The following is a 114,065-nucleotide window of genomic DNA, read 5'->3' on the forward strand; positions in this document are numbered from 1 at the left end:
GCCAAGTGAGCGAATGCGGTCCCTGATCCGGACGCGGTGCGTAGGGGAATTCATCTTTACGCCCCGGACAGATTCTCCGATTTGCGGCCAACAACCAGTTCGGGTTGTGATGGGACGCATGACGCATCCTGGGACAGCCGTGACGGAGCCGCTCTCCGGGCTCAGCCAGGCCCAGGTCGCGCAGCGTGAGGCGGCCGGCGAGGTCAACGACATCCCCTCGAAGACCTCGCGCCCGCTGTCCGAGATCGTGCGATCGAACGTGTTCACGCCGTTCAACGCGATCATCGGCACGCTGTTCGTCATCGAGCTGGCGGTCGGCCCCATCCAGGACGCGCTGTTCGGCTTCGTCATCGTCGCCAACTCCGCGATCGGGATCTTCCAGGAGTGGCGGGCCAAGCAGACCCTGGACTCCCTCGCCGTGGTCGGCGAGTCCCGGCCCCGGGTCCTGCGCGACGGCGCCGAGCAGGAGATCGCGGCCTCGCGGATCGTGCTGGGCGATGTGATCGTGCTCGGTCCGGGCGATCGCGTCGTGGTGGACGGCGAGGTGGTGCGCGCCGACGCCCTGGAGGTCGACGAGTCGCTGCTGACAGGTGAGTCCGACTCGGTGCTCAAGCACACCGGCGACGCGGTGATGTCCGGCTCGTTCGTGGTCGCCGGCTCCGGGGCGTTCCGGGCCACGAAGGTCGGGCACCAGGCCTACGCGGCCAAGCTGGCCGAGGAGGCCCAGAAATTCACGCTGGTCAACTCCGAGCTGCGCACCGGCATCAACAACATCCTGAAGTGGATGACCATGTTGATGGTCCCGGCCGGGATCCTTCAGGTGGTGACGCAGCTGAACCGCTCCGGCGGCGTCCGCGAGGGCATCAGCCGCACCATCGCCGGGCTGGTGCCGATGGTCCCCGAGGGTTTGGTGCTGCTGACCTCGGTGGCGTTCGCGGTCGGGGTGATCCGGCTGGGCCAGAAGAACTGCCTGGTGCAGGAACTGCCCGCGATCGAGGGCTTGGCGCGGGTGGACACCGTGTGCCTGGACAAGACCGGCACGCTGACCGAGGGCGGGATGGCCTTCGACGGGGTCCAGGAGCTGCCCGGCGCGGCCGGCGGGTCCGGCACGGATGTCCCGACGGTGCTCGCGGCGCTCGGCGCGGCCGAGGAACGGCCCAACGCCACGATGCAGGCGGTGATGGAGAAGTTCCCGCCGAACGCGGACGGTTGGATCCCGGCCCAGGTCGCGCCGTTCTCCTCGGCCCGCAAGTGGTCCGGGGTCACCTTCGCCGACGGCAAGGGCACCTGGCTGCTCGGCGCGCCGGACGTCCTGGGCCGCGGCACCCCGGCCGCCGACCAGGCCGAGGAGCTGGGCTCCTCGGGGCTGCGGGTCCTGATGCTGGCCCGCGCCGAGGGCCCGGTGGACGAGGTGACCGCCGGTTCGAGCACCCCGGTCGCGCTCATCACGCTGCGCCAGCGCGTTCGCTCCGACGCCCGCGACACGCTGGACTATTTCGAGAAGCAGAGCGTCACGCTGAAGGTGATCTCCGGCGACAACGCGGTGTCGGTCGGCGCGGTCGCGGCGTCGCTGAAGCTGCCCGGGGCCGCCGACCCGAAGGACGCGCGCACGCTGCCCGAGGGCGACCCGGAGGCGTTCGCCGAGGACGTCGCGGGCCACTCGGTCTTCGGCCGGGTCACCCCGCAGCAGAAGCGCGAGATGGTCACGGCGCTGCAGTCCCGCGGCCACACCGTGGCCATGACCGGCGACGGCGTCAACGACGTGCTGGCCCTGAAGGACGCCGACATCGGCGTCGCGATGGGCTCCGGCGCCGGCGCCACGAAGGCGGTCGCGCAGATCGTGCTGCTGGATGACCGCTTCGCCACCCTGCCCGAGGTGGTCGCCGAGGGACGCCGGGTGATCGGCAACATCGAGCGGGTGGCGAACCTGTTCCTGGTGAAGTCGGTCTACTCCTTCGTGCTGGTGGTCCTGGTCGGGATCTTCCAGCTCGAGTATCCGTTCCTGCCCCGGCACACCACCCTGATCGCCGCGCTGACCATCGGGATCCCGGCCTTCTTCCTGGCGCTGGCCCCGAACTACGAGCGGGCCAGACCCGGCTTCGTGCGGCGGGTGCTGCGCTTCGCCATCCCGGCCGGGCTGGTCGCCGGGATCGAGGTGTTCGTCGCCTACTGGGTGGCGCGCGGCGAGGAGAACACGCTGGGGGAAGCGCAGACCACCGCGATGGTGTCGCTGTTCGCGTGCAGCCTGTACATCGTGCAGTTGGTGGCGAGGCCGATCGTGTGGTGGAAGGTCGTGCTCATCGCGTCGATGGCCGGCCTGTTCGTGCTCTGCGTCGCCCTGCCGGCCGGACGGCACTTCTTCGACCTGCACTTCGGCCCGTGGTACCAGTGGACCACCGGCCTGGTGATCGCCGCGGCGGCGTGCGTCGTGCTGGAACTGCTGTGGCGCTACCTCAGCGCGCACCGGACGGTGGCGGCGGCGGAGCCGGCCGAGGCCGGTTAGCCGCCGCCGGCCGATCGGCGGCGCTCAGCTGCATCCGGCGGTCTTCAGGACGGTCGGGTTGACGCCCGGGGTGATCCCGGCGAGCTTGCACAAGGTGGCGTCGGAGACCTGCCAGTTGCCCGAGGACGCGTCGTAGACCGCGTCCCCGCTGGCGTGCGGCAGCGCCGGCTGGCCGTTCAGCAGGATCGCGAAGTCGACGTTGGCGTGCGTGGGGCTGTCGAAGGTCACGGTGTTGACCTGGATCGAGGACTTCTCCCCGTTGGCCGCCGCGGCCAGCGCGGTGAGCAGGCCCTGCACCTGGGCGGCGTTCTGCACCATCGCGGCTTTGGTGGCGGTGCTGATGCTGTTGTCGAAGAACTTGTTGTACGCGTCCTTCACCTGCTGGGTCGCGCCCGCCACGTCGGAGGGCTGGCCGCCGGACGGTGCGCTGCTGGAGCTGGAGCTGCTGGAACCGCCCGCCATAGAGCTCGAACTGCTCGAACCGCCGGCGGTGGTGGTGCTACCGCTCGCCGAGGGCGAGGACTTGCTGGAGGAACAACCGGCGGCGAGGAGTGCCGCCACGGCGAGGGTGGCGCCGGTTCGGACAAGCGATGTGCGTCGAGATGTCACGGAGGATCACGCTCCTGAAGAGTATTCCCGGCCTCTTCCACCTGACATACCATCATCTCCAGTAAGGGTCCACAGACACACCCGCCTCACGGATGTTGCCGGAAGGTATTCGGAGCCTATGTCGCGCCTCGACGAACTGGACCGGCGGACCCGTGTGGCGCTCGGCGGTGCCGTCGGTTTCGTCGGGGTGCTCCTGCTGGTGGTGGGCTGGTATCTGATCTCGGGCGAGGCGATCGCGGCCAAGCAGCTGCCGTATCTGGCGTCCGCCTCGATACCCGGCGCGGTGTTGGTGGTGTGCGGGTTCGTCCTCGCGATATCCGGGAGCACCGACCCTGATACAGCTCGGCGCATCGCGGAGTTGCACGCGTTGCTCACCGAGGACTCCGAGGCTGAGGAGTAGGCGCGCGATGTTCTACGCCGGTCTCGCGCTGAACGGGCTGGCGATCGGGTGCGTGGCGGCGCTGGCCGCGGTGGGGCTCCTGGCCACCTACCGGGTGACCGGCGTCTTCAACATCGCCTTCGGCTCCACCGCGGTGTTCTGTGCCTACGTCATGTGGCAGTGCGTGCGGGTGTGGCGGATGCCCGTCGGCGTGGCCGCCTTGCTGGTGCTGGGGATCGTCGCCCCGGGCGTCGGGCTGCTGCTGGAGCGGTTGGTTTATCGGCCGTTGCGGCGCAGCGGGGCGTCCGGGTTGTTGGTGGCGACGCTCGGTGTGCTGGTGCTCCAGCTCGGGGTGGTCTTCCTGCTGTGGGGCGGGCGTTCCTACGTGGACGCGCCTTCGTTGCTGCCGGCCGGCTCGGTGCGGTTGACGGGATCGCTGGCCCTGTCCTACGCGACCATCGTCGAGCTCTGCGTCGTCGCCCTGATCGCCATAGTGCTGACCTTCCTCCTGCGTGCCACGCGGGTCGGCCTGATGGTGCGGGCCGTGGTCGACGACCGGGACCTGGCCGCCGCCCTGGTGCCCGCCGACCGGCTCGCCGCCGGAGGATGGGCGTTCGGGTCGTTCCTGGCCGGCGTCGCCGGGGTGCTGTGGGCTCCGATCTACCACCTGGATCCGTACAGCCTGACGCTGACCGTGCTGGAGACGATGGGTGTCGCGGTCCTGGCGCGGCTGACGTCCTTGCCGGTGGCGGTGCTCGCGGCGTTGGCGATCGGGATCGCGCAGACCGAGCTGACGGCGGTGCATCCGGCGGCGCGGTGGCAGGGATTGGTCGACGCGTTCCACACGAACCTGTTCGTGCTGGTGCTCTTCGCGGCGCTGATGGTGGTGCCCCGCTTGGGGATCCGGGACCCGGGGGAGATCGGAACCGGACTCCACCGCGTAGGCGCGCGACGGACTTCGAACCCTGATCTTGTCAGCCGGCTGCCGATGGGCGCGCTGTCGTTGGTGTTGGCGCTGCCGCTGTTCTTCGATCCGGCGGATCTGCGGGCCTCGTTGGCGGTACCGGCGCTGGCCGTGGTGTTCGTGTCGTTGGTGGTCGCCACCGGATACGCCGGCCAGATCTCATTGGGGCAGGCCGGCTACGCGGGGCTCGGGGCGCTGTTCATGGCGAAGCTGGCCGGGGCGGGGGTGCCGTGGCTGGTGGCATTGTTCCTCGGGCCGCTGTTGGTGGTGCCACTGGGGTGGCTCACGGGCGCTGTGTTTGTCAATAAAGGCATAGCTATCCACCGGCGCGGGCTCTACCTCGCTCTGACGACCTTCGCGACAGCAGCGGTGGTCGCCCGCTTCGTCTTCGCGCAGCCTGTGTTCGTCGGCGGCTTGGTGGTCTCGCGACCGCCGGACTTCACGGATGACCATTGGTTTTACGCTCTCGAACTCGCCTGCCTGCTGCTCGCGCTGCTGCTGGTCCGCTCCCTGCACAGCGGCCCGATGGGGCGCGCGCTGGTGGCGCTGCGCGATTCGGAGGCGGCGGCGGTCTCGGCGGGGATCGATGTGCGGCGGATGAAGGTGTTCGTGTTCGCCTGCGCGGCGGGGCTGGCCGGCCTCGGCGGCGCCCTGACGACGTCCGCCGCGCAGGCGTTCAACCCCACGGACTTCGACCCCGTGCAGGGTCTGGTGTGGTTCGCGGCGGTCGCGGTGTGGGGCGTGGACTCGGCGCTGGGCGCCGTCGTCGGGGCCGCGGCGCTGGTGGCGGTGGACGTCGGGACGGTGGTGGGGGTATCGGGGCTGCTGATCGGCGCCGGCGCGGTGGTGCTCGGGCGGTCCCCGGGCGGGATCGGCGCGGCGGTGCGGCGGGGCGGGGACTGGCTGGCGCGGCCGGCGCGGCGTCCGACCACCCGGCGGCTCAGCCCCGCCGGCCGCGCGCTGGCGGCGCGGGCGCGGGAGCGGCGGGCCTCATGAGCGGCGGGCAACGGTTCACGGCGTTGCAGATCAGAGGGCTGCGACGCAGCTTCGGCGGCGTGACCGCGGTCGACGACGCGGACCTGGACGTCCCGGCCGGCGCGGTCACCGCGCTGATCGGGCCGAACGGGGCCGGGAAGACGACGCTGTTCCACTGCGTCACCGGGCTGGACACCGCGGACGCCGGGAGCGTGCGGCTGGTCGGCGCGTCCGAGGCCTCGTCGCTGCTTCTCAGTGGTCTGCCACCGCATGCCCGGGCCCGGGCCGGCGTCGCCTGGACCTTCCAGCGCATCGAGCTCTTCGCCGGCCTCACCGTCGCGGAGAACGTCAGCGTCGGCGCGGAGAACCGGCGCGGCCGTCCGTTGCTGGCCGGTCTGCTGGGCCTGCCCGATCCCCGCCGCGCCGCCGTGCGGGCCACCACCGCCGCCGTCCTGGACCGGCTCGGGCTCACGGCCCTCGCCGACGTCTCCGCGGGCTCGCTGCCCATCGGCACCATGCGCCTGGTCGAACTCGGGCGCGCGCTGGCCGCTGAACCGGCCGCGCTGCTGCTCGACGAGCCGGCCTCCGGGCTCGACGACCGCCAGATCGCGCGGCTGGCCGAGGTGCTGCGGGCGCTGGCCGCCGACGGCCTGGCGATCCTGCTCGTGGAGCACGACATCCGCTTCGTCACGGCCGTCGCCGACCGCGCCTACCTCATGGTGGCCGGCCGGGTGCTGTTGTCCGGCAGTCCGGACGAGGTGTTCGCCTCCGAACTGGCCCGCGAGATCTACGTGGGCGATTCCTGATGCTCACGCTCGACGCGGTCCGCGTCCGCTACGGTCCCCTGGAGGCGTTGCACGGGGTCAGCCTCAGCGTCGGGCAGGGTGAGGTGACCGCCGTCCTGGGCCGCAACGGAGCCGGCAAGTCCACCCTTCTGCGTGCGGTGGCCGGCTACCTGCGCACGTCCTCCGGCCGCATCCAGTGGCAGGGCGCTGATATCACGCGCGCCCCGATACGCCGCCGCGCCGCCGCGGGCGTGATGCTGATCCCCGACGAGGGCGGCGTGTTCCGCACCCTGACCGTCCGCGAGAACCTGGACCTGTTCGCCGCCGGCCGCGACCTCGCCCCGGCCCTCGACGCGTTCCCGGATCTCAGTACCCTGTCACACCGCCGCGCGGCCCAGCTGTCCGGCGGCGAGCAGCAGATGCTCGCCCTGTCCCGCGCCCTGCTGGCCCCCTGGCGCCTGCTGCTGGTCGACGAGCTCTCGCACGGCCTGGCCCCGGTCCTGGCCGCCCGCCTGTACGAGGTCCTGGCCGCCCTCGCCGCGGCGCACCCCGACCGCGCCGTGGTCCTGGCCGAACCCGAACCCCGCGAAGCACTGGCGCTGGCCGCCCGCATCCACGTCCTGCGCCGCGGAGAACTCGCCGCCACGGGTTCCCCCACCGACTTCGATCCCGCTACGTTGTGACCATGGAAGCGCCCACGGACCTGTTCGACCCCTCGCGCGACCCCCGCGCCGACCTGGCCGAGGCCCGCCAAGCCGCCGCCAAGGACGGCAAGGACATCCTCCTGGCCCTGGGCGCCCGCTGGTGCCCGGACTGCACCGCCTTCGAGGACTGGACCCGCGACCCCGACGTGGCCGAAGTCCTGGCCCGCGACTACCACCTGGTCACCGTCAGCGTCGGCACCGAACGCGGCCAGCGCGACCAGAACGCCGACATCGACGCCGACTTCAACCACCCGATCGCCGGCGGCATCCCGTCCCTGTCGGTCCTCAACCCCGAGGGCAAGATCCGCTTCGACTCCGCCGACGGCGAGTTCGCCCGGGCGCGGAAGATGAAGCCGGCGGACCTTCTGGACTTCTTGAAGTACGGGCGCTGACAAACGGATTAGTCCGAACAGGTGATTGAAGTGCATTCGCCTGCGGTGACCGACTGGCTACGCTGAACTTATGGAGTCAGATCGAGTTCCACCAGAAGGTTGGTCTCCCATGAGCGTCGGCTTTGTGGAGGTTCCACTCCCGGACTCGCCGTACGAGATGTGGATCCGCGGCGAGCTTGAGGGTTATCTCGGCCTGCCGGAGGGCTTCCGCGCCGAGATCATCGAGGGGGACATCGTCGTGTCGCCTGCCGCTCGCTTCACGCACAACAGGATCGCCGCACGCATCGCTGCCGCATTCGTGCGGGCATCGGACGCCGACCCGGAGTTCCGGTGGGAAGCGGTGCCCAACACCGGCGTCGGAGAGCCGGAGTCCAAGGGCTGGATTCCGGATGTGGCCATCGTGGACAACAGGCGCGGCGACGAAGCAGCCGAGGCGGGGCTGGTGGTCATCGGCCCGCGCGACATGGCCATGGCCGTCGAGGTCACTTCGCCGTCGAACGCCGATCACGACCGTGAGCCCGGCCCTCAGCACCGGCGCAAGAACGGTAACCGGATCATGAGCAAGTGGACCGACTACGCGTCCGCCGGGGTCGAGTTCTACCTGCTGGTCGATGGCGACCCGCGGGTCGCGCGAGCCATCCTCTACTTCGATCCGAATCCGGAGACGAGCCGCTACGAGTCCGCGATCGCGTGGGACCTGGGCGAGCCGATCGTGCTGCCCGAGCCCTTCGGCCTGACCATCGACACCGCGGACTGGAAAATCTGGTCCTGACCAGCGTTCCGCGGCCTAAGCCCCGTACAACCGCTGCATCGCGTAAGCCGTCATCTGCTCGATCGCCTTCGCGTCGAACACGATCCGGTGCTCCCCCTCGATGTCCAGCACGATCCCGTACCCGGTCGGCAGCAGGTCCAGAACCTCGCCGCCGGTCACGGTGAAGTACCGCGACTCCTCGCCGGAGTAGGCGCGCAGCTCGGTGAGCGAGCTGAACATGGGGATCACCGGCTCCGGGGTGTCGTGCAGGGCCAGGAATCCCGGCTGTTCGCCGCGCGGGCAGTAGATCTTCGCGCTGTTGAACACCGTGTAGAAGTCCTCGGGGCCCATCACGCCGCCGGTGAACGCGCGGATCGCGTCGCTCAGGGCGGGGTTGGCCACCTGGGACGGCGGGGGCTCCTGGGGATAGCCGTACACGTCACGAGAGCCTACCCGCCGCTCGAGGTGCGGCGCACGGCGCCGGCGTGATCGACCTCACCGCCGCCCCCGGCGAATAGGGCGAGGTCCGGGCTTGCGGCTAGTTACCAGCGGGTAGCATCCTGGGGAGAGCTTATTACTCATCAGTACGACCGGAACGTAAACCCTGAGCCGGTCCGGGACAGCGGGAGCCTACGGCGATGAGCCACTACAAGTCGAACCTGCGCGACATCGAGTTCAACCTCTTCGAGGTGTTCGGACGCGGCGAGGTCTACGGGACCGGCGAGTACGCCGACATGGACGCCGACACCGCCAAGTCGATCCTGGCCGAGGTCGAGCGGCTGGCCGTGGACGAGCTGGCGCCGAGCCTGCTCGACTCCGACCGCAACCCCCCGATCTTCCACCCCGAGACCAACTCGGCCACCCTGCCGGAGAGCTTCAAGCGCTCCTACAAGCAGTTCATGGACGCCGAGTGGTGGCGCCTGGGCCTGCCGGTCGAGCTCGGCGGCACCCCGACCCCGCGCACCCTGCGCTGGTCGGTGGCCGAGCTGGTGCTGGGCGCGAACCCGGCGATCTGGATGTACTCCTCCGGCGCCGACTTCGCGACCGTGGTGTGGAACCTGGGCACCGAGGAGCAGCGCAAGGTCGCGCGGCACATGGTCGAGGGCCAGTGGGGCTCCACCATGGTGCTCACCGAGCCGGACGCCGGCTCCGACGTGGGCGCCGGCCGCGCCAAGGCGATCCAGCAGGCCGACGGCACCTGGCACATCGAGGGTGTGAAGCGGTTCATCACCTCCGGTGAGCACGACCTGAGCGAGAACATCATCCACCTGGTGCTGGCCCGCCCCGAGGGCGCCGGCCCCGGCACCAAGGGCCTGTCGCTGTTCATCGTGCCGAAGTTCGACTTCGACTGGGAGACCGGCGAGCTCGGCGAGCGCAACGGCGCCTTCGTCACCAACGTCGAGCACAAGATGGGCCTGAAGGCCTCCACCACCTGCGAGGTCACCTTCGGCCAGGCCGGCGTGCCGGCCAAGGGCTGGCTGCTCGGCGAGGTGCACGACGGCATCGCACAGATGTTCAACATCATCGAGTTCGCGCGCATGATGGTCGGCACCAAGGCCATCTCCACCCTGTCCACCGGCTACCTGAACGCCCTGGAGTACGCCAAGCAGCGCGTGCAGGGCGCGGACCTGGCCACCACGGGCAAGGACGCGCCGCGCGTCACCATCACGCACCACCCGGACGTGCGCCGCTCGCTGATGACGCAGAAGGCCTACGTCGAGGGCATGCGCTCCCTGGTGCTGTACACCGCGACCTTCCAGGACGCGATCGAGCAGGCCCGGGCCGCCGGCACCGAGGACAAGAACGCCGAGCGCATGAACGACCTGCTGCTGCCGATCGTGAAGGGCTACGGCTCGGAGAAGTCCTACGAGCAGCTGGCGCAGGCGCTGCAGATCTTCGGCGGCTCCGGCTTCCTGCAGGAGTACCCGCTGGAGCAGTACATCCGCGACGCCAAGATCGACTCGCTGTACGAGGGCACCACCGCGATCCAGTCCCTGGACCTGTTCTTCCGCAAGATCGTGAAGGACGGCGGGGTCGCGCTGAACGGCCTGAACGAGGAGATCACCAAGTTCCTGGCGGCCGACCCGGGCGGTGCCGAGCTGGCCCGCGAGCGCCAGCTGCTGGCCACCGCGCAGGCCGAGGTCGGCGCGATGCTCAAGGCGATGCTGGACAAGGCCGGGGAGTCGCTGTCGGACTCCAGGCAGCTGTACGTCGTCGCGCAGAACACCGTGCGCTTCCTGTTCGCGCTCGGCGACGTGATCGTCTCCTGGCTGCTGCTGCGCGGCGCCACGGTCGCGCAGGCGGCGCTGGCCGACGGCGCGGCGGGCCGCGACGTGCCGTTCTACACCGGCAAGGTGGCCGCGGCGAAGTTCTTCGCGCAGAACACCCTGCCGCTGCTGGCCGCGCAGCGCGCGATCGTCGAGGCGACCGACAACGCCCTGATGGACGTGCCGGAGGAGGCTTTCTAAGAAGCCTGACGGGGACGAGAAGCCCCTTCGCATTTCACGGAGTCGCCCCTACTCTGCGCCACTATGGCGAGGGCAGGGGCGATTCTGCGTGTCACGGTCCGGACGGTCGGCGAACTGCTGGTCACCTTCTCGGTGCTGTTGGCGCTGTTCATCGTGTATCAGCTCTATTACACGAACGTGGTCGGCCGGCAGGCGATGAGCCACGAGGTGGCCTCCATGCGCCGGCAGTGGACGACCGCTCCGCCCCCGCGTCCGGCGCCCCCGGCGCCGCACGGCGAGTCCGCCCCGGTGGTGGCGCCGCCGCCGCCCGCGGTGCTGCACAACGGCGACGACGTCGCGATCCTGCACATCCCGCGCCTGGGCTCCGGGATCGGCGACGCCGGGATCCCGGTGCTGGAAGGCGTCGGGCTGGACATCCTGAACAAGGCCACCGGCCACTACCCGGGCACCGCGCTGCCGGGCCAGATCGGCAACTTCTCGGTCGCCGGCCATCGCAAGACGCACGGCGAGCCGTTCCGCCACCTCGACGAGATGCGCGCCGGCGACCTGGTCTACGTGGAGACCGCGCAGGCCTGGTACACCTACCGGATCGATGCCGATCCGGTGATCGTGCAGCCCACCGACCTCGGGGTGGTGGACCCGGTGCCCGGCGAGCCGGGGGTCCGGCCGACGCGGAGTCTCATCACCCTGACGACCTGCAATCCGTGGTGGTCCTCCACCCAGCGGATGATCGTGACCGGCCATCTGGTCGCCACCGGCTCGCATCCGTAGCTGTCTGACGATCCATCAGATGACTATTGACACTCCGTCAGATTGCTTCCTCAATGACTAGGCAGTTTCGATCTGCCGTTCGATGTCAGGAGGCATCCATGGATCGTCAACAGACGCATGCAAAGCGCATCAGCGGACGGGTGGCCGCGCTCGGCGGCGCGGTCACGGTGGCCGCCGCGGCCCTCGCGGTCTTCGCGCCGGCCGCCGACGCCGGCACCACGAGCGTCTCCTACACCAGCTGTACCAGCAGCAATCCCCAGCTCTCGGCGCCACCGCCGAACTACACCTCGCAGGTGACGCTGACACCTCAGGGTTCTTCGTTCCAGGTTGGCAAGGCGATCTCGATCACCTGGCACTACTCGATCTCCACGGCGCCGGGGCCGGTCGGGATCCCGGTGGCGAACGTGGCCACCGCGAAGGCGAAGATCCTCATCAGCGGCGCGGCGAGCTCGACCGTCACCACCGGGTCGTCGGCGAACTTCCCGCCCGCGCCGGTGGCGGCCGGCGGGACGTTCCAGATCCCTGACATGACCGCCACCTTCACGCCGACCGCCGCCGGGACGTACAAGCTGACCCCCGGCGACAACGAGCAGGACATCACGCAGTTCAGCCTGGTGGTGGCGTGCAAGGGCGCCGCGTCCGGTCCGGCTGCGACGATCACGGTGGCGCCGGCATCCGGCGGGGGCGGGGGCACCCCGACGTCGAGCTCCAAGCCGTCCACGTCCGGCAGCTCGAGCGCTTCAGGCGGCTCCTCGACGTCGAGCACCGGTTCCGGGGGCTCCACCGGTTCCTCCAGCACCGGCACCGAGGCCGGTTCGGGGACCGGCTCCAGCAGTTCCACCACGGGCGTCCTGCCGCACACCGGCTTCGACGGCCGGTGGCTGGCCGGCGGGGCGGTCCTCGCCGCCGTGCTCGGCGGGACGGGCCTGTACGCCACGCGCCGCCGGCACGGGAGTCACGGCTGAACCGAAAAGGCCTGATTCACCCGCATTCCGCGCCGTCCGGCAGCCGGGGTTCGAACGTGCGTATTGACTTCGCATCCGCGCTGCCCGTGAATATCTGACGCTCCATCAGAACCGGTGTGCGACAACCCACCCCTGCGGGCCGCCGGCCCGTGGGTTTGTCACCCCCTCGTAGAAAGAGGGCACCACCAGTGAGACAAGGGTTCGGATCAAGACACAGAACCAGACCGGGCAGGGCCATCGCCCTGGCCGGCACCCTCGCCGTGGCCCTGGCCACCGCGACGGCCCTGGCCCCGGCGGCCGCGGCCGGTACGACGACCGTGAACTTCGGGAGCTGCACCAGCAGCAACCCCGGACTCGCGGCGCCGCCGCCCGACTACAGCAGTCAGGTGACCCTGACCCCCTCGGCGAGCACCGTCGCGGTCGGGTCGCCGGTCACCATCACCTGGCACTACTCGCTGTCCACGGCACCGGCCCCCGGCATCCCGATCGCCAACGCGGCCACCGCGAAGGCGCAGATCGTGGTGGGCGGGGCGGCGAGCAGCACCCTCACGGCCGGGCCCTCGGCATCGTTCCCGCCGGCGCCGGTCGCCACGGGCGGGACGTTCCAGATCCCGGACTTCACCGCCACCTTCACCCCGACGACCGCCGGCACGTACACGTTCACGCCCGGGAACAACGAGCAGGACGTGGCGGCCTTCGGGATCGTGATCCAGTGCACCGCGAGCGGGGCGAGCTCGGCGGCCACCATCACCGCGACCAACGCCTCGGCGTCGGTGGGCAGCGCTTATGTGCGGCCCGGCGGAACGGTGAGCTTCACCGGGGCCGGCTGGATCGCCGGGGAGACCGTCACCCCGTCGTTCACCGACAGCGCGGGCACCGCGACCGCCGGCACGGCGATCACCGTCCCGGCAGGCGGCGCGATCTCCGGGTCCATCGGAGTTCCCGCCGCGGCGGCCACCGGGGCCGGTTCGCTGGTCCTGACCGGCAGTACCAGCGGCGCGGTCCCGACCGCGGTCACCGTGCTGGGCGCGCCGACGCTGAGCGCGTCGCCGTCGTCCGGCGGCCCGGGCACCGTCGTCGGCCTGTCCGGCGGCAACTGGGATCCCGGCGCGACCGTGGCGGTCAGCGGCGTGGACGCGTCCAACAACCCGGTCGGCTCGCCCTCGACGCTGACCGCGGACGCCTCCGGGCACCTGTCCGGCAACTACACGGTGCCCAGCTCCCCGATCGCCGCCATCGGCGCCGCGGAACTGGTCGGCGGCGCGCCGAGCACGACTCTGCGCGCGGCGGCGGCGTTCACCTACGCCGGCAACTCCTGCACCGCGGACGCGGCCGGCGCGGCCGTCTCGGCGACCGGGACGTGTTCGGTGCCGCAGAGCGCGAACGTGGCCGTCACCGGCGGGCCGTTGCAAATGCAGGAGAACACCGGAGCGGTGACGTTCCCGGGCGTGACCCTGAACGGCACCGTGCACAACCAGACCGGCGCGCTCCAGCAGGTCGACGTCCAGGACTTCCGTGGCACCACCAACGGCTGGGTCCTGAACGCCACCATGTCCGACCTGGCGCTCACCGGCGGGCCGTACGCCAACACCGGTGCCGCGCCGATCCCGGCCGGCAACGTCTCGGCGAGCGGTCTGAGCTGCACCGGCAACCCGGCCGGGAGCACGCCGTACCCGTCGACCCCGACGGCCGGCTCCGGCGGTGCGCTGAGCACCACCACCGCGATCACGCTGTGCTCGCAGGCAGCCGGCGGGACCAACCCGCCGACCGTCACCGGTGGCGACTTCCTGGTCGGCGCCGGGCTGAATCTGAAGGTCCCGGCGTACGTGCTGCAAGGCACCTACACCGGCACCGTCACCATCTCCCTGCAGTGACGCGCGCAGCGCTGATCTGAGTTCGCTGGAAACGGCAGGGAGGCAAGGGGCTGCCGGTGGGGCGAGGTCCATTCGCCCCACCGGCGGCCACAGCCATGAGTACCACACCGGGCGACTTGCCGAGGAGATCGTCGTGGGGGAGAACAACGTGGTCCGTCGCAGTGCCCGCGCCCGCGCCCGCGCGGCCGCGGTGTTCGCGGCTGTGGCGCTCCTCGTCGGCGTCTCAGCCGGTTTCGGCAGTGGAACCGCCGCCGCGGACCCGACGCCGAGTCCTAAGCCGCCGTCCAACGGTTCCTGGTGGGTCCAGCCGGCCCCCAAGCCCGGAGCGGCCGCCGACACCCGCCAGTACTTCATCCTGGAGGGGCGCCCCGGCACCACCCTGCAGGACGGCCTGGCGGTGTCCAACTACACCGACCACCCGATCACCTACTACGTCTACGGCGCCGACGGCTACAACACTCCCAGGGACGGCCAGTTCGCGCTGCGGGACCATGGGTTTGCGATGACCGGCGTCGGTGCGTGGGTGCGTACTGCGTTCCCCACGGTCACGGTCCCGGCGCGTACTTCCACCGTCGTGCCGATCTCCATAGCCATTCCCTCGGACGCCTCCCCCGGCGATCACGTCGGCGGCGTCTCCGGCATGGACACCGCGGTGGAGAGCGTCCAGCAGCAGGGCAACGTACAGGTCGGCATCAAGCGGGTCGTCGCAGCGCGGCTCTATGTTCATGTCGACGGGCCGGCAGTGGGCGGGCTAACCGTCACCGACCTGAAAGTCGCGGGATCCGCATCATTCCCGGCCTATGTGAGTGACAGTGACGGAACGGTTACTGCAACCGTTACTAATAGCGGCAACTTGCTGGAGTCCCCTAAAGCGCATCTCCATGCGACGGGAATCTTCGGCACGCTGATAGACCGGACGGTTCAGCTTCCGCAGATCCTTCCCGGACAGAGCATCGATTTTTCACAGGTCTGGAAGAACCTTCCGCCCTTTGAGATCGGAACTCTGCATCTGGATGTCACCGACGGCACCGCCTCGCCCCCGGTGACATCGACGGCGGCGGTGTCGGTGACCCTGATTCCCTGGCTCAGCCTGCTGGTCGTCGCCGGGGTGGTGCTCGCGGTGCTGGCGGTGCTCGTGTTCTGGCGCCGACGCGGGATCCCGCTCCCGGCCCGGCCCCGGCGGGAGCCGTCGAAGGCTGCCGCGCCGTGATGCGCCGCCTGGCCGCGGCCGGTGCGACGGCGCTGCTCATCGCGGGTCTCACGGCCCCGGTCACCCGGGCCGACGCCGGCGCCGACGGCCCCACGCTGGCGCTGTCCAAGACCACGGCGAAGCTGGGGGAGTCCATCAGCGTGACCGGGAGCGGGTTCCCCATAGGGGCCCAGCTGCAGGTGGAGATCTGCGGGATCGGGGGGTCGTCGAACTCTTGTGCCGTCGCGGCGGCGGTGCCCGCGACCGCGAACGCGCTCGGCGGCTTCCGCCAGAACCTGCCGGTGGTCGAACCTCCGACGCCGTGTCCCTGCACCGTGCACGTGACCCCGTTCGCGGGCACGGCCGCCGACCCCGTGGACGCCCCGATCAGCATCCCCGGCCTGCGCTACCTGCCGCAGGACGCGCCGCCGGCGGCGGCCGGCACCGCGAAGCTGCTGACGGCCGCCTCGGTCGGCGACTCGCCGTTCCTGACCCAGCTCGGCGCGGACGGCTCGGCGCGGGTCACGGTGACCTTCGCCAACTTCGGCGGCGGACCGGCGCCGGACCCCGGCGTGGTGCTGACGGTGTCGCGCGGTGCGAAGGTGGTCGGCCGCTACCCGGTTGCCTGGACCGGCGGACCGCTGGCGGTGGGCGGGCGCCGGACCCTGACCTGCGAGCTCGCGCTGCCCGGCGGCTGGTTCCGCGACTACGGGATCGGAGTCGCGATCGGCGGCGCCGACCGGCCGATCACCGTCCGCACCCTGTCAGCGGCCGTACGGCCCTGGGGCGAGCTCGTGGCGCCCGCCGCGCTGCTGTTCGGCATCGGGTGCCTGTTCGCGGCCCGCAGGAGGCGCTACGAGCCGGTCAGGGGTCTTCCGGTACGTCCGGGCGGCGCCGCGGGCCGCAGGAGCGGTGCGGCCGTCCCAGAGCCCTTCCCGGGGCCCTTCTCAGGACCGTTCTCGGCTGTGGAACCGGCGACGCTGGGGATCGTCCTGGCGGGCCCAGACCTCGAAAACGCGACGGCTGAGACGCCTGAGACTGCTGAGAACGGGCCCTCATAACCGGGCGGGGCGCCCGACCGCTCCGGTCCCGGCGCCGCCGAGCGCCCGCATCGCCCTAGCGCAGCCGCTCGGCCAGTTCCCGGGCCACCGAGGCGGCCCGCACCCCGTAATCGGATCCGTAGAGCGCCGCGTGTACCAGCAGCGGATGCAGCTGGTGCAGAGGGACGCGCTCCTGCCAGCCGTCGGCCAGCGGGTGCACCTCGTCGTAGGCCGCGATGATCCGGTCCAGATACGGGGGCGGGAACAGCGCCAGCATCGCCAGGTCGGTCTCGCGGTGGCCGCCGTGCGCCGCCGGGTCGATGAACCAGCCCTCGCCCCGGCCGTCCCACAGGATGTTGCCGCTCCAGGCGTCCCCGTGGATCCGCGAGGGCCGCTCCTCCTCGCCGGCCAGGAAGTCGATGCGGGTGCAGACCTCCTCGATCACCTGTGCGCCCTCGGCGTCCAGGTGGCCGCGGTCGCGGGCCAGCCGCACGTAGGGCAGGACCCGGCGCGCGACGTAGAAGGTGGCCCAGTCCTCGTCCCCGCGGTTGTCCAACGGCAGGACCGCGATGTAGCCCGGCCACTCGGCGCCGAAGCTGTGCGCGCCGCGGGCGTGCAGGGAGGCCAGGCGCCGGCCGAACTCCTCGGCGCCGTCGGGGGTCGGGCGGCCCGGCGCGATCCAGGAGGTGACCAGGATGTCCTCGGCCACGCCCAGGACTTCGGGGACCCGCACACCGCCGGAGGCGCCGTCGGCGCCGACCGCCTCACGCAGCCAGCGCAGGCCCGCCGCCTCGGCGTCGAAGTATCCGGGACCGGCGACCTTCTCCGCGTGCTCGAGCGTCTTGACGAACGCCGCCCCGCCGCTGAAGAACTGTATGCGGTACGTCTTCCCGAAGGAGCCGCCTCCGATGGCGGCCACGCCGAGCACGGCCCTGTTCAGCAGGGCGGCCACGCGGTCCGCGACAGTACTCGCCATATGGCGATCGTAGCCGCAGGTGACGGCTCTGCCGGACGAGTAAGTCCGAACCGCCCCGGTTTGTGTCCAGGAGTTTTCAGCGATTATGGCGAAACGGCTCACCTCATGCCCGCCCGGACGCCGCCGCCGGTTCTAGCGCTTGACGTCGTCCGGGAGCATCGCGTGCAGGGCTATGGAGACCACGCTGATCACGAACGCCCCGATCAGCGCGGCCGCGACGCCGTCCACGTGGAAGCGCACGTGATAGTGCTCGCAGATCTTCGAGGTGAGCAACAGCATGAGCGCGTTGATCACGAAGGTGATCAGCCCCAGGGTGAGGATGAACAACCCGAACGTGGCGATCTGCACCAAGGGCTTCACCAGTGTGTTCACCGCGGCGAAGACGACCGCGACGATCAGGATGGTGAGCACCTTCTGCTTGGTGGCGTCCGGGGCGTTCGGATCGACCACGATCTTCACGCCGGACACCACCAGCGTGGTGACCCACAGTGCGACCCCATTGATACCGATCTTCAGCAGCAGCTTCTTCACCGCGGCATGCTCGCACGGGCCCATATCGGGAGTCGAGGGCTTGACACGGAGCCGTTCTTCATCAAGAACGGAACATGAAAGCCACTTCGTCGGGTCCGGACGGACACCCTCCGCGTTCCTTGATGCGCTCACTGTGGCGTAAGAGGACTTCGAGGGGACTCGCCGGGCTTGCCGAGGTCACAGCTTTCTAAGAAATCGACCACCGGTGCCGCGCAATTTCCCGTGTACCCGTACTCTGGCAAGCAGACGGTGACTGGAATCCGTCATCGTCCACTGATGTCGCCTGATCGGCGGATGCAGAAGGCTGGTTTCACGCCTGGCTATCAGGGTCGGTATCCCACGAACGGCCCTGAATTGGTTCATGAAGGGTTTTGCCGGATATGCTCACACCATGACTGCGGTGGAACAGCGGCTCGGCCACAAGGTCAAGAGCCTCGAACAGGAACTCAGCGGGGCCAAGGACGCCGTGCTTCGGCCGATGGGCGTGACGGTCCCCCAGTACACGGCCCTGCTCGTCATCAATGACGAGCCCGGCATCAGCGGAGCGGAGCTGGCCCGGCGTTGTCTGGTCACCCCTCAGACGATGACCACGGTCCTGGGCAACCTGACCCTCAAGGGCTACATCGAGCGCCGCTCGGTGCCCGGCCAGGGTCGCGCCATGGAGACCACGATCACCACGGCCGGCAAGCGGATCCTGGCCAAGGCCGACAAGGAGGTGCTGGCCGTCGAGAAGACGCTGGCCGGCACCATGGCGGTCAAGGACCAGGCCACGTTCGCCAAGCTGCTGGACCAGGCGCGCGCCCCCTTCACCAAGGAGGAGGCCGCTCCGAAGCCGGTGAAGCGGGCGGTGCGGACCACGGCGAAGAAGACCGCGAAGAAGGCCCCGGCCAAGAAGACCGCGGCGGCCAAGGCCGCCCCGGCCAAGAAGGCGGCGGCCAAGAAGACCGTGAAGAAGGCGGCCGCGAAGAAGACCGCCAAGAAGACGGCCAAGAAGACCGCGCGCTGAGCCACTCGGCTCACGCGCGGCGACAATCGGCAAGATCCCTGCTAGTAGGGCCCGGCGCTCAGGCGCCGGGCCCGAAGGATTGCAGGGGTCTTTTTTCGTTGGGGGCGGGTATGGGGGCGGCGCGGGGGCGAAGCACATCAGTGCACTGTTCGCACATCAGCACACTGAGCAACATCGGCCCCGGGTATCTCAACATCCTCAAAAGCAACTTCGGTCGCTCCCGCACCACCCGACGCAGTGATCCCAACGGCTTCCCGGCGCCGGACGGTCCCCTCCTCAGCCGCTTGCCAACGCGACATATCGCGTGGTTACCTGGGAACTAGAAGACTCGGCCACGACGTTGAGTGGTACGGGACCTACGGTTCCGGCAGAAAACGACAAGGACAAGGTGGGGTCGTAATGCCCTTCTGGCTGAAGTGGGTGGCACTCCCGATAGCGGGCGTCGTGGTCGCGTTCTGGATCATCAGCGCGATCGTGGGCTTCATCCTGCACGGCCTGGTGACCCTGGTCATCGCGGCCGCCGTGGTGGGTGCGCTGTACTGGGGATACCACAAGGTCATGATGGAGATTCCGGCCTACCGCCGGAAGAAGCTGCGCGACAAGCAGCGCAAGGGCCTGTACTAGAAGGCCCGCCGGCCGACCGGGCCGGCGCGAACCGGGGGACAGGTGCGTGCTGTTGTGTCCCGTGCGACCAGTGTGACGCACGGGACACAAGGCGATCCCTGAGGCCGATGCGCTCTCGGGCAAACTGGTGAGACCCGCTGACGCGGGTCTCATCGGTGTTCCTTCCCCCTGGCAGGGCTTTTACTCCCCGGGGTGAACCAAGGTCCTGTGATCGCCCCGAAACGGGTGGGCCCGGCGGAAGCGAATCCGCCGGGCCCACCCGTTTCGCGCGCGGTGGCCGTCTACTCCGCGATCTCGACGGACTCCTTCTTCTCCGAACCGGCGGCCGCCCCGTTCTGCCGCGGCAGCTCCCGGCGCAGCGCCTGGTCGCCCATCGAGGCCAGCATCTGGCGCGCCAGGCCCAGGCCGGTGCCGCCCATCGTGAGGGCCTTGCTGAAGACGTCCGTGACGCCCTCGGCGCCGTTGAGCAGCACCATGTGCTCGACGTTCTCGAAGGACTTCGCGCCGGCCGCGACCACCATCGGCAGCTGCGAGACCAGCTGCTGGGTGATGATCGCCTCCTGGTGCTCGGCCAGCGCCTCGCCGCGGGCCTTGATCGCCTCGGCCTCGGCCAGGCCCTCCGCGCGCTTGGCGTCGGCGTTGGCCATGCCCTCGGCCCGGCGGGCGTCGGCGTCGGCCAGACCGCGCGCCTTGCGGGCCTCGGCCTCGGCCATGCCCTCGGCCTTGCGGGCGTCGGCGTCGGCCAGGCCGCGGGCCCGGCGCGCTTCGGCGTCGGCCAGCGCCTGGGCCTGCGCCGCGTCCGCGGACGCCTGGCCCAGCGAGCGCTTGGCCTGCGACTCGGCCTCGGCCGCGGCCTTGACCCGGGTGGCCTCGGCCGCCGCTCGCAGCTCGGTCTCCCGGGCCTGCGCCTCGGCCTCGTGGATCTTCGCCTCGCGCTCGGCCTGGGCCACGGTGACGGTCTCGTAGGCCCGGGCGTCCGCGGGCTTTCGGACCTCGACCTGCAGCTGCTGCTCCTTGCGCTGCGCCTCGAGTTCGGCGACCCGGGTCTCCTGGACCACGACGTCCTGGCGGGCCTGGGCGTCGGCCAGCGGTCCGGCCTGCCGGGCGCGGGCCTGCGCCTCCTCCACCTCGGCCTGGTAGCCCGCCTGCTGGATGCTGGCCTTGCGCATCGCCTCGGCCTTGCGGGCGTTGGCCTCGGCCTCGGCCTCGGTCGCGCTCTGGTCGGCGGCGGCCTGCGCGATGCGGGCGTCCCGGCTGACCGCCGCGGCGTGCGGCGCGGCCAGGGCCTTGATGTACCCGGTCGGGTCGTCGATCTCCTGGATCTGCAGCGAGTCGATGATCAGGCCCAGCTTCTCCATCTCGGTGCCGCTGGTGGCCCGGGTCTGCTCGGTGAGCCGCTCCCGCTCCCGGATCATCTCCTCGACGGTCAGGTTGCCGACGATGGAGCGCAGGTGGCCGGCGAAGATGTTGTGGACCCGCACCCCCATCTGCGCCTGCTGGTCCAGGAACCGGCGCGCGGCGTTGGCGATCGAGGCGTGGTCGTCACCGACCTTGAAGATCACCACACCCTTGACGTGCAACGGGATCCCCTGCCGAGTGACACACTCGACCTCCAGCCCGGACTCGTTCAGATCCAGCGACAGCCGCCGCACCACCTGCACCCCCGGCAGCACGAAGCTGCCGCCCCCGGTGACGATGCGGAACCCCAGCCCGTCGCTGCCCGCCCCGCGGTGCCGCCGCCCGGAGACGATCAGCGCCTGGTTCGGCTCGGCCACCCGCCACATGGCCTTGAACAGGAATACGAGCACTGCGATGAGGAGTACGACTCCCCCGATGATGACGTACGGAACGGCACTGGACACCGTTCACATCCTTCCCGTGTAGCCTCCGTACCCTGCGGAGTGCCAAGGAAGTTCTACTCCCGGCGGGAGCGGCTTAGAACGGCTTCGGCGTTTGCATCGCGCTTGCGTTTCTCACAGCGCGCTCACGGCCGGAACATGCATGCCTCACGCATTCATCCGCCCAGGTCGGGGCGGTAGCTGAGCAGGTCACCGGGCTGGCAGCCGAGCTCTCGGCACAGCGCAGTCAGGGTGCTGAAACGGATGGCCTTGGCCCGGCCGTTCTTCAGCACCGACAGGTTCACCACGGTGACCCCGACGCGGTCGGCGAGTTCGGTGAGCGTCAGGCCGCGCTGCTCCAGAAGGCGGTCCAGGTGCACGCCGATGAAGTGGACCTCGCCGAAGTCCTCCGGCATCAGACGACGCCCTCCAGGTCTTCTCGCATCGCGGTGCCGGCGGTCATGATCCGGGCCAGGGTCACCAAGGCTATCCCGGCGAGCAGGCAGGCCCAGACCGGCTGCCACGAGTGGTCCATGGGGCCGTCGGCCATGGATGTCCACAGCCTGCGCGAGGCGTAGATCTGGATGGTCGGGCGCAGCACCGAGTCCGCCAGCAGGAACCATCCGAGAAAGCGGAGCTTGGCTGCGAAGCCCGAGGAGTACGGACCCTGATTCCGAGCCCGTTGGAGCGCCAGGTAGGTGACCAGGACCGCGACAATCAGAGTCACAGTCCCCGGCAGGTTCTCCAGCGTGTACCACAAGCGTTGCCCCGCGGATGGGTTCTGTGTGCACAGGTTGACGTGCGTGGGGACCACCTCGATCCCGGCGTGCGGGCGGAGCAGCCAATTCCCGCTGTCACTGTCCAGGCCCATGTCTCCGGTGGCCACGCAGGGGACAGCGTCGTGCCCGTATCCGAAGAGGGTGCCGCCGCCGAACAGCGTGGTGACGGCGGCCCAGCCGTATCCCCCGACCACCAGACACACCGCCATTCCGCTGAGGGTCGTCAGGAGATCCAGCGGGTTCCGAACCTTGATCGTCCTCTTCTTCGCGACAGCGTCCACGCTCGTTCCCCCATATCGAAAGTCGATGGTATCGAGAAACGATGCCATCGATATTCGATAACCACAAGGGCCTGATTCGCCGGCCCTACATCAGCTGCTCCACGTACACCGTCCGCGGCGCCTGATACTCCACGACGACGACTATCGCCCCCTTGGCGATCTCCGTGTCCGGCGTCATCGCGTACGCGTGGAACGCCTCGCTCCCGCCGCGGATCTCCACCATCACCTCGCCGACGAGCCCCGGCGCGATCCGCCCCGTCACCCGGCCCTGCTTGCCGATCATCGGCGCTCCCGTCCCCATGGCATTGACGCGGATCACGGTACGCGCGCTACGCTGCGCACTGAAACCACATACACGCGGGAGCTCGGGCGAACCGGGCTGAGAGGACGGCTGGCGCCGTCGACCGCCGAACCTGTCCGGGTAATGCCGACGTAGGGAGCGCCGCCATGACGGCTTTCAATGACGTGTCCGCATCGTCTGAATCCTCCGATTCCTCTGCTTCTTCCGCTTCGAGCAAGACGTATCTGTCCTCCGCCGCGCGCGCGGACCTGCGCGTCCCGATGCGCGAGATCGCGCTGACCAACGGCGACACCGTCGTCCTCTACGACACCTCCGGCCCGTACACCGACCCCGAGGTGCGCACCGACGTCCGGTTCGGCCTGCCGGCGCTGCGCGCCGCGTGGATCGCCGAGCGCGGCGACACCGAGCAGTACGAGGGCCGGACCTGGCTGCCGACCGACGACGGGCTGAAGTCCGAGGACCTGCGCAACCTCGACGCCGTGTTCTCCGGCGGCCGCAAGCCGGTGCGCGCGGCCGCGGACGCCGGCGCGGTCACCCAGCTCGCCTACGCCCGCCGGGGCCTGGTCACCGCCGAGATGGAGTACATCGCGGTCCGGGAGGGCGTCAGCGCCGGGTTCGTCCGGGACGAGGTCGCGCGGGGGCGCGCGGTGATCCCGGCCAACGTGAACCACCCCGAGGCCGAGCCGATGATCATCGGCCGCCACTTCCTGACCAAGGTGAACGCCAACATCGGCAACTCCTCGGTGGCCTCCTCGATCGAGGAGGAGGTGGACAAGATGGTGTGGGCCACGAGGTGGGGAGCCGATACCGTCATGGACCTGTCCACCGGCCGCAACATCCACACCACCCGGGAGTGGATCCTGCGCAACAGCCCGGTCCCGATCGGCACCGTGCCGATCTACCAGGCCCTGGAGAAGGTCGACGGCAAGGCCGAGGACCTGACCTGGGAGGTGTTCCGGGACACCGTGATCGAGCAGTGCGAGCAGGGCGTGGACTACATGACCATCCACGCCGGCGTGCTGCTGCGCTATGTCCCGCTGACCGCCAACCGCAAGACCGGGATCGTCTCGCGGGGCGGCTCGATCATGGCCGCCTGGTGCCTGGCGCACCACGAGGAGAACTTCCTCTACACCAACTTCAGGGAGCTGACCGAGATCCTGGCGCGGTACGACGTCACCTACTCCCTCGGCGACGGCCTGCGCCCCGGCTCCATCCACGACGCCAACGACGCCGCGCAGTTCGCCGAGCTCACCACCCTCGGCGAGCTGTCGAAGATCGCGCGCGAGCTCGGGGTGCAGGTGATGATCGAGGGTCCGGGCCACGTCCCGATGCACAAGATCAAGGAGAACGTGGAGCTCCAGATGGAGCTGTGCGACGAGGCGCCGTTCTACACCCTCGGCCCGCTCACCACCGACATCGCGCCCGGCTACGACCACATCACCTCCGCGATCGGCGCGGCGATGATCGGCTGGTACGGCACCGCGATGCTCTGCTACGTCACCCCCAAGGAGCACCTGGGCCTGCCCAACCGGGACGACGTCAAGCAGGGCCTGATCGCCTACAAGATCGCCGCGCACGCCTCGGACCTGGCCAAGGGCCACGAGGGCGCGCAGCGCTGGGACGACGCGCTGTCCGACGCCCGCTTCGAGTTCCGCTGGGAGGACCAGTTCAACCTGGCCCTGGACCCGGACACGGCCCGCGCGTACCACGACGAGACCCTGCCGGCCGCCCCGGCCAAGACCGCGCACTTCTGCTCGATGTGCGGGCCGCACTTCTGCTCGATGAAGATCAGCCGGAACATCGCCGAGAAGTACGGCGAGGACATGGCGGCGGCCGGCGAGGGTGAGACCGCCGACGAGATCGCGGCCGGCATGCAGGCCAAGTCGGAGGAGTTCCTTGCCTCCGGGGCGCACGTCTACCTGCCGGTCGTCGACTGAGCCCGGGCCCGACCGGCCGGCCTACCGGCGGCAGAGCAGACAGGGCCCGCATATACCGGAGATGATGCGATATATGCGGGCCCTGTGTTGTGCCGACAGTGACCCACCATACACGGGTTTGCTAATGGCGTTGCCAGACTGGCCCGAAGGCCGAGACGCTGTGCCCATGTCTTCATCATCATCTTCGTCATCCGTGTGGACCGCGCCGATATTCGAGCGGCGGGAGAACGTCCCGTCCGACACCGAGCGCGAGAGCCTGGAGCACTACCTGGACTGGCACCGGGAGACCCTGCTGTGGAAGTGCGGCGGGCTCACCGGGGAGCAACTGGCCTCGCGGCCGCTGCCCAGCACCAGCCTGTCGCTGCTGGGCCTGGTCCGGCACATGGCGCTGGTGGAGCGCTGGTGGTTCCGCATCCAGTTCCTGGGCCAGAAGTCGCTGGAGGAGATCTTCACGACCGAGGAGGATCCGGACGGCGACTTCGACAACGGCACGGCGGCCAGCGCCGAAGCCGACTTCGCGGTGTTCGCCGAGGAGGCCGAGCTGGCCCGGCAGGCGTGCGTCCGGCGGGGGCTGGACGAGATGTTCGAGGGACGCCGGCACACGCTGACGCTGCGCTGGGTCTACCTGCACATGATCGAGGAGTACGCGCGCCACATCGGCCACGCCGACCTGCTGCGCGAGGCGATCGACGGCACGACCGGTGAATGAGTGAGCGCACGGTTCCCGGTCCCGTCCAGGTCCCGGCGTCGGCCTGAAGAGCCGCGGCTACTGTAGTCCCCATGCCAAGCCCCAGGCCTGCCAGCTGCACCCGACCCGCACTCTGCGCGACCGCGGTGCTCGCGCTGACCTTGTCCGTGACGCTGTCGGCGTGCAGCGGGGACTCCACCCCGCCGCCGTTGGCTCCGGTCGCGAGCGGTTCCACGAGCGCCGCCGGCGGCGCGACGGGCAGCGCCCAGGGCTTCGTGGTCCCCGGCGTGCCCGACCCCTGCGGGCTGATCACGCCCGACCAGGTGGTGCAGATCGCGCACCTGCCGGATGGTTCGAAGTCCGGGGCCATAGCGTCCACCAGCGGCGGCCGCAGCTGCGCCTACAACTCGGGACACCCGGACACGGTGACCATCTCGCTGACCGGGGTCACCAAGTCCGGCTTCGACGCGTTCCGGGCGACGATCCCGGCCGGCACCGTCAGCTCCGTGCCGGGCCTGGGCGACGAGGCGTACCGCAGCAGCCAGACGCCGGGGGTGATCGACGTGTACAAGAACGGCTTCGACCTGAACGTCGCGGTGATCCACGCCGACAGTTACGCCAGCGCCTCGGACGACGCCAAGGCGGTGGCGCAGGCGGCGGTCGGCAAGCTCTGATCCGGTCGGGGGGGTCCGAGCCCGGCGGTCTGGATGCCGCCGGGCGGGCCGAACCGGGCTGTTAGGACTTCTTCGACGGCTTCGGGGAGGCCGGGGAGGCCGGGGAGGCCGGCGCCGCGGGCGCGGCCGGGGCCGGCTTGTCCGGCACCGAGGGCAGCCCGACGAGCGTGTTCTGGTAGGCCACGACCTGCTGCCAGGCCCGGGCCTGCGCGTTGGCCGAGGCCAGGTTCGGCGGCAGCCACAGGTCCTTGATCTTCTGGGCGGAGTAGCCCAGGGCCTTGAGGTCGCTCTGGTTCGGCATCCACATGGTGGCGCTCGGCGCCGCGCTGCCGCCGGGGACCTCGCGGAGCTGGCCGTCCAGGGCCGCGTGGAACTTCGCGGCGTCCACGCCGGAGGCGGCGTAGAACTTGGCCTCGGCGCTCTGCTGCTGCGCGGTGGCGGTGCCGCTCTCGCTCAGGTCGGGCACGTAGCCCAGCCACGTGCCCGACCCGGTGCCGCGCCGGCTGGCGGCGGCCGGGAACCAGTAGTCCGCGCACGGACCCGCGCACGCGCCGTCGATCAGCAGGTTGAGCTTGCGGTCGTGGATGCTCTGGCCGATCGCCAGGCCCGAGGCCAGGTCGCCGCCGGTGACCGTGACGCGCACGGTGGTGGCGCCGGTGCCCAGGGCGGTGGCGAACTGGGTCGCGCTGTCCGGCGTCACCGTGCCGACCAGCTCCAGGGTGGTGCCCTCACGGGTCCAGTGCCCGGCGGTGTGGCCCTTGGTCACGGCGTCGGCGGTGGGCAGCACGCCGATCTTGAAGGGGTCGGCCTTCGAGGACGAGGTCGAGCAGCCGGCCAGCAGCGCGGCGGCGGCGACAGCCGTCAGGCTGAGGCCCGCGCACGCCGGGACCCCGCGGGATGTCAGGAATCTGCGCATACCGCCCATATTGGCGCCGCGCACGGCCCGGGCCGGGGAGACTCGCCGCCGCCGGGGGTTCGGGTCACCGTGCCGGTGGTGCTCGCACGGCCGGACGCCGGGAGGAAACACCGGTGCGGCCGGCATCGAAGCCGGGCAGGTTCAGGCGCGGCCGGCGGAATCAGCGTCACGCGGTCGGCCCGGCGCAATCATGGTCGTGCACCATCGGGCCCGGGCGGTGTCGCGCCCTCGGCCCTGCCGCGGTCCCCCGGTGCGGCGGTTCCCTCAGCCCCGCGGTTCCCTCAGCCCTGCGGCCGCGGCGGGATCGACGGCAGCGGGCTGATCAGGCACGGCCCGCCCAGGAACGTCCCGGTGTCCATGTTCACCGCGCGGCCCTCGGCGTAGATCATCGGGCCGGTGATGTCCTCGGCCGGGATGTCGAACACCAGCGGGATCGGCGAGTGCCCGTGCACGATCTGCGAGCCGCCGAACTCGGCCAGGAACTCCAGCGCGTTGGTGCCGTCGTCGGCGAAGGCGAAGCGCGCGGTCACCAGGTGGGTGAGCCGGTCCCAGGCCTCCAGGTCGGTGTGCTCGCGCAGCACCGCCTGCACCGTGGCGTTCACCGTGGCGATGTCGCCGCCGAGCTCGCGGTAGGTCACCGTGTCGGAGTGGATCAGCAGGTGGTCGTCGACCAGCGCCATCGCCGGCAGCGACTCCAGCCACTGCGCGTGCTCCTCGGTCAGCGCCCGCAGGTCCTTGGGCTGGCCGCCGTTGCCCAACCACCGCTCCTGGAACTTGTCCGCGCCCGGGCCGGTCAGCCGGTAGGACGCCAGCAGCATGACCTCGTGGTTGCCGAGCAGGCAGTCGACGCGGCCGCCGTGCTCCGGGGCCTCCTTCTGCAGCCGCATCACGGTGTCGATGACGCCGATGCCGTCCGGGCCCCGGTCGAACAGGTCGCCCAGGAACCACAGCCAGGCCGAACCGGCGGCCCACTGGCCGTCGGCGTCGGTGATCCCGCTGCGGAACAACGAGGCCTGCAACTGCTCGGCGCAGCCGTGCACGTCGCCCGTGACATAGACCGGCCCGGCGGGCACGGGTCCGTTGATCCCGACCGTAGCGTCGAGGGTCAGGTCCATGGTGTCGTCGATCTCCAGGGTCATGGCCATGGGGTCGACTTCGGGCGGCGGCGGCGTCATGCAGGCCAGGCTAACGACAATGTGGCTTGTAGGTACACATCGGTGGTGGCGTGGGTTCGCTAAGACGCCGCTGTCAGTGAATACCTCTGCGCCGGGCATGTACATCGGAGTACGGTCGGTGACGAGGAGAGTGGTCTTCAGTGGCGTTCAGAGAATTGAAGCCGACGAGGGCCTCGGCGGGGAGCAGTCTTAGGGCGGTCAACACCAGCGTCCAGTCGGCTTGGGCCGCTCAACGCCGGAAACGCATCAAAGACTCCCTGTGGTGGGCCCTCCCAGTCACTGTCGTGTGCGGAATCATCGCGTCGGCGATGACCCGCCACGGCTATTTCGGCGTGGGCTTCGCGGCACTGGTCCTGCTGGCGCTGGCCGACCTGGCCTACACCAAGCCCGACCACGTGAGCGTGGCCGGCCGCCGGGCCTCCGGCGAGGCCGCCACCGCGAAGGCGATCAAACCTTTGAGGTTCCAGGGCTTCACCGCCCTGCACGACCGCCGCCTGGCCCCCGGCGCGGTCCCCGGGATCCCGCCGGTGGACATCGAGCACCTGCTGATCGGCCCGGCGGGGGTGTTCCTGCTGGACTCCAAGAACTGGGCCTCGGCCGGGCCGCAGCTGATCGGCGACAAGCTCTACGTCGGCATGGACAACCGCGAGGGCACCCTCAAACGCCTCGACCTCGAGGCGCAGAACCTCACCTCGGCCCTGCGGCCGAACCTGCCGCGCGGGGTGAAGGTGGAGCCGGTGCTGGTGGTGCACGCCAAGGACCTGCAGCCGACGCCGCGCTTCCTGGAGGGGGTCACGATCCTGCTCCCAGAGCAGTTCCCCTCGGTCTTCGGGCGGATGCGCCAGGTCATGACCGCGAGCCAGGCCGCGAAGCTGGCCGAGACGCTGGACATGGTGCTGCCGGCGCGGTCGGGGGACCGGCCGGTCCGGAAGTAGGGCGGCGGCGGGCTCAGCCGCCGGCCGCCGCGGTGTCAGTGCCCGTGCCCGTGCTTGTGCCTGTGCCGGTGTCGGAGTCGGAGTCGGTGTCCGTGTCGTCGAACGGCTGCAGCTCCTCCAGGCTCCACGTCAGCTCGCCGGCCTCCAACTCCCGCACCACGCCCTCGATCCACCGAAGCTCGGCCTCGGTGATCGCGACCAGATACTCGTCGTCCAACAACGTGACCTTGGGCAGGCCGTACTGCCGGGCGTCCGCCATCCCCTGCTTCGCTTCGGCCAGCGACTTCGCCACGGCCTCCCGCCGTTCGCGCAGCGCGGCCAGCGCCGCGTCCGGCCCCAGCATCATCAGGAACGACAGCGCGGCCGGGAACTCCGGGTACTCCGGCCGCGGCACGCGCACGATGTCGTCGATCCACGCCTGGGCCGCCTCGCGTCCGGCATCGGTGAGCTCGTAGACGGTCCGCTCCGGGTACTGCTGGTCGCGCTCGGTCTCGCGGACCGCGATCAGGCCGGCCGCGGTGAGCCGCTCCATCGTCTTGTACAGGCTCGCACGCTGCCCGACGTTGACGACGTTCTCCTTGCCCCATTCCTTGAGCAGCCGCTGCACGCCGTACGGGTGCAGCGGCTTGTAGCCGAGCAGGGCGAGGACCGCGAGGGCCAGCGGGGAGCGGCGCGTCGCGCCGGCCGCGGAGTGCTGGGCTTTTGCTGAGTGCTGGGCTGCTGCCATGTGCTCATCATAGCTACCGGGAGACTAGTTTCAAGTTTTCTAGTTGACATGCGACTAGTGCCAGTGCAACTATTTTGGTGTCGGCAAGAAAACAGACCCCGAGGAGCACCCGAAATGACCACCTCCACTTCCACCACCTCCACCATCCGCACCGTCGCCGGCGCGGCCGCCGAGCCGGTCCGCCTGCACGTCGACCACAACGCGGTCAAGCGCCTGGGCAACTGGACCAGCGCCGACCGCTTCGAGGTCCACGCCCGCCGCGGCTCGGTCGTGCTGGATCTGCGCTCGCCGCGGATCCCGGCCGGCGAGCTGGTCGTCGACCTGGACCTGGACCGCGCGATGGTGAAGCTGCTGCTGCCCGACGACGCGGTCGTCGACCAGGGCGACATCGTCTGGAGCGGCAGCGGCAAGGTGAAGGACGGCGTCGGACAGCAGAACGAGCGCAAGGGCGTCGTGCCGGCCGAGGGCGTGCGCCGCGTGCGGCTCACCGGCCGGATCCACGGCGGCGAGGTCCGCGTGGCGCGGGGCGGCGTGGCCATGCTCGCGGCGATGTTCACCCGCGAATACGTCGAGGACGCCAAGCGGGCGCGCTGCGAGGGCGCCTGGCCGACCGTCGACGACCCGGCCCGCGCCCCGAAGAACGCCTGACCGCTGCCGCGAGCGGTCACCCGGAAGAAGCGGCCGGGTTTTGTTCGCCCCTTGATTCCGGTCACGGGTACCGCGGAGGCGGGAGGCCCCCTACGCTTGCCGCGTGAAAAACGGAATCCGCGGCCAGGACGCCCGCCCGAGTTGGCAGCATGTCCAGTCCTGGGCGGACAAGCACCCGGTGCCCTCGCTGATCGGGGCCGGCGTGGCGGCGCTGGTCGTGCTCGCTCTGGCCGGGCTGCTGGCCTGGAAGCTGCGCGGCAAGGACCGCTCGGTCCGGGTGCGCGGGCTGGTGGCGCTCGGGACGCTGATGGCGACCATGGTCCAGGCCTCCGGCATGTGGCACTTCTTCGGCAACGTCATGCACATGTCGGTGGCGTACAAGATCGTGATGTTCCCCTTCCTGGAGATCCTGATCCTGGCGTTCGGCCTCAAGGCGCTGGAGAAGGCCGAGGAGGCGGGGAACTGGCTCATCTACGCCGCGATGCTCTGGATCCTGGCCATCTCCTCCGGCGGCATGTCGGCCAGCGACTCCTCCGGGTTCCGCGAGGGCCTGTTCCGGCTCCTGGTCGCGGTGGTCATCGCCGTCCTGTGGACGCTGGACCTGCTGGACCTGTGGCTCAAGGCCCGCAAGAAGAAGGCCGAGGAGGAGGGCAAGCCGCTGGAGACGATCCGGTGGCGCTTCACCCCGCGCGAGCTCGGCATCCGGCTGGGGCTGGCCTCGGCGGACGGCTCGTCCCTGTCCGACCTGGACGCCAACCGCCACTTCGAGCGCTACCTGCGCGTCTCCGACAAGCTGAGGATCCTCAAGGAACACAACGCCAAGGACGCCGCGATCCACCGGATCGCGACCCGCGAGGCCAAGGCCAAGGCCAAGCTCCAGCGGCACGCGCGCCTGCACGCCGACCCCAGTGCCCTGATGAGCGCCCTCGGCGCCCAGGCGGTGGCCGACGCCCAGTCCCGGCTCGGCATCGACGAGGCGCAGACCGAGCTGAGCCTGGCCAAGAAGGCGGCGGCGGACCAGGCGGCCGAGGTCGCGAGCCTCACCGACCGGTTGCGGGCCGAGCGCGACGCGGCGGCGGCCGCCGCGCAGGAAGCCGCGGCGCGGATCGCCGAGCTCGCCGAGGAGCTGAAGGCGGACAAGGCCGCCGCGGCCTCGGCCGCGGACAAGGACCGCGCCCAGCTCGCCAAAGAGGTGACGAAGCTCCGCGCCGAACTGGAGGCGGCGCACGCCCGGACCACCGCGGCAGACCTCGATCTCGAGGCGACGCAGCGGGAGCGCCGGGTCCTGGCCACCGAGATCGAGATCGAACGCCGCGAGCGGACCAGCATCGAGCAGATGCGGGCCGACGAGAACACGGCGGCCCAGCGCCGAATAGCCGCGCTGGAACGCGATCTGAACGAGCTGCGCTCCCGGCCCACCGCCGCCATCCCGGCTCAGCGGCCGGCGCCCGGCACGGTCGTCACGCAGGAGCCGGCCGAGCAGGCCAAGCAGGTTGAGCAGGCCGAGCCGGCCGCAGTGCCCGAACCCCCGGCGGCCAACGGGCGGCCCAGCGCCAAGCAGGCCTACTACCAGGCCGCCGACCAGCTGACCGGCCAGGGTGCCGACCGCGACCACCCGCTGCTGAGCGACCACGGGCCGACCCGCAACGACGCGGTCCGCGCGCTCGCCGACCACCTCGGCTTCAAGGAGACGACGGTCCGCAGATACGCCAAGTCCTATGTCGAGGACAGGAGCCCGGCGGCGGCCGAAGAGCGGTGACAGGGCTCGACGACGCGACCGGCCGGTGCGGCGGCGTGGCGCCGACCGTCCCTCACACTCCCTCGCGCGTGTCGACCGCCTCGACCACGTCTTCCACCTCGACCACGTCGATCGCGGCGAACGCCGAAGCCGTAGGCGCCGGGAACCCGGCCGCGGTGGTCACCGCCTTCTGCAGGAACTCGTCGATGGCGTCCAGCGCCAGCCGGATCGCCCCGAGGCTGACCGACTGGTTCCCGAGCGAGGACACGCTCACCGTCGGGATGCGCGAGTACGTGTACTCGTCGATGTAGCGCCGCAGCGGCTTCAGCAGCGTCTCCCCGGCGCGGACGTTGCCGCCGCCGATGACCACCATCCGCGGGTCCACCGCCAGCGCGAGAGCCGCGATCCCGAAGGCCACGCCCTGGCTGAACGCGTCGACCGCGGCCACCGCCTCCTCGTCCCCGCTCGCGGCGAGGGCGAAGACCTCCTCCCGGGACTCCACGCGGCCCTCGTCCCGCAGTGCCTCCAGCCGGGCCGGCGCGTCCGCCCAGCCGACCTGGGCCAGGGCCCCGATCTCGCCGGCGCCGCCGGCGTGCCCGCGGTAGAGGCGGCCGGCCAGCAGCAGGCCGGCGCTCGTCCGGTTGCCGGAGTGCACGAAGACCATGTCGTCCACGTCCTGTGCGACGCCGCGCCAGTGTTCTGCGACGGCGGCCAGGTTGCAGTCGTTCTCCAGCAGGATCGGGCAGCCCAGCAGGGTTCTGAGCCGTGCCGCCAGGTCCGGGTCGGGGCCGTGCGTCGAGTTGCCGACCTGCTCGATGCGGCCCCGGTGCACCACTCCTGGTACGCCGACCGCCGCGACCCACACGTCCGCCAGCCCGCGTCCGGCCGATTCCAGGGCCTGGCAGGCCGCGTCGTGGACGGCGTCCAGATGCGATCGCGGCGAGGCCGCCGGCGGGACCGCCCGGTAGGCCGACGCCAAGGGCTCGCCCCGCAGATCCGCGACCGTCGCCACGATGTTGTGCGGTCCGACGTCGATGCCGAGCAGCGTCCCGGCCTCGGCGCGCAACCGGTAGTGGCGGGCCGGCCGGCCGGCGCCGGGGTGCCCGCTCTGCCCGTGTTCGGCCAGCCAGCCCAGCTCGACCAGGTCCAGCACCACCGATTCGGCCGCCGTCCGGGACAGGCCGGTGGCGCCCGCCAGGGCGGCGATCGTCCTGGGTTCGTCGTGCGCGCTGCGCAGCGTCGCCAGCAGGTTGATACGCCGGAGCAGTGACCGGTCGCCGCCGCGTGTGGCCATGAGCCGCCTCCTTTGCGAATGTCGTGATGACCTGCCGCGTCCGACCCTTGACGCTCCGTCAGCAGAATATTAACTTCAAGTTGGTTATTTAAAACGGAGGACTGGGTGACGATGACGGATCAGGACAGCGGGACCACTCCGAACGCCACGACGAGCCTGCCGGCGACCCTGCCTGCTCTTCAGCAGTGGACGCCGGGCACCGGGTCGGGATACGCCTGGCCGGCCCCGGGCCGGATCATGGTCCACGCGGCGGACTCCGCGGCGCTGGCGGCGGACGCCCAGACCTTCGCCGCCGACCTCGCTGTGGCGCTGGACGTCCCGACTCCGGCGGTCGTCTACGGCGCGCTGGCCGACCCCGTTCCGGGCGACATCTTCCTTTCGCTGGGGTCGACCGACGGTCAGCTCGGAACCGAAGGGTACAGCCTGAGTGTGGGGCCGGTCCTCACCCTGACCGGCCAGGCGGCTCTCGGGGTGTTCTGGGGGACCCGCACCCTTCTGCAACTGTTGCGGCAGAGCAAGACGCTCCCGCCCGGAACGGCGCGGGACTGGCCGCAGTACCCGGTCCGCTCGGTGCTGCTCGACAACAACAGCCGGTACTTCCCGCTGGGCCTGTGGCGCAACGAGATCCGCGAGCTCTCCTATCTCAAGATCAATGAGCTGATGGTCTACGTGTCCGGGCTGGGCCTGTTCGACGAGCAGATCCGGGAGCTCAGCGCCTTCGCCGCCGGCTACCACGTCAACCTCGTGGGACAGGTCAACATGCCGGGCCACATGGACTCGGCCCGGGAAGGCATACCGACGCGCTACCAGCTCACCGACAACACCGGCGCCCCGATCCCCGGCGCCCTGGACATCACGAACCCGCTGGCCGTCGCCTGGGCCCGGGAACAGGCCCTGATGTACATGAACCTGCTGTCCGCCCCGATCTGGCACACCGGCGGCGACGAATACCCGCTCTACAGCAAGAAGCTGAACAACCCGACGCTGCTGCCGGCCCTGGTCCGCTACGCCAACCGTCAGTACGGACCGAACGCGACGATCGAGGACGCCTACCGCGCCTTCATGAACGACACCAACACGGTGGTCAAGGCGCAGGGCAAGAGCATGCGCATGTGGAACGACGACCTGTTCGCGAACACCGCGGTGACGCTGGACACCGACATCACCATCGAGTACTGGCTCGGCGGCGGCCTGTCCCCGGCCGCGCTCGCGGCCGCCGGCTACCAGCTGATCAACGCGAACGGCCACATGCTGTACTTCGACGAGAACCAGCCCGGGGGCGCCAACACCAGCGGCCAGCTGATCTGGGAGGACTTCGACCCCGGGGTCTTCGAGGGCGACCAGACCCTGCCCGGCGGCGCCACGGACCCGCACCTGCGCGGCATCAAGCTGTCGTCCTGGGACGCCGTCGCCGAGGACGTGGGCCTGCTCGAGCGCGATCTGCAACCGCTGCAGCGGGCTCTCGCCCAGCGTGCCTGGGGCTCGCCGAAGCTCTTCCCGACCTGGGCCCAGATGGCGTCGACCGCCGCGGCCGTCGGACGGGCGCCGGGGTTCTTCGACACTCCCGCCGCGGGGGACCCCGGCGCCACCTCGCTGCCGAGCGCCAAGGCAATCGTCTTCGAGAACGCGCAGAACACGTTCACCATCCAGGCCAACGGCAGCCTCCTGCACACCTACTACAACGGGGGCGCCTACACGACCGAGACGGTCGCCGCGGCGGGCTCGGCCGCCGGGCAGCCCGCGGGCTTCGCCTCCAACACCCAGCAACACGTCTTCGGCCGCGGCCCCGACGGCCACCTCCACCACTGGTTCACCGGCTCGGTGGCCGGCGGCTGGACCCAGGAGGACTGGACCGCCAAGGCCGCCGGTTCCGGAAGCCCCTCGCTGGATCTGGCCGGCGATCCCGCGGGCTTCCTGTCCGGCTCCAACCAGCATGTCTTCGGCCGCGGCAGCGACGGCCACCTTCACCACTGGTACTACAACGCCGCGAGCAACACCGTCGTCGCGAACGACTGGGGCGGCCAGTTCACCGGGAACCCGTCCGCGGTCGTGTTCGGCGCGGCGCAGGTCGTCTTCGCCCGGGCCGCGGACGGGACCCTGCACCGTTGGTGGTGGCAGGAATCAGACTCCTTGTACGTCCACCAGGACACCTGGGCCGGCCCGCTGCTCGCCGCCGACGCCTCGCCGATGGCGCTGAACTACGCCGAGAACCAGATCCACGTCTTCGCCCGCGACACCGCGGGCCATCTGCAGCACTGGTGGTACGACGCCGCGGCCGGGCAGAACCGCGTGGAGGACTGGACCGCCGCGACCGGGCTCTCGATCGCCGGCAGCCCGTCCGGCTTCGTGTTCGGCGACCAGTACCACGTGTACTTCCGGGACGCGGCCTCCAACCACCTCGACCACGTCTGGGGCACGACCGGCCTGGGCCTGGGCCGGCAGGACCTGAGCGCGATCACGCCGGGCGGCGTGGTGGCCCTGGCCGGCGACCCGTGGTCGTACAACGTGCTCAACGCCGAACAGCACGCCTTCGGCCTGGATTCGGCCGGGCACGTGCACCACTGGTTCTGGCGGGAGTCGGACAACTCGCTCCACCAGGACACCTGGCAGCAGTAGCGGCTGCCTTTCCACCCACGAAGAGGAACCAAGGACGTTCTATCGAACCGAGGTGATCAGCCGTGCACGGACTCATCCGCAGACGCATCCCCCTGGCCGGTCTGGCTGTCGCGCTCGTCGCCGCACTGGGCGTCGGCGCGTGCGGGACCAAGGAGAACAAGACCAAAGCCCCGGCGCATCCCACGATCTCCTACTGGTCCTCGTGGCGGGTCGGCGAGCCGCAGCAGGTGATCTTCGCCGACGCCATCTCGGCCTATGAGAAGGCCACGGGGGTCACGGTCAACGTGCGCTGGCTGGGCCGGGACTACGGGGACAGCGTGAAGAACGCCGGCGCCGTGGGCAAGGCGCCGGACGTCTACGACGACGCCGACGACCACATCACCGACTTCCGCGCGCACGGGCTGATCCAGGACCTGTCCGGGATGATGAGCATGACCATCCCCAACGACGGCGTCACCCTCGGATCGGTCCTGCCGACCTCGGTGCAGAAGGCGTCCTCCGACGCCGCCGGACTGGCGATGATCCCCTTCACGCTCGACTCCAGCGGCATCTGGTACGACGCCGCCACCCACCCCGAATGGGCCACCAGCCCGCCGGCCACCTTCGACGACCTGCTCGCGGCGGCCGAGAAGATCAAGGCCGCCGGCGGGATCCCGTTCGCGCAGGACGGCACCGTCAACGGCTACAACGCCTACTGGATCTACTGGCTCCTGGACCGGCACGGCGGTCCCGGCACCCTGGCCGCCCTGGGCAAGAGCCCGGCCGGCTGGGACAACCCCGCGGTGCTCGCCGCCGCGCAGGACGTCGAGCGGCTGGTGAAGGCCAACCTGTTCGAGCCCGACTACATGGCCACGAAGTACCCGGCGGCCCAGAACCAGTGGGCCCAGCGCAAGGAGGCCATGAACATCAACGGCACCTGGCTGAACAGCGAGACCTCGCCCGACCAGGTCTCCGGGTTCCAGGCGCAGATGTTCCAGTTCCCCTCGGTGCCCGGCGGTTCGGACTCGGTGGAGGTCGGCACGATCGGCTGGAGCATCAACCCCAAGTCGCCGAACGTGGCCACGGCCGAGTCCTTCCTGGCCTTCATGATGCAGAAGCAGTACATGAGCCGGATCTCGACCCAGGCGCTGAACATGAGCTCGCGCTCCGACGTGCCGGCACCGCCGACGCTGGCCGCCGCCCAGAAGGCGATCATCGCCGCGACCAGCGTGCAGCCCACCGACGACGGCGCCTCGAACCTGTACACCGGCTGGTGGAACGACGTCTTCCTGCCGCTGGACGACCAGCTGTTCTCCGGCAAGATCACGGCTCAGCAGTTCGTCAGCACGGGCAAGTCCCAGACCGCGTCCTATCACTGAGCTCTGATTCCCCGAGCCGTCAGGGCGGGAAGGCGGGACCATGGCGCGCACCGTCGGCGGAGTACGCGGCGAACGAGACCGGGTCTACGTTCCCTACCTGCTTCCCGCCCTGTTGATCTACACAGTCCTGTTCATCGCACCGGCCGCCGTGACCGTCTGGTACAGCTTCACCAAATGGCAGGGACTGGGAACCCCCGCGCACTACACCGGGCTGGCCAATTACCGCGCGATGCTGTCCAACCCGGTGTTCCTCACCTCGTTCCGCAACACCCTGATCCTGGTGGTCGTCGGCGGCGCGTTCGTCTTCGCGCTGACCTTCCTCACCATGGTCGTCGTGCGCGAGATGCGGGGGCGGGCGTTCGTCCGGTCGATGCTGTTCGTGCCGAGCATCCTGTCGCCGATCGCGATCGGCACGGCCGTCGGCTTCCTGCTCAATCCGGACGGCGCGCTCAACCGGCTGCTCTCCGATGTCGGACTGCACTCGCTGACCCGGGGCTGGCTCGGCCCGGACCTCATCTTCAAGTGCATCGTCGCCGCGGTGGTCTGGATCTCGACCGGCTTCTACGTGGCGATCCTGATGTCCCGCGTCGACGCGATCCCCGAGGAGCTCTACGAGACGGCGCGGCTGGCCGGGGCCAACCGGCTGGAGCAGTTCCGCTACATCACCTTCCCGCTCAGCCGGGACGCGCTGTCCACCGGCGCCGTGCTGTGGGTCATCGGGTCGGTGAAGACGTTCGAGATCGTGATCGCCTTCACCGGCACCGCCGGGTCGCCCCCGATCCAGGCCCGCACCGCGGCGGTCGAGCAATACCTGTCGGTGACCGGCGGGGTCTCCGGGACGCCGCAGCTCGGCTCGGCCGCGGCCATCGGCGTCGTGATGTTCCTGCTGACCGCGGTGCTCGTGGTGGTTCTGCGGCGGCTTCTGCGGTCCGAGGCGGTGGAGCTGTGAACCAGGCTGCTGACGACGTCGCGCCGGCGGGCGCCGCCACGGCGCGGGCGAAGGCGCGGCCGGTCCGCGGTCGCCCCGGTCGCCCCGGTCGCCGCGGTCGCCGCGGGATCGACCGGCTGGACGCGCTGTTGTGCGCGGCGGTGCGCGGCGTGCTCTGGCTGTGGGTCGCGATGATGGTGGTCCTGACCCTGTGGGTCGTGCTGTCCTCGCTCAAGACCAACGGGGAGGTCTTCGAGAACCCGTTCGGCCTGCCGAAGTCGCCGCAGTGGCGGAACTACAGCGTCGCCTGGTCGGTGTCCGGGTTCGGGCAGGCGGCGTTCAGCTCGGTCACCGTGGTCGCCGCCGCCGCGCTGCTCACCATGGCCCTGGCCACCCCGGCGGCGTACGTGCTGGCGCGGGTGGACCGGCGCAGCGCCTCGCGTGTCATCACCTACTTCGCCATCGGCATGGGGATCCCCGCGCAGGCGCTGGTGGTGCCGTTCTTCCTGATGGCCAACGACCTGTCCACCTTCATGACCGACTGGGTCACCGGCTGGTGGGACGACCGGATCTCGCTGGCGCTGATCTACATCGTCCTGTCCCTGCCGTTCACGGTCTACCTGCTCACCATGTACTTCCGCTCGCTGCCCACCGAGATCGAGGAGGCGGCCGCGGTGGACGGCGCCGGGCCCACCCGGACCTTCGTGGCGATCATGCTGCCGCTGGCCCGGCACGGGCTGGTGACCGCGCTGGTGCTGAACATCGTGGCGCTGTGGAACGAGACGCTGTTCGTGCTGATCGTGGTCGGCGACCCGCAGCAGCGGACGCTGCCGGCGACCCTGCTGGAGCTGTACAACACGATGCAGTACACGTCGGACTGGGGCGGGCTGTTCGCCGGCATCGTCATCCTGGTGATGCCGATGATCCTGCTCTACCTGTGGGCCGGCCGGCGGATCGTCCAGGCCATGACGCAGGGCGCGCTCAAATAGCCGCGCCCGATTCGCTATGAGAGGTGAGATCGCAATGCTCAAAGTGGCGATCCTGGGCTTCTGGCACGTCCACGCGACGGGCTACGCCGAGGCGATCCGGGCCCATCCCGGCACCGAACTGGTGGCGATCTGGGACCCCGATCCGGCGCGCGGCACCGAGGCTGCCGAGCGGTGGGGCGTCCCGTTCGTGCCAGACCTGGAGACCGTGCTCGCCGGCGACGTCGAGGCGGTGGTGGTGACGACGGCGACGGTCGAACACGCGGCGGTCATGGTGCGCGCCGCGGACGCCGGGAAGCACATCTTCGCCGAGAAGCTGCTCGGCGTGGACCTCGGCGAGGCAGACGCCATCATCGCCGCCGCGCGGCGGGCCGGGGTGGCGCTGACGGTCGCGCTGCCGCGTCTGACCGAGCACTACACGCGGACCGTCGACCGCCTCCTCCAGGCCGGCGGGTACGGCGACCTGACGTACGCACGGGTCCGGCTGGCCCACGACGGTTCCATCAACGACTGGCTCCCCGCACGGTTCTACGACCCGGCGGAGGCGGTCGGCGGCGCTTTCACCGATCTGGGCTGCCATCCCGTCTACTTGCTGGACCACTTCTTCGGCCGGCTCCCGGTCTCGGTCTCGGCGGTCTACGGCCGGATGAGCGGCCGCGGCGTCGACGACAACTCGGTGGTCACCTTCCAGTACGACGACGGTGCGATCGGGGTCGCCGAGACCGGATTCGTCGCCGCGGGCTACAGCCCCTTCACGATCGAGCTCCAGTGGAACGGCGCCACCCTCTTCTACGGCTACTCCGGCGAGGAGTTCCTGCTGTGGCAGGAGGGCCGGTCCCGAGTGCTGGAGGCGGCCGGCCAGGACGGCCCGACGCCGTTCGAGCAGTGGGTGGAGCACGCCGCGGCCGGGACTCTCGACGAGGCCAACCTGACCGCTGCCCGCAACCTCACCGAGCTGGTGACCATGGCCAACGAAAGCGCCGCGACGGGCTGTTCCGTCTCGCGCCCGCCCAAGTGACAGAACCGGAGATACATCATGGCGAAGCGGTTGAGGGTCGGGATCATCGGAGCCGGCGGCATCGCCGGCGTGCACGCCGAGGCCTACGCGCGGATGCCCGAGACAGTGGAGGTCACCGCCGTGGCCGACGTCAACCGGGCGGCGGCCGAGGCCCTGGCCGGCAAACTCGGCGCGACCCCCCACGAGGACTACCGCGCGATGGTGTCCGCCGTGGACGCGGTCGACATTTGTCTGCCGCACCACCTGCACGCGGACGCCGCGATCGCCGCGGCGAAGGCGGGCAAGCACATCCTGTGCGAGAAGCCGCTGTGTATGACCCCTGACGAAGCCGCGCAGGTCCGCCAGGCGGTGCGGGAAGCGGGCGTCACCCTCATGTGCGCGCACAACCAGCTGTTCCTGCCGGCGGTCGCCGCGGCCAAGGCCGTGCTGACCGCCGGCGAACTCGGCGACGTCTACGAGGTCCGCACGAACGACGCCTTCCGCACCACCTTGACCGCCGAGTCGGCGGGCTGGCGCGGCAGCGCCGCGACCAGCGGCGGCGGGGAGCTGATAGACACCGGCTACCACCCCTCCTATCTGCTCCTGCACCTCGCCGGCGGCCGGCCCGCCCAGGTCACGGCGATGCTGGCGAACCACCGCCTGGACTTCCTGGACGCCGAGGACTCCGCACAGGTCCTGGTGCGCTTCGACAACGGCGTCGTCGGCAACATCGCGACCAGCTGGGCCTACCAGCCCCCGGCGGACACCGAGCGGTTCGCGGTCTTCGGCTCGAACGGCTCGCTGCGCGGCGGCGGCGAGTGGCTGCACCTGGAGACGGTGGACGGCGGCTCGCGCTCCGAGCGCTTCCCCGCCGTGGACACGTTCGCCGCGGAGATCGCGCACTTCGTGCACTGCGTCACCACCGGCGAACGCCCGCCGCACACCGAGGTCGAGGGATCGGTGGTGCTGGACCTGATCATGGCGGCCTACCGGTCGGCCGAAGCCGGTGCCGTCGTGGCGGTGTGAGCGCCGCGGCCGACCGGGTGCGGTCCGGGGCTAGACCGGCAGCTCACGCAACCGGCTCACCGGCGAGAGCACCAGGGCCACGATGACCGCCCCGGAGAACACGGCCGCGGCTATCAGGGCGTTACGGTCGCCGATCGCCCCGGACAGCAGCCCGGCGGTCAGCCCGCCCAGCGCGCCGCCGCCGAACAGCAACATGCGGAAGCACGCGGTCATCCGGCTCAGCAGCGCCTGCGGCGTCGCGGCCTGGCGCAGGCTGACGATCACCACGTTCGCGATCCCCAGACCCAGATAGGTGGTGAAGAAGGACGCCGTCACCAGCGCCGCCACGGCCGGCTTCGGCCCGCCGGCCACCGCGATCAGCGCGGGTCCCGCGAGCAGCGCGCTCTGCGCCCAGAAGTACACCCGGCCCAGCCGGAAGCGCGCGATCACCTTGCGGGAGGCCACCGCCCCGATCAGGCCGCCCACCGAGGCGGTCGCGAAGATCGCGCCGAGCGCGGAGGCCGCCAGGTGCAGGTCCTGGGTCCCGTAGAGCAGGAACATCGTCCAGACCGTGATCATCGAGAAGTTGCAGCAGAAGCCGACGACCGCCAGCCACCGCAGGATCCGCGTGCCGAACACCCACGCCAGGCCCTCGCGGATCTCGCGGGGCAGGTTCCGCCGGGCCGCGGGCGCCGGGCGCGGCTCGCGCTTGCGGACCGCCAGCAGCGAGGTGACCGACACGGCGTAGGAGCAGGCGTCGACGATCAGCGCCGTCGGCGCGCTCAGCACCGAGACCAGCAGGCCGGCCAGGCCGGGCCCGGCGACGTCGGAGGCCGACGAGCTCATCCCCATCTTGGCGCTGACCTCGACGTAGCGGCGCTCGTCGCCGTCCACGAGGGTCGGGGCGTAGGGCATCCAGCTCACGTCGAACAGCACCGAGGCGACGCCGACCGCGCAGGCGATGACCAGCAGCACCGGCATGGACAGCGCGTGCGCCGCGGCCAGCACCGGGACCAGGCCGACCAGCACCATCCGGACCAGGTTCGTCGCGATCATCACGTGCCGGCGCCGGACGCGGTCCGCCCACGCCCCGAAGACCAGCGCGAGGCCGATGTAGGGCGCGAGCTGCAGGAAGCGCAGGACGCCGACGTCGGCGTCGGAGGCGTGGAACGTCGAGATCGCGGTCAGCGGCAGCGCCAGGTTCGACACCTGCGTGCCCAGCAGCGACACCGTCTCGCCGAACCAGAACTTGAGGAAGTCCGGGTGGTGCCACAGGCTGCGGTCGGCGGACACCGGGCCGGAATCGGGCGCCTGCGCGGCGGACACCGCCGTCGGGGCGGTCACCGGACCACCCTGCGCGCGGCAGAGGTGGCCGAGGCGGCGGCGGCACCGGTGGCGGCGAGTTCGGCGACGGCCACCGCTACGGCCGCGACCTCCTCCTCGGTGTTGTAGTAGTGCGGCGACAGGCGCAGACACCAGTCGACGTCCTTGTCGCCGAAGTCGTAGACCGCGAACTCCCGGAAACTGAGCGCCGAGTTGATGCCGCGGGCGTCCATCGCCGCCTTGAACGGCTGCGGCTTCCAGCCCTCGATGGTGAAGGTGACGAGGGCGCCGAGGGCCGCCCCGTGTTCCAGGACCCGGACGCCCCTGATCGTGTGCAGCATGGAGCGCAGCTCAGCGGCCAGCGCCAGAGCCCGTGTACTGCCGGCCTCCACGCCGACCGCCGTGGCGTAGCGGGCGGCGGCCGCGCAGCCCAGGAGCGTGGCGTACGGGAACTCCCAGTCCTCGAAGCGCTTCGCCGTCTCAACAGGCTGATAGCGGTCCGGAGCCACCCAGCGGGAGCCGTACATGTCGATGAACAACGGCTCGTACCCGGCGTCCAGAACCCGATCGGACACGTACAGGAAGCCCGAGCCCCGGGGCCCGCGCAGGTACTTGCGGCAGGTGGCGGTGAGCAGGTCGCAGCCGATCGCCTCGACGTCGACCGGGATCTGGCCCGCCGACTGGCAGGCGTCCACCAGGTAGAGCAGGTCCAGCTCGCGGCAGTGCCGGCCGATCTCGGCGACCGGCTGGACCAGCCCGGAGTTGGTGGGGATGTGGGTGGCCGCGACGAGCCGCGGCCGGTGTTCGCGCATGAGATCGGCCATCGCCGCGACGTCCACGCCGCCCTCGCGCGTGTCCGGGGCGTGCACGACCCGCACGCCGAACCGCTTGCGCAGCGACAGGAAGGCGATCTGGTTGGAGATGAAGTCGTTGCGGGTGGTCAGGATGACGTCGTCGGGTTCGAAGGGGATCGCCGACAGGCCGGTGGCGAAGGCGTGGGTCGCACTGCTCGCGAACGCGATGTTCTGCGGCGCGGCGTTGATGACCGCACCGGTCGCGGTATAGAAGCCGGCCACTGCCTCGGCCTGGCGGGCCGCCGCCTCGTAGCCGCCGATCCGGGCCTCGAGGTCGAGGTGCTCGACCATCTCCCGCAGCACCGGGGCCGGGATCAGGCCGCAGCCGGCGTTGTTGAAGTGGATGACCTCGGCGCAGCCGGGCGTCTCGGCGCGCAGGGCGGCGACGTTCAGTAGCGCTTCGGCGGTAGCGAGTGTAGCGCTATCATCGTTATACATGAATGACGATAGCACCACGGTCGCGCTGGCCGACAGTCTCCGCCGGCTCGCGGACCGGCTGTCTCCCGGCGACCGCCTGCCGAGCAGCCGCGACCTGATCGCGGAACACCAGGTGAGCCCGGTGACCGTGGCCCGCGCGATCGCCCGGCTCGTGGCGGAGGGGGTGGTCGTGACCCGCACCGGGAGCGGGACGTTCGTCGCGCCCCGTGCCCGGCAGGGAAGTGCTATCGCCGACACCGCTTGGCAGACCGTCGCGCTGGCCGACCGTTTCGTCGGCGGCGACCAGATCACCGCCGCCCTGGGGCCGGCCCCCGAGGGCACGATCCTGCTCGACGGCGGCTACCTGCACCGCTCGCTCCAGCCGACCGGCCTGCTGGGCTCGGCCCTGGCCCGCGCCGCGCGCCGCATCGACGTTTGGGACCGCGCGCCGGTCGCCGGGCTGGAAGCACTGCGCGCGATGTTCGCACGCTCGGTCGGCAGCGGGGTGGGCGCGCAGGACGTGCTGATCACCTCCGGCGGTCAGAGCGCGCTGTCCTTGGCGTTCCGCGCGCTCGCGGCCCCGGGCGGCCCGATCCTGATGGAGTCGCCGACCTACCCGGTGGCCGTCGAGGCCGCCCGCGCCGCCGGACTGCGCCCCGTCCCGGTCCCCATGGACGACGACGGGATCCGGCCGGACCTGCTGGCCGAGGCGTTCGCGATGACCGGCGCGCGGGTGCTGTACTGCCAGCCGACCTTCCACAACCCGACCGGCACGGTCCTGACCCCCGAGCGCCGCCGCCAGGTCGTCGCCATCGCCCGGGCCTCCGGCGCGTTCCTGGTCGAGGACGACTTCGCCCGGCTGCTCGGCCACGGCGGGCCGGTGCCGCCGCCGCTGGCCCGGGACGACCGCGACGGGACGGTCGTGTCCCTGACCTCGCTGACGAAGCCGGCCGCGCCGAGCCTGCGGGTCGGAGCGCTGGTGGCCCGCGGCCCGGTGATGGAGCGGCTGCGCGCGCTGCGCCGGCTGGACGACTTCTTCGTGGCGCGCCCGATGCAGGAGGCCGCGCTGGAGATCCTGGGCTCGCCAGCCTGGGACCGGCACCTCAGGACCCTGAGTACCGCGTTGCGCGAGCGCTGCGCGCTGGCCGCCGCGGCCGTGGCGATCGCGCGCCCGGACTGGACCGTGACCCGGGTGCCGGCCGGCGGGCTGCACCTGTGGATCCGCCTCGCGCCCGGCGAGGACGACCTGGCCGTGGTGCGGGGCGCGCGCGACCGGGGCGTCGCGGTGAGCCCCGGACGCGGCTACTTCGCGGCCGAGGCGCCGGCGGCCTACGTCCGGGTCGGCTTCGCCGCCGCCGCGCACCACGCGGAGTTGAGTGAGGGGATCCGGCGGTTGACGGCGTCGGACTGAAGCCCTACTCGGCGAAGGCGTCGAGCTCCACGGCCAGATCGTCGCCGGTGAGTCCGCGCTGTAGATCGCTGAGACGCTTGGCCATCCGCGGCAGGAGCTGGGTCTGGTTCCCGAGCGCGACACTCGCGTAGCCGTGCTCCGGCGCCAGCAGGACGGCGGACCGGTACCCGTTCAGCCGGCCGTTGAGATACATCTGGCCGGAGGGCCCGAGCGCCCAGGCCAGGCCGTAGGTCATCCGGTCCTCGGCACGGGTCCGGGGCCGGCGGATCTCGTCCAGGAGCGCCGGATCGTCGAGCAGGTGCTCGGCGAAGGAGAGGTAGTCGTCCGCGCAGGACCAGAGGCCGCCGCTGGGGCGCCGTCCGCGCGGGTAGTCCTCGACCGGGAGCGGGGTCTGGTCGTCCCAGCCGGTGATCAGTGCATATTCGCCCCGAAGACCCGTCGCCGGAGTGGCGAATCCGGTGTGGGCCAGGCCCCAGGGAGCGAGCAGCATGGTGTCGAGGGCTTGCTCGTAGGCGCTCCCGGTGACGGCCGCGAGGAGGCAGCCGACCAGGAAGTAGTTGCCGTTGTAGTACGACCAGCTCTCGCCGGGCTCCCGGTCGTTGCCCGCCCGGACCACCAGCCGGGCCGCTTCCGTGAGGACATCAGGGCCTTGTCCGAGCGCGGCGACGGTCGCTCCGTCCACCGATTCGCAAAGCCCAGACACCTGGGCGAGCAACTGCTCGACGGTGATCGCGGCATCGGCCCGCCAGTCCGCGGCCAGAGCCGGCAGCAGTTCGATCGCCGGTGTCGTGAGCGGGATCCCGTGCTGTGCGAAGGCCCGCACCGTCGCCGCAGCGGTCAGCGGCTTCGTGAGCGAGGCGATGCGGAAGACCGAGGAGCCGTCGGCGTCGAGCGGGCCGTCGGTCTCGACCGTGCGCAGTCCCTCCCGCGAGACCCCGACGACCACACCCGCAGCTGCTGCACTCATCCCGCGCCTCCGCCGATCCCACTTCCAGCGATCTTCCGTTGCCAGCCAGTCGATCACTGTACGGCGCAAAGGGAACTGCCGGGATCCCCGAAGGAATCCCGGCAGTTTCGGTACTGCGTATCCGTGCTCCGTCCTAGAACGAAGCGAGGTACCGGCCGTTCGGGCTGCCCACGCCGGTGGCGTTGTCGTAGCCCTTGGTCGCGTGCAGGTCGACGCCGTCGCCGAACAGGCGCAGCGAGGGCGCGGTCGGCGCGCCGCGGACCACCGCCAGCGGTGTGTTCGTGCGCGGGTGGTCGGTCACGTCGGTGAACAGACCGAAGGTCGCGCGCAGGTAGATCTCCGGGTTCGCGAAGCCGATCGGGCCGCCCTGCGCCTGCTGCGCGTCGGCCTGGATGCCGACGAAGGTCGGGGCCGCCAGGCTGGTGCCGCCGATGCGGGACTCGGCGTAGCCGGTGGAGCCGTCGGGCAGCTGCTGGGTGTAGCCCTGCAGGAAGCCGGTACTCGGGTCGCCGTAGGCCGCGACGTCCGGGACGACGCGCTTCGGCGAGGTGGCCGTGCCGTTCAGGAGCGTGCCGGACAGCGAGGACGGGACCGTCCAGCTCTGGTACCAGGGCTGCGCGAACACGTCGCTGGTGCCGCCGCCACCGCCGTAGAGGTAGGACGGGGTGGTCCACGCCGAGTTGCCGGTGGCCGGCGCCGAGCTCGAGGTCTGCCACGAGGTCTGGAACTGCACCTTGTTGTCCGCGCCGATGGCGATGCTGGTGCCGCCGACCGAGGTCACCCACGGCGAGGAGGTCGGGTACTCGGCCTGCGACCGCGAGGAGCCGGCGTCGGCCCCGCACCCGCTGGCCGGGTTGTCGTCGCTGCAGTCACCGGCCGAGAAGTAGAAGCCGATGCCCTCCGCGGCGCCCTTCTGGAAGGTCTGCTCGTAGGCCTGGATCAGGGACGGGTCCATGTCGACCGGGTTGCCCGAGGGGTCCAGGGAGTGGATCACCTCGCCCCAGGAGTTGGAGACCATGTCCGCCAGGTGGTGGTCGACGACCAGCTGCAGCGAGTCCAGCAGACCGCCGTTGGCCGCGACGCCGCCCCCGGCGGTGTCGAAGCAGGAGTTCGCGCCGATGTAGAGCACGTTGGCGTCCGGCGCCATGCCGTGCACCGACTCGACGTCCAGCGCCTCCTCGCCGGCCCAGCCGGCCGGGCCGCCGCACGCGTCCTGGTCGGTCCACTGGCCCGGGGTGACGATCTCCGAGTACTGCCCCGGCCGGAACGGCTTGTCGCCGTGCCGCGTCGCGTACTCGTTCGCGTCGGCCTTCATGCTGGGCAGGCCGTACGCGTCCAGCACCGCGACGGTGACGCCCTTGCCGGTCAGACCGCTGCCGGTCACGCCGTAGGCGCCGCGCACCTGCTTGGGCGTGTAGCCGCAGACCGCCCACGGCACGGACTGGCCGTTCAGCGAGGGCAGGCCGGTCGCGAGCTTCTGCCCGCTGTAGTCCGAGCAGGGATAGGTGCCCAGGTAGGGGACGCCACCGGAGCCGGTGGTCGCGGTCTTCTTGTCGGCCGCGTCGGAGCCGCCGGAGCCATCGGTGTTGTTCGGCTTGTTGGCCGTCCGGTCCTGCGCCAGCCCGGTGATGCCGATGATCGCCGACCGCACCCCGGCCGGCACGCTGACGTCGCGCGACGGGGCCCGCAGCGAGCCGTCGGAGGTGGCGTACTCATGGAAGGAGGTGTTCAGGGCGGCCGCCACAGCAGCGGCACTGCCCTGCACGGCTATGTAGTCCTCGGTCTGCCCGGTCACCGTCAGCCCGGCACCACCGAGCCACGCCTTGACCGCGGCCACCTGCGCCGCACTGGCCCCGAACCGCGCCTGCACCTGCGCCGGCGTCAAGAAGTGCCGATAGGCGGCACTCTTGGGATCGGTCACCGACCGCGCATAAGCGGCCAGCCCCTGCGGATCCTGCCCGGCGAGGTACACACGCACAGCCACCGGAGCCGCAGCCGGAGCCGCCCCCCGATCAGCACTCGCCGAAGCCCACGCCGGCTTCGACCCGGAGATCACATCGGCACTGGCGGCATGCGCAGCCCCCGCGCCCACCAGGAACATCGAACCGGCGGCCAGCGTCCCGGCCACGGACATCGCACCGGCGACCCGCCGGCCCCTGCGCGAACGGTTGAGGCGAGAGGTCGCATTTGTGGGTTTTGCCACGTTGAGCTTCCTTCGTAGAACCGGCACCCGCGTGTGCCTACGGTGGCGGCCCCCACGGCGTGCGCAGCGGCGGGATCATGCGGCTGCGTGGGTGATTCTGACGATGAACAAGGGGTTGCGACAGGGGGCACCGGATCACGGAATGGCAAATAACGGGAGGGCGAACTTCGCGAAGCGTGACAGGGTGTCTAAAAACACTGAGAGCCCAGGTACCGGAATCCGGTCTACCTGGGCTCTCCTCGAGTGAGCGGGCGACGAGAATCGAACTCGCGCTCTGAGCTTGGGAAGCTCATGTTCTACCATTAAACTACGCCCGCACAGGCACCCACCGGCGGGATCCGCCCGGCGGGCCGCCGTATGAGCGCCAACTGTACCTGATCGCTCGGGATCGCGTCACGGAGGTTGGGCGGGAGGCCGCGGGGCGGGGCGTGTTCGCGGCACGGTAGCGTTGGGTGCGTGTTGCTCTCAGATAAGGACATTCGGGCGGAAATCGATGCTCAGCGGGTCGTTCTAGACCCGTTCGAGCCCGCGATGGTGCAGCCCTCCAGTGTGGATGTGCGGCTGGATCGCTTCTTCCGGGTGTTCGAGAACCACCGGTATCCGTTCATCGATCCGGCGCAGGAGCAGCCTGAGCTGACGCGGTTGGTGGAGCCGGATGGGGATGAGCCGTTCATCCTGCACCCCGGGGAGTTCGTGTTGGCCTCGACGTATGAGGTCGTGACGCTTCCGCAGGATCTCGCCGCGCGGCTTGAGGGGAAGTCGAGTCTGGGGCGGTTGGGGCTGCTGACGCATTCCACCGCCGGGTTCATCGACCCCGGGTTCTCCGGGCACGTCACGTTGGAGCTCTCCAATGTCGCGACGCTGCCGATCAAGCTGTGGCCCGGTATGAAGATCGGGCAGTTGTGCTTCTTCAAGCTGTCGTCGGCCGCCGACAATCCGTACGGGTCGGCCGTGAACCAGTCGCGGTACCAGAATCAGCGGGGGCCGACGCCGTCGCGGAGCTACATGAACTTCCATCGGACGGACATCGCCAAGGCCGACAAGCTCGCCGAGGCTGACGGCGGGGACTTCGCCGACTGATACGGCTACAGCGCCGACCGCTGCCGACCGCTGCCGACCGCCGCCCGGCGCGCCGACCGAGTGAATCTGCGCCCGGACGCGAATACCGGAGCCCGCCTGCTGACACAGTGACGATGTGGTCGCCCTGTCAGCTCGTTGGCCTTTCGCCCGCCCGGCGGACCAGGCCGTCCCCCGCCCGGACCGCCTGCTCCGGGACAACCCGGTGCTCCTGCTGTCCGCGCTCCAGGCTCCCGGCACGGTCGCGGGGCTGATCGCGACGTGGCATCCGGGCTGGCGGCCGGCGGACCACCCCGTGGACGGCCCCGTGGACGCCTCCGTCGATCGCCCCGCGGACGCCCCCGCGCCGCCCGCGCCCACGCCCCTGGCCGACGACATCCGCTGGCACGGCCCCCTGCGCCTGACCCCCATGCTCCGCGCCGACGCGGGCCTGCCGGCCACCGGCCCGGCGGCCTCGCTCGGCCTGGCCTACGTGGCCGAGGCGCGGCGTGCCCGCACCAAGATCGGCGACAGCCGGCACGCGGACCTGCTGCGCCTGCGCTACCCGCAGGGCCTGCCGGCCGGCGCCGAGGCCGAGGCCTGGCACCTGGTGCGCGGGCTGGCCAAGCGGCTGCGCGGTGTGGCGCGCCTGCCCGGCGGCCCCGTCCACGCCCCGCACCAGGACGCGCCGCTGCCGGGTGACGCCGACCATGCCGTCTTCGGCCACGAGATGCTGCCGTGGATCGTGCTGCGCGAGATCCTGCGGCCGATCGTCCCGGAGCTGACCCGCGAGGTGGTTCGCGGCGCCGGCGGCTACATCCTGCGGCACCGCGATCTGCTGGAGGTGCGGGTGCGTCCGGCGGGGCCGGGGACCCGGCTGCCGCACGCGCTGCGGGGCCGTGCCGACGAAGCCTGGCCGCGCTGTATCTACGAGTTCTGTGATACCTCGCCTATCTGCCGCGTCCTGCGCTTCCGCGCCCGGCCGGCGCGCCGGCCGGGCACCCGGCTCGGGCCGGTGCCGCGCTGATCGCCGAGGTCACAGGCGGTGTCCACCTCGATGCGGACGGTTTCCCCGAGGAAACCAGGACGTTCACCACCAGATGACACGGTCCTGACGCCGGACTGCGGGTAATGCCCGCACCCCCGGTAATGGGGGTTACAAAAACTCGATACTGAGGTAGGCTAACTTTCGCACCCGAGGCGGTCGGGCCCCGGGGCACCGAAGCACCCTTGGGGGGCCTGCCCAGCCGTGAAGTCAGCCACCTTCTCCTCGCTGTCGATCCGCAACTACCGTCTTTTCGCCAGCGGCATGGTGGTGTCGAACACCGGCATCTGGATGCAGCGCATCGCGCAGGACTGGCTCGTCGTCTCGCTCACCGGCTCCGGGACCGACCTGGGCATCGTCACCGCGCTGCAGTTCGGACCGGCCCTGATATTCAGCCTGTGGGGCGGCGCGCTGGCCGACCGCTACCGCAAGAACCGCCTGCTGATGCTCACCGCGGCCCTGACCGGGCTGTGCGCGCTGGTGCTGGGCCTGCTGGTGGTCTCCAACGCGGTGCAGCTGTGGCAGGTGTACGTCATCGCGCTGATCGGCGGCACGGTCACCGCCTTCGACAACCCCGCGCGCCAGTCCTTCGTGATCGAGCTGGTCGGGCCCGAGGACCTGCCGAACGCGGTCTCGCTGAACGCCGCCACCTTCAACCTGGCGCGGATGCTCGGCCCGGCGCTGGCCAGCCTGGCGCTCGCGGTCATGGACGTGGGCTGGGTGTTCATCACCAACGCGCTCACCACGCTGGCGATCATCACCGCGCTGGCCCTGATCCGCCGCGAGGAGCTGCACGCGCCGGTCCCGATCGTGCGCGCCAAGGGCCAGTACCGCGAGGCCTTCAGCTACCTGCGCACCCGCCCGGACCTGGTGGCCGTGCTGGCCTGCATGTTCTTCCTGGCCACCTTCGGGCTGAACTTCCAGCTCACCAGCACCCTGATGGCCACCCAGACCTTCCACCTGGGCAAGGGCGTGTTCGGCCTGCTGAACATCATGCTCGCGCTCGGCGCGCTGTCCGGTGCGCTGGTCACCGCGCGCAAGCGCCGGGTCGGGGTGGCGCTGGTGCTGCTGTCCGCCTGCGGCTTCGGGCTGGCCGCGACCGTGGTCTCGCTGATGCCGAACCCGGTGCTCTACGGCGCGCTGCTGCTGCCGGTCGGGGTCATGACCATCATGGTCACCACCGCGGCCAACGCCACCATGCAGACCGGTGTCGAGCCGGAGATGCGCGGCCGCGTGATGAGCGTCTACATGGTGGTCTTCCTCGGCGGCACGCCGGTCGGCTCGCCGCTGGTCGGCTGGGTCGGCCAGCACTTCGGGGCGCGCTACGCGGTCGGCGGCGGCGGGGTGATATCGCTGGTCGCCGCGGTGATAGCGGCCTACGCGCTGGCCCGGGTGAAGGGCATGTCGGTGCGGGAGCGGGTCCTGGCGCACACGCCGCCGCGGCTGGCCGAGCGGCTGGCGGCCTGAGGGAGCCGGCGAAGGGGTGATCGCGGTGATCGCGGTGACCGAGGCGATCGAGGCGACCGACGGCGTGTGACCGGCGGGTCGCGGCGTGACATGGCCGAGAAATGCATGTGTCGCGTATCGACAACTCGCCGGTCACACGCCGTATTGTGGGTGCTCTCACAAGGTGTGAAGCACGCTGAGCAGTGCGGGCGTCCGTGTGCGGTGCAGGCGTGCTGGGGGAACCTCAAGGAGACGCATGCGCTTGTTCGTGGCGATCACGCCACCCCGTGCGGTCCTGCTGGAGGTGCGGGCTGCGGTCGACGCGCTGAAGCGGGGCAACACCCCCGGAGTCAACGCCCTGCTGCGCTGGACCCGGCCGGAGACCTGGCACATCACGGTCGCCTTCTACGGCGAGGTGTCCGAGGAGAAGGCCGCCGACCTGGCCGACCGGCTGGGACGGGTCGCGGCGCGCACCACGCCGATGGAGCTGTCGCTGGCCGGCGCCGGGCGGTTCGGGCCGCGGGCGCTGTGGTTCGGCGTGCAGGGCCAGTGCGACCGGCTGGGGCGGCTGGCCGAGGCCGCCGGGGCCGCGGCGCGCCGGTGCCACATCCGGGTGGAGGACCGTCCCTACCGGCCGCACCTGACGCTGGCCCGGGTCAACGGCGTGCCGCGCGGTGTCACGCACGACGACCAGACCGGGCCGCTGGACCTGGCGCCGATCGTGGACCGCTTACGGACCTTCCGCTCGCCGGGCTGGCTGGCCGGCGAGGTCGAGCTGTTCACGGTCGCCGAGGCCGGCGGGGAGAGCGCGGCCCACGCGGCCCCGGCCGGGAACGGGGCCAACGGCGCCAACGGGGCCGGCCCCTACAAACGCTACGAACGCGTCGCGCACTGGCCGCTGACCGGACGCTGAACGATCCGCATTACCCTGGAGCGGTGAACACACGTACCCGCTCCAGGGTCGTCAGCTTCGTCCTGGTGGCGATCCTCGCCGTCGTGGTGATCGCCGCCGCCCTGCGCTGACGGCGCCGATCAGAGCAACCGAGCCGGCCGAGCCGGCCGAGCCCGCTCAGCCCAGGCGTTCCACGACGTAGTCGATGCTGGCCGTCAGCTTGTCGATGTCGTCGGGCTCGACCGCCGGGAACATCGCGATCCGCAGCTGGTTCCGGCCGAGCTTGCGGTAGGCGTCGGTGTCGACGATCCCGTTCTCCCGCAGCGCCGCCGAGACCTTGTCCGCGCTGATTCCCTCGGCCAGGTCGACGGTGCCGACCACCTGCGAGCGCTGCGCCGGGTCGGCCACGAACGGCGTGGTGTACTCCGTGCGCTCGGCCCAGGCGTACAGCCGCGAGGAGCTGTCGGCGGTCCGCGCGGTGGCCCAGGCCAGCCCGCCGTTGCCGTTCAGCCAGTCCAGCTGCTCGGCCATCAGGAACAGCGTCGCCACCGACGGGGTGTTGTAGGTCTGGTTCTTCGAGGAGTTGTCGATCGCCGTCGGCAGGCTGAAGAACGGCGGGATGTAGCGGTCGGTCCCGGCGATCTCCGCGGCGCGTTCCAGGGCGGCCGGCGAGAAGACGCCGATCCACAGGCCGCCGTCGGAGGCGAAGCACTTCTGCGGGGCGAAGTAGTAGACGTCGGTCTCGGTGATGTCCACCGGCAGCCCGCCGGCCCCGGACGTGGCGTCCACCAGCACCAGCGCGCCGTCGTCGGCCCCGGCCGGCCGGGCGATGGGCATGGCCACGCCGGTCGAGGTCTCGTTGTGGGTCAGCGCGTAGACGTCGACGCCGGCCTCGGCCACGGCCACCGGGTGGGTCCCGGGCTCGGACTTCACGATCGAGGGCTCGTCCAGCCACGGCGCGGCCTTCACCGACCCGGCGAACTTCGAGGAGAACTCACCGAAGCTCAGGTGCTGCGACTTGGCCCGCACCAGGCCGAACGCGGCGATGTCCCAGAACGCGGTGGAGCCGCCGTTGCCGAGCACCACCTGGTAGCCCTCCGGCAGTCCGAACAGCTCGCCGACGCCCTCGCGCACCCGGCCGACCAGGTTCTTCACCGGAGCCTGGCGGTGCGAGGTGCCGAGGATCTCGGCGCCCTCGGTGGCGAGCTTGGCGACGGCCTCGGGCCGCACCTTCGACGGGCCGCAGCCGAACCGGCCGTCGGCGGGGAGCAGGTTCTCAGGGATGGTGATGTCAGCCACGCGGTTCTCCGAGCGTTGTCGATACAGGATCTGGGGAGAAGTCGGGTGGCCCAGGGCGTCGTTGGCCAAGGCCTGTTCGTATCGTAACGGGGATGTGTCCGGGATCCGGGCTTCATTCCGTGAAACGAGACGCGGCGCGGCTCAGGAAGGGTGCGTGAGCAGGTCCAGTGTGCGGACGTCGTAGCTGATCAGCCGGGCCAGGGCGGGGCTCGCGATCAGCTTGTCGAAGTCGAACGGGAGCGGATCCTCACTGTTCCGATCCTCCAGGCCGGCACGGACCACGACGGCGTGGGCGGCGTCGTAGTGGATCACGACGAAGGAGTCGCGCAGCGGCCCGGTCAGCTTGGTCGCGGGACGGCCGTCGGCCAGTCTCAGGTTCGGCGGGCACGAGGTGCTGGTGCAGTTCTCTCCGAGCGAGGGCGTCTTGTTGTAGACCTCGATGGAGACGTGGTAGCCGCCGCGGTAGGACTGGCCGAGGTAGTCGCCGGGCTGGAGGACCGCACCCGAACCGCCGATCTGCGGGGTCATCTCGGCGGTGGGCTCGGAGCTCGGGCCCGAGGAGGGGTAGGACTCGGCGAGCGGGCCGAGATCGGGGTCCCCGGTCAGCTGCTGGAGCGTGGTGAGGTCCTGTTCGCACACCGCGGTCAGCCCCTGCTGGCCGGTGCTGTACTGGTCGGCTGTGGCGCCTCCGATGAGCTGGTAGGTGCCGGTGCACCTCGCGGCGGTCCTCGGCGACACGGCGCTGCCCCCGGGCTCGACGGCCGTGTTCTGGCTCCGGTGCCCGCTCCCGGCCCCCGACGCCGTCCCCGCCACCACGACGCCGGCCAGCGCCAGCGCACCGCCGACGGTCCCCAGGACGCGGGCCCGCCGCCGGTGCCGCCGGTAGCCCTCGACCGCGCCCGGCACCAGGTTCAGCACCGGCACACCGTCGTCGAAGGCGGTGGCCAGCAGGCCGTGGACCCCGCCGTCGGAGCGTTCGTCTGTCGTCATGTCAGAGCATTCCCTTCCGCGCCGGTACGCGATCCGTAGGCTGAGAACTCGTCGCCGAGCAGTACCCGGAGCCTGGCCAGGGCCCGCGAGGACTGGCTCTTGACGTTGCCGGTCGAGCAGCCGAGCGCGGCGGCCGTGGCATCGACGCTGAGGTCCTCCCAGTACCGCAGCACCACCACCGCCCGGGCCCGCGCCGGGAGCTCGTCGAGGGCGGCCAGCAGGGCCAGCCGGGTCTCCGGCCGGTCGGGGTCGTGGTGGACGCCGGAGGCCAGGCGGTCGGCGCCGGACAGCGCCGCCGTGTGCACCTCGCGTTCGCGCCGCAGCTTGCGCCGGCTGTGCAGGAACGCGTTGATGAGGGTCTTCTGCGCGTAAGCGTCGACGGAGTCCGCACGCCTGGCGCGGTTCCACGCCTTGCACAGGTTGAGCAGCGCGGTCTGCGTCAGGTCCTGCGCGCCGTGCCAGTCGCCGCACAGGAGGTAGGCGGTGCGCAGCAGATGGTTCTGCCGTGCCACCGCGTACTCGGTGAACTCCTCGATCCGAGCCTGGTCTCCCATGCGTTCCCCTCCCACGACCGTCGGCCGGGACACATGAGTCCCGCCGCCCCGGATCGGTTGCAGGACTTCCCCCGGACAGCCGAAAAGGGCTCCCCCGAACGGGGGAACCCTTTCATCAGCGCGTCATCGCGCCACCGCGTCCGGGACGCTCAGCCCTTGTACGTGTGGAAGCCGCTCGGCGGCACCATCGTCTCGAAGCCCTCGACGGTCTCCGGCTTGCGCGGGCCGGGGCCGACGTAGCGGGAGGACGGCCGGATCAGGCGGCCGGTCTTCTTCTGCTCCAGGATGTGCGCGCTCCACCCGGCGGTGCGGGCGCAGGTGAACAGCGAGGTGAACATGTTCGCCGGGACCTGCGCGAAGTCCAGGACCACGGCGGCCCAGAACTCGACGTTGGTCTCCAGCACCCGGTCCGGGCGGCGCTCGTGCAGCTCGGCCAGCGCGGCCTCCTCCAGGGCCAGGGCTACCTCGTAGCGGGGCGCGTCCAGCTCCTTGGCGGTGCGGCGCAGGACGCGGGCCCGCGGGTCCTGGGCGCGGTACACGCGGTGGCCGAAGCCCATCAGGCGCTCGCCCTTGTCCAGGACGCTCTTGACGTACTTGCGCGCGTCGCCGATCTCCTCGACGGCCTCGACCATGTGCAGCACGCGGGCCGGGGCGCCGCCGTGCAGCGGGCCGGACATCGCGCCGACCGCGCCGGACAGCGCGGCCGCGGCGTCGGCGCCGGTGGAGGCGATGACGCGGGCGGTGAAGGTCGAGGCGTTCATGCCGTGCTCGGCCGCCGAGGTCCAGTACGCGTCGATGGCCTGGACGTGCTTGGGGTCCGGCTCACCGCGCCAGCGGATCATGAAGCGCTCGACGATGGTCTCGGCCTTGTCGACCTCGCTCTGCGGCACCATGGCCTGGCCCGGGTGCTCGATCGAGCGCGCGGACTGGGCGACGAAGGACAGCGCCATGACGGCGGCCCGCGCGAGGTCCTCGCGGGCTTTCTCGTCCGACGTGTCCAGCAGCGGCTGCAGACCCCAGACCGGGGCCAGCATGGCGAGCGCGGACTGCACGTCGACGCGCACATCGCCGGAATGCACCGGCACCGGGTACGGCTCCGCCGGAGGCAGACCCGGGTTGAACTTGCCGTCCACCAGAAGGCCCCACACGTTGCCGAACGTCACGCGCCCGACGAGGTCTTCGATGTCGACTCCGCGGTACCGGAGAGCGCCGCCTTCCTTGTCGGGTTCGGCGATTTCGGACTCGAAGGCGATGACGCCCTCAAGGCCCGGTACGAAGTCGGACATGTGTACTCCCTCTGTTTCCTTGTGTGCCGCTCAACGTGCTGTGGCTCGATGCGGCCAGCTGGCTTGCCACGGTGTCGCCTTACCCGGCGCCAACGTGACGACACGGTGGTGTCGTGATTAGTGCGTCTCTCCTATAGTGACTCGCCACACAGGGTGCTCTGCACCGGGGGCAGTGCTGTGTCTGGAATGTCACACGCGTTACCGTGGGCCCGTGGACTCTGAAGCGCTCGCCGCGCTCCGCCGGGAATACGGCATCGGAACGCTGCGTGAACAGGACGCGGCTGCTGCACCCCACCTCCAATTCGCCGGGTGGCTGGAAGACGCCGTCCGGGCTTCGCTGCCCGAACCGAATGCCATGGTGGTCTCTACCACTGACCGCGACGGCCAGCCCTCCAGCAGGTCAGTGCTGTTGAAGGGGTTCGGCGAAACCGGATTCATCTTCTACACCAACCTCGGCTCCCGCAAGGCCGGGGAGCTCGCGGCGAACCCTCGTTGCTCGCTGTTGTTCCCCTGGTACACGCTGCATCGGCAGGTGATCGTGATCGGGACGGCGGAGAAGCTGGACCGCGAGTCCGACGCGGAGTACTTCGCCACCCGCCCGCACGGCTCGCAGATCGGCGCCTGGGCCAGTGAGCAGTCCGCGGTGATCCCGGGCCGCGAATGGCTCGACAAGCGGGCCGCCGAGCTGGCCGAACAGTGGCCGGAGGGCAGCGAGGTGCCGCTGCCGGACTTCTGGGGCGGCTTCCTGGTGCGCCCGCAGACGGTCGAGTTCTGGCAGGGCCGGCCCGACCGGCTCCACGACCGGCTGCGGTACAAGCGCGCCGCGAACGCCGCCGAGGGCTGGAGCATCGAGCGGCTGAGCCCCTGACGGCCGGGCCCCGACAGCCCCGACAGTCCCGCCGTGGAGGCTCAGCGACGGGGCCCGAGCCGTTGAGGTCCGCGGGCCCCGGCGGCGCGCCTCAGTCCGTGTCGGCCGGCTTCACCTTCGCCGGATCGACCGCGATCCACACCGCCTCGGCGCTCGCCACCGGTTGCCCCGAAGGGCCGTAGAGCGCCGAGACGGTGAACGTCTTGCGCCCCTCCGTCCGCAGGTGTCTCCCCAGCACCACACAGGGCTGTCCGGGGACGAGCGGGGTGTCGTCGATCATCTCCACGCTCATCCGCCCGAGCACCATGGGACGCCCCTGCAGGTCGCCGGCCGACCAGCCGCCCGGGCAGTCCAGCGCGGCCCAGACGAACTCCGGCCCCACCGTGTCCTCGGCGGGCGTCCACGGAGCCGCGACCACGTCCTTGCGCCCCGGCACCGGCCCCGGGAAGACGTGCAGCCCGGTCTCGTGGTCCGGCCCGCACACGAAGCAGGTCAGGAACGGATGCCCGCTCAGCCCGGCATAGCCCTTGGCCGCGGTGACCGCCTCCTCGAGGGAGACCGGCTCGATCAGCTCCCCGGCCGCCTCGACCAGCTCGGCGGCCGCGACCACGGTCGAGCCGTCGACCAGCTGCAAGCTCTCGCTCTCCGCCGGCTGGCGCACCGTGAGGGGCTTGTCCAGCGGCGGCGGTTTGCGCAGCGTCACCTCGACCTTCGCTCCGGGCGTGGGGCCGAACTCCTCCAGCACCAGCTGGGCGAGCATCCCGGAGACATAGCCGCCGTTGCCGGAGTGCGGGGGACCGTTGAACCGTTGCGGGATGGTCAGCATGGGATACACACTCTCAAGCCAGCAGCCGCGCGACCAACAGCAGGTCCGACACCATCTCCTTATAAGCGGTCTCCTGATTGTCCGCACGCAGCACCGCCGACGGATGCGAGGTCGCGACGAAGGACACCGCGCGCCGCCGCGAGGGGTCAGCACCGAATCCGGAGTCGCCGGACGGCGGCCACATCAGGACCTTGCCGCGCTCGCGCGTCACCCGGAACTGCGGGCCGATCAGGGCGCGCCCCGCGGTGGCGCCCAGCGCCACGATCACCTCGGGGTCCACGATCGCCAGCTCCGCGCGCAGCCACGGCTTGCACGCCTCGATGTGCGGTGTCTCCGGCGTCTTGTGGATGCGGCGGCCTCCCGCGCGGTCCTGCAGGAAGCGGAAGTGCTTCACGCTGTTGGTGACATAGGCCTGCTTCGGGTCGATGCCCGCCTCGGCGATCGCGCGGTCGAACAGCTGCCCGGCGGGTCCGACGAACGGCAGGCCCGCGCGGTCCTCCATGTCCCCGGGTTGTTCGCCCACGAACACGACCCGCGCGGCGGGGTTCCCCTTGGAGAAGACCGTCTGCGTCGGTCCGCTCAACGAGCCGGGCTGGGCCCGGTGAAGTTCGCATCCCTGGCAGGCCAGGGCGGCCGTGCGCAGCGCGTCGATCGAGACCCCGCGCGGAATCGGCAGCGACATCGTTATCGTTCCTTGATTTCCGATGGGTGTTGCCCGGCTTAACAGGCGTCCATTATTGCGCCGTGGCACTGACAGAAACGCCGCGAACTGTTCAGTTCACCTGTCCGCAGTGCGGGTGGGCGGGGGAGTTCGACGCCAGATTCGCGCCCTGGTGCATCCCGAACGACCACGACCTCGTCGCGAAGGATGAACAGCAGAAGGTGGCGGGTCAGAAGAAGCGGGTCCGACGCAAGCGTGAGAAGGCGAGGCAACGGGGGGAGGCGCTTGAGGAGCGTCTGGTCCAGACCGGCGAGCTGCGTCCCGGAAGCCTGGCGCGGTCGGCGGCGGTGGTGTTCGGTCTCACGGTCCACGCGATCACCCTCCTGGTGTTCTTCGGAGCGGTGGCCGCGCTGTTCAGCGGCAACTGGCTGCTGTATCTCCTGGCCTTCCTCGGGTTCGGCGTGGTCTGGGCGCTGCGGCCCCGGCTCGCGAAACGTCCCGGCACCGAGTGGCTGCGGCGCGAGAAAGTGCCGCAGCTGTTCGCGATCCTGGACCGGATCAGTGCGGCGACCGGCGCTCCGACGCCCAAGTACGTCAAGCTCGACGCCCGCTTCAACGCCGGTACCGGCCGGCGGGGCATCCGCCACGAGCCGGTGCTGATCCTCGGCGCCCCGCTGTGGCAGATCCTCGACGGCGACGAGCGGCTGGCCCTGCTCGGCCACGAACTCGGCCACCAGGTCAACGGCGACACCACGCAGGGCGTCCTGGTCGCCACCGCGCACAACAGCCTCTATCAGTGGCGGGCACTGCTCTATCCGAGGCGCGGCGGCCGGGCGATACCCGGTGCGGAAGGACTCGCGCAGGTCCTGATGCCCGTGGTCCTGCTCCCCTTCTACCTGGCGGTGACCGGACTCCAGATGTTCTACGGCTGGCTCCAGGTCCATGTCGCGCTGCGGGCCGAGTTCCTCGCCGACGACATCGCCGCGCAGACGGCGTCCAGCACGGCCGCGCTCAGCTTGATGCGCAAGCTGAGCGCGCGCCTCTCGGTGGAGACGTACGTGACCCGCGTCAGGTTCGGACGCCGGACCGCGCGCAACAACCCGACCCCCGAGGACGCGATGGAGATGTGGATCGGGCTGCAGGACTACATCAAGACAGTCCCGGAGCACGAGTACATTCGCGCGGCGCGGCTGTCGGAGTACCGCGGCACGCAGATCGACGCCTCGCACCCCGCGGACTACCTCCGCATCCGGCTGCTCAAGGGGCGGCCGCCCCGCCGCGCGGCGGTGACGGTCTCCGAGGACGAGTGGCTCGGTGTGGACCTCGAACTCGCCTCCCACGTCGCGGAAGTCGGCCGGTCGATGCTCCGCTGAGAAGGGGGTCCGGGCGGACCCCCTTCAGTCCTGCCACTCCCGCAGCGGCCGGATCGCCAGCACCGAGGCGACGATCCGCAGCCCGCCCCCGACCAGCCACGGCGCCGCCAGCCCGAACCACGCCGCGATCAGCCCGCCGGCCAGCGCGCCCAGCGGCTGCATCCCCCACATCACCATGATCCCGGCGCTCGACACCCGGCCCAGCAGCTGCGGCGGCACCAGCCGCTGCCGCTGCGTCACCACCGCCACGTTCCACAGCGAAGCGCTCATGCTCCCGACCCCGAGCAGCACGCCGACGACGAACAGGTTCGGTCCGAACAAGCCGATCCCTATGCCCGCCAACGGGGTCACCGAGGAGCACAGGCGCGCCACCACGCGTCCGCCGAGCCGGGCCACCGCGGCCCGGCTGACCAGCCCGCCGACGATGCCGCCGATCGCGGCGATGCTCAGCAGCACGCCGTAACGGTGGGTCCCCACGTAGAGCACCAGCGTCGCGGCCCCCATCGTCGAGCCGAAGTTCGCCGCCGCCGACAGCATCGTCGTGGTGCGCAGCAGCCGGTGATGCGCCAGCCAGGTCAGGCCCTCCTTCACGTCGGCGCGCAGGGCCCGCCGCTGTCGCCCCGGCGCGGCGGCCGGCGCCCCGGTCCGCGGCAGGCGCGCGATCAGCAGCATCGACACCGCGAACGTCACGGCGTCGGCCCAGAACGGCAGCGTCGGGGTCAGCGCGAACAGCGCCGCGCCGAGCGCCGGCCCCACGAAGTCCTTGGCCACCGACTGCGCGGTGTACAGCTGCCCGTTCGCCGAGATCAGCCGGTCGCGCGGGACCACAGACGTCATCAGGGGCTGCGAAGCGCTCTTGGCCAGCGCGGCGGCCATGCCCAGACCGAAGGCGAGCACGTAGAGCGCCGCGAGCCCCCAGCCGGCGCCGCGGTCCATGGCCAGCAGCCCGACGGCCAGCACGCACAGCAGCTGCCAGCCCTGCGCCCGGACGGACAACCGCCGGCTCTCCGAGCGGTCGGCGATCGCCCCGGCCTGCAACGAGAACACGAGCCAGGGCAGTGTCCCGGCCACGGTGAGCCCGGATATCAACCGGGGATCCCTGGTGTACCCGGCGGCGAGCAGCGGCAGCGCGGCGACGAACGCGCCGTCGCCGAGCACGGAGACGGCACTGGCGGTGAACAGCACGTGCCAGTCGCGGCCGAGTCCGCCGGGGCGCGGATCCCGGCGGCGGACCGGCGCGGGGGAGTCCGCGGAGTCGGAGCGGGGGGAGTCGGAATGCAGAGAGACGATGGTCATGGCCGCGGATTCAGTCATGGGCACAGGTTCGAAGATCGGCCCGCCCCGGAGCTACGATTTACCGCTCGCTAAATCCCGGGGGGTGCGCCGATGCCGAGACCGATCCGCATACCGATCGCCGGCACCGAGATGGCCCGCGTCCGCTTCGCCATCTCGCCGGTCTACGAGGCCGTCCAGGCCGTGTACGTCCTGCACGCTCCGGGCCGGCACGCCGTCCACCTGCCGTGGGTGCGCTGGGCGCGGCCGTTGCTGGCCCAGGTCCCCGGGACGGAGATGCTGTCCGGGTTCGCCGAGCGGACCGTCCGGCCCGGCGTCCTGGTCCCGCCGCCGGACGTCCACATGCCCGGCCTGGACGAAGAGCTGGAGACCATCCGCGGCGCCGATCCCGAGCGGGTCCGGCGCTTCTTCGACAACAACGGCGCGCCGAGCGACCGCTTCCAGCAGGAGTTCTACGACGACCCGCCGGCCGGTCTGGCCCGGCTCGCCGACGTCCTTCGGCAGGTGTTCGACGTGCTCGTCGCCCCGCACTGGCCGCGGATGCTCGGGGTGCTGGAGGCCGACATCGCCTACCGGGCCCGGGTGCTGGCCGACGGCGGCGTGGCCGCGGTCTTCGACGACCTGCACCAGGATGTCCGCTGGTCGGACGGGGAACTGCGGATGCACGGCCCGGGAATCAGCGAGGCCGTGTGGCCGTTGGCAGCTAAGGAAGTCGTCCTCGAAGGACGCTCGCTGGTGCTCTCGCCGAGCGTGCTCGGCTGGCCCGACGTCTGTGTGAACACCAAGCCGGTCACCTCCGGCCTGCTGCACTATCCGGCGCGGGCCGTGGCGACGGTCTGGGAGACCAGGCGCCCCGCGCCGGACGCGCTGGCCGCGCTCCTCGGCCGGACCCGGGCCGAGCTGCTGGTCCAGCTCGCCGAGCCGGGCACCACCGGGGAGCTGGCCGGGCGGCTGGGCGTGACCGCCGGAGCGGTCTCGCAGCACCTCGGGGTGCTGCGCGGAGCCGGTCTGGTGGCCACTCGGCGGGACGGCCGGGCGGTGCTGCATCTGCGGACCGAGCGGGCGGAGGCGCTGCTGGGGTGAGGTACCGGCCCCGGGTGTCTTGAAAGCGGGCGAGGTGCCGATGCTTGTCGGCGGAATACGCAACAATGGAGCACCGCTGCGCGTACCGGCTGGGAAGACCGGCGGCTAGGCACCATGTACGGCGGCCGTGCGGCCCGCGGGAAGGGACTGGAGAACGTGAGCAGCGACCTCATCGACACCACCGAGATGTACCTGCGGACCATCTACGAGCTCGTGGAGGAGGGCATCGTCCCGCTGCGCGCCCGGATCGCCGAGCGGCTGGGGCAGAGCGGCCCGACCGTCAGCCAGACCGTGGCCCGCATGGAGCGCGACGGGCTCCTGACCGTCGAGGGCGACCGGCACCTGGAGCTCACCGGCGCCGGCCGCGAGCAGGCCACCCGCGTGATGCGCAAGCACCGGCTGGCCGAGCGGCTGCTGACCGACGTGATCGGGCTGGCGTGGGAGGACGTCCACGTCGAGGCCTGCCGCTGGGAGCACGTGATGAGCGAGGCGGTGGAGCGGCGCCTGCTGGAGCTGCTGGACCACCCGACCGAGTCGCCCTACGGCAACCCCATCCCGGGCCTGGCCGAGCTCGACGACACCGTCGGCGAGGGCGAGGCGTTCCTGGACGCCGACGTGGCCAACCTGCGCGACGTCGTGGAGCGCGGCGCGCGCTCGGCCGCGGCGCAGAACCTGGTGGTGCGCCGGCTCGGCGAGCCGCTGCAGAACGACCCGGAGCTGATGCTGCGCCTGCGCCGGGCCGGCGTGCAGCCGGGCCAGACGGTCCGCGCGACGGTCTCGCCCGGCGGTGTGCTGCTGGGTTCGGTCGGCGAGACCGCCGAACTGGACCTGGATCTGGCCGGCCACGTGTTCGTCACGGTGCGCGCCGCCTGAGGCCTTCTCGGCCCTAATGGGGAAATTCGGGGTCGGATACCCTGTGTGGGTGAATCCACGCTTTGTGATAGTCAGACCGCCCAGGGTGAGCAAGAATGGCGAGGCTGTCCACACGTCTTGGGGGTTCGCCACGATGTCTTCGATATCCGCTCCGGATGCCGACTTAGGCGGCTCGATGCCTTCCTCCCTCCGGCGTCGGCGCCGCGCCTCCCTGTTCCTCGCCTCCGCGGCGGCTCTGGCCGTGACCGCGTTCGGCGCGCTGCCCGCCGCTGCTGCCTCCGGCACCGGCCAGAACGCCACGACCGGGACCGCCAAGGCGGTGGCCGGCCAGGTCGACCTGGACGTGCAACTGCTCCAGGGCCTGCTCGGCGGACTGCACCTCACCGGGCCCGACGGCCTGGACGTCCCGCTGGCCAACCTGTCGCTGGGCGAGGCCGACGCGCCGAACGCCAGCGGCGACTCGGCGAACTTCACCAACTCCGTGATCCGGCTGCGCGACGACCTGATCGCCACCCTGCACCTCCCGGGCCCGGAGGCGGACCTGATCAAGGCCGACGCGGTGTCCGGGACCGCGCGGGTCATCAACGGCCCCGGCGGCTACGCGCAGGCCTACGCGACGGTCGCGAACCTCAGGCTGTTCCTGCCGCTGCTGACCCTGCCGGGCGCCAGCGCCGACAACGGGATCCTGAAGGTGGACCTGGTGTCCGCGCAGGCGACGTGCGTGCCGGGCCAGAAGCCGGTGGCGTCGGCGAAGATGCCGACCACGATCAACCTGCTGGGGCGGGACATCCCGGTTCCGCTGACCGGCGACGTGGCGCTGAACCTGCCCGGGGTGGCGGACATCGACGTGCACCTCGCGCCGACCAGCACGGTGAACGACGCGGGCGCGTCCTCCGCCGTCGAGGCGCGGGTCACCGTGAACGCGCTGGGGCTGGCCAAGGTGAGCGGCGCGATCGTGCTCGCGTCGGCGTCGTGCACGACGCCGAGCGCGGCGGCGGCCGGCGGCGGGACGCCGACCGGGCAGGCGTCGTCGTCGAGTTCGGCCCCGGGCGCCGGGACGACCACGACCGCCGCGGCACCGACCTCGAAGGCCGGCAGCACCGTCACGGCCTCCCCGGCGGCGCTGGACGCGAAGGCGACCGGATCGCTGGCGCACACCGGGGCGAGCGGGTCGCTGATGCCGATCGCGATCATCGCGGTGGTGCTCGTGGTGGGTGGCGCCGGGCTGGTGCTGTTCCTTCGGAAGAAGGCCGCGGGGTTGCCGCCGAACGAGTAGGCGCTCGAGCGGACATGGAGAACGGCGGTCACCGATCGGTGACCGCCGTTTCGTCGCCGTTACTGGTGATCCGTCTTCGTTCCCGCCTCTGGTGCTCAGTACCGCTCGCGTCCGCACGCGTAGGCCAGCGTCGGGATCAGCTCCGCGGCCTCCGGCAGCCACCGGGTCGACTCCCCCGGCGGGCGGGCCCACTGCACCTGGCCGCCGATGCCCATGCGCGAGGGCGGCGCCACCACGAAGTCCTTCTCGCCGTGGCAGATCAGGTCCAGCTGGGCCCGGCCCCAGCCGGCGCGCATGAGCATCTCAGGGATCTTCTTCTTGGTGCCGGGTAGGACGAAGAAGTACAGGCGCCTGGTCGGGGTGGCCGCGACCGGCCCCAGGTTCGCGCCGCTGCGCTCCAGGCGCGCCAGGGCCAGGCAGCCGGCCTGCTCCGGGACGTCGATGACGTCGAAGGTGCGGCCGGTGGGGAGCAGGATCGCCGCGTCGGGGTGTTCCCCCCACCAGCTGTGTACTCGCGAGGGCTGAGCGGTGATCTGCTTGTTCCAGTCGCGGTGCGCCGGGTGCGAGCCGAAGGCCGGGCACGCGGCGTTGCCGCAGGAGCAGTGCCAGGCGCCGTCCACGCGCATGACCGACGCGCCCGGGAGGATGTCCCAGTGCCGTTCCTCGATGTAGTCCAGTGCGGCGGCCTTCAGCCCGAGCGGGTCCGCGCCCGCCGGGGCGGGGCCGGGCTCGGCGAGGTCGCCCTCGGGGAGTGACAGCACAGTCATGTGCCCATAACGCGAGTGACAGGAGTCTGGTTACGGGGCGCATGTCACCTGATTGCCCGAATGTGCAAGAGGTCTGGTATTTCGTCGCCTGGCGCTGTAATTGGTCATCAAAGACCTGTATTGGTCTTCAAAGATCTGTATTAGTCCGATTGCCGGGCGGGTATCACCGGGGGTATGGAGGGGCACCGAGGGCCGCGCGAGCCGAATCGCAGACTCGCCGAGCTGATCGCCGAGGCCGGCTGCTCGAACGCCGGGCTGGCCCGGAGGGTCAATCTGGCGGGCGCCGAGCTGGGGCTGGACCTGCGTTATGACAAGACTTCGGTGGCGCGCTGGCTGCGCGGACAGCAGCCGCGGGCCACCACGCCGGCGCTGATCGCCGAGGCGCTGGGCCGCAAGCTCGGCCGGCCGGTCACCGTCGAGGAGATCGGCATGGTGGACGAGCGGGACGGGAGTTCCTCGCTCGCCCTGGGACTGGCCGCCGACACTCAGGAGGCGATCTCGGTCGCGGCCGGGTTGTGGCGGGCCGACGCCGCCGGACGCGAGCAGTTGCGGGCCGCCTCGTTCGCGGTCACGGCGATGGTCGGGCCGAGCCGGGACTGGCTGATCATGCCGGAGGATCCGGTGGTGGCGCGGGGGATGGCCGCCGCCAAGAACGGGCACGCCCCGCTGCGCGTCGGCATGTCCGACGTGGCCGCCGTGCGGGCCGCCACCGATGCCTTCCGGACGCTGGACCACCGCTTCGGCGGCGGACACGTCCGGGTGCTGGCCGTGCGCTACCTGGACGGCGTGGTCGCCGAACTGCTGCGCGGGACCTACCCCGAGCGGGTCGGGCGCCAGCTGTTCGGCGCCGCCGCCGCGCTCACCGAACTGGCCGGCTACCTCGCCTGCGACACCGGCCGCCTGGGTCTGGCGCAGCGGTACTACATCCAGGCTTTGAGGCTGTCCCAGGCCTCGGGCGACCGGGCCCATGGCGGGCACATCCTGTCGGCGATGAGTCACCTGGCCAACTCCCTCGGGGCGCCGCGCGAGACCGTGCAGTTGGCGCGGTCGGCCGACGAGGGGGCCCGGGGCATGGCGTCCTCGCACGTGCGCGCCGAGTTCTTCTGCGCCGAGGCCCGCGGGCACGCCGCGATGCGCGACCGGCGCGCGGCCGAGCAGGCGCTGGGCCGGGCCACCGACGAACTGGAGCGCAGCGGGGGTGACGCCCCGGTCTGGTCCTCGTATTTCGACCACCACTACATAGCCGATGCGGCCGCCGCCTGCCACCGCGATCTGGACCAGCCGCGCCAGGCCGCCGAACAGGCCGCGACGGCGCTGGCCGGTTTCGGCACGGACAAGACCCGGCGCCGGGTGCTGAACCTGTTCACCCTTGCCTCGGCCCGGGTGCAGGGCGGGGAGGTGGAGGCCGGCTGCGCGGCGGCGACGGAGGCCGTCAAGCTGTCCGCCCGGGCGCGCTCGGCCCGTGCGGTGGAGGCGCTGCACGACTTCGACCGGCGCCTGGACCCCTACGCGACGGTCGCCGCGACCCGCGAGTTCCGAGGCCTGATCGCGGCGCGCCGCCCCGGCGAGCCCATCAACGCCTGAGCGCCGGAGTCCTCGGGTCCGGCGGTGTGGTCAATCATCGAAAGTCCGATCGGGTAGGCTCGGTCCCGCCTATGGACGAGACGCTGCAAGATAGCGAGCCGACAGCCGAGGGTGGCCGAGCGCCGTCGGACGGTGCCGCGACCGCCGAGGCGGGAACGCCGCATACCGCGCAATTCGCCCCCGTGGAGATGCCTGGCCAGGCCGTCTCCCCCGTGCCTCCCGAGGACGACGGTTTCCCGGGCGGCCCCATCCCCGAATCCTCCGGCTTCTCCTGGCGCCTGCCGGGCCAGCCGGCCCCCGTGCAGCACGCACAGGGCGGGATCCCGAACGAGTTCGACCACCTCTTCCGCGACGCGCCGGCCGACGACCGCCGCTCGCTGATGCCCAACCAGGGCACGATAGGGGTCTCCGTTCCGGGAGCCGCGGGCTATTCGGGACCGTCGTATCCGCAGAATCCTGCGACCGGTGCCCAGGGACCGGGGCCGGGTTTCGGACCGGCTCCAAGGCCGGGACCGGGACCGGGGCCCGAGCCCACGCAGGCGCTGCCCCCGGCCGGCGCCACCAACCCACAGCAGCCGGTCTACCAGCCTCCGACGCAGGACCAGGTCGGTTACGGGCAGCAGATGCCCAGCCGCGCCTACGACTCCGGCGGCTACGCGGCGCAGGCGCAGGGCGCATTCACCCCCGAGCACCAGCACACGCAGGCCATCCCGCGGGTGCAGCCGCAGATGTACGGCGGCGGCCGCGACTCCGGCGAACCGGACCTGCTGCTGGCCACCGGCCCGAACCGGCGCCAGTCCTACCGCACACTGCTGGTCGCGGTGGGCGTGTTCGTGGTGCTGATCGTGGTGGCCGCGGTCGCCTTCTCCGGAGGCGGCAAGTCCAAGTCGAACACCGCGGGCAAGTCCACGAACCCCGACACCCCGACGCCGAGCACCAGCGTGTCGGCGCCGCCCGGGGTGGACCCGGCGGCCAAGGGCCAGGCCGACGCGATCTTCGCGATCATCGCCCAGAGCCACGACCTGAGGTCCAAGGCCAACGGGGCCCTCTCGGCCGTGCAGGCGTGCCAGAACGTCGCGGCCAACAAGCAGACCTTCACCGACGTCGCGACCACGCGCCAGGCCCAGGCCGACGCCATGAAGCCGCTGGCCGTGGACAAGCTGCCGGGCGGCGCGAAGCTGCAGCAGGACCTGATCAGTTCCTGGCAGTACTCGGCCGAGTCCGAGCGCGACTACGCGAACTGGGCCAACGACAACCTGGCCTGCAAGGGCAAGTCCGGCGCGAACGACAACCTCAACCGCGGTAACAGCGCCGGCGACAAGGCGGGCTCGGCGAAGGCCGAGGCGGTCAAGGACTGGAACGCCTTCGCCGACAAGCTCGGCGAGCAGACGATCAAGATCAGCGACCTGTGACAGGGAACTGATGAACGCGACGGCCACCGGTTCCCCGGTGGCCGTCTTCGTCTCCTGACGGCTACCGCAACTCGTCGGCGTACTTGTCGGTCCCCGGCAACGTCGGTATGAAGGGCGCCGCGAACTCCAGCCGGCCGAGCCCGGACGCCTCGACCGCGGCACCGTCCCCGGCGAACCGCTCCCAGTCCTCACCGGGATCGGCCTCGGTGAAGTAGAGCACGGTGATGCGCTTGCCGACGCCCTCGACCGGCTTGACGTAGGTCGGCGTCCGCCCCGGCAGCGGCATCGGCTCGAAGACGGCGGCCATTGCCACCGGCGACCCCTCCAGCTTGCCGTGCAGGTGCTTCTCCTTGAGCCAGGACGCCAAAGCGGCCGGATCCTGATCGGGCGCGGTGTCGATGACCTCGACGACGAGGCCCGCGTAGGGGTAGTTCAGGGCGTGGATGTCGCGCGGCCCCGCGTCCCCGTCCCGGTAGACCACCCCGAGGTATCTCTGGAACGACGTGAACACGTGGGTCCGCTCCTGGAAGACCCGGCCGTCCGGCAGCAGCCGCCGGTTGATCGCCACGGTCCAGTCCAGGTGGTCCTGATACCGGTCCTCGTTGATCCAGTACACGGTGATGTAGGCGCCGGCAGTCACCGGCGTGGCGACCGCCGACTCGGCCGGATAGCGCAGCAACTGCAGCGGACGCGTGGCGACCCACCGGCGTCCGGCGAACATCCAGGGCATCGACATCGCGCCGGAGATGTAGTGGTCGTCCTCGTACCAGCGGTTGTAGGCGTGCTCCTGTCCCGGATGCGGCTCCACCATGGTGATCAGGGCGGACCCGATGCCGGGTCCGTAGGCCCCTTCTGACGCCAGCTTCGTGTAGAGGCTGGGCTCTCGCTTTGGCTGGTCTTCCTTCGCCGACATGGCGCCTCCGAGTCCGGGGGTTGCGTGATCTGACGATACGTCAGATATCCAGTGGTTCGCTAGATCCCTCGTATAACCCCTGGTAAAAGGCCACTTTTGGTATCATTAATCAGGGCACTGAGTCGTGCGACCGGGGAGGTTGAAGGCAATGTCTGTAGCGTCCGAGATCGAACTTGCCGAGTGGGATGGCGTCCTGATACCTGAGCGGGTCCGCAATCGAGGGTCTGTGACGCTGTCGCTCAACGCCGCTCTGCGTGCCCACAAGCCGCTACGGCCGGGTGTCTATCTGCGGATCTCACATGACCGCTTCGGGAACGAGAAGGGCGTCACACGCCAGCTCGAAGACGCCAACTGGAAGCGGACCGACCTTGGGTGGGGTCCGTTCGCCAAGGTCTACAAAGAGAACGACACGGGTGCATATAAGAAGCGGAAGGTCGCGCGACCTGACGGAAGCGTTGAGTGGGAGGTCATCCGGCCGGAGTTTCGGCAAATGCTCAAAGACCTGCTAGACGGCGTCATCGACGGCATCATCTTCTACGACCAAGACCGCCTCGTACGGCAGCCGCGCGACCTCGAAGACTTGATCGACGTCATCGAGTTCAAGGGGCGGCCTACGGCCGCGCGCACAACACCCAGACCGCCCCGGCGAGCAAGCGCCGAACTCCCAGGCGCCAAACGTGATCATGGGGCCGGGGAAGAGGACGCGGCCTTTGCTCGCCACCGGCCCAGCGCCGGGACATCAGCCGCCCATTCATGAAGAGCGCCGCGCCGAGTCCGCAATGGCGCTGGATGCTCGGCGCGGCTTCACCTGTGGCGACTGCGCGGGGTCTAGTCCTTAGCAGGCCGCATCGACGTCTGTCACCAGTCGTCAATGCTGTGGTCGCTCCACTTGAATTCCACGATCGCAGGCTTGTCGCTGTTGTAGCGGACCGTGTGGGTCTCGCGGTTGCTGCTGGTGAGCTTCAGATGGTAGATGTCGCCGGTCTGGTCCTTGAACGCGGTGTAAAAGCTGCCAGTGAAGGCTCCGTGCGGTCCCTCTCCGTCGACCTCGACTTGGTAGTCGTACGTCGGGCCCGTCGCTCCCCTCAGCCGGATGCTGTAGATCTTAGAGCTGTCGTTTCCAACGACACAGGTGCTGAGGTCCGTGTTGCCATTGAGCTCCACATCATCGCCTTTTTGGAGGCCGGATGAAGAGGTGGCCAGCTTCGGGTTGTCCTTTCCTTCGCCGCAGTCGCCTTTGAATTGGGCAATACCCATTTCTCCAACTCCTTCTTGTGCGAACATCCCCTTCGCGACCATAGTTCGACGCATCGCGGATCACTCCTTGGGTAGGCCGTTCGCAGGAACTCCGCCTTGTGACGCCGCCGACGCAGGCAGCGGAACCGGCCGCCCTCGGCGAGGCGGCAGCCGGAACCGCACCCCACCACCCACCCGCCCTACGCCCGGCCCGCGCTTCGCATCCCCTCAGCACTGCGACGCGCGTTTGCTACAGCGTCCCGAATTTGCCGACCATTCGACGTAGACAGCGGGCTATTTGGCTCTGCCACCTCTCGCAGCCCAAGCGAACACCCCAGCGCCTGAGCCCACACAACCAACGCAATAGGTCGGGGAGGTACAAGCGCATATTCCCACCGGCCAACAGAGTCCCGGTGCACGCCAACTCGCTTACTTACCTCAAGTATGGATAGCCCCAGATCGTCACGACGGCGCCTCAACGGACACGCCAATCGCCGCCGCTCAAAAGGCACCCAAGACTCCCCGGCACGCGGCCGCACGAGACTCTGCAACTCACCCCGACGATCCTCGATCACCAGCCGCCGCTCAACCTTGCCCGCCCACAGGATGAGGTTCTCAAACGTTGGAACGTGCGTTTCGGTCTCCCACTCCGAAATTGCCGCCTTACCCCGCACCGGCAGACCGAGCGCCACGTGTTCCTGGCTACGACCCCCGCGCGCAGTGCGCAAGCCATCGATGAGCCGTGAATACGTCCTTAGGCATCCCCGGCGGCATGCTCGGACTTGCGGCTAGGCCTTGGGAGACGCCAGCTGCCGATCAGAAAGACGGGCCGGAGAGCGAGCTTCAGCCGTGGCAGCTCGCAGACGTACTCACGCGGTCATCGGTCAGCACGACCGCGCTCGATCAGATGGAGCGCGCAGCGATGAAGCTCGCAGCTCTGTACCCATCGACACCGCCAGAGCGGCTCATGCCGCAGGTCATGGGGCTGTCCAGCAGGGTTCACGAGGTTCTGTCCTTGCCGGCCTCGTTGAGGATCAAGCGCCGTGGCGTGCAAGTGGCGGGAATCCTCGCCGGCCTCGCTGGCCACCTCTATCTTGACCTTGGCGACCGCGATCGGTCTGCGAGCTTCTACGAGGTGGGGCGTGTAGCTGGTGAAGAAGCCGAAGACGATGGGCTCGTTGCGTGGGTTCTCACGATGCAGAGCATCGGCCAGTTCTTCGAGGGTGACTCTGGTACAGCGGTCAAATACCTTGAGGAAGCGGCCCGGCTAACCCGAGGCGGCGCTAATCGTCGTCGCCACGCTTGGGTATCTGCTCAACTAGCGCGGGCATACGCTACGCACGGCGATTCGGACGTCGCTCTGCGAACGCTTGAAGAGGCCTCGGCGAGCTTCGAAGGTGCCGATGAGGCAGGGGGTATCGACTTCTTCGATGAGGCGCGTTTGAGCGGAATCGCGGGCACATGCAATCTGCTCATCGGGCAGCCTTCCGCCGCGAGCCGGAACCTGGCTGAGGCGCTGGACCACCGGGCGCCAGAGGATCACAAAGGCCGGGCCTTGCTGACCCTGGATCTTGCTTCCTGTCTCATTAGGGCGGGCGAGATTGAGGAAGCGTGCAACGTAGGCGGCACTGCTCTCAACGTGTCCTCTGACTCGGTAGTTCAGCCGATCGCCATTCGGGCTCGTGCGTTGCAGCAGGAACTTCAGCCGTGGAGCGAACTAGTATCGGTCCAAGTGTTTGGAGAGCGCCTGCGGGCACTGCTCTCGTCACCTGCGGCGTTGGAGGGCTGATCGTTGCATTGGCGCAGTCACGGACGCCGGTCCGTCTACGAGAGTGACTGGGTCAACGTCTGGCTGGAAGACGTCGAGATCCCCGGTGTCGGTCGTATTGAACACCATGTCTTGACGATGCCGCGTCCATCGACGACGGCCGTGGTTACTGACGCCGAGGGCCGCATCCTGCTCATGTGGCGACATCGGTTCATCACCGATGAGTGGGGTTGGGAAGTACCGGCTGGCTGGGCGGACCCCGGGGAAGCTCCGGAGGATGCAATCCGACGTGAGATTGAGGAGGAGACGGGTTGGCGCCCCGCCGAAGTCTCCAGGCTGATTGGGTATAACGCGCTCAGCGGGATCTCAACCATGAGGTTCACGGCCTACCACGCCACGAAGTGCACCTATGTAGGACCGCCATCTGACCCGAGCGAATCGACGCGGATCGAATGGTTCACGCCGGAGGATGCCGCGAAGCTGATCGCCGATGGTCAGGTGCCAGACGGTCCGTCCCTGACAGCCCTAACGTTCTATCTCGCCTTGGGCCGGGGATCGGTGACGTAGTCATGTAGCCGCCGCTACGGTGGCGCCTTCTCCGGACGTCAAGGGCACTTCGTTAGCCCTTGCCCTCCTACGAAGACACCCCCTCCGCTCTTGGGGCGCGTGGTCACCAGAAAAGGCCAGCGCCTTACGTTGCGTACGTGGTGGTCGGTGGTCCGGTCCGGGGTGGGCTGAGATTTTAGCCACCTCCGTGCACGGGGACCCCACCTGAAGCATTGCGAGGGGGCCTGGAAGGGCCACCTGCGGGCAGGTCCAGGAACCTGCCCTTCCCGCCGGGCAGCGTAAGGCCCCCTCGCAGTGCTTCAGCCCCGCACACGCAGGACACCGGCCAAAATCTCAGCCCACCCCTCAGCCTGTTAACCCGCCTTCGAACTGGGGCGACGTGAAGATCACCAGAGTCTGAGACAGCGGGAAGCCTGAAATGCTATCTTCGAACATTTCGTTCACACCTGGCACCACAGGGACACGCCCGAGTGCCTCTCGTCGAGATGGAATCAACTTGCGCTTCGGGATCAAGAGCGTCTCTATGGCCATCCTCGCGGCAGCCGTCTTGACGACCACGGCATGCGGGGGTTCAGGGAAAGCCGCCTCGTCTGCGGCGAGTCCAGGCGTGCCGGTCGCATCGACGGGCACGACGGCCGACACTGCGCCGGCCTCATCGACGGCGACGACGGCCGGCACTGCGGCAGCAACGGCCTCCACCAGCGTCCTTGACGCCACACTGACTACCGATCAGATCAGCAAGCTTCTGCTTACCGGCAAGGACGAATCCGGCTATACCTATGACCCGTCGCAGGACGGTAAGGAGATTACGAACACTCAGGATGTCGTAACGACCGGAGGCAGCGCCTGTCAGACGTTCGTGGACGCATTTGAGGGCCTGCGCTCGAAGTACGGGACGAGCGCCGAGGTTGACCGCCAGCTCACAAATGCCTCCACTGGCCAGGCGATAGAGGACTCAGTGATGGCGGTCGGGACCGCTGATAGGGCCCTGGAGATGATCTCCGACTTGACCACGGGTATTAAGGACTGCAAGAGCTTGACCGTGACCCAGTCAGGCCTTTCGGTCTCCATGGCGCCCACTGCGATCCCGGAGATGGTCAGAGACGGCCAGGTTGGCTACATCAACTACCTGAACGGCGGGGGGAAGACTAGTTTGATGGCTTCCGAGGTGGTCCACGTCGGCACGGCGGTTTCGGTGATCGCTATCATCGAGCCCCCGACGAACGACAACGCAGCGTTGCAGCAGTTGGGCACGACGCTCGTCCACCTGTCCGATGTCCAGGTCGAGCGGCTGAAGAATGCACAAGGCCTTTAGCGCCCCTTAGTGGTACTGGTGCGCGTCCTCGTACCAGCGGTTGTAGGCGTGCTCCTGTCCCGGATGCGGCTCCACCATGGTGATCAGGGCGGACCCGATGCCGGGTCCGTAGGCCCCTGCTGACGCCAGCCTCGTGTAAGCGCTCGGTTCCCGCTTCGGCTGCCCTTGCTTGTCCGACATGGTGCCTCCGGGTCTGGGGTTCAGGTGACCTGACGATACGTCAGATATTGCGAGGTGCGCCAGATCTTCCGTGAAGCCCCTGGTATAAGCCCCCTTTTGATATCACTAATCAGTACACTGCGAAGGCTCCAGGAGGTTGGCGCCAGGTCCGTGGCGACTGAGATTGATCTTGCGTAGTCGCGCAGAGCGGCATTGAGAGACAGCGTCACGGATCCCCGATTGCGGACTGCGTACGCCGAATTGGATGATGGTCGGCATTGATGCCGATTTGGTAGTACGGATCTGTACGGGCTTCGTGATCTCAACCGCTCGTCGCAGCAGTCTGGTTTACTGCCCCGTGCCGGCAGCGCCAGGCGAAAAGCCGAACTGGTTGCTGCCTGGTGCGGCCGGCGACCAGCGATGCAAGCACACGAGTATGGAGGAAATCGTGAAGCGTCTCGCAAAGTCGATGATTCTCGCGGGGGCGGTGGCAGCGGCGTTCGCCACCAGCATGCAGGCGGCTTCGGCCGAATCAGAGCTCTGGTACTCGTACCCCGGGTTCCAATCCACGTGGCACTGCAACACCACAGGCACTTTCGCCCTGAACAGCGGGGAGGGCTACGCGTACATCCAAGCCTGCGAAGTCTGGAACGGCTCCTACTACCAGGGCCTGGTGAACGTCAGCTTCAGCCAGGCCCACTCAGACGCTTCCATCAACGTCACGAACGCCACCAGCCGCCTCCCCGAGAACGGCGTTCGCACCTGCTACGGCGCCATCGGCAGCGGCGAACGATCGTGCTTTGCGCACACCGAGTACCCCCTCAGCAGCGCGGGCGAAGCGCAGGCGCACGTCACCAACCTCTTCGTCGACGGCGTCGGCTACTCGCTGAACAGCCCGATATCCGGGCCAGACCAGGAGTGGTCGCCGTGGGTTCCCTAACCGCTAGATGACTGATGTGGGTTGGTGGCGTGGGGCTGGCGTGTAGCCGGTTCGGCTGACGACGGCAGGGAGCGTGGCCAGCATCGGTGTTGACGAGGAACCCTTTGGCCGGGGAGTCAACATGAACACCGATCTGGACACGCTCCTGACTGCACTGTATGTCGCGCTGACTGATCGCATCATCCCCTCCCGTAAGGTTCGCCCGGATTCGCCAGGCGGCCCGCCGGCGGTCACCGACGCCGAGCTGGTATGCCTGGCCGTGGCCCAGGCCCACCTGGGCTTCACCAGCGAACGACGCTGGCTGCGCGCCGCCCCCGACCGGGTCGGGCACCTGTTCCCGCGACTGCTTTCGCAAAGCGAATACAACCGCCGCCTGCGCCACCTGGCACCGCTGATGGACGCCGCCATGCGCTGGCTGGCCGCCGACACCCCCTCCAGCTTCGACACTGTGCGGCTGCTGGACGGCACCAAAATCATCTGCGGCATGTCCCGGGAAACGACCAAACGCTCGGACCTGTTCGGCTGGTGCGGCTACGGCTACGACCGCTCCCACAGCCTGTATTACTGGGGCGCCAAACTGATGCTGCTGACCGCCCCCGACGGCCCGGTCACCGGATACGTACTGGTCAATCCGAAGCTGTTCGGCGAGGCAGCGGCGACGGCGATGATGATGACGCGGCCGGCGAACGTCCCGCCGCCAGGCACCACGATCGTGGCCGACAAAGGCCTGCGCAGCCAGGCTTTGGAGGCCGAACTCGCCGAGCGCCACCTGCGCCTGATCCGCCCGGCCTACGCCAACGAGCCCGACCCCAGGTACTACCCGGCCTGGCTTCGTCAGCGCATCGAGTCGGTCAACCAGTCCTTGAAGCACCCGCTGGGGATCGAACAGCCCGGAGCCCACCGGCCCGACGGACTGTTCACCCGCATCGTGCAGCGCCTACTCGCACTCAACGCCGCGATCTGGCACAACTGGCACATCGGCGCCAACCACAAACGATCCCTTACCGCCTACGGCCACTGACCACGCCAGACTCCCGCCACCAACCCACATCAGTCATCTAGCACCGACTATAAGAACCCTCGCTCTCCGCGGTAAACGAGTGACGGGTGTCCGCCGCCGCGCACCGGATGAAGCGCGGCGGCGGACGGCTACGGGGCCAATCTGACAGCGCCGCTCGCCATGCCATTGGCGGGACTCCCGCCCTTCGGGTCGCTGGCGGCGGCCCGCTGGGCTCGCGTTTTGGCTGGTGTCCCTTCGCCGACACGGTGCCTCCGGGTATGGGGTTCGGTGATCTGACGACACGCTAGATAATCGCGAAGCCGCCGGACCCATCAGATCGGAACCGCACGCGGACCCGGTCCCCATCGAGGTCTGATAATGAATGGCGTACCGGAGCTCCGCGAGCGCGGTGCTCCTGACGACGACATGGGGGACCAGCATGCGCTTCGGGATCAAGGGCGGCTCCATAGCCGTCCTCACCGCCGCAGTTCTGGCGACGGCGGCGTGCGGGAGTTCCGGCCAGATCGGTGCTTCGGCCGGGGGTACGAGTGCGCCGGGTACGTCGGCCGGTTCGACGGGGAAGACGGCGGGGACGCCGCCGAACACGGCCATCGTGCCGAACAGTTCGGCTGCGTCGTCCGGGTCGTCCGGCTCGTCCGCGTCGGTCGGCGGCGGTACCGGCAAGACGCTCACCACGGATCAGATCCGCACCATTCTGCTCACCGACAAGGATGACGCCGGCTACACCTACGACGCCTCCAAGGACGACGCGACCGTCACCGACACCCAGGACGCCATCACCGCCGGGGGCAGTGCCTGCCAGATGTTCGTCGACGCGGAGAACGGCCTGTCCACGAGGTACGGCACCACCGCCGAGGTCAACCGTGTGTTGACCAAGGCCTCCGCGGGCCACGCGATCGAGTCCTCGGTGCTGGCGATGCCGTCCCCGGCCAAGGCCCTGGCGATGACCTCCGATGTGAGCACGAGTCTTCAGGGCTGCAAGACCCTGTCCGCGACGATCTCGGGCAGCCCGGGCTCCATGACGCTTTCCGCCATCCCGCAGCTGACGAAGCCGGGGCAGGCCGGCTACCTCGACTACATGACCGTCGGCGGCAAGACCGTGCTGATGGCGGCTGATCTGGCGCAGGTCGGGTCGGCGGTCTCGGTGGTGGCGCTGATCGGGCCGGTGACGAGCGACTCGACCTCGCTGCAGCAGATGGGGGCCACGCTGGGTCACCTGTCCGACCTCCAGGTCGGGCGGCTGAAGAAGGTTCAGGGCTTGGGCTGAGCTCGGCTATAAGCGCCCGAAGCACCCTCAGTGCGAGCCGGCCAGCACCGGTACAAGCACCGCGATCGCGAGGATCCCGACCAGCAGGCCCACGGCCGCCGGGCGACCGAAATTGACCGTCCACCCGACGCCGAACCGCTTCTGGACGAACACCGCGGGGTCCTCGCGATTGATGTAGATCATGCCCAGCTTCCAGAAGCGGTCGTCGTCGCGGGTGACGGCGCCGGTGCCGGTGACGCCGCCAGGCCCCGTGGCCTTTCGGTCCCCGTCGCCGCCGTCGAACCGCAGCCGCGACCCGCCCTGCCCGATCCGCACCGTCACCACGATCAGCCCCGCCGTCGCCAAGACGATCGGCGCGAGAAGCAACACCGGGAACAAGCCGGTGCTGCCCACCAGCTTCCACATGGCCAGCGCCGCGAAGAACATCGTCAGGTCCACGGCCGCGGCCAGCACCAGCAGGCAGCGCGCCATGGCCGTGACGAAGCGCCGGTGCCGCTCGGCGGCGTGCGGGTCCTGCGCGTCCAGTTCCGCCTTGCCGCGAGCCGTGATCCAGGACAGCGCCACGATCAGCGCGGTGATCCCGACCTGCACCATGACCAGGCCGAACGCCGAGAGGAAGGTCTTGTCGGCGTACGAGGTCGGATGCCCGCCGATGTCGTAGTGCGAGACGAGGCGGGCCGGCAGGTGCGGGTAGCGGACCGCGCCGACGACCGCGGTACCGACCGTGATCGCCACCGCCGGTAGTGCCCACAGCCAGGGAAACGGCTCGGGCCGGGTGCGCAGCGTGGTGTCAGTGACGGTCACCTGCCTGCGACCCTCGAACCAGTGCCCGTCGCGCTTAGCGTCGGCGACGTGCGAGCGCGCCAACAGGTACACCGCCACCGATCCGGCGAGCTCGACCAGCATCGCGACGATCCCCGCGGCCCCCGCCGACGCCACGAACAGCCCGGCCAGCACCGCGACGGCGGTCACCGCGCCGATGCCGGTCCAGTACGTCCGGCGGGCCTGCGCCACCACCGGATCGTCGGCGCGCTCGGCCGGAACGCGCACCCCGAACTGCACGCTCCGCGGCGTCAGCAGCGGAGTGAGTAGGGACAGGAACCCGATCAGCAGGACCGGGAGTACCGCTGGGACAGCATTGGCGTGCATCGAGATCTTCCCCCGTCTTCGGTCGTCGTGTTCGTCGACTCAGCGCTTCGTGAACTCGTCCAGCAAGGCCTGACACCGTTCCAGGACCTCCGGCGGTGCCATGCCCTTGGCGAAGCCCTCGGCGAGCAGCGTCCGTGCCCGCCGCTCCCAGTCGCCGACCTCCTCGGCCGTCGCCGGTCCGTCCCCGGGACCGCGCGCCACCACCGCGCCGGTGCGCCGGCCGAGCCGGATCAGGCCCTCCCGCCGCAGCTGGTCGTAGGCCTTGTTCACGGTGTGCATGTTGATCCCGAGGTCGGCGGCCAGCTGGCGCGTCGTCGGCAGGGAATCCCCCGGCACCAGCACGCCTGCCGCCACCGCCACCACGATCTGGTCGCGCAGCTGCTGGTAGATCGGGACGTCGCCGTCGGGCTCCACGGTGAGGAGCAAGGGTCTGCCTCCTTCGGACTATTGCTATAGAACAGCTAGAACAATGGGGCCGTCAAGGGCCGGCCAGGGAAGCTGGCGGACCCTGGCCATCTCACCCCGCCCCGCCTAATCTGACGCATCATCAGATACAGGCTCTGCACATCAGATACAGACTCCGCTCGGCGTGAGCCCACGAAAGGGTCCCCATGTTGCTCCAAGACAAGACGGTGATCGTGTCAGGGGTCGGCGAAGGCCTCGGCCGCGAGGTCGCGCAGGCCGCGTACGACCAGGGCGCGAACGTGGTGCTGGGCGCGCGGACCGAGGCCAAGCTGGCCAAGGCGGCGGACGGCTTCGACCACGCCCGGGTCGCCTACGCCACCACCGACATCACCTCCGACGACGACTGCCGCCGGCTGGTCGCGCTGGCCGTCGAGCGCTTCGGGACGCTGGACGGACTGGTCAACGTCGCCGCCATGGACCAGGTCTTCGGCGGGTTCGCCGACGCCGACTTCGCCGACTGGCGGGCCGTCTACGAGGTCAACGTCGTCGGCACCCTGCAACTGAGCAAGGCCGCGATCCCGCACCTGGCGCGCGATTCCGGCACCACCACCGGGATCGTGCACATCCTGTCGCAGTCGATGTGGGTGCCGGCGACCGAGGTCATGCAGGCCGCGTACGCCGCGTCGAAGGGGGCGCTGCTGTCCGCGACCTATGGCATGGCCAAGGAACTCGGGCCGCGCCGCATCCGGGTCAACGCCGTGGTGCCGTCCTGGATGTGGGGGCCGATGGTGCAGGGATACGTCGCGTGGACCGCCGCGTCCCAGAGCATTCCCGAGGAACAGGTGCTCTCCTCGCTCACCACGCGCATGGCGCTGCCGGAAATGGCCAGCGACGGCGACGTGGCGAATGCGGCCGTATACATGGTGTCGCCGTACGCCGGGGGAATCACCGGCCAGTCCCTGGCTGTCAACGCCGGCGATTTCATGCGGTGACCGGGGCCCTTGTAGCGAGTCTGTGACGAAAGCGGGATGGCGCGGTTGAACGGCTGAAAGAGGATCGCCGTCATGTCCTCATCAGCACGCACGTCGCCGGGTCGTCGCCCGGCTCCGGACGGCTACGGCCGCCCGGAGCGCGGCTACGCGCCGCCTCGGCCGGAGCGGCCCGCGCCGGCGCCGGACCCGGCACGCCGCGCTTCGGGGCCGTCCGGACGCCGCGCCTCCGCCGCCCCCGTCCCCCCTTCCGCCGGTCGCCGTACCGCCGCGCGGCAGGCGTCCGACCCCGGCGGCCGGCTGCTGGCCGGTGCGCCCTCCTGGCTGCCCGCCGCGGCGGTGCTCGGCGGTCCGATGCTGGCCGCGATCGTGGGCAAGTTCGCGGGCGGCTACCACGGCCCGGCGTTCGTGGTGCTGACCATCGCGGCGGCCGCCCTGGCCACCGCGGCGGCGACCGCGAACGGCCGCTGGTGGGTGGTCACCTCGCTGCCGCCGGTGGCCTGGCTGGTCGCCACGGTCGCCGAACTGGCCTGGCACGACCCGGCCTACCCGGACACCAAGGCCAAGCTGGTCGGCGTGGTCCACGCGACGACCAACGTCTTCCCGGTGATCCTGGCCGCGCTCGCCGTCATGGGCCTGGTGATCGCGGCCGCGGTGGTGCGCGGCCGGCAGAGCGGGGGAGGCGCCCGCCGTGTCTGAGTGGTATCCGGAGGACGGGGACCAGCGTGGCGGCGGCCGTCGCCGTGAGGCACCCGAGCAGCCCTGGCAGGCGCCCGAGCAGCCCTGGCAGGCATCACAGTCACAGCGCCGGCCCGGACCTCCGCCGCAGCAGCGCCGGCAGCCGCCCGCGCGGCCGGACGATCCGACGCACCACGGCGCCGCCGGCTGGTACCCGCCCGCGGAGCGGGAGCAGACCAACGTCATGGCCCAGCAGGGCTACGACGACCACGGCGGCTACGACGATTACGACGAGCACGACGAGCACGACGACGAATACCTCGAGTCCGGCCGCAGGGGCGGCGCGGGCGGCGGCGGCCGGCGCGGAGGCGGCCGCGGCACCCCCGGTGCCGGTTCCGGCGGCAAGGCCCACAAGCCGGGGCTGATCGCCGGCCGGGTCACGGCCGCGGTGATGAGCGCGGTCGTCGTCCTGGCGACCGGCTTCGTCTGGTTCGAGAACAAGCAGCTCACCGACGGCCTGCACACCTCGGACTCGATCAACCAGATCAAGCCCGGCGAGGACGGCTACGTCGCCCCGCACCTCGGCGCGGACGTCAACCTGCTGCTGATCGGCCTGGACTCGCGCAAGGACATGAACGGCAACGACCTGCCGACGTCCCTGGTCGAGGACGAGCTGCACGCCGGGTCCTCGGACATAGGCGGCTACAACACCAACGTGCTGATCCTCATGCACATCCCGGCCAACGGCGGAAAGGTCACCGCCTACTCCATCCCGCGCGACAGCGACGTCGAGCGTCCCGGCGGCCAGGCGAGTATCCCCGGCGTGGGCACCGTCCAGGTGCCGGACATGGGCATGGGCAAGATCAAGGAGGCCTACGGCGACGCCAAGGCCTTCGCCGACCAGAAGATCTCCGCCTCGGGCAAGAAGGTCGACAAGGCCACCGAGGAGGCCGAGAGCCGCGAGGTGGGCCGCGAGGCCACGATCCGGGCCGTGCAGAAGCTCACCGGCCAGCACGTCGACCACCTCGCCGAGGTCAACCTGGTCGGCTTCTACGACATCGTCAACGCGATCGGCAGCATCCAGGTCTGCCTGAAGGCCCCGGCCTACGACCCGATCGAGGACGGCGCGGGGACCGGCCTGAACCTGCCGGCCGGCGTGTCCACCATCAACGCGGCCACCGCCCTGCAGTTCGTGCGCCAGCGGTTCCACCTGCCCAACGGCGACCTGGACCGCACGCACCGCCAGCAGGCCTTCCTGTCCTCGGTGACGCAGGCGTTGAAGAAGAAGGGCGTCCTCGGCGACGTCGGGGCCATGCAGAGCCTGTTCAACGTCGTGAAGAACGACATCGTCATCGACAACGGCTGGAGCGTGCTGGACTTCGCCTCCCAGGCCTCCAACCTGACCGGCGGCAACACTGAGTTCATCACCCTGCCGACCACCGGCACCACGAAGGTCGCCGGCGAGGACGCGCTGACGGTGAACCCGGCCGCGATCCAGAAGACGATCGGCGCGACGTTCGACAACGACGCCGCGGTGGCCCCGCCGCCGACCACGGCCTCCAGCTCGACCCCGCCTCCGGCGGCGCCGACCACGACGGCGACGCCCCCGGCGACCATCACCGTCCTGAACGGCACCCAGACCACGGGCCTGGCGCTGAAGGTCTCCGGCCAGCTGTTCGACGCCGGCATCCCGACCAGCAAGACCGGCAACGGCGGCAACGGCGTGCAGCACACGGTCATCCGCTACGGGGCCGGCGAGGAGGCCCTGGCCAAGAAGATCCAGACCACGCTCGGCACCAAGGAGGCGCCGATCGCCAGCAGCTCCACGGCGAAGGGCACCATCACCGTCACCATCGGCTACGACTACAAGCAGCCCCCGGCGACGACGACCACGACCACGACCACGCAGTCCTCGAACCAGCCGTCGAACGGCCCGACCAGTGTGGCCAGCGACAACTCCTCCGACTCCTCCGGGCTGAGCTCCGGCGGCGCGGTCACGTCGCAGAACGGGATCCCCTGCGTGTACTGAGGTACTGATCGCTACAGCACGCAAGGCCGCCGCGGGCGCCGCGGGCGCCGGAGACTTCGGTTCTCCGGCGCCCGCGGCCTTGTCACGGGTTCACTTGATATAGCGCTCCGCGAACCCCTCCACGGCCTCGACCATCTCCGCCAGGGAGGGACCCGGCGCGGTCATGGCCTTGATGTTCGTCATCCACGGCGCGCCGAGCAGGTCCGTGACGCCCCACTGCTCCAGCTGCTCGCACAGCTCCGGGGCGGGCTCGGCCAGTACCGCGAGCATCGCGCGGAACGGCCGGTCCAGGGTCCCGGCCTTCTCGCGGGCCGCGTGGATGCGGTCCATGATCGAGTGTGTCTCCTCGACCGTGTGGTAGATCCCGATCCAGCCGTCGTTGTTCGCGGCGCGGCGGATCGCGATGTCGGAGATGCCGCCGACGTACACCGGGATCGGGTCGTTCGGCGTGGGCGTGATCGAGCAGGGCGGCAGCGTGTAGTTCGGCCCGGCGATCTCGACCACCTCGCCGGTCCACAGCCGGCGCAGCGCCGCCAGCATCTCGTCGAGCCGCGCCCCGCGCTTGGCGAAGGCCTGGCCGGTGGCGGTGAACTCGTCCTTGCTCCAGCCCGGTCCGACGCCGAGCGCGACCCGGTGGTGGCCGTCCGCGGAGCCCTGCGAGAGGTAGGCGGCGGTGGCCAGCTGGTTGGCGACGGTCAGCAGGTCGCGCGCCGGGGCCACGTAGATGTTCGTGGTGAACCGCAGCCGGGTGGTCACGGCGGCCATCGCCGCGATCGCCACCCACGGCTCGGGCCAGTGCGTGTCCTTCGACCAATACCGGGATCCATCCGGCGTGTACGGGTAGGGGGAGGACAGTTCGACCGGATGGAACAGGTGGTCCGGGATGGCGATCCCTTCGAACCCGTACTCCTCCGCGGCCCGCGCGAGGCCGGTGAAGTGCGCGGTGTCGCAGAACGCCGGTGAAAGCCAGAACTTCATGGGCCGACTCCCCTTCACTTTTCGCCTTCCAGGAATCAATCTGACACCTAGTCAGATGTCAAGCGCGATGCGAGGACAGGGGACGGCCGATGGGGAAGCTGGATGGGCGCGTGGTGCTGGTCACCGGCGCGGCGCGCGGGCAGGGTGCCGAGGAGGCGCGGCTGTTCGCCGGCGAGGGCGCGCGGGTGCTGGTCGCCGATGTGCTGGAGGATCTCGGCACGGAGGTGGCCAAGGAGATCGGCGACGCGGCGCGCTTCGTCCGGCTCGACGTCACCGACGAGGCGCAGTGGACCGCCGCCGCGGACTTCGCCGAGGCCGAGTTCGGCAAGCTCGACGGCCTGATCAACAACGCCGGCATCCTGCGCTTCAACAAGATCGAGAAGACCAGTCTCGAGGAGTACATGCAGGTGGTGACGGTGAACCAGGTCGGCGTCTTCCTGGGCCTGCGGGTGTGCCTGCCCCGGATCAAGGCGGCCGGCGGCGGGACCGTGGTGAACACCGCGAGCATCGACGGGCTCGCCGGCATGGCGTATCTGGGGTCGTACGTCTCCTCCAAGTTCGCGGTCAGAGGGCTGACGAGGGTCGCGGCCCTGGAGGCCGCCCCGACCGTCCGGGTGAACTGCATCTGCCCCGGCGGCGTCCACACCCCGATGGTGACCGAGCTGATGCCGGAGGACGTCGACCCCGACGCCGGCTACTCCGGGATCCCGCTCAAGCGCGTCGGCACCGCGCACGAGATCGCGAAGGCCGCGCTGTTCCTCACGTCCGAGGACTCGTCCTACTGCACCGGCGCCGACTTCGTCCTCGACGGCGGAGCGCTGGCCGGCATCCGTTTCGACTAGCAGAACCAGGTTCGACCAGCAGACCGGAGGAGACCCCATGGAGTTCGGCATCTTCGTCCAGGGCCACGTGCCGCTCTCGAAGCTGGCCGCCGACCCGGACTTCGAGCACACCTCGCTGATGAACGACATCGAGATCGCCAAGGCGGCCGACAAGGCGGGCTTCAAGTACGTGTGGGCCTCCGAGCACCACTTCCTCGACGAGTACTCGCACCTGGCCAGCAACGACGTCTTCCTGGGCTACCTGGCCGCCGCGACCGAGCGGATCCACCTGGGCTCCGGCATCTTCAACCCGCTGCCGCAGGCCAACCACCCGGTGAAGGTGGCCGAGAAGGTCGCGACCCTGGACCACCTGTCCGGCGGCCGGTTCGAGTTCGGCACCGGGCGCGGCGCCGGTTCCCGGGAGATCCTGGGCTTGGGCCTGCCGGACACCACGGTCACCAAGGAGATCTGGGCCGAGGTGGTGCGTGAGATCCCCAAGATGTGGATGCAGGACTCGTACTCGCACCAGGGCAAGTGGTTCTCCATGCCGGAGCGCAACGTGCTGCCCAAGCCGTGGAAGAAGCCGCATCCGGCGATGTGGTACGCGGCCGGTAACCCGCCGTCGTACGAGATGGCCGCGCGCATGGGCCTGGGCGTGCTGGGCTTCTCGGTGGGCTCGCCGGCCGACGCCGAGACCGCCGTCGCGGCGTACAAGAAGGCGGTCCCGGCGGCCGAGCCGGTCGGCGCCTACGTCAACGACAACGTGATGGTGACGTCCTCGGCGGTGTGCCTGGCCGACGGCCGGCGGGCCCGGCAAGCGGCCTCCACGATGGGCATGGGGCGCCTGCAGTCGCTGGTGTTCCGCTACCACGACACCTTCCCGCGCCCGGACTGGGTCCCGGAATGGCCGGCGGTGCTGCCGGAGCCGACCGTGGAGGAGGTCGACTGGCGCCTGCGCAACGGGTACCTCGTCTGCGGCGACCCCGATGAGGTGCTGGCCCAGGTCAAGCGCTACGAGGCCACCGGGATCGACCAGCTGGCCTTCGGGCTGCCGATCGGACTGTCGCTGCCCGACACGCTGGAGACGATCGACCTGATCGGCCGGTACGTGATCCCCAAGGTGGACAAGGACCCGGTGCACCGGACCACGCGCTTCCGCAGCGCGGCCGCGGCATTGGGTAAGTGAGAATCCGCAAGCCTCTCAGAACCCGGCAGAACCCCAGCAGAGCCCCCACCAGAAGGAGCTGTCTTGCGCATCGGCGTCACGGTCTTCCTGACCGACCAGACCATCGGTCCGGCCGAGCTCGGGCGCGCGCTCGCCGAGCGCGGCTTCCAGTCGTACTACGCCCCCGAACACACCCACATCCCGATCAGCCGCGCCACCCCGGCGCCGCTCGGAGAGCCGTTGCCCGACTACTACTCACGGACGCTGGATCCCTTTGTGGCGCTGGCGGCGGTTGCGGCCGCGGCTCCCGGCATCCGCGTGGGCACCGGCATCTGCCTGGCCGCCCAGCACGACCCGCTGCTGCTGGCCAAGACCGTGGCGACGCTGGACCTGGTCACCGGCGGCAACGTCGACCTCGGCGTGGGCTTCGGGTGGAACAAGGAGGAGATGGCCGACCACGGCGTGGACTTCGGGACCCGCCGGGACAAGGTGCGGGAGACCGTGCTGGCCATGAAGGAGCTGTGGGGCAACGAGGTCGCCTCCTACCACGGCGACCACGTCTCCTTCGATCCCTCCTGGTCCTGGCCCAAGCCCGCGGCCGGCTCGGTCCCGGTGCTGATCGGCGGCGCGGCCGGGCCGAAGCTGTTCAAGGCGGTCGTCGACTACGCCGACGGCTGGATGCCGATCGGCGGCCGCGGCCTGACCCAGGCGATGCCGGTGCTGCGGGCCGCCGCGCAGGAGGCCGGGCGGGACCCGGACACGCTGCGCGTCGTGCCGTTCGGGACCGAGCCGACCCCGGGCAAGATGGAGCACTACCAGGCCCTGGGCATCGAGGAGATTGTGTTCAACGTCCCATCGGCGCCCGCGGACCGGATCTTGCGCGTGCTCGACGACTACGCTCGCTACATCGACCGGGAATAGATCCGGTTCACCGCCGCGTAGGAACTGGAATGACGATGCACCCCACCGCCAATGCGATGCGCCGTGCCCTGCACCGGGCGGGTGAGGGAGTCGCGCTCAGCGCCGAGGAGGCGACGGTCCTGCTCGCCGCGCGCGGCGCCGACCTGGACGCGCTGTGCTCCGTCGCCTCGCGCCTGCGGGACCAGGGCCTGGAGGCGGCCGGCCGCCCGGGGGTGGTCACCTACTCGCGCAAGGTGTTCATCCCCCTGACCCGCCTGTGCCGGGACCGGTGTCACTACTGCACCTTCGTCACGGTCCCCGGCCGCCTGGACTCGCTGTACCTGTCCCCCGACGAGGTGCTGGACATCGCGGCGAAGGGCGCGGCGCTGGGCTGCAAGGAAGCCCTGTTCACGCTGGGCGACCGGCCCGAGGACCGGTGGCCGCAGGCCAAGGAGTGGCTGGACGCGCACGGGTACGACTCGACGCTGGACTATGTGCGGGCCATGTCGATCCGGGTGCTGGAGGAGACCGGGCTGCTGCCGCATCTCAACCCGGGCGTCCTGTCCTGGTCCGACTTCCAGCGGCTCAAGCCGGTGGCCCCGTCGATGGGGATGATGCTGGAGACCACGGCCACCCGGCTGTGGTCCGAGCCTGGTGGGCCGCACTACGGATCCCCGGACAAGGAACCCGCGGTGCGGCTCCGGGTATTGGAGGACGCGGGCCGCTCTTCGGTTCCCTTCACCACCGGAATTCTCATCGGGATCGGCGAGACGCTGGAGGAGCGCGCCGACTCGATCTTCGCGATGCGCAAGGTCGCCCGGACGTATCGCGGCGTCCAGGAGATCATCATCCAGAACTTCCGGGCCAAGCCGGCCACGGCGATGATGAACACCCCGGACGCCGACCTGGAAGAGCTCGCGGCGACGATCGCCACGGCACGCGTCGTCCTCGGCCCCTCCGTCCGGATCCAGGCGCCGCCGAACCTGGTGGACGCCGAGTACGCGCTGATGCTGCGCGCCGGGATCGACGACTGGGGCGGCGTGTCGCCGCTGACCGCCGACCACGTCAACCCCGAGCGTCCCTGGCCGGCCATCGACGAACTCGCCGCGCAGTCCGCCACGGCCGGCTTCACGTTGAAGGAACGGCTGACCATCTACCCCGAGTACGTGCTGCGGGGCGAGCCGTGGCTGGACCCGCGGATCATGCCGCACGTGCAGGCGCTGGCCGATCCCGAGACCGGGATGGCGGTCGAGGGGCGCATCCCGACCGGGATCCGGTGGCAGGAGCCCGACGGGGGGTGGGACGCCTCCAGCGGGCGCACCGACCTGCACGCGTCCATCGACACCGACGGTCGCACCGGCGACCGCCGCTCGGACTTCTCGGACGTCTACGGCGACTGGGACGAGCTGCGGGAGCACGCTTCGCGCACGTCTGTCGACCACAGCGCCGGTGCCCCGGAGCGCATCGACGCGGCGCTGAAGACGGCGCTCGCGGCGGCCGAGCGCGACCCCGGGAACCTGTCGGACGCCGACGCGCTGGCCCTGATCCACGCCGACGGCCCCGCGCTGGACGCCTTGGCCGCCCTGGCCGACGGCCTGCGGCGGGACGCGGTCGGCGACGAGGTGACGTACATCGTCAACCGGAACATCAACTTCACCAACGTCTGTTACACCGGCTGCCGCTTCTGCGCCTTCGCCCAGCGGCGCACGGATGCCGACGCCTACACGCTGTCGGTGTCCGAGGTCGGCGACCGCGCCGCGGCCGCCTGGCAAGTCGGCGCCACGGAGATCTGCATGCAGGGCGGCATCCACCCCGACCTGCCGGGCACCGCGTACTTCGACCTGGCCGCCGAGATCAAGCGCCGGGTCCCGGACCTGCACCTGCACGCGTACTCGCCGATGGAGATCATCAACGGCGTCTCCCGCACCGGCATGTCCATCCGCGAATTCCTCACGGCGGCCAAGGAGGCGGGCGTCGACTCCCTGCCCGGCACCGCCGCCGAGATCCTCGACGACGACGTCCGCTGGGTCCTCACCAAGGGCAAGCTGCCGGCCGCGCAGTGGATCGAGGTGGTCACCACCGCGCACCAGGTCGGCATCCCGACCACCTCGACGATGATGTACGGGCACGTCGACAACCCGGCGCACTGGGTCGCGCACCTGCGCGTCCTGGCACGCATCCAGGACGAGACCGGCGGCTTCACCGAATTCGTGCCGCTGCCCTTCGTCCACTCCAACGCCCCGGTCTACCTGGCCGGCATCGCCCGGCCCGGTCCCACGCTGCGCGACAACCGCGCCGTCCACGCGATGGCCCGCGTCATGCTGCACGGCCGGATCAAGAACATCCAGACCTCGTGGGTGAAGCTCGGGACGGACAACAGCCGTCTGATGCTCGCCGGCGGCGTCAACGACATGGGCGGCACGCTCATGGAGGAGACGATCTCGCGCATGGCCGGCAGCGAGTACGGCTCTGCCAAGGGGATCGCCGAACTGGAGGAGATCTGCGCTCCGCTGGGTCGGCCCACCCGGCAGCGCTCGACGCTGTACGGCGAGGTGCCGGCCGAGCGGATCCAGGCCGCGCGCGAGGCTGATTCGCGCGGGCTGCTGCGGACGATGCTGCCGCTGGCTTAGGGGCGGGCGGGCCCGGCGTCTACCCGAACTTCGCCGGGAACTCGTAGGGCACGAACGGCACATCCCGCCCCACGTTCAGCTGCACCATCGTGTGATCCTTCAGCGCGACCTTCCGCGGGTCGCCGTCATAGCGCTTCCCGTCCACCCACACCGTCACGTCCCCCTGCGCCGGCCCGACCTCGTGCCGGTCCAGGGGCTGTCCCCACAGGTCGAAGAACTCGCCGAGATCGAAGTCGTGCGGCTTCGGCGCCTCCTCGTGGATCACGCCGGACTCGTCGTGCGTGTGCAGCCAGTAGAAGCCCCTCGCCGCGGTGATGTTCGGGTCGGACTCGGTCGGGTCCAGGACCACCGGCCGCAGCACCCCCACGCCGGCCGGGACCCACTGCTCCATGCCGTCGATGTACAGCGTCAGGTGCGAGTGCACGTGGTAGCCGCCGCTGACCATCGGTCCGGCGGGGATGCCGTCCACCGGCTTGCCGTCCAGGACGGCGGCGGGGACCAGGACCGGCGGGTCGTCGACGATCTCGTCGGCGGCGGCCAGGGGTGTGCCGCAGACAGCGAGGAACAGGGTGGCGGCGAAGGCGGCGGCGCGGTGCGGCGTGCTCATAGGATCATGACCGTTCTATGGCGGTGTGACATAGATTGAGAGTATTCATACTCCTCCGGCGGAGGCGGAGGTAAACAGATCGTCACTCGAAAGCGTGAAAGGGTCGTGGACCGAGGATCCGAGGATTTCGCAGCCTTCTACGAACGCCACCGCGACCCCTGCTTCCGGGCCGTGCTGGCCTCCGTCGGCGACCGGCACCTGGCCGAGGAGCTGACGGCCGAGGCCTTCGCCCGGGCGTGGGGGCACTGGCGCAAGGTCGCCAAGCACCCCGCGCCGGCGGCGTGGGTGGTGCGCACCGCGCTGAACACGCACATCTCGTGGTGGCGTCGGCGCCGGCGCGAGGTGGCGTGGGACGGCGCGGCCGAGGACCGGAGCGGACCGGCCGACGACGATGCGACCGCCGTCGACCTGGCCATCCGGAACGCCTTGCGCAAGCTGCCCACGCGGCAGCGCGAAGTGGTCGTGCTGCGGGTCTTCCTCGATCTGGACACCCGGGGCACGGCTGCCGCGCTCGGCGTCGCCCCCGGCACCGTCCAGGCCCACCTCCACCGCGCGCTGAAGGCGCTGCGGGCGGAGCTCGAAGACACCACCGAGCGGGAGGACATCACGCGATGACCACAGACGACTTCGACACCATCGGCCCCGGCGACGAGGAGCTGCTCGCCGGCCTGCACCGGTCCGTGGCCGGCGCGACGCTGGCCGTCGGCACCGCCGACGTGGTGGCGCTCGGCCGCCGCACCCGCAACCGGCACCGCGCCGTGGCGGCCGGGATCGGGACGAGCGCGGCGGCGATCGTCGCGGCGATCGGCGTGCTGGCGCCGTCGGCGAGCACCGGCACCGGCACCGGCACCGGCACTGGCACCGGCACCGGGACCCAGCCCGCGGTGAACGCGCTGCCGCAGAAGGCTGTCACTCCCGGTGCCGAAAGGGTCGTGACCACCCCCGACACCGAGAAGACCGCCACCACGCCCGGCGCTGTCCAGACCCTGAATATCCAGGAGACCGGGTTCTCCCTGGAGGAGAAGGCGGATGGCACAGTCCATCTGACCATCACGCAGATCATCGACCCGGCGGTCATCCAGTCCGTGTTGGAGAAGGCCGGAGTCCCCGCGGTCGTCCTGGTCCAGCAGGTCCCGCAAGGGTGGGACATGACCAAGGGCATCGAGTGCACGCCGGACCCCGGGGTGGTCGACGCCGGAGCGATCGGCGGGAAGGCTTTCCAGATCCTTCCGCCCTACGGCACCAAGTTTGTGATCGACAAGGCCGCCATCCCGGCCGGGGACTACATGACGGTGATGCAGTTCCAGTCCCACGGCCGGCAGATGGGGACCCAGTTCGGGCTGAAGGTCGGCCGGCAGACGACCTGCGTGCCCCGCTACAACAATGAGGCCGGTCAGTGACCCTCCGCCTCACCGCAGCTCGCGCTTGAGCACCTTGCCCAGCGAACTGCGCGGGAACGCCTCGACCAGCTCCACGTGCCGCGGCACCTTGTAGTTGGCGAGGCGTTCCCGGGCGTACGCGATCAGCTCCTCCGGCTCGACTCGCTGCCCCGGCACCGCGATCACGAACGCCTTCCCCACCTCCCCGAGCCGCTGGTCCGGCACTCCCACGACCGCCGCCTCCCGCACACCGGGGAACGCCAGCAGCACCTGCTCGATCTCCGCCGGATAGGCGTTGAAGCCGCCGCAGATGAACATGTCCTTGATCCGGTCGGTGATCCGCAGGTTCCCCGCCTCGTCCAGGTCCCCGACGTCCCCGGTGCGCAGCCAGCCGTCGCCGTCGATCGCTTCCGCGGTGGCCGTCTCGTCCTCGAAATAGCCGCGCATCACGTTGTAGCCGCGCACCAGGATCTCCCCGGTGCCCTCGGCGATCCGCACCTCGACCCCGTCGATCGGCCGGCCCGAGGTGCGCGCGACGACCTCCGGGGCGTCCCCGTCGCGGCACATCGTCACCACGCCGGTGGCCTCGGTCAGGCCGTAGGCGGTGATCACGGTCGACAGGCCGAGCGTGTCCCGCATCTGCTCGACCAGCTCCACCGGGATCACCGCCGCGCCGGTGGCCGCCGCCCGCAGCGAGCCGAGATCGTGCTTCGCCAGGTCCGGGTGCGCCAGCATCATCTGGTAGACCGCCGGCGCCGCCGGGAACACCGTGATCCGCTCCCGCTCGATCGTCTCGAACAGCGCCTCGGTGTCGAAGGACGGCAGCGGGACCATCGTCGCCCCGCGCATCAGACAGGCCAGGATCCCGGCCTTGTAGCCGAAGGTGTGCGAGAACGGGTTCGCGATCAGATAGCGGTCCCCGGCGCGCAGGCCGACGATGTCCGACCACTGCTGGAAGGCGCGCGTGCTCTGGCCGTGCGTGGTCAGGACGCCCTTCGGGGCGCCGGTCGTGCCCGAGGTGAAGAACAGGTCGCCGGGCGAATCAGGGCTCAGGGACGCCGCCGCCTCGTCGAACGCCGAGGCCGACACCTTCATCCCCGGCGCCCGGAACTGCCGGCGGGACACCACCGGGGGCAGGCCGCCGTCGGTGAAGGCGGTCATCACCTCCAGGTTAGGCAGCTCGTCGCGGATCGCCTTCAGCTCCCCGACGTAGTCCACGCCCAGGAACTCGCCGGCCGCCGCGACCAGCCTGGTCCGGGACTTGCGCAGGATGTGCCCGGCCTCGGCCGCCTTCAGCCGGGTGTTGAGCGGGACCAGGACGGCGCCGACCGAGACCGCGCCGAGCGCCGTCACGATCCACTCCGCCGAGTTCGGGGCCCACACCGCCACCCGGTCGCCGGGCCGTACACCCCAGGCGATCATCGCCCGGCCCGTCTGCCTCACCCGGGAGGCGAGGTCCGCGAACGTCAGGCGTTGTGCGCCGTCGACCACCGCCTCCCGTTCGCCGTGTTCTTCGGCGGCTCGTGCCACCAGGTCCGGGATCGTCGTCTCGCCGTGGTCCACCGTCGTGTCCTCACCAGGAAGAGATGGCTCTGGCACCGTGCCGGGGCCCATGATAGGCAGATATCTGACGTAGCGTCAGATTGACTGTGTCCAATTTTCAAAACAAGGGGTTGCATGACTCCGACACCTTTGAAGGACCGGGCCGCCATCGTCGGCATCGGCCAGACCGAGTTCGCCAAACACCTCGAGCCCTCGGAGAAGGCGCTCGCCTGCCGGGCCATCGCGATGGCGCTGGACGACGCCGGCATCGCCGCGCACGAGGTGGACGCCTTCGCCGCCTACACGATGGAGGCGACCGACGAGGTCGAGATCGCCAAGGCGGTCGGCGCCGGGGACGTCACCTTCTTCTCCCGGGTGGGTTTCGGCGGGGGCGGTTCGTGCGCCACGATCGGCCACCTGGCGATGGCCATCGCGACCGGTCAGGCGAGCGTGGGCGTCGCGTGGCGGTCCCGCAAGCGCGGCAGCGGCCCGCGGCCGTGGACCGACACCGTGAACCAGCTGGCCACCCCGGCGCAGTGGACCCGGCCCTTCGGGCTGCTGCGGCCGGTCGACGAGATCGCCGTCCTGGCCCGCCGCTACATGCACGAGTACGGCCTCACCCGCGAGCAGCTCGGTGCGGTGGCGATCGCCTGCCGCAATCGCGCCAACGCCAACCCGGCGGCGATCATGTACGACCGCCCGCTGACCATGGACGACTATCTCAATGCCCGGATGATTTCCGATCCGCTGTGCCTGTTCGACAACTGCCTGGAGACCGACGGCGCGCTGGCGGTCGTCATGGTGTCGGCCGAGCGCGCCCGGGACTGCCGGCAGCCGCCGGTCCACGTCCACGCTTTCGGCCAGGGCCTGCCGGCCCAGCACCACGGCATGGTCAACTACTGGAACGACGACCCGCTGGCCGGCCCGTCGTGGATCGCCGCGAAACACCTGTGGAAGCACTCGGACTTCGGTCCCGCCGACGTCGACGTGGCGCAGATTTACGACGCCTTCACCCCGCTGATCCCGTTGTCCCTGGAGGGATACGGCTTCTGCGGCAAAGGCGAGGGCGGGGCCTTCGCCGACGACGGCGGCCTGGAACTCGGCGGGCGGCTGCCGATCAACACCTCCGGCGGGGGCCTGTCGGAGGCGTACGTCCACGGCTTCAACCTGATCAACGAGGGCGTGCGCCAGCTGCGCGGCACCTCCACCAACCAGGTCGCCGGGGCCTCGACATGCCTGGTCACCGCGGGCGAAGCTGTACCGACGTCGGCCGTCCTGCTGCGCCGGGACTGACTACACCGAAGGCCGGAGGGGATCACCCGAAATGCTCAAACCGCTTGTCGACGACGACGGCGCGCCGTACTTCGAGTACGCGGCCAAGGGCGAACTGCGGATGCAGACGTGCGCGAACTGCGGCGAGGTGCTGTTCCCGCCGCGGCCGATGTGCCCCAGATGCCAGAGCACCGAGTTCGAGTGGAAGCTGATGTCCGGCCGCGGGCACGTGTGGTCCTTCGCGGTGCCGCGTCCGCCCCTGCTGCCGGACTACGCGGCGTTCGCGCCGTATCCGGTGGTGGTCGTGGAGCTGGAAGAGGACCGGCGGCTGCGGCTGGTCGGGAACCTGGTCGCGAGTGAGGACGCCGGGGCCGGGTTGGAGGCACAGCTCGCCTCGGTCGATCCGGCCACGATCGAGATCGGGCAGCCGGTGCGCGCGGTGTTCCGGCAGATCGAGGGACTCTTCGTGGCGGCCTGGACGCCGGATGAGTGATCTGGACTTCAGTACCCTCCTCTACGAGGAGCGCGACGGCGTCGCCTGGGTGACGCTGAACCGCCCGGAGCGGCACAACGCCTTCGATCTGGCGATGGCCGCCGAATTCCACAGGCTGTGGAAAACGTTGCGGCACCGCGACTCGGTGCGCTGCGTGGTGCTGACCGGCAGCGGCGACAAGGCCTTCTGCACCGGGATCGACCGGGACACGGTGGTGCCGCAGCCCTCGTCGCCGTACATGGTCGACGACCCCGGCGTGGCGCTCGGGCCCAAGAGCGCCGACCTGTGGAAGCCGGTCGTCGCCGCGGTCAACGGCATGGCCTGCGGCGGCGCCTTCTATCTGCTCGGCGAGTGCGAGTTCCTGATCGCGGCCGAACACGCGACGTTCTTCGACCCGCACGTCACCTACGGCATGGTGATGGCCTACGAGGCCGTGCACCTCGCGCAGCGCATGCCGCACGGAGAATTGGCGCGCCTGGCGCTGCTGGGCACCGCCGAACGGATGACGGCGCGCCGCGCGTACGAGATCGGCTTCGTCAGCGAGGTGGTGCCGGACCGCGCGGCCCTGTTGGCGGCGGCCGACCGGGCGGCGCGGACCATCGCCGAGTGCGAGCCGTCGGCGATCGAGGGCACGGTGCGTGCCGTGTGGGCGGCCCGCGAGATGGCCAAGAGCCAGGCCCTCGGACTGGCCCCGCACCTGGTGCAGCTGGGCAACCTGGACGCGCGGCGGCAGGCGGAGCTGTTCGCGGCGCGGGCCAAGGGCGGCGGCTGGCGGGCGCGGTGAGGTGCGCGGGCTGTTGGCCGGGGCCGCGACGGTCGGCGAGGACCGGGCCAGGTCGCTATGCGCTCGCCGCCGTGCTCGCGGCATCCGTTCGGGCCGCCAACCTTTCGCTGCTAGAGCGAAACGCTGGCTGGATTCGAGCCCTGACTCATAATCTGCTGTGCGCAGTCAAGGGCGTGGGTGGCCGCGGGATCGGCACCCACATCCCGGCCGACGATCCCCCCGGGTCAGCCGGGATCGCGGCTGGAGCCGTGTCGGGCTCCAGCCGCTTCCACGTGTCCTGAATCAAGGCATGGTCAACGACGCCCTCAAGGCGCTACCTTCTACGCACGCCCGGCAGGTCCGGGCCCGCCCTGAACGGCGACGGCGGCCGGGTCATCCCGCCGACCCGGCCGCCTTCGCCGTGGGGGTGCCGCGCCGGTCAGGCCGGCAGCCGCATCGAGTCCGCCGGCGAGGCGCCCGGCGGTGCGGACGCCGCCGCCGATGCCGCCGATGTCGCCGACGACACCCCCGATGTCGCGGAGGCCTCGGGGGCCGAGTGCGGCACCGACACCTGCATTGGTACCGCGACCTGCATTGGTACAGCCACCGGCACCGGCATCGGTACCGCCGCCGGCAGGACCGTCGCCATCGGCACCGCCACCGGCAGGTTCAGCGGCGTGGCGGTCCGCGGCGGCCGCAGGCTGCGGCTCGGCTCGGCGGAGCCGCCCGGCGCCGACAGCCCGCAGGTGCTCTCGCCGTTCGGCGGCGGCGCCTGGCCGTAGATGCGCGGCTGGTGCTGGGCCGCCCGGCTCAGCGCGGCGGCCAGCCGCCGGGCCGCCGTCGGGCTGATGCGGCCCACGGTGACCATCGGCCGGCCGTACACGTTGACGTCGCCCCGCAGGCGCGGGATCTCCCCGGCGAGCCCGAGGGCCGCCAGGGCCGAGCGCAACAGTTCCGTGGCCTCGATGGCCTCGGCCCACGCCAGGCCTAAGAAGGGTTCGTCGTCCCCGCTTTCGGCGGGGTCGAGCTGGGGTTCCGCGGCGAATTCGCCCATCGTCGTCATCTCCTCCGGACTGTGCAAGAGTCGACAGCGTCGTTTTGTTACGGTCAATCGACCACACGGGTGAAATCGAAGCGCTTCCCAGTAAAACCCGCCTCTGATACACACAGTCGTGTGACGTCGTTCACCGGAAGGGTCGCCGTCGTCACCGGCGGGACCAAGGGCATCGGACGGGCCGTCGCGGCGCGTTTCGAGGCGGCCGGGGCCACCGTGGTGACCCTGGCGCGCACCGAGCCGGCGCAGGCCGTCGGCCGCTTCATCGCCGCCGATCTGGCCTCCTCGGCCGACATCGCCGCGGCCTTCAAGACCATCGCCGCCGAGTTCGGCCGGGTCGACGTGCTCGTCAACAACGCCGGCGGCGCGCGGCCGGGCCGGGCGCTGGACTACCCCGAGGCCGCGGCGCGGGCAGCCTTCGATCTCAATGTGCTGGGGGTCCTGTACGCCGCGCAGTGCATGTACCCCCTGACGCCCGAGCACGGCGGCGCCTCCATCGTGAACATCGGCTCGGTGGCCGGGACCCGGCCCAGCCCCGGCACGGCCGTCTACGGCGCCGCCAAGGCCGCCCTGGCCTCGCTCACCAAGAGCCTGGCCCTGGAGTGGGCGCCGCGGGTCCGGGTGAACTGCGTCGTCCCGGGGCCGGTGCTCACCGAGTCGCTCACCGCGTACTACGGCGGGCCCGAAGCCGCGGCACTGGTCGGGCAGGGGCTGCCGATGGGGCGCATGGCCGAGCCAGGGGACATCGCCGCGGCCTGTCTGTACCTGGCATCCGACGAGGCCGCGCAGGTTTCCGGCGCGGAACTGCTTGTGCACGGCGGCGGCGAGGCGCCGCGGTTCAACCGCGAGTCCGGCGCGGCCGGACCCGCACCGGCGGGCGGGAAGTGACCGGCATGATAACGAATCCCGATCTTGGGCGATCACCGAGGTATGGCCTGGTAAGGGGTCCGGACCGCCTAAACTGACACCATGACAGCTCAGCAAGTGCGCACCGTCGACGGGCGGATCGCGGGCAAGCGCGGCCAGGCCACCCGGGCCCGGCTGCTGGAGTGCCTCGGCGAGATGCTCGTCTCCCAGCCGTACCGCTCGATCACGGTGATCGACGTGGCCCGGTTGGCCGGCACCTCCCCGGCCACGTTCTACCAGTACTTCCCGGACATCGAGTCGGCGATCATCGAGATCGCCAACGACATGGCCAAGGACGGCGCGCACCTGAAGGAGCTCGCGGACGGCCGCACCTGGTCCGGCAAGGCCGGCATGCTGGCCGCCGAGGCGCTGGTGGACGGGTTCCTGGAGTTCTGGAACGAGCACGAGGCGATCCTGCGGGTGGTCGACCTGGCCACCGCCGAGGGCGACAAGCGCTTCCACAAGATCCGTATGAAGATCCTGAACAATGTCACCATCTCGCTGGCCGACGCCATCACCGAACTGCAGTCCGCGGGCAAGGCCGACGCGGTGATGCCGCCGACCGCCACCGCCGGCGCGCTGGTGGCCATGCTGGCCTCGATCTCGGCGCACCAGCGGGTCTTCGAGGCCTGGAGCATCAAGCTGGCCGAGCTGCGCGCGGCCATGATCGGGCTGGTCTTCATGGGAATCACGCAGAAGAAGCCCGTCGCGGTATAGCGCCGATCCGGACGCGCGCGGCGTGGCACTGGATTAGCTCCCTGAGGACGGGGAAACTCTGACCCCGAGTCAGATCGGTACCCATCCCTCAGGGAGCTCCGATGACCTTCCTCGCCCTCGCCGTCCGCAAAGCCGCCCGGGACCACGGTCCGGCCACCGCTCTGGTGGCCGGGCGCGGCCCGCTCTCCTTGACCTTCCAGCAGCTCAACGCGGCCTCCGAAGCCATGGCGGCCCGCCTGGCGGTGCGCGGCATCGGCCAGGGCCAGGTCGCCGCGCTGCTGTTGCCCGCCTCGCTGGACTACGTCGTCGCCTACTGCGCGCTGGCCAAGGTCGGCGCCGTCACCGCCGGGGTCGGCGCGCACTACTCCCCGTCCGAGCGGCAGGCGATGCTGGAGCGCGTCCGGCCCGACGTCGTCATCGGCACAGAGGAGTTACTGACCGGGCGCCTGCCCGACGCGCAGATCATCCCGGTCCGGCAGGCCGAAGACCGGCGCGAGTTCGCGGCCGGGCTGCCGATGCTGGGCCGCGAGCGGGTGCGGACCGCGCCCAGCGCGCGCTCGCACGACGATCCGGAGACCATCGTCTTCACCTCCGGGACCTCGGGTCTGCCGAAGGGCGCGCTGTTCGGCGCGAAGCAGATCGCCGCGATAGCCGAGGCGGACAACCGCGCGCAGACCGCGCCGATGCCGCTGCTGGTCGCCACCGGCCTGAACCACGTCGGCTTCATGACCAAGCTCGCCGGGCACCTGCTGGCCGGTAACCGGCTGCACATCCTGTCGCGCTGGCGGGCCCGCGAGGCGCTGGAACTGATCTGTGGCGAAGGCGTGCCGGTGATAGGAGGCGTCGCGGCTCAGGTGGCGCTGTTGCTGCGGGTCCCCGGGCTCGCCGGCTACCGGACCGATGACATCAGAGCCCTGGTTATAGGCGGCGGCCCATCGCCGGCCGAGTTGGTGCGCAAGGCCCGGGACGCGTTCGGCGCGGCTTACTCGATCCGTTACTCCTCCACGGAATCCGGCGGCCTCGGTACCCTGACGGCCTTCGACGCGCCCGACGAAGAACTCTTCAACACCGTCGGCCGGCCCCGCGCGGATACCGCGATCTCGTTACGTGACGACGAGGACAAGGAAGTCCTGACCGGCGAGACCGGCGAGGTCTGGATCCGCTCGGCCTCGGTGATGTCGGAGTACTGGCGCGATCCGGCCGCCACGCGCGCGGCGCTCACCCCGGACGGCTGGCTGCGCACCGGGGATCTGGGCCTGCTCGACGACGCCGGCTGCCTGCGCCTGGCCGGACGCCGGGACGACATGTTCATCCGCGGCGGCTACAACGTGTATCCCCAAGAGGTGGAAGCCGTCCTGCAGGAACACTCCGCGGTGAGCGAGGTCGCGGTGGTCCCGAGGCCCGACGCGGTCATGGGCCAGGCCGGCGTGGCCTTCGTGGTGCCGCGCGATCCGGCCGCGCCGCCGACGGTGGAGGAGCTGCGGCTGTTCGCCAGGTCCCGGCTGGCCAAGCACAAGCTCCCCGAGGAGGTCCGCGTCGTCCCGAGCCTGCCGCTGACCGCCGGGCAGAAGGTGGATCGTTCGGCATTGCGAAAGCGGATCGGCTCCTGACGAACAAATCCGTGTGAACGCAAGATCTCTTGCCTGTTACCTCTGTGCTAATTCGCATCGCCGTCCTAAACTGACGCAGCGTCAGGTTACTTGTCAGTTTGCTCCTGAGAGGGCGGTGCGATGCCTGCCACCAGCGTCATGACCACGGAACAGACCAAGGTGACCCGGCGTCGGCCTGCCCCGGAGGACCGACGCCACCACATTCCGGCCCGGTCACTGGATCCCGAGCCCGCCCCCGGCGCGCCGGCGATCGCGCTCATCACCACCGGCGCGCACACCGGCTGCCCGCTGGTGACGGCCGACGAGCTCGGCGTCCCGGTGGCCGGCTGGACCTACTGCGGCCCCGGCGAGGACGGTCCGACGTTCGCTGACACGGTTGAGGCGTTCGCTCAGGCAGACGGCGTCGGCGCGATCGCGGCCTGCGTCGACGCGATCGGCACCGAGCTGGACGGCAGGGCCCTGATGCGGGCCGCCGAAGCCGCCTCCGGCGCCGGGCGTCCGCTGGTCGTGCTGGCCACCGGAGCCGACCGGGTGATCGACGCGGTCCTGCGGCAGGCCGGCGTGGTCCGGGTGGACGGCTTCGACCAGCTGCTGGACTGCGCCGCGACCCTCGCACGCTTCCCGCGTCCGGCGCAGCGTCCCGGCGCGGTCCGGGTCGCCGCCGACTCCGGCGGCGCCGCCACCCTGCTGGCCGATCTCGCCCGGCGCGCCGGGCTGGAGGTCGAGGACGCCGGCCACGTCCCGGACGTCACCGAACTCGCCGCGCGCCCCGGAGCCGGGATGCTCCTGTACGCGGTCACCGAGACCGGGGCCTCCGGCGAGTGGACGGCCGCCGCGCTGGTCGAGGCCGCGCGGGAGAGCACCACCCCGATCGGCGTCGTCTGGTGCTCCTCCGGCGGCACCGAGACCGGCTACCGCCTGATCCTGCAGCGCTCGCCGGAGATCGCGACGTTCCGCACGCTCACCAACGCGGTCGCGGCGGCCAAGGCCTACTACGACCACTGCGACCACCGCTTCCGCATCCCGTCGCTGGTCGAGGACAACGCGATGGCCGGGGTGAAGGCGCGGCAGATCCTGACCTCCGGCGGCGCTCCGGGCTCGGTCCGCAAGCGGGACACCGATCCGGCCAAGGGCCTGTCGGAGTCGCAGACCCACCAGCTGCTGCGCGCCTACGGCATCCGCACGCCGCGCGAACAGCTGGTCACCAGCGCCGCCTGGGCCGTCCGGGCCGCCGCCACCATCGGGTACCCAGTGGTGATGAAGGCGTCGGTGGCCGGGCTGCCGTCGGCCTCGGCGGCCGGCCTGACCCGCACCACCATCACCTCGGCCTCGCAGGTCCGGGAGAACTTCAAGGACCTGATGGACTCGGCCGGCCGGCAGGGCTACGGGACGCTGGACGGGGTGCTGATCGGCCAGCAGATCACCGGCGGCGTGGACACCATGGTCGGCATCCGGCGCGACGACCGCTTCGGCCCGGCCGTGGTGGTCGGCGTCGGCGGCGCCTACGCCGAGACGCTCGGCGACGTGGCGATCCGGGTCGCCCCCTTCGACGCCCACCAGGCGCACCGGATGCTCCAGGAACTGCACTGCCTGCCGCTGCTCACCACCGCCGGCGCGGACCTGGACGCGCTGGCCGACACCATCCTGCGGGTGCAGCGCATGGCGCTGGACCTCGGGGACGTGCTGGAGGGCTTCGACATCGCGCCGCTGCGGGTGCTGGGGCGCGGGGGCGGCACCGTCGCGCTGGACGCCTCGGCGCGCTTGATCGTGCGCTGATACAGCAAAACATCCATTCGGTTCGGCGCCGGGGCGTCGCCGCGCGACCGCGCGGCCGCGGTCCGGCGCTGACGTCTTCGATGGGAGACCCCATGTCCGAGGCACCTGAGCGCTCGCTGGAGGAGACCGTCCGGCACTCCTTGTCCGGCGGCGTCTCCTGGATCACCCTGGACCGTCCCGAGGCCCTGAACGCCATCACCGCCGACCAGCGCGACCGCCTGATCTCCTTGCTGCGGCAGGCCTCCGCCGACCCCGACACCCGCGTCGTCGTCCTCACCGCCACCGGCCGCGGCTTCTGCACCGGCGCGGATCTGCGTCCCCGGCCCGGCGCCGGGCCCGCCGGGCCGGGCCGGCCGGCCGAGCGTGCCGAGCCCGGCCCCGGCGACGTCGCCCGCACCATCCGCGACGGCGCCCAGGCGCTCATCGCCGCGGTCCTGGACTGCGAGAAGCCGGTCATCGGCGCGGTGAACGGCATCGCAGCCGGCATCGGTGCGCACCTGGCGCTGGCCTGCGACCTGGTCGTCGCGGCCGAGTCGGCGAAGTTCATCGAGATATTCGCCCGGCGCGGCCTGGTGCCCGACGGCGGCGGCGCGCATCTGCTCACCAGGCTCGTCGGCGTGCACAAAGCCAAAGAGCTGATGTTCTTCGCCGACGACGTGCCCGCCGCGGAGGCGCTGGCGCTGGGACTGGTGAACCGGGTCGTGCCGGACGCCGTTCTGGAGAAGTCGGCGCGCGAGTGGGCCGGGCGGCTCGCGGCGGGACCGACGCGGGCTCTGGCGCTCACCAAGAACCTCGTGAACCACGCGCTGGAAGTCGACCGCGCGACGGCCTTCAGGCAGGAGGCCGACGCCGTGGAACTGAATATGGCGACCCATGACGGCCAGGAGGGGGTACGGGCCTTCGTGGAGCGCCGTGCGCCGGAATTCACAGGGCGCTGACAACTGTTATGGCTGCTACCCCAGGGTCCTGTGGTGCACGAAAGGTGTTCGGTATGTCGAACGACAGCTCTCTTGACGGGTCGTCAGTTCCCACCCACACTGACCCTGTCCGTCCACGTATGCTGGGCCGAGCTGCGCTTTTGACATGGCGAACGAGTTGCGAACCGCGCGGCCGCGACCAGCGTGACATCTAGGGGCTGGGACCATGCCTGCACAGGCCACCGCACGCGAGCACCACGCGAGCGCCGGCGATGACACCGGAACCATCGTGGACGTCGCGGACTACCGCCGCGTCCTCGGCCACTTCCCCTCCGGCGTGACCGTCGTCGCGTCCGAGGACGCCGACGGGCCCGTGGGCTTCGCCTGTCAGGCCTTCTCCGCGCTCTCCCTGGACCCGCCGCTCGTCCTGTTCTCAGTGGGCCTGGCCTCCACCACGTGGCCCCGGATCGAGGCCACGGGCCGGTTCTGCGTGAACTTCCTGGCCGCCGACCACGAGCGGCTGTGCCGCGCTTTCGCGGTCAGCGGCGGCGACAAGTTCTCCGGCGTCGCCTGGCGCCGTTCGGAGCTGGGCTCACCGATCCTGGACGGCGCGCACGGCTGGGTGGACTGCACGATCGAGGCCACGTACCCCGGCGGCGACCACGCGATCGTGGTCGGGCGCGTGCACGGGCTCGACGCCGACGGCGAGTCGGCCCCGCTGATCTTCCACCGGGGAGCCTTCGGCTGAGCTCAGCCGGCCGGCTCCTTCCAGACGATCACGTCGCCCTCCATCTTCCCGGGGGCGATCGCCTGGTCCAGGAAGTTCTTGATGGCCGCCAGGTTCTGGGTGCCGTCGGCGGCGACCACACAGTTCGCCTGCCAGGTGTCCAGGTCCAGCCGCACCCGGTTGGTGATCGAGGAGTTCACCACCGGGGTCGCGCCGCCGCCGTTCTTGTAGATGTACGACAGCCACTGCGCGGTCCACAGCACGTTGTTCTTGGCCCAGGCCACTTGCTTGTCGGTGGGCGAGGTGGGTGCCATGACCGGGCCCTGCGGGATGTCGAAGGCGGTGTCCGCGGCCGTCGACCAGGTCTGGTTGGTCCGGTCGCCGCCGTCGGACAGCGGGACGCCGACGATCGTGTCGTGCCCGGGCGAGACGCATTCGTTCCACGCGCCCGAGGTGAAGTACCGCGGGATGGGGATACGCGGGGAGGTGTCGAACACCCGCGGCAGGAGCGGGACCAGCGCGACGATCACGCAGGCGAACGCGAACCCGCGGACCACGTCGGCGAACACGACCCAGCGGACCATCTGCTGCGGGTACAGGACCGCCTTGTCCAGCCCGAGCGCCAGCAGGATCCCGATGATCCAGCTCACCGCCAGCGCCTCGCGCACCGGCAGGCTGGAGGAGAACAGCGGGAGGTTCTGCAGGTGCGTCCACACGCCGTTCGGCCCCAGCGGCCACCACGTGATCGAGCCGTGGTCGAACACCGGCGTCGGGCCCACGGACAGCACGACCAGCACCAGAGCGGCGATCAGCAGTGCCCGTACCGCCGCGTCGCGGATCAGCCACAGCGTCAGCAGCGCCACCACGAGCAACAGCGCCCAGCCGACCAGCGCGGCCTGCTCGGTGCCGCCCGGCGCCAGAGGGTCCAGCTTGGCCGGGTCCCCCCACAGCTCCAGGTTCGGATACACCGCGTAGGACTTCAGATCCGCGGAGTAGTAGGCGACGTCGAACGGGATGCCCTTGAACGACTGCGGGCCGAAGAACTGGAACGTCAGCGGGTAGGCCAGCAGCGCCCCGGCCGTCACGATCGCCACTCCGGCGCCCTGCAGGAAGGTCGGCGCCTCGGCCCAGCACTGGCGCGGCTTCATCAGGACGTAGGCCACAAGGAAGAACGTGAAGCCCATCGCCGCCAGGAGCAGCAACTCCTCGCCGACGAACACCTGCGCCGTGATCAGCAGGCCGAGCACGATCCCGTTGCGCACGCGCCGTTCCGGCTCGCGCAGCCGCAGCACCCCGGCCAGGATCAGCGGCACCAGCCACTGCCCGGCCAGGTTCGGGTGTGCCAGCGAGTGCGACATCATCGAGGGCGAGAAGCCCAGGAACAGGCCGCCGACGAACGCCGCGGTCTCGGTGCGCACCACGTGCCGGCGCAGGAACCAGCGCCAGGTGATCGCGGTCGCCGCGAGGTTGAAGGTGGTCAGCAGCGCGAAGGAGACCGGCGCCCCGAACAGCGCGGTGATCGGCGTGAGGACCGCGGCCGGGCCGATGATCTGCGGATTCGCCACCAGGTTCATGCCGTCGGGGGCGTTCATCGTGTGCGTGAACAGCGGGTTCTGCAGGTGCGTGATCGCGTGCTCGACGGCGGTGAGCTGCCACTCGAAGTAGAACTGGTCGTAGGGGTTGCCGGCCATGACGCTGGTCGTCGGGTGGAAGAGCAGCTTCCAGGTGAGGAACATCGCCGCGCCGATGTAGAGCAGCGAGAGCAGCAGGCCCGGGCTCGGGTTGAGGAACTCCTCGACCACGCGGTCGGCGATGCGCCGCAGGGGGTTCCGGGAGGCGTCCGGGGTGAAAGTTTCGTCTTTGCCGGCGTCCTCGACCTCGACGTCGTCGGCGACCGTGTCCACGGCGGTGCCGGATGCGTTTCCGACATCATCGCGCGTCTGTTGCCCGGGGACGGTGGGTGCCGAGGACGTGGACGGTTCCATGAGCAGCGCGGCGGCCTCGCTGTCGTGCTCCGGCGCGCCCTGCCCGCCCGGGCTCTCCGTCACGGCCTTTGTTTCCCCTCATAGGGCTCAGAGCAAGAGGACTCCTCTTGCCAGTGACCCGCTTTCCAGGTCGTGGATCGCCTCGTGGATGTGCTCCAGAGGGTAGGTCTTTGTGACCAGTTCGTCCAGGAGTAGCTCACCCTTCCGATATAGGTCGACGTACCTTTCGACGTCGAACTGGGGGTGCGAAGTTCCGTACCGGCAGCCCATTATCGTTTTGTCCATGTACATGCCGGAAACGAGGAACGTCCCCTCGGCGTCGCTGCGCGGCACGCCGAGCAGCACGGCGGCCCCGGACCAGGCCAGCATGTCGGTCGCGGCGCGGATCAGCGCGGGATGCCCGACGCACTCGAAGACGTAGTCCGCACCGCGCGGAAGCAGGTCCTTGACCATCTGGACCACGTCCTGGCCGCTCGGGTCCAGGAAGTCCGTCGCCCCGAACCGCCGCGCCGCCTCCTCCTTGCGCGGGTTGGTGTCCACCGCGATGATCCGGCCGGCGCGCGCGATCCGCGCCCCCTGGATCGCGTTCAGGCCGATGCCGCCGACGCCGATCACCACGACCGTCTCGCCGATGCGCACCTTCGCGCGGTTCAGCACCGCGCCGACGCCGGTCAGGACGCCGCAGCCGACCAGCGCGGCCGAGGCCATCGGCACGTCCTGGGGGATCGGTACGGCCTGTACTTCCTTGACTACTACGCGTTCTGTGAACACCGAGGTGTTGGCGAAGGCGAACAGCTTCTCGGTCCCGCCGTCCTGAGTCTCGCGTGTGAACGGCTTGCTCACCTTGCCGAACGTCGCGCGGCACATCGTCGGCCGGCCTTCGCTGCACGCCGGGCACACGCCGCAGTGGTTGATGGTGGTCAAGCAGACGTGGTCGCCGGGCTTGACCCGGGTGACCGCGGTGCCGACCTCCTCCACGATGCCGGCGCCCTCGTGCCCGAGCACGGCCGGGCCGGGGAAGGGGATGGTGCCGTTGACGACGCTGAGGTCGGAGTGGCACAGGCCGGCGGCGCCGATGCGGACGACGACCTCGTCGGTGCGCGGTCCGCGCACCTCTATACCGTCGACGACTTCCAGCTTGCCGCCCTCGAAGACCGCGGCCCTCACGACGCCGCCCCGTCCTGCCCGGTCTCCGACGCCTTCCGCTCCTCGGTCGCCTTCGTGTAGGCGGCCAGCTTGGCGATCATCGGCATGGTCTCGACGCCGACCGCCTCCGGCAGCCGTTTCGCGATCGACTCGGCGGTCCAGGGCTCCTCGCCGTACATCGAGCGGATCTCCTGCGGCTGGTTCCACACCGCGATGCGGCGGCCGGCCACGGTGTAGATCTGACCGGTGACGTCGCGCGCGGCCTCCGACAGCAGGTAGGCGACCAGCGGCGCGACGTCCCCCGGCTCGCCCATCTCGGCCATGTCGAAGGGGACGTTGGCGCTCATCCGGGTGCGCGCGACCGGTGCGACGGCGTTCGCGGTGATGCCGTACTTGCCCAGACCCAGCGCGGCGCTGCGGACCAGGCTCACGATGCCGCCCTTGGCCGCGCTGTAGTTGGCCTGCGAGACGCTGCCGGCGTGGTTGCCGGAGGTGAAGCCGACCAGCGCCCCGCCGCCGGCCTTGCGCATCACGGCGCTGGCCGCGCGGAAGACGGTGAAGGTGCCCTTCAGATGGGTCTCGATGACCGGGTCCCACTCGTCCTCGGCCATGTTGAACAGCATCCGCTCTCGAAGGATCCCCGCCACGCACACGACGCCGTCCACGCGTCCGTAGGTGTCGACGGCCGTCTGCACGATGCGCTGCCCGCCGGCCATGGTGGTGACGGAGTCGGCGCAGGGCACGGCCTGCCCGCCGGCGTCCCGGATCTCCTGGGCCACCGCGTCGGCGACCTCGCTGGACGGCGCGCTGCCGTCGACGGCGACGCCGTAGTCGTTCACGACCACCGAGGCGCCCTCGGCGGCGCAGCCGAGGGCCACCGCGCGCCCGATGCCGCGTCCCGCACCGGTCACCACCACGACCTTGCCTGCCAGGAAGTCGGCCACGTCGCTCGCTCCTCGTGCTCGATGCCTACGAATCTGACGGCATGTTAGCTAAGGTTCGCGCCAGTGGACAGCGTCTTCTGACGCTGTGTCAGATTTCACTGGGAACCCTGGGAGCACCGCCATGCCGCTGCCCGAGCAGTTCACCGACCTGGCCCGTCGCGTCAACAACTGGGGCCGCTGGGGCCCGGAGGACGAACGCGGCACCCTGAACCTGATCACCCCCGACCGCGTCGTCCACGCCGCATCGCTGATCCGCAGCGGCCGCCGCTTCACCCTGGCGGTCCCGCTGGACGAGGACGGACCGCAGATCGGCATGATCGAAGGCCGCGACAATCCGAAGCGCACCATGATCATGGTGAACGCGCAGGTGATGGGGCCGGATCACGCGTTCCGCACCTCGGACGACCGGGTGGAGATGGGACTCCAGGCGTGCACCCACTGGGATGCGTTGGCGCACGTGTCCTACGAGGGACGGCTGTACAACGGCTTCGACGCGTCGGAGATCACCGCCGAGGGCGCCGCACACTGCGGAATCGACAAGGCGGGGCCGATCGTGGGGCGCGGGGTGCTGCTGGACGTGGCGCGGGCCCTGGGCGTCCCGCGCCTGGGCGGTGCCGCGCACGGCCGCGCGCTGACGGCGGCCGACCTGGACGCGGCGGCGGAGTTCGGCAAGGTGGAGATCCGCCCGGGCGACATCGTCCTGATCCGCACCGGCGCCATGACGGCCCTGAAGGCGGGCGACAAGCTGGCGTACAGCTATCCGACATCGGGCCCGTCGATGCAGACCGTGCCGTGGTTCCACGCGCACGACGTCGCGGCGGTCGCGACGGACAACGTGGCGTTCGAGGTCTACCCGCCGGAACGCGAGGACGCACAGCTGCCGGTGCACCTGCTGCACCTGGTGGAGATGGGGATGCTGCAGGGGCAGAACTGGGATTTGGAGGCGCTGGCGGAGGACTGCGCGGGCGATGGGGTGTACGAGTTCTTCTTGGCGGCGTCGCCGGAGCCCTTCACGCGTGCGGTCGGGGCGCCGGTGATTCCGGTGGCGGTGAAGTAGGAGCCATCCTCCTCAGCTTCGCGAACCCGCGTGCGCCACATCCCGCAGCAGCGCGGCGGTCTCGGGCTGGAGCGACAACCGCTCGCGCTCGGCGTACCCCAGCAGCGTGTCGGCATGGCGGCGGGCCGCGGGGAGGTCGCCGAGGGCGGCCAGGGCGGTCAGGAGGTCGCGGTACAAGAGTTCTGACTCGGGTGCCGCCGCCAGGCCGCGCAGGGCCGCCTTGCGGGCGTTGCGGGGGCTCTGTTCGCGCAGGCATGCCTCGGCGACGTAGTGGGCCGTATCGATGATCAGGGCGGCCATCTCGTGGCGGAGCGTCTCGGCCCAGCCGTAGCGGCGCAACGGTGCGTCTTCCAGGGGGCGGCCGCGGACCAGGCTGAGGGCGCCGACCAGTTCGCCGTTCTGGGTGCGATGCAGGAACTCCAGCCAGTCGCAGGACACTGTCGGGGCCAGGGTTATGCTCTCGGGGGTGACGCGGAGGAGCTGCTCGCCGTGGGTGTCGGTGCCGAGCAGCTCGCGCAGCTGGATGACCTGCGCGTCGACCATGTCCACCGCGCCGGTGCGGGCCGGCCACAGGTCCTCGGCCATCTGCTGGACCGAGCATCCTGGATGCAGTACCGCGTACGCCGCGACCTCCGCCAGCTCTGCCGGGCAGTCCACGCCGGCCAGCACGATCGGTCCCAGTACGTCGATCCCGTAGGCCGCGGGTGTCAGGTCGGAGGCGGCGGGCGCCTCGGTGCGGAGTTTCGGCATTCCCGCCACGGCCGCTTTGCGCTGACTCCAGTACGCGCCGTGCCACTGTCCCGGCTTCCCCGACTCCGATGCTAGGGAAGCGGGTAGCGCACTCTGAGACGACGGGGCAGGCCGAGCGCTCCAGGTGAGCGGCTCGGGCGGCCCATCCGGACGCGGCCCCGACGGCGGCCCCAGCCTCGACGCCGGGTTCAGGCCCGGCCCTGGCCTCGCACCCGAGCCCGAGCCTGCGCCCGCACCCGCACCCGCACCCGCGCCCGAGCCAATGTCTGATCTCGACCTGGCCCCCGCGAAATCCGCCTCCATCCCCGCCAGCCGATCCTCCGCCCGAGGCGGCGGTGTCTCCTCGTCCCCGTCCGCTCCCGCATCGAACTGCGGCAGGTTCGCCGGCTTCAGCGCCAGCCGCGCCTCCTTCGCCGCCCCCGGCAGCGGCAGCGGCGCCGTGGTCGTCGGCAACGCGGTCGGCAGCAGCGCGTCGACCCGGAACAGGTCGTCGACGGGAACGCGGAACCGGTTCGGCTGGACCGGATCCGGTGTCGCGATCAGTTCGGCGCGCGCCGGCTCGCGCAGCTCGGAGCCGTCGCTCCCGGCCGCCGCGTCCGCCCCCGACCGCCCCGCCACGTGCCGCCGCGGGTGCGAAGGCTTCCGCTTCGGCAGCGGCGTCTTCGCTCCCGAAGCCTCCCGCCGCGCCGATGGCGGCAGGTTGAACGCCCCGTTTCGCGGCGCCGGCTTCTCCTGGTCGGAGTCCGCCGTCGCCAGCTCACGTACCACCGCCTCGTACCGCTCCGCGCGCAGTGCCTGCACCCGCAGTCCGATTCCCGGTGCGCCGGCCTGCGATCGGGGGGTGTGGACCATCGGACCGCCGATCGTCCACGGCGACAGCACCTGCTCCCGGTCCCCGGCCGCCGCCACCACCGCGATCGAGGTCCGCGGACGTCCCGACAGCAGATGCCGCAGCCGGTGCGCCAGCCGGACATCCGGCGCGATCGCCGACAGCAACACGTGCGTCCTGGTGATCGGCGCCAGCTCGTCGTCCGGGTGCGTCCGGGCCTTGCGGACCGTGACGCCGCGCCGGTCGAGGACCGCCTCGACCCTCGCCGACCACTGCGCCAGGTCCTCCACGGCCCGCGCCAAATCGTCGCCGTACGTCAGCGTGCCCGGGGCGAACAGCGGCGGCAGCTCCGCGCCGAAGCCGACGAGCGTCACCTCGACCTGCTCCGCCGCCATCCCGGTCGCCAGTTCCACGGCCATCGCCCGGAGCACCGACACCGACTCGGCCTCGGGCGCCAGCAGCGAGACTCCGCCGGTGGCCTCCAGGTCGACCAGGACTGTGTCGTCGTCCTCGTCGAAGCCCAGAGAGACCAGGGCCGGGTACGGCGCCGGGGCGTGCCGCGGGGCAGCGCCGACCGATGCGCCGAGCGGGCAGATCCACACCGCGGGGCGCCTCGGATCGGCGTAGAACGGCGCGACCGGCGGCTGCGGACGCGCCAGGTGCAGCTCCAGGCCGTGCCGCTTGAGCACCGTCATGCTGATGTCCGGCAGGCCCCGGTCGGCCTTCGTGAGTTTCGCGCTCAGAGTCCTGAGGGCGGCGTCGACCAGGACCTGGCCGGTCGGATTGTCGACGCGGCTCAGCTCCAGCTCCCAGATTCCCGGCTGCCGCATCGAGATCAGCTCGCCGGGCCGCCGCCGCATCACCTTGCGCAGGCGCCGGTCGCCCAGGGCGCTCAGCACGCCGGCCGCCAGCAGGCCGCCGGTGGCCGAGACGGTCTTGCCGGAGTCGTGGCGGGTGGTCGCGAACGTGGACTCGCGCTGAGCCAGGGCCTTGGTTTCCTGGGCCAGCGTTTTGACACCGGACTCCAGCGCCAGCCGCACCGGTTCGGCGGCGGCCAGTTCCGGGCTGTGCCGGCCCATGTCCGGCGGCATGATCAGCACCCAGCCCGGCTGCAGGAACTCGACGTAGCTGAACACCGTCCCGTCCGGCATCCGCCGGCCGTCGTTCAGCTCGGCGATGTCGGCGAACCGGTTCGGGTCGCCCAGCTGCGCTTCGGCGATGCGCCACAGCGAATCGCCCTTGCGCACAACATAGGTCTGATACTCCGGAGCCTGCCGGCCCGTCTGCCCGCGCCGGCCCGCCTCGCCCCCGTCGTCCGCCATGTGCCCTGGTCCTCCGTAGTCAGTGGCGCTCAGAAGTCAGTGGCGCTCAGAAGTCAGTGGGGCTCAGAAGTCAGTGGGGCTCGGAGTCAATGCGCCTGCCGTGCAGGTACTGCCGGTCGAAGACGTCCTGCTCGGTCAGGGACGGCTTCGGGACCGGCGTCATGTTCTGGAAGCCGCGTCCGCCGTCGCGCTGCTGGTGCGGCGCGGGGCGCGAGACGTTCTGCGCGGCCGGGACCGGGGCGACGTACCACTGGTCGTTCCCGTAGAGGAACCACTTGGGGTCGAACCCCGCGCGTTGCAGTGTCGCCAGCCGTTCCGGCCGCTGTGCGAACACCGCGCGGCCGTCTGGTCCGGGCGCGAACACCTCGGTGACGACCGGGGCCAGCCGGTCGCCGAGACCGTTGATCTCCACCACCCGGTCGACGTAGCGCCCGGTGGCGCGCGGCTCCCGCGTGTCCGTGGCCGGATCGGTGTCCATGCGGATGTTCACCACGTAGTGCAGGGTCTCGGCCGCGAGCTGCACCGCGGAGTCCCTGCTCATGGTGGTGCGCATGCACAGCATGACGAACTTGTTGAACGCCTCCCGTGCCGAGCCGGAGTGGATCGCGCACAGCGCCGCCCGGCCGCCGGTCGACACCGCCTCCAGCAGCGTGGCCGCCTCCGGGCCGCGCACCTCGCCGACGACCAGCCGCGCCACGTTCATCCGCAGCGCCACCTCGATGACGTCCGACAGCGTCACCTCGCCGACGCGCCGGCCGTCCGGGCCGCGCTCCGTGGTCCCCGGCCACGACTGGTACGCGACCATCCGCGGGTGCCGTCCGATCTCGTCAAGGTTGAGTTCGAACTCTGCCTCGACCGTCGCGTAGCGCTCCATCACCGGGATCTCGGCGGCCAGCGCGCGCAGCAGCGTCGTCTTGCCCGCGTCGAGCGGTCCGGTGACCACGATCGTCTGGCCGGCCAGCACCGCGCTGCGCAGGAAGGCCGCGATCGCCGGGGAGACCATGCCGCGCACCACCAGGTCGTCCAGCGTCACCTTCACGACCCGGTGCCGGCGTACGACCAGCGTCGGCCGCTTGGACACGCCGATGGTCCCGGTCAGCCGAGCGCCGCCGTCCACGGTCAGGTCCAGCAGCGGCTCGGCCGGGGTCAGGACCCGGTGACGCCGGGCGGCCCAGGTGCGCATGTCGGCGAGCAGCGACTCGTCGGAGGAGGCGATCCTCGGCGCCTTCTCCACGCGGCCGTCGGTGTAGACCACGTGGCCGTCGTCGCAGCCCCGGTACTCGATGGTCTCGACGTCGGGATGGTCCAGCATCGGGGCCAGGCCGCCCATGCCGAAGACCGAGGCGCCCGCGGCCCGCCGCATCGCGTCCTGCCGGATGTCGTCGACCGCCTGGCCGCGCGCCGCGGCCCGGGCCGCCCAGGAGTTCACCGCCTCCTCGATGACGGCCATGCCGAAGGCCCGGCGCTGCTCCTCGGTGCCGGAGTCGGGGGCCGCGAACTGGGCGGAGATCCGGTCGCGCACCTGTTTGCGGATGGCGTCGATGCCGTTCCAGTCGACGGCCGAGAACGCGTGGATCCCTTGGGCGGGCTTGGGTTCCGTCGGGTATTCGGAGCCGCCGCCGAACCGGAGCGCGAGTTCGTGGCGCGAGCGGTTCGTCTGGTCGTCCATCTGGTCGTCCATCGGCGGCGCCGAGGGCGCGGGTGCGGGCGAGGGGGGAACCGGAGCCTGAGGCGGCGGCGGAAGCTGACGCCGACCGGCGCTCGGCGTGCCGTGACGGAACTGCATGGCGCCCCCCACGACCGGCGGCGGCCCCGGAGGCAGAGCGTGCGCCGGCGGCCGGTCCGGTGACGGACCCAGTTCGCGGACCGGCGCGAGCGGTGGCTTCGGTCCTCTCGCCGGGGCGGGTGGTTCGGCACTCTGCCGGCTTTCCCAAGGCGGCGTGGCGGGATCGGGGAGTGCGACGCTCTCCCGGTTCAGGAACGCGATGGCATCGCGCAGCTCTGATACCTGGTCGCTCCGCCCGGTGCCGCGAGCCCGTCCCGCGCCGCCGGCGGCGCCACTGGTCCCACTGGTGCCGGCTTGGACGCGCCGCGGATCGTTCTTGTCAGCCGGCATGGGCGGCCTCCCCGGGTACCACCGTCAGCCGGCGGCTCGTGGCGACGGTGCGCGCCGGCGGCGCCGGGCGGTTCAAGTGACGGTCGATAGCAGCTTGCAACTCCCGGATGTCGCGCATGTATCCCGAGCGTGAATAG

Annotated in this window: 105 protein-coding genes, 1 tRNA gene and 1 riboswitch (1 of these 107 running past the window's edge); of the genes, 65 read left to right on the forward strand and 41 right to left on the reverse strand. The window is 70.6% G+C overall.

Going from position 1 to position 114,065, the window contains the following annotated elements; all coding sequences use genetic code 11:
* Positions 1–118: 118 nt before the first annotated feature.
* The gene (locus tag ABH926_RS09610; protein WP_370365050.1) at positions 119–2,503 is read left to right on the forward strand and encodes an HAD-IC family P-type ATPase; all 2,385 of its coding nucleotides are present in this window, start codon (positions 119–121) and stop codon (positions 2,501–2,503) included.
* Positions 2,504–2,527: 24 nt separating this feature from the next.
* Here ABH926_RS09610 and ABH926_RS09615 read toward each other — a convergent pair whose 3' ends face one another.
* The gene (locus ABH926_RS09615) at positions 2,528–3,064 is read right to left on the reverse strand and encodes a hypothetical protein (protein WP_370365051.1); all 537 of its coding nucleotides are present in this window, start codon (positions 3,062–3,064) and stop codon (positions 2,528–2,530) included.
* 166 nt (positions 3,065–3,230) lie between these two features.
* Between ABH926_RS09615 and ABH926_RS09620 the strand changes: the two genes are divergently transcribed.
* The 6 genes from ABH926_RS09620 (at position 3,231) to ABH926_RS09645 (ending at position 8,083) form a co-directional block, all read left to right on the forward strand.
* A complete protein-coding gene (locus ABH926_RS09620) occupies positions 3,231–3,512 on the forward strand; it encodes a hypothetical protein (RefSeq protein WP_370365052.1) in 282 nt (93 codons plus the stop codon).
* A 7-nt stretch (positions 3,513–3,519) separates the two neighbouring features.
* The gene (locus ABH926_RS09625; RefSeq protein ID WP_370365053.1) at positions 3,520–5,451 is read left to right on the forward strand and encodes an ABC transporter permease; all 1,932 of its coding nucleotides are present in this window, start codon (positions 3,520–3,522) and stop codon (positions 5,449–5,451) included.
* Complete coding sequence (locus tag ABH926_RS09630) at positions 5,448–6,236, forward strand: ABC transporter ATP-binding protein (RefSeq protein ID WP_370365054.1); 789 nt, start codon at positions 5,448–5,450, stop codon at positions 6,234–6,236. The genes ABH926_RS09625 and ABH926_RS09630 overlap by 4 nt, the downstream gene beginning before the upstream one ends.
* A complete protein-coding gene (locus ABH926_RS09635) occupies positions 6,236–6,898 on the forward strand; it encodes an ABC transporter ATP-binding protein (protein ID WP_370365055.1) in 663 nt (220 codons plus the stop codon). Before ABH926_RS09630 ends, ABH926_RS09635 begins: the two co-directional genes overlap by 1 nt.
* Positions 6,899–6,900: 2 nt before the next feature.
* The gene (locus ABH926_RS09640; protein ID WP_370365056.1) at positions 6,901–7,311 is read left to right on the forward strand and encodes a thioredoxin family protein; all 411 of its coding nucleotides are present in this window, start codon (positions 6,901–6,903) and stop codon (positions 7,309–7,311) included.
* A gap of 109 nt (positions 7,312–7,420) precedes the next feature.
* Positions 7,421–8,083, forward strand: coding sequence for a Uma2 family endonuclease (locus ABH926_RS09645; RefSeq protein WP_370365057.1), 663 nt, complete (start codon positions 7,421–7,423; stop codon positions 8,081–8,083).
* A 15-nt stretch (positions 8,084–8,098) separates the two neighbouring features.
* Here the strand turns inward: ABH926_RS09645 and ABH926_RS09650 are convergent, their stop codons facing one another.
* Positions 8,099–8,500 carry an SseB family protein gene (locus ABH926_RS09650; RefSeq protein WP_015797365.1) on the reverse strand — a complete coding sequence of 134 codons (402 nt, stop codon included), beginning with the start codon at positions 8,498–8,500 and terminating at the stop codon, positions 8,099–8,101.
* A gap of 200 nt (positions 8,501–8,700) precedes the next feature.
* On the opposite strand from ABH926_RS09650, the gene ABH926_RS09655 reads away from it, so the two are divergent.
* From ABH926_RS09655 to ABH926_RS09680, 6 genes are all read left to right on the forward strand, one after another.
* Positions 8,701–10,530 (forward strand): acyl-CoA dehydrogenase, encoded by a 1,830-nt coding sequence (locus ABH926_RS09655; protein WP_370365058.1) that lies wholly within the window; start codon positions 8,701–8,703, stop codon positions 10,528–10,530.
* A gap of 63 nt (positions 10,531–10,593) precedes the next feature.
* A complete protein-coding gene (locus ABH926_RS09660; RefSeq protein WP_370365059.1) occupies positions 10,594–11,301 on the forward strand; it encodes a class E sortase in 708 nt (235 codons plus the stop codon).
* Between the two features lie 98 nt (positions 11,302–11,399).
* Positions 11,400–12,266: a hypothetical protein gene (locus ABH926_RS09665; RefSeq protein WP_370365060.1), complete on the forward strand. Its 867-nt coding sequence runs from the start codon at positions 11,400–11,402 to the stop codon at positions 12,264–12,266.
* 260 nt (positions 12,267–12,526) lie between these two features.
* The gene (locus ABH926_RS09670; protein ID WP_370365061.1) at positions 12,527–14,140 is read left to right on the forward strand and encodes a hypothetical protein; all 1,614 of its coding nucleotides are present in this window, start codon (positions 12,527–12,529) and stop codon (positions 14,138–14,140) included.
* A gap of 202 nt (positions 14,141–14,342) precedes the next feature.
* Complete coding sequence (locus tag ABH926_RS09675; protein ID WP_370365062.1) at positions 14,343–15,350, forward strand: hypothetical protein; 1,008 nt, start codon at positions 14,343–14,345, stop codon at positions 15,348–15,350.
* Positions 15,347–16,390 carry a hypothetical protein gene (locus ABH926_RS09680; RefSeq protein ID WP_370365063.1) on the forward strand — a complete coding sequence of 348 codons (1,044 nt, stop codon included), beginning with the start codon at positions 15,347–15,349 and terminating at the stop codon, positions 16,388–16,390. Before ABH926_RS09675 ends, ABH926_RS09680 begins: the two co-directional genes overlap by 4 nt.
* A gap of 55 nt (positions 16,391–16,445) precedes the next feature.
* Here ABH926_RS09680 and ABH926_RS09685 read toward each other — a convergent pair whose 3' ends face one another.
* Positions 16,446–17,345: a fructosamine kinase family protein gene (locus ABH926_RS09685; RefSeq protein WP_370365064.1), complete on the reverse strand. Its 900-nt coding sequence runs from the start codon at positions 17,343–17,345 to the stop codon at positions 16,446–16,448.
* 132 nt (positions 17,346–17,477) lie between these two features.
* Entirely contained in the window at positions 17,478–17,876 is a 399-nt protein-coding gene (locus ABH926_RS09690; RefSeq protein WP_370365065.1) for a phage holin family protein, read from the reverse strand.
* 391 nt (positions 17,877–18,267) lie between these two features.
* Between ABH926_RS09690 and ABH926_RS09695 the strand changes: the two genes are divergently transcribed.
* Together ABH926_RS09695 and ABH926_RS09700 are read left to right on the forward strand one after the other, a co-directional pair.
* On the forward strand, positions 18,268–18,882 hold the full coding sequence (locus ABH926_RS09695) for a MarR family winged helix-turn-helix transcriptional regulator (RefSeq protein WP_049871922.1): 615 nt from the start codon (positions 18,268–18,270) through the stop codon (positions 18,880–18,882).
* 399 nt (positions 18,883–19,281) lie between these two features.
* The gene (locus ABH926_RS09700) at positions 19,282–19,506 is read left to right on the forward strand and encodes a hypothetical protein (protein ID WP_370365066.1); all 225 of its coding nucleotides are present in this window, start codon (positions 19,282–19,284) and stop codon (positions 19,504–19,506) included.
* Positions 19,507–19,787: 281 nt separating this feature from the next.
* Here the strand turns inward: ABH926_RS09700 and ABH926_RS09705 are convergent, their stop codons facing one another.
* From ABH926_RS09705 to ABH926_RS09720, 4 genes are all read right to left on the reverse strand, one after another.
* Positions 19,788–21,290 carry an SPFH domain-containing protein gene (locus tag ABH926_RS09705; protein WP_370365197.1) on the reverse strand — a complete coding sequence of 501 codons (1,503 nt, stop codon included), beginning with the start codon at positions 21,288–21,290 and terminating at the stop codon, positions 19,788–19,790.
* A gap of 230 nt (positions 21,291–21,520) precedes the next feature.
* The gene (locus ABH926_RS09710) at positions 21,521–21,760 is read right to left on the reverse strand and encodes a helix-turn-helix domain-containing protein (protein WP_370365067.1); all 240 of its coding nucleotides are present in this window, start codon (positions 21,758–21,760) and stop codon (positions 21,521–21,523) included.
* Positions 21,760–22,404 carry a hypothetical protein gene (locus tag ABH926_RS09715; RefSeq protein WP_370365068.1) on the reverse strand — a complete coding sequence of 215 codons (645 nt, stop codon included), beginning with the start codon at positions 22,402–22,404 and terminating at the stop codon, positions 21,760–21,762. Before ABH926_RS09715 ends, ABH926_RS09710 begins: the two co-directional genes overlap by 1 nt.
* 85 nt (positions 22,405–22,489) lie before the next feature.
* Positions 22,490–22,687 (reverse strand): hypothetical protein, encoded by a 198-nt coding sequence (locus tag ABH926_RS09720; protein ID WP_370365198.1) that lies wholly within the window; start codon positions 22,685–22,687, stop codon positions 22,490–22,492.
* A 64-nt stretch (positions 22,688–22,751) separates the two neighbouring features.
* Positions 22,752–22,860: riboswitch (TPP riboswitch) on the forward strand.
* Here ABH926_RS09720 and thiC point away from each other — a divergent pair.
* The 3 genes from thiC to ABH926_RS09735 all read left to right on the forward strand — a co-directional run bounded on the left by thiC (position 22,852) and on the right by ABH926_RS09735 (position 26,004).
* The gene (gene thiC / locus ABH926_RS09725) at positions 22,852–24,642 is read left to right on the forward strand and encodes a phosphomethylpyrimidine synthase ThiC (protein ID WP_370365069.1); all 1,791 of its coding nucleotides are present in this window, start codon (positions 22,852–22,854) and stop codon (positions 24,640–24,642) included. (Overlaps the previous riboswitch by 9 nt.)
* A 166-nt stretch (positions 24,643–24,808) precedes the next feature.
* Positions 24,809–25,351, forward strand: coding sequence for a DinB family protein (locus tag ABH926_RS09730; RefSeq protein WP_370365070.1), 543 nt, complete (start codon positions 24,809–24,811; stop codon positions 25,349–25,351).
* A 71-nt stretch (positions 25,352–25,422) separates the two neighbouring features.
* A complete protein-coding gene (locus tag ABH926_RS09735; RefSeq protein WP_370365071.1) occupies positions 25,423–26,004 on the forward strand; it encodes a hypothetical protein in 582 nt (193 codons plus the stop codon).
* A 61-nt stretch (positions 26,005–26,065) separates the two neighbouring features.
* Here the strand turns inward: ABH926_RS09735 and ABH926_RS09740 are convergent, their stop codons facing one another.
* Together ABH926_RS09740 and ABH926_RS09745 are read right to left on the reverse strand one after the other, a co-directional pair.
* Positions 26,066–26,920, reverse strand: coding sequence for a hypothetical protein (locus tag ABH926_RS09740; RefSeq protein WP_370365072.1), 855 nt, complete (start codon positions 26,918–26,920; stop codon positions 26,066–26,068).
* A 281-nt stretch (positions 26,921–27,201) separates the two neighbouring features.
* On the reverse strand, positions 27,202–28,095 hold the full coding sequence (locus ABH926_RS09745; RefSeq protein WP_370365073.1) for a metallophosphoesterase family protein: 894 nt from the start codon (positions 28,093–28,095) through the stop codon (positions 27,202–27,204).
* A gap of 284 nt (positions 28,096–28,379) precedes the next feature.
* Between ABH926_RS09745 and ABH926_RS09750 the strand changes: the two genes are divergently transcribed.
* Positions 28,380–29,030 (forward strand): nuclease-related domain-containing protein, encoded by a 651-nt coding sequence (locus ABH926_RS09750; RefSeq protein WP_370365074.1) that lies wholly within the window; start codon positions 28,380–28,382, stop codon positions 29,028–29,030.
* Between the two features lie 13 nt (positions 29,031–29,043).
* Here ABH926_RS09750 and ABH926_RS09755 read toward each other — a convergent pair whose 3' ends face one another.
* The gene (locus ABH926_RS09755) at positions 29,044–29,757 is read right to left on the reverse strand and encodes a PadR family transcriptional regulator (RefSeq protein WP_370365075.1); all 714 of its coding nucleotides are present in this window, start codon (positions 29,755–29,757) and stop codon (positions 29,044–29,046) included.
* A 114-nt stretch (positions 29,758–29,871) separates the two neighbouring features.
* On the opposite strand from ABH926_RS09755, the gene ABH926_RS09760 reads away from it, so the two are divergent.
* Positions 29,872–30,405, forward strand: coding sequence for a hypothetical protein (locus ABH926_RS09760; protein ID WP_370365076.1), 534 nt, complete (start codon positions 29,872–29,874; stop codon positions 30,403–30,405).
* A gap of 103 nt (positions 30,406–30,508) precedes the next feature.
* Positions 30,509–32,164 carry a hypothetical protein gene (locus ABH926_RS09765; protein WP_370365077.1) on the forward strand — a complete coding sequence of 552 codons (1,656 nt, stop codon included), beginning with the start codon at positions 30,509–30,511 and terminating at the stop codon, positions 32,162–32,164.
* Positions 32,165–32,216: 52 nt separating this feature from the next.
* Here ABH926_RS09765 and ABH926_RS09770 read toward each other — a convergent pair whose 3' ends face one another.
* The gene (locus ABH926_RS09770) at positions 32,217–33,437 is read right to left on the reverse strand and encodes an ROK family protein (RefSeq protein WP_370365078.1); all 1,221 of its coding nucleotides are present in this window, start codon (positions 33,435–33,437) and stop codon (positions 32,217–32,219) included.
* A 111-nt stretch (positions 33,438–33,548) separates the two neighbouring features.
* Here ABH926_RS09770 and ABH926_RS09775 point away from each other — a divergent pair, with 111 nt between their 5' ends.
* The 6 genes from ABH926_RS09775 (at position 33,549) to ABH926_RS09800 (ending at position 41,348) form a co-directional block, all read left to right on the forward strand.
* Positions 33,549–36,053 (forward strand): family 20 glycosylhydrolase, encoded by a 2,505-nt coding sequence (locus ABH926_RS09775; RefSeq protein ID WP_370365199.1) that lies wholly within the window; start codon positions 33,549–33,551, stop codon positions 36,051–36,053.
* Positions 36,054–36,115: 62 nt separating this feature from the next.
* On the forward strand, positions 36,116–37,411 hold the full coding sequence (locus ABH926_RS09780; protein ID WP_370365079.1) for an ABC transporter substrate-binding protein: 1,296 nt from the start codon (positions 36,116–36,118) through the stop codon (positions 37,409–37,411).
* 40 nt (positions 37,412–37,451) lie between these two features.
* Positions 37,452–38,360, forward strand: coding sequence for a carbohydrate ABC transporter permease (locus tag ABH926_RS09785; protein WP_370365080.1), 909 nt, complete (start codon positions 37,452–37,454; stop codon positions 38,358–38,360).
* Positions 38,357–39,328 (forward strand): carbohydrate ABC transporter permease, encoded by a 972-nt coding sequence (locus tag ABH926_RS09790; protein ID WP_370365081.1) that lies wholly within the window; start codon positions 38,357–38,359, stop codon positions 39,326–39,328. The genes ABH926_RS09785 and ABH926_RS09790 overlap by 4 nt, the downstream gene beginning before the upstream one ends.
* Positions 39,329–39,362: 34 nt before the next feature.
* Positions 39,363–40,343 (forward strand): Gfo/Idh/MocA family protein, encoded by a 981-nt coding sequence (locus ABH926_RS09795; protein WP_370365082.1) that lies wholly within the window; start codon positions 39,363–39,365, stop codon positions 40,341–40,343.
* Between the two features lie 18 nt (positions 40,344–40,361).
* On the forward strand, positions 40,362–41,348 hold the full coding sequence (locus tag ABH926_RS09800; protein WP_370365083.1) for a Gfo/Idh/MocA family protein: 987 nt from the start codon (positions 40,362–40,364) through the stop codon (positions 41,346–41,348).
* A 30-nt stretch (positions 41,349–41,378) separates the two neighbouring features.
* Here the strand turns inward: ABH926_RS09800 and ABH926_RS09805 are convergent, their stop codons facing one another.
* Together ABH926_RS09805 and ABH926_RS09810 are read right to left on the reverse strand one after the other, a co-directional pair.
* Complete coding sequence (locus tag ABH926_RS09805; RefSeq protein WP_370365084.1) at positions 41,379–42,671, reverse strand: MFS transporter; 1,293 nt, start codon at positions 42,669–42,671, stop codon at positions 41,379–41,381.
* A complete protein-coding gene (locus tag ABH926_RS09810) occupies positions 42,668–43,942 on the reverse strand; it encodes an aminotransferase class V-fold PLP-dependent enzyme (protein ID WP_370365085.1) in 1,275 nt (424 codons plus the stop codon). Before ABH926_RS09810 ends, ABH926_RS09805 begins: the two co-directional genes overlap by 4 nt.
* On the opposite strand from ABH926_RS09810, the gene ABH926_RS09815 reads away from it, so the two are divergent.
* Positions 43,941–45,332, forward strand: a complete 1,392-nt coding sequence (locus tag ABH926_RS09815; protein ID WP_370365086.1) for a PLP-dependent aminotransferase family protein — start codon at positions 43,941–43,943, stop codon at positions 45,330–45,332. The genes ABH926_RS09810 and ABH926_RS09815 overlap by 2 nt on opposite strands.
* A 4-nt stretch (positions 45,333–45,336) precedes the next feature.
* On the opposite strand, the gene ABH926_RS09820 is transcribed toward ABH926_RS09815, so the two are convergent.
* The 3 genes from ABH926_RS09820 to ABH926_RS09830 all read right to left on the reverse strand — a co-directional run bounded on the left by ABH926_RS09820 (position 45,337) and on the right by ABH926_RS09830 (position 48,819).
* Entirely contained in the window at positions 45,337–46,299 is a 963-nt protein-coding gene (locus tag ABH926_RS09820; protein WP_370365087.1) for a serine hydrolase domain-containing protein, read from the reverse strand.
* A gap of 133 nt (positions 46,300–46,432) precedes the next feature.
* On the reverse strand, positions 46,433–48,502 hold the full coding sequence (locus ABH926_RS09825) for a protease pro-enzyme activation domain-containing protein (RefSeq protein ID WP_370365088.1): 2,070 nt from the start codon (positions 48,500–48,502) through the stop codon (positions 46,433–46,435).
* Between the two features lie 246 nt (positions 48,503–48,748).
* Positions 48,749–48,819, reverse strand: a tRNA-Gly gene (locus tag ABH926_RS09830).
* Between the two features lie 139 nt (positions 48,820–48,958).
* On the opposite strand from ABH926_RS09830, the gene dcd reads away from it, so the two are divergent.
* The 4 genes from dcd (at position 48,959) to thpR (ending at position 52,962) form a co-directional block, all read left to right on the forward strand.
* A complete protein-coding gene (dcd, locus tag ABH926_RS09835; RefSeq protein ID WP_370365089.1) occupies positions 48,959–49,582 on the forward strand; it encodes a dCTP deaminase in 624 nt (207 codons plus the stop codon).
* Between the two features lie 115 nt (positions 49,583–49,697).
* On the forward strand, positions 49,698–50,585 hold the full coding sequence (locus tag ABH926_RS09840; protein WP_370365090.1) for a hypothetical protein: 888 nt from the start codon (positions 49,698–49,700) through the stop codon (positions 50,583–50,585).
* A 222-nt stretch (positions 50,586–50,807) separates the two neighbouring features.
* Positions 50,808–52,070 (forward strand): MFS transporter, encoded by a 1,263-nt coding sequence (locus ABH926_RS09845; protein ID WP_370365091.1) that lies wholly within the window; start codon positions 50,808–50,810, stop codon positions 52,068–52,070.
* Between the two features lie 235 nt (positions 52,071–52,305).
* Positions 52,306–52,962: an RNA 2',3'-cyclic phosphodiesterase gene (gene thpR / locus ABH926_RS09850; protein WP_370365092.1), complete on the forward strand. Its 657-nt coding sequence runs from the start codon at positions 52,306–52,308 to the stop codon at positions 52,960–52,962.
* A gap of 156 nt (positions 52,963–53,118) precedes the next feature.
* Here the strand turns inward: thpR and serC are convergent, their stop codons facing one another.
* The 4 genes from serC to ABH926_RS09870 form a co-directional block, all read right to left on the reverse strand.
* Positions 53,119–54,240 (reverse strand): phosphoserine transaminase, encoded by a 1,122-nt coding sequence (gene serC / locus ABH926_RS09855; RefSeq protein WP_370365093.1) that lies wholly within the window; start codon positions 54,238–54,240, stop codon positions 53,119–53,121.
* A gap of 141 nt (positions 54,241–54,381) precedes the next feature.
* Positions 54,382–55,230 (reverse strand): hypothetical protein, encoded by an 849-nt coding sequence (locus tag ABH926_RS09860; RefSeq protein ID WP_370365094.1) that lies wholly within the window; start codon positions 55,228–55,230, stop codon positions 54,382–54,384.
* Positions 55,227–55,784 carry a SigE family RNA polymerase sigma factor gene (locus ABH926_RS09865; protein ID WP_370365095.1) on the reverse strand — a complete coding sequence of 186 codons (558 nt, stop codon included), beginning with the start codon at positions 55,782–55,784 and terminating at the stop codon, positions 55,227–55,229. The genes ABH926_RS09860 and ABH926_RS09865 overlap by 4 nt, the downstream gene beginning before the upstream one ends.
* Before the next feature lie 149 nt (positions 55,785–55,933).
* Positions 55,934–57,070, reverse strand: a complete 1,137-nt coding sequence (locus ABH926_RS09870) for a citrate synthase 2 (RefSeq protein WP_370365096.1) — start codon at positions 57,068–57,070, stop codon at positions 55,934–55,936.
* A gap of 211 nt (positions 57,071–57,281) precedes the next feature.
* Here ABH926_RS09870 and pdxH point away from each other — a divergent pair, with 211 nt between their 5' ends.
* Positions 57,282–57,938 (forward strand): pyridoxamine 5'-phosphate oxidase, encoded by a 657-nt coding sequence (gene pdxH, locus ABH926_RS09875; RefSeq protein ID WP_370365097.1) that lies wholly within the window; start codon positions 57,282–57,284, stop codon positions 57,936–57,938.
* A 91-nt stretch (positions 57,939–58,029) separates the two neighbouring features.
* Here the strand turns inward: pdxH and ABH926_RS09880 are convergent, their stop codons facing one another.
* Entirely contained in the window at positions 58,030–58,764 is a 735-nt protein-coding gene (locus ABH926_RS09880; RefSeq protein WP_370365098.1) for a hypothetical protein, read from the reverse strand.
* A gap of 13 nt (positions 58,765–58,777) precedes the next feature.
* Positions 58,778–59,446, reverse strand: coding sequence for a UdgX family uracil-DNA binding protein (locus ABH926_RS09885; RefSeq protein WP_370365099.1), 669 nt, complete (start codon positions 59,444–59,446; stop codon positions 58,778–58,780).
* A 62-nt stretch (positions 59,447–59,508) separates the two neighbouring features.
* On the opposite strand from ABH926_RS09885, the gene ABH926_RS09890 reads away from it, so the two are divergent.
* Positions 59,509–60,798, forward strand: a complete 1,290-nt coding sequence (locus ABH926_RS09890) for a M48 family metallopeptidase (RefSeq protein ID WP_370365100.1) — start codon at positions 59,509–59,511, stop codon at positions 60,796–60,798.
* Between the two features lie 24 nt (positions 60,799–60,822).
* On the opposite strand, the gene ABH926_RS09895 is transcribed toward ABH926_RS09890, so the two are convergent.
* A complete protein-coding gene (locus ABH926_RS09895) occupies positions 60,823–62,112 on the reverse strand; it encodes an MFS transporter (protein WP_370365101.1) in 1,290 nt (429 codons plus the stop codon).
* Between the two features lie 72 nt (positions 62,113–62,184).
* Between ABH926_RS09895 and ABH926_RS09900 the strand changes: the two genes are divergently transcribed.
* The 3 genes from ABH926_RS09900 to ABH926_RS09910 all read left to right on the forward strand — a co-directional run bounded on the left by ABH926_RS09900 (position 62,185) and on the right by ABH926_RS09910 (position 65,323).
* The gene (locus ABH926_RS09900; RefSeq protein ID WP_370365102.1) at positions 62,185–63,174 is read left to right on the forward strand and encodes a DUF5937 family protein; all 990 of its coding nucleotides are present in this window, start codon (positions 62,185–62,187) and stop codon (positions 63,172–63,174) included.
* Positions 63,175–63,288: 114 nt separating this feature from the next.
* A complete protein-coding gene (locus tag ABH926_RS09905) occupies positions 63,289–64,047 on the forward strand; it encodes a metal-dependent transcriptional regulator (protein ID WP_370365103.1) in 759 nt (252 codons plus the stop codon).
* A gap of 175 nt (positions 64,048–64,222) precedes the next feature.
* Positions 64,223–65,323, forward strand: coding sequence for an LPXTG cell wall anchor domain-containing protein (locus ABH926_RS09910; protein ID WP_370365104.1), 1,101 nt, complete (start codon positions 64,223–64,225; stop codon positions 65,321–65,323).
* Between the two features lie 95 nt (positions 65,324–65,418).
* On the opposite strand, the gene ABH926_RS09915 is transcribed toward ABH926_RS09910, so the two are convergent.
* On the reverse strand, positions 65,419–66,090 hold the full coding sequence (locus ABH926_RS09915; RefSeq protein WP_370365105.1) for a bifunctional DNA primase/polymerase: 672 nt from the start codon (positions 66,088–66,090) through the stop codon (positions 65,419–65,421).
* A 174-nt stretch (positions 66,091–66,264) separates the two neighbouring features.
* On the opposite strand from ABH926_RS09915, the gene ABH926_RS09920 reads away from it, so the two are divergent.
* Both ABH926_RS09920 and ABH926_RS09925 read left to right on the forward strand, forming a co-directional pair.
* Positions 66,265–67,674, forward strand: coding sequence for a transcriptional regulator (locus tag ABH926_RS09920; protein WP_370365106.1), 1,410 nt, complete (start codon positions 66,265–66,267; stop codon positions 67,672–67,674).
* 212 nt (positions 67,675–67,886) lie between these two features.
* On the forward strand, positions 67,887–69,086 hold the full coding sequence (locus ABH926_RS09925; RefSeq protein WP_370365107.1) for a hypothetical protein: 1,200 nt from the start codon (positions 67,887–67,889) through the stop codon (positions 69,084–69,086).
* A gap of 61 nt (positions 69,087–69,147) precedes the next feature.
* On the opposite strand, the gene ABH926_RS09930 is transcribed toward ABH926_RS09925, so the two are convergent.
* Positions 69,148–69,999, reverse strand: coding sequence for a hypothetical protein (locus ABH926_RS09930; RefSeq protein ID WP_370365108.1), 852 nt, complete (start codon positions 69,997–69,999; stop codon positions 69,148–69,150).
* Between the two features lie 148 nt (positions 70,000–70,147).
* Here ABH926_RS09930 and ABH926_RS09935 point away from each other — a divergent pair, with 148 nt between their 5' ends.
* On the forward strand, positions 70,148–70,756 hold the full coding sequence (locus ABH926_RS09935) for a recombinase family protein (protein WP_370365109.1): 609 nt from the start codon (positions 70,148–70,150) through the stop codon (positions 70,754–70,756).
* 101 nt (positions 70,757–70,857) lie between these two features.
* Here ABH926_RS09935 and ABH926_RS09940 read toward each other — a convergent pair whose 3' ends face one another.
* A complete protein-coding gene (locus ABH926_RS09940) occupies positions 70,858–71,256 on the reverse strand; it encodes a hypothetical protein (RefSeq protein ID WP_370365110.1) in 399 nt (132 codons plus the stop codon).
* A gap of 179 nt (positions 71,257–71,435) precedes the next feature.
* The gene (locus ABH926_RS09945; protein WP_370365111.1) at positions 71,436–71,927 is read right to left on the reverse strand and encodes a helix-turn-helix domain-containing protein; all 492 of its coding nucleotides are present in this window, start codon (positions 71,925–71,927) and stop codon (positions 71,436–71,438) included.
* Between the two features lie 80 nt (positions 71,928–72,007).
* On the opposite strand from ABH926_RS09945, the gene ABH926_RS09950 reads away from it, so the two are divergent.
* From ABH926_RS09950 to ABH926_RS09960, 3 genes are all read left to right on the forward strand, one after another.
* Entirely contained in the window at positions 72,008–73,024 is a 1,017-nt protein-coding gene (locus ABH926_RS09950) for a tetratricopeptide repeat protein (protein WP_370365112.1), read from the forward strand.
* 3 nt (positions 73,025–73,027) lie between these two features.
* Positions 73,028–73,570, forward strand: coding sequence for an NUDIX hydrolase (locus ABH926_RS09955; RefSeq protein ID WP_370365113.1), 543 nt, complete (start codon positions 73,028–73,030; stop codon positions 73,568–73,570).
* A 523-nt stretch (positions 73,571–74,093) separates the two neighbouring features.
* Positions 74,094–74,885, forward strand: a complete 792-nt coding sequence (locus tag ABH926_RS09960; RefSeq protein WP_370365114.1) for a sensor domain-containing protein — start codon at positions 74,094–74,096, stop codon at positions 74,883–74,885.
* A gap of 6 nt (positions 74,886–74,891) precedes the next feature.
* Here ABH926_RS09960 and ABH926_RS09965 read toward each other — a convergent pair whose 3' ends face one another.
* Complete coding sequence (locus ABH926_RS09965; protein WP_370365201.1) at positions 74,892–75,065, reverse strand: hypothetical protein; 174 nt, start codon at positions 75,063–75,065, stop codon at positions 74,892–74,894.
* 427 nt (positions 75,066–75,492) lie between these two features.
* Between ABH926_RS09965 and ABH926_RS09970 the strand changes: the two genes are divergently transcribed.
* The 3 genes from ABH926_RS09970 to ABH926_RS09980 all read left to right on the forward strand — a co-directional run bounded on the left by ABH926_RS09970 (position 75,493) and on the right by ABH926_RS09980 (position 78,272).
* Positions 75,493–75,984, forward strand: a complete 492-nt coding sequence (locus ABH926_RS09970) for a hypothetical protein (RefSeq protein ID WP_370365115.1) — start codon at positions 75,493–75,495, stop codon at positions 75,982–75,984.
* A 73-nt stretch (positions 75,985–76,057) separates the two neighbouring features.
* The gene (locus ABH926_RS09975; RefSeq protein ID WP_370365116.1) at positions 76,058–77,005 is read left to right on the forward strand and encodes a hypothetical protein; all 948 of its coding nucleotides are present in this window, start codon (positions 76,058–76,060) and stop codon (positions 77,003–77,005) included.
* 361 nt (positions 77,006–77,366) lie between these two features.
* Complete coding sequence (locus tag ABH926_RS09980; RefSeq protein ID WP_370365117.1) at positions 77,367–78,272, forward strand: sensor domain-containing protein; 906 nt, start codon at positions 77,367–77,369, stop codon at positions 78,270–78,272.
* A gap of 27 nt (positions 78,273–78,299) precedes the next feature.
* Here the strand turns inward: ABH926_RS09980 and ABH926_RS09985 are convergent, their stop codons facing one another.
* Positions 78,300–79,421 (reverse strand): DUF1648 domain-containing protein, encoded by a 1,122-nt coding sequence (locus ABH926_RS09985; RefSeq protein WP_370365118.1) that lies wholly within the window; start codon positions 79,419–79,421, stop codon positions 78,300–78,302.
* A 39-nt stretch (positions 79,422–79,460) separates the two neighbouring features.
* Positions 79,461–79,847: a GntR family transcriptional regulator gene (locus ABH926_RS09990; RefSeq protein WP_370365119.1), complete on the reverse strand. Its 387-nt coding sequence runs from the start codon at positions 79,845–79,847 to the stop codon at positions 79,461–79,463.
* Positions 79,848–80,032: 185 nt separating this feature from the next.
* Here ABH926_RS09990 and ABH926_RS09995 point away from each other — a divergent pair, with 185 nt between their 5' ends.
* The 3 genes from ABH926_RS09995 to ABH926_RS10005 all read left to right on the forward strand — a co-directional run bounded on the left by ABH926_RS09995 (position 80,033) and on the right by ABH926_RS10005 (position 83,522).
* Positions 80,033–80,818 (forward strand): SDR family oxidoreductase, encoded by a 786-nt coding sequence (locus ABH926_RS09995; RefSeq protein WP_370365120.1) that lies wholly within the window; start codon positions 80,033–80,035, stop codon positions 80,816–80,818.
* Positions 80,819–80,890: 72 nt separating this feature from the next.
* Complete coding sequence (locus tag ABH926_RS10000) at positions 80,891–81,514, forward strand: hypothetical protein (RefSeq protein ID WP_370365121.1); 624 nt, start codon at positions 80,891–80,893, stop codon at positions 81,512–81,514.
* Complete coding sequence (locus ABH926_RS10005; protein WP_370365122.1) at positions 81,507–83,522, forward strand: LCP family protein; 2,016 nt, start codon at positions 81,507–81,509, stop codon at positions 83,520–83,522. The genes ABH926_RS10000 and ABH926_RS10005 overlap by 8 nt, the downstream gene beginning before the upstream one ends.
* A gap of 90 nt (positions 83,523–83,612) precedes the next feature.
* On the opposite strand, the gene ABH926_RS10010 is transcribed toward ABH926_RS10005, so the two are convergent.
* On the reverse strand, positions 83,613–84,500 hold the full coding sequence (locus ABH926_RS10010) for a TIGR03619 family F420-dependent LLM class oxidoreductase (RefSeq protein ID WP_370365123.1): 888 nt from the start codon (positions 84,498–84,500) through the stop codon (positions 83,613–83,615).
* 89 nt (positions 84,501–84,589) lie between these two features.
* Here ABH926_RS10010 and ABH926_RS10015 point away from each other — a divergent pair, with 89 nt between their 5' ends.
* The 4 genes from ABH926_RS10015 (at position 84,590) to ABH926_RS10030 (ending at position 90,016) form a co-directional block, all read left to right on the forward strand.
* Positions 84,590–85,342 carry a glucose 1-dehydrogenase gene (locus tag ABH926_RS10015; RefSeq protein ID WP_370365124.1) on the forward strand — a complete coding sequence of 251 codons (753 nt, stop codon included), beginning with the start codon at positions 84,590–84,592 and terminating at the stop codon, positions 85,340–85,342.
* 37 nt (positions 85,343–85,379) lie between these two features.
* The gene (locus ABH926_RS10020; RefSeq protein ID WP_370365125.1) at positions 85,380–86,507 is read left to right on the forward strand and encodes an LLM class flavin-dependent oxidoreductase; all 1,128 of its coding nucleotides are present in this window, start codon (positions 85,380–85,382) and stop codon (positions 86,505–86,507) included.
* A 63-nt stretch (positions 86,508–86,570) separates the two neighbouring features.
* Positions 86,571–87,407 (forward strand): LLM class F420-dependent oxidoreductase, encoded by an 837-nt coding sequence (locus ABH926_RS10025; protein ID WP_370365126.1) that lies wholly within the window; start codon positions 86,571–86,573, stop codon positions 87,405–87,407.
* 29 nt (positions 87,408–87,436) lie between these two features.
* Entirely contained in the window at positions 87,437–90,016 is a 2,580-nt protein-coding gene (locus ABH926_RS10030; RefSeq protein ID WP_370365127.1) for a bifunctional FO biosynthesis protein CofGH, read from the forward strand.
* A 19-nt stretch (positions 90,017–90,035) separates the two neighbouring features.
* Here ABH926_RS10030 and ABH926_RS10035 read toward each other — a convergent pair whose 3' ends face one another.
* The gene (locus tag ABH926_RS10035; protein WP_370365128.1) at positions 90,036–90,623 is read right to left on the reverse strand and encodes a hypothetical protein; all 588 of its coding nucleotides are present in this window, start codon (positions 90,621–90,623) and stop codon (positions 90,036–90,038) included.
* Between the two features lie 105 nt (positions 90,624–90,728).
* Between ABH926_RS10035 and ABH926_RS10040 the strand changes: the two genes are divergently transcribed.
* Positions 90,729–91,238, forward strand: coding sequence for a SigE family RNA polymerase sigma factor (locus tag ABH926_RS10040; RefSeq protein ID WP_370365129.1), 510 nt, complete (start codon positions 90,729–90,731; stop codon positions 91,236–91,238).
* Positions 91,235–92,023 carry a hypothetical protein gene (locus tag ABH926_RS10045; RefSeq protein WP_370365130.1) on the forward strand — a complete coding sequence of 263 codons (789 nt, stop codon included), beginning with the start codon at positions 91,235–91,237 and terminating at the stop codon, positions 92,021–92,023. The genes ABH926_RS10040 and ABH926_RS10045 overlap by 4 nt, the downstream gene beginning before the upstream one ends.
* A gap of 9 nt (positions 92,024–92,032) precedes the next feature.
* Here the strand turns inward: ABH926_RS10045 and ABH926_RS10050 are convergent, their stop codons facing one another.
* The gene (locus tag ABH926_RS10050) at positions 92,033–93,565 is read right to left on the reverse strand and encodes a FadD3 family acyl-CoA ligase (protein ID WP_370365131.1); all 1,533 of its coding nucleotides are present in this window, start codon (positions 93,563–93,565) and stop codon (positions 92,033–92,035) included.
* Between the two features lie 114 nt (positions 93,566–93,679).
* On the opposite strand from ABH926_RS10050, the gene ABH926_RS10055 reads away from it, so the two are divergent.
* Genes ABH926_RS10055 through ABH926_RS10065 form a run of 3 tightly spaced genes read left to right on the forward strand, consistent with a single transcriptional unit; the run spans position 93,680 to position 96,093 of the window.
* On the forward strand, positions 93,680–94,837 hold the full coding sequence (locus tag ABH926_RS10055; protein ID WP_370365132.1) for a lipid-transfer protein: 1,158 nt from the start codon (positions 93,680–93,682) through the stop codon (positions 94,835–94,837).
* Between the two features lie 31 nt (positions 94,838–94,868).
* Positions 94,869–95,309: a Zn-ribbon domain-containing OB-fold protein gene (locus tag ABH926_RS10060; protein ID WP_370365133.1), complete on the forward strand. Its 441-nt coding sequence runs from the start codon at positions 94,869–94,871 to the stop codon at positions 95,307–95,309.
* Complete coding sequence (locus ABH926_RS10065) at positions 95,302–96,093, forward strand: enoyl-CoA hydratase/isomerase family protein (protein ID WP_370365134.1); 792 nt, start codon at positions 95,302–95,304, stop codon at positions 96,091–96,093. Before ABH926_RS10060 ends, ABH926_RS10065 begins: the two co-directional genes overlap by 8 nt.
* Positions 96,094–96,511: 418 nt before the next feature.
* Here the strand turns inward: ABH926_RS10065 and ABH926_RS10070 are convergent, their stop codons facing one another.
* The gene (locus ABH926_RS10070) at positions 96,512–97,126 is read right to left on the reverse strand and encodes a hypothetical protein (RefSeq protein ID WP_370365135.1); all 615 of its coding nucleotides are present in this window, start codon (positions 97,124–97,126) and stop codon (positions 96,512–96,514) included.
* Between the two features lie 120 nt (positions 97,127–97,246).
* Between ABH926_RS10070 and ABH926_RS10075 the strand changes: the two genes are divergently transcribed.
* The 6 genes from ABH926_RS10075 to ABH926_RS10100 all read left to right on the forward strand — a co-directional run bounded on the left by ABH926_RS10075 (position 97,247) and on the right by ABH926_RS10100 (position 103,800).
* Positions 97,247–98,014 carry an SDR family oxidoreductase gene (locus tag ABH926_RS10075; RefSeq protein WP_370365136.1) on the forward strand — a complete coding sequence of 256 codons (768 nt, stop codon included), beginning with the start codon at positions 97,247–97,249 and terminating at the stop codon, positions 98,012–98,014.
* A gap of 81 nt (positions 98,015–98,095) precedes the next feature.
* Positions 98,096–98,749, forward strand: coding sequence for a TetR family transcriptional regulator (locus tag ABH926_RS10080; protein ID WP_370365137.1), 654 nt, complete (start codon positions 98,096–98,098; stop codon positions 98,747–98,749).
* A gap of 101 nt (positions 98,750–98,850) precedes the next feature.
* Positions 98,851–100,359 carry a class I adenylate-forming enzyme family protein gene (locus ABH926_RS10085; RefSeq protein WP_370365138.1) on the forward strand — a complete coding sequence of 503 codons (1,509 nt, stop codon included), beginning with the start codon at positions 98,851–98,853 and terminating at the stop codon, positions 100,357–100,359.
* A 120-nt stretch (positions 100,360–100,479) separates the two neighbouring features.
* Positions 100,480–102,135 carry an acetate--CoA ligase family protein gene (locus ABH926_RS10090; RefSeq protein ID WP_370365139.1) on the forward strand — a complete coding sequence of 552 codons (1,656 nt, stop codon included), beginning with the start codon at positions 100,480–100,482 and terminating at the stop codon, positions 102,133–102,135.
* A 92-nt stretch (positions 102,136–102,227) separates the two neighbouring features.
* Entirely contained in the window at positions 102,228–103,073 is an 846-nt protein-coding gene (locus ABH926_RS10095; protein WP_370365140.1) for an enoyl-CoA hydratase/isomerase family protein, read from the forward strand.
* Positions 103,074–103,278: 205 nt separating this feature from the next.
* Positions 103,279–103,800: a flavin reductase family protein gene (locus tag ABH926_RS10100; RefSeq protein ID WP_370365141.1), complete on the forward strand. Its 522-nt coding sequence runs from the start codon at positions 103,279–103,281 to the stop codon at positions 103,798–103,800.
* 2 nt (positions 103,801–103,802) lie between these two features.
* Here the strand turns inward: ABH926_RS10100 and ABH926_RS10105 are convergent, their stop codons facing one another.
* Genes ABH926_RS10105 through ABH926_RS10115 form a run of 3 tightly spaced genes read right to left on the reverse strand, consistent with a single transcriptional unit; the run spans position 103,803 to position 107,854 of the window.
* The gene (locus tag ABH926_RS10105) at positions 103,803–105,827 is read right to left on the reverse strand and encodes a hypothetical protein (RefSeq protein WP_370365142.1); all 2,025 of its coding nucleotides are present in this window, start codon (positions 105,825–105,827) and stop codon (positions 103,803–103,805) included.
* 24 nt (positions 105,828–105,851) lie between these two features.
* Complete coding sequence (locus tag ABH926_RS10110) at positions 105,852–106,931, reverse strand: Zn-dependent alcohol dehydrogenase (protein WP_370365143.1); 1,080 nt, start codon at positions 106,929–106,931, stop codon at positions 105,852–105,854.
* Positions 106,928–107,854 carry an SDR family oxidoreductase gene (locus ABH926_RS10115; protein ID WP_370365144.1) on the reverse strand — a complete coding sequence of 309 codons (927 nt, stop codon included), beginning with the start codon at positions 107,852–107,854 and terminating at the stop codon, positions 106,928–106,930. The genes ABH926_RS10110 and ABH926_RS10115 overlap by 4 nt, the downstream gene beginning before the upstream one ends.
* Positions 107,855–107,975: 121 nt before the next feature.
* Here ABH926_RS10115 and ABH926_RS10120 point away from each other — a divergent pair, with 121 nt between their 5' ends.
* Positions 107,976–108,911 (forward strand): cyclase family protein, encoded by a 936-nt coding sequence (locus ABH926_RS10120; protein ID WP_370365145.1) that lies wholly within the window; start codon positions 107,976–107,978, stop codon positions 108,909–108,911.
* Positions 108,912–108,923: 12 nt separating this feature from the next.
* On the opposite strand, the gene ABH926_RS10125 is transcribed toward ABH926_RS10120, so the two are convergent.
* From ABH926_RS10125 to ABH926_RS10135, 3 genes are all read right to left on the reverse strand, one after another.
* On the reverse strand, positions 108,924–111,812 hold the full coding sequence (locus tag ABH926_RS10125; RefSeq protein ID WP_370365146.1) for a LysM peptidoglycan-binding domain-containing protein: 2,889 nt from the start codon (positions 111,810–111,812) through the stop codon (positions 108,924–108,926).
* 70 nt (positions 111,813–111,882) lie between these two features.
* Positions 111,883–113,481: a CpaF family protein gene (locus tag ABH926_RS10130; RefSeq protein ID WP_370365147.1), complete on the reverse strand. Its 1,599-nt coding sequence runs from the start codon at positions 113,479–113,481 to the stop codon at positions 111,883–111,885.
* Between the two features lie 436 nt (positions 113,482–113,917).
* Positions 113,918–114,065: the 3' portion of a hypothetical protein gene (locus ABH926_RS10135; RefSeq protein ID WP_370365148.1), read on the reverse strand. It continues 833 nt past the right edge of the window; only the last 148 of its 981 coding nucleotides appear in the window; the start codon falls outside the window, past its right edge; the stop codon is at positions 113,918–113,920.

This window comes from Catenulispora sp. GP43, assembly GCF_041260665.1.
GTDB lineage: Bacteria > Actinomycetota > Actinomycetes > Streptomycetales > Catenulisporaceae > Catenulispora.

Coding starts and splice junctions, on each gene's coding strand:
- ABH926_RS09610 (WP_370365050.1), top strand. CDS start 119: ATGACGCATCCTGGGACAGCCGTGACGGAGCCGCTCTCCGGGCTCAGC.
- ABH926_RS09620 (WP_370365052.1), top strand. CDS start 3,231: ATGTCGCGCCTCGACGAACTGGACCGGCGGACCCGTGTGGCGCTCGGC.
- ABH926_RS09625 (WP_370365053.1), top strand. CDS start 3,520: ATGTTCTACGCCGGTCTCGCGCTGAACGGGCTGGCGATCGGGTGCGTG.
- ABH926_RS09630 (WP_370365054.1), top strand. CDS start 5,448: ATGAGCGGCGGGCAACGGTTCACGGCGTTGCAGATCAGAGGGCTGCGA.
- ABH926_RS09635 (WP_370365055.1), top strand. CDS start 6,236: ATGCTCACGCTCGACGCGGTCCGCGTCCGCTACGGTCCCCTGGAGGCG.
- ABH926_RS09640 (WP_370365056.1), top strand. CDS start 6,901: ATGGAAGCGCCCACGGACCTGTTCGACCCCTCGCGCGACCCCCGCGCC.
- ABH926_RS09645 (WP_370365057.1), top strand. CDS start 7,421: ATGAGCGTCGGCTTTGTGGAGGTTCCACTCCCGGACTCGCCGTACGAG.
- ABH926_RS09655 (WP_370365058.1), top strand. CDS start 8,701: ATGAGCCACTACAAGTCGAACCTGCGCGACATCGAGTTCAACCTCTTC.
- ABH926_RS09660 (WP_370365059.1), top strand. CDS start 10,594: ATGGCGAGGGCAGGGGCGATTCTGCGTGTCACGGTCCGGACGGTCGGC.
- ABH926_RS09665 (WP_370365060.1), top strand. CDS start 11,400: ATGGATCGTCAACAGACGCATGCAAAGCGCATCAGCGGACGGGTGGCC.
- ABH926_RS09685 (WP_370365064.1), bottom strand. CDS start 17,345: ATGGCGAGTACTGTCGCGGACCGCGTGGCCGCCCTGCTGAACAGGGCC.
- ABH926_RS09695 (WP_049871922.1), top strand. CDS start 18,268: ATGACTGCGGTGGAACAGCGGCTCGGCCACAAGGTCAAGAGCCTCGAA.
- ABH926_RS09700 (WP_370365066.1), top strand. CDS start 19,282: ATGCCCTTCTGGCTGAAGTGGGTGGCACTCCCGATAGCGGGCGTCGTG.
- ABH926_RS09705 (WP_370365197.1), bottom strand. CDS start 21,290: ATGTGGCGGGTGGCCGAGCCGAACCAGGCGCTGATCGTCTCCGGGCGG.
- ABH926_RS09710 (WP_370365067.1), bottom strand. CDS start 21,760: ATGCCGGAGGACTTCGGCGAGGTCCACTTCATCGGCGTGCACCTGGAC.
- ABH926_RS09720 (WP_370365198.1), bottom strand. CDS start 22,687: ATGATCGGCAAGCAGGGCCGGGTGACGGGGCGGATCGCGCCGGGGCTC.
- thiC (WP_370365069.1), top strand. CDS start 22,852: ATGACGGCTTTCAATGACGTGTCCGCATCGTCTGAATCCTCCGATTCC.
- ABH926_RS09730 (WP_370365070.1), top strand. CDS start 24,809: ATGTCTTCATCATCATCTTCGTCATCCGTGTGGACCGCGCCGATATTC.
- ABH926_RS09735 (WP_370365071.1), top strand. CDS start 25,423: ATGCCAAGCCCCAGGCCTGCCAGCTGCACCCGACCCGCACTCTGCGCG.
- ABH926_RS09740 (WP_370365072.1), bottom strand. CDS start 26,920: ATGCGCAGATTCCTGACATCCCGCGGGGTCCCGGCGTGCGCGGGCCTC.
- ABH926_RS09745 (WP_370365073.1), bottom strand. CDS start 28,095: ATGACGCCGCCGCCGCCCGAAGTCGACCCCATGGCCATGACCCTGGAG.
- ABH926_RS09755 (WP_370365075.1), bottom strand. CDS start 29,757: ATGGCAGCAGCCCAGCACTCAGCAAAAGCCCAGCACTCCGCGGCCGGC.
- ABH926_RS09760 (WP_370365076.1), top strand. CDS start 29,872: ATGACCACCTCCACTTCCACCACCTCCACCATCCGCACCGTCGCCGGC.
- ABH926_RS09770 (WP_370365078.1), bottom strand. CDS start 33,437: ATGGCCACACGCGGCGGCGACCGGTCACTGCTCCGGCGTATCAACCTG.
- ABH926_RS09775 (WP_370365199.1), top strand. CDS start 33,549: ATGACGGATCAGGACAGCGGGACCACTCCGAACGCCACGACGAGCCTG.
- ABH926_RS09785 (WP_370365080.1), top strand. CDS start 37,452: ATGGCGCGCACCGTCGGCGGAGTACGCGGCGAACGAGACCGGGTCTAC.
- ABH926_RS09795 (WP_370365082.1), top strand. CDS start 39,363: ATGCTCAAAGTGGCGATCCTGGGCTTCTGGCACGTCCACGCGACGGGC.
- ABH926_RS09800 (WP_370365083.1), top strand. CDS start 40,362: ATGGCGAAGCGGTTGAGGGTCGGGATCATCGGAGCCGGCGGCATCGCC.
- ABH926_RS09815 (WP_370365086.1), top strand. CDS start 43,941: ATGAATGACGATAGCACCACGGTCGCGCTGGCCGACAGTCTCCGCCGG.
- ABH926_RS09810 (WP_370365085.1), bottom strand. CDS start 43,942: ATGTATAACGATGATAGCGCTACACTCGCTACCGCCGAAGCGCTACTG.
- ABH926_RS09820 (WP_370365087.1), bottom strand. CDS start 46,299: ATGAGTGCAGCAGCTGCGGGTGTGGTCGTCGGGGTCTCGCGGGAGGGA.
- thpR (WP_370365092.1), top strand. CDS start 52,306: ATGCGCTTGTTCGTGGCGATCACGCCACCCCGTGCGGTCCTGCTGGAG.
- ABH926_RS09860 (WP_370365094.1), bottom strand. CDS start 55,230: ATGACGACAGACGAACGCTCCGACGGCGGGGTCCACGGCCTGCTGGCC.
- ABH926_RS09865 (WP_370365095.1), bottom strand. CDS start 55,784: ATGGGAGACCAGGCTCGGATCGAGGAGTTCACCGAGTACGCGGTGGCA.
- ABH926_RS09870 (WP_370365096.1), bottom strand. CDS start 57,070: ATGTCCGACTTCGTACCGGGCCTTGAGGGCGTCATCGCCTTCGAGTCC.
- ABH926_RS09880 (WP_370365098.1), bottom strand. CDS start 58,764: ATGCTGACCATCCCGCAACGGTTCAACGGTCCCCCGCACTCCGGCAAC.
- ABH926_RS09885 (WP_370365099.1), bottom strand. CDS start 59,446: ATGTCGCTGCCGATTCCGCGCGGGGTCTCGATCGACGCGCTGCGCACG.
- ABH926_RS09895 (WP_370365101.1), bottom strand. CDS start 62,112: ATGACTGAATCCGCGGCCATGACCATCGTCTCTCTGCATTCCGACTCC.
- ABH926_RS09900 (WP_370365102.1), top strand. CDS start 62,185: ATGCCGAGACCGATCCGCATACCGATCGCCGGCACCGAGATGGCCCGC.
- ABH926_RS09905 (WP_370365103.1), top strand. CDS start 63,289: ATGTACGGCGGCCGTGCGGCCCGCGGGAAGGGACTGGAGAACGTGAGC.
- ABH926_RS09910 (WP_370365104.1), top strand. CDS start 64,223: ATGCCTTCCTCCCTCCGGCGTCGGCGCCGCGCCTCCCTGTTCCTCGCC.
- ABH926_RS09915 (WP_370365105.1), bottom strand. CDS start 66,090: ATGACTGTGCTGTCACTCCCCGAGGGCGACCTCGCCGAGCCCGGCCCC.
- ABH926_RS09920 (WP_370365106.1), top strand. CDS start 66,265: ATGGAGGGGCACCGAGGGCCGCGCGAGCCGAATCGCAGACTCGCCGAG.
- ABH926_RS09930 (WP_370365108.1), bottom strand. CDS start 69,999: ATGTCGGCGAAGGAAGACCAGCCAAAGCGAGAGCCCAGCCTCTACACG.
- ABH926_RS09935 (WP_370365109.1), top strand. CDS start 70,148: ATGTCTGTAGCGTCCGAGATCGAACTTGCCGAGTGGGATGGCGTCCTG.
- ABH926_RS09940 (WP_370365110.1), bottom strand. CDS start 71,256: ATGGGTATTGCCCAATTCAAAGGCGACTGCGGCGAAGGAAAGGACAAC.
- ABH926_RS09950 (WP_370365112.1), top strand. CDS start 72,008: ATGCTCGGACTTGCGGCTAGGCCTTGGGAGACGCCAGCTGCCGATCAG.
- ABH926_RS09960 (WP_370365114.1), top strand. CDS start 74,094: ATGGCCATCCTCGCGGCAGCCGTCTTGACGACCACGGCATGCGGGGGT.
- ABH926_RS09965 (WP_370365201.1), bottom strand. CDS start 75,065: ATGTCGGACAAGCAAGGGCAGCCGAAGCGGGAACCGAGCGCTTACACG.
- ABH926_RS09980 (WP_370365117.1), top strand. CDS start 77,367: ATGGCGTACCGGAGCTCCGCGAGCGCGGTGCTCCTGACGACGACATGG.
- ABH926_RS09985 (WP_370365118.1), bottom strand. CDS start 79,421: ATGCACGCCAATGCTGTCCCAGCGGTACTCCCGGTCCTGCTGATCGGG.
- ABH926_RS09995 (WP_370365120.1), top strand. CDS start 80,033: ATGTTGCTCCAAGACAAGACGGTGATCGTGTCAGGGGTCGGCGAAGGC.
- ABH926_RS10000 (WP_370365121.1), top strand. CDS start 80,891: ATGTCCTCATCAGCACGCACGTCGCCGGGTCGTCGCCCGGCTCCGGAC.
- ABH926_RS10010 (WP_370365123.1), bottom strand. CDS start 84,500: ATGAAGTTCTGGCTTTCACCGGCGTTCTGCGACACCGCGCACTTCACC.
- ABH926_RS10015 (WP_370365124.1), top strand. CDS start 84,590: ATGGGGAAGCTGGATGGGCGCGTGGTGCTGGTCACCGGCGCGGCGCGC.
- ABH926_RS10020 (WP_370365125.1), top strand. CDS start 85,380: ATGGAGTTCGGCATCTTCGTCCAGGGCCACGTGCCGCTCTCGAAGCTG.
- ABH926_RS10030 (WP_370365127.1), top strand. CDS start 87,437: ATGACGATGCACCCCACCGCCAATGCGATGCGCCGTGCCCTGCACCGG.
- ABH926_RS10035 (WP_370365128.1), bottom strand. CDS start 90,623: ATGAGCACGCCGCACCGCGCCGCCGCCTTCGCCGCCACCCTGTTCCTC.
- ABH926_RS10045 (WP_370365130.1), top strand. CDS start 91,235: ATGACCACAGACGACTTCGACACCATCGGCCCCGGCGACGAGGAGCTG.
- ABH926_RS10055 (WP_370365132.1), top strand. CDS start 93,680: ATGACTCCGACACCTTTGAAGGACCGGGCCGCCATCGTCGGCATCGGC.
- ABH926_RS10060 (WP_370365133.1), top strand. CDS start 94,869: ATGCTCAAACCGCTTGTCGACGACGACGGCGCGCCGTACTTCGAGTAC.
- ABH926_RS10065 (WP_370365134.1), top strand. CDS start 95,302: ATGAGTGATCTGGACTTCAGTACCCTCCTCTACGAGGAGCGCGACGGC.
- ABH926_RS10070 (WP_370365135.1), bottom strand. CDS start 97,126: ATGGGCGAATTCGCCGCGGAACCCCAGCTCGACCCCGCCGAAAGCGGG.
- ABH926_RS10080 (WP_370365137.1), top strand. CDS start 98,096: ATGACAGCTCAGCAAGTGCGCACCGTCGACGGGCGGATCGCGGGCAAG.
- ABH926_RS10085 (WP_370365138.1), top strand. CDS start 98,851: ATGACCTTCCTCGCCCTCGCCGTCCGCAAAGCCGCCCGGGACCACGGT.
- ABH926_RS10090 (WP_370365139.1), top strand. CDS start 100,480: ATGCCTGCCACCAGCGTCATGACCACGGAACAGACCAAGGTGACCCGG.
- ABH926_RS10095 (WP_370365140.1), top strand. CDS start 102,228: ATGTCCGAGGCACCTGAGCGCTCGCTGGAGGAGACCGTCCGGCACTCC.
- ABH926_RS10100 (WP_370365141.1), top strand. CDS start 103,279: ATGCCTGCACAGGCCACCGCACGCGAGCACCACGCGAGCGCCGGCGAT.
- ABH926_RS10120 (WP_370365145.1), top strand. CDS start 107,976: ATGCCGCTGCCCGAGCAGTTCACCGACCTGGCCCGTCGCGTCAACAAC.
- ABH926_RS10125 (WP_370365146.1), bottom strand. CDS start 111,812: ATGGCGGACGACGGGGGCGAGGCGGGCCGGCGCGGGCAGACGGGCCGG.
- ABH926_RS10130 (WP_370365147.1), bottom strand. CDS start 113,481: ATGGACGACCAGACGAACCGCTCGCGCCACGAACTCGCGCTCCGGTTC.